The sequence below is a fragment of the Neobacillus mesonae genome, assembly GCF_023715155.1.
GTDB classification, from domain to species: Bacteria; Bacillota; Bacilli; order Bacillales; family Cytobacillaceae; genus Neobacillus; species Neobacillus mesonae_A.
The window spans coordinates 57672-173014 of sequence record NZ_JAMBNQ010000001.1; the positions used below are offsets into that span (position 1 = coordinate 57672).

A 115343-nucleotide genomic window follows, 5' to 3' on the forward strand; every position below is an offset into this window, starting at 1 on the left:
GAAAGTGGAGGGAGAAGTTTACATCTCCCCCACTCTTTTTACGTTTTCTCTTTCATTTAGTGAAATCAATAAAATGATGCATACCACCACCATGCGCCGAAAATGACTAATAAGATAAACAGAACAATGACAATCGCAATCCATATCCCGCCCCAGCCTCTTCGTCCTCCATATGGAGAATATCCGAATGATGATGGGTAGCCAAAGGAAGGATTAGGATAACCATTAGGCATTAGGCAGCCCCCTCTCTTCGTTTGGTACTATATTATGTGGAATAATTTTTCTTTGAATAGGCTGATGCGGATACCGTGAATCAGATTATATCATTTGACACCAGATTTATACTGCGGTATAAGTGATGGATAAGGATTTACGGAGGTAACGGATAGTGAAGAAGGGTATATTTTTTTTCATATTTATATTATTAATTGCCGCAGGCTGCTCAAATAATAATAAGGAGGATGCGAAAGCCGATAAGAAGAGCAATGTAACCGCTAAAATACCATATGAGATAAAGGAAGCCAAAACGGTTAAAGTCAGCCGTATTTTTGGAATCGGTTACCCTGGGAATGATCAAGGCCTTTATATTGCATCAAATAGCGGGTTGAAAATATATCGTAATGAAAAATGGTTTGACACCACCACTAATCGCCATCAATATATGGGATTTCAGACGGTGAAATCTGGATTTTTATCCAGCGGGCGTCCGCAAAAAGGAACAGACTTTAAAAATCCTCTTGGTATTATAAAGAGTCAAGATAAAGGGAAAACCCTTGAAGAAATAGCATTTTACGGGAAGTCCAATTTTCATTTTATGGCTGCTGGGTATTCAGAGAACGGTTTATATGTGATTAGTGAGGAACCAACTGATCAATTAGCTCTTGGTGTGAATTATTCAAAAGATAAGGGGAAAAGCTGGGAAAAAAGTGAACTTAAAGGGTTTAAGGCCGATTCTTTAGGAATGATGGCAGTGAATCCTAACAATGGAAATACATTAGCAATGGCAACCAGAACAGGTATATATTATTCTAATGACAATGGAAATACAATGGCGCTTGTAACGGATCCATTTATGGTAACAGCCTTAACATTTATGGGTGATTCAATCCTTTTTTCAAGTGTTGAAAATGACCAGATTATGTTAAAAACGTTAAATCCTTCAGCAGGCAGGCAATCAGTCATCAAAATTCCATTTCTTGATTATGATAATCCAATTACATACTTGGCGGTTAACCCAAAGAATCATAAACAATTGGCATTTACGACTTATAAAAATGATGTCTATGAAACAGCAGATGGCGGGAATCAATGGGTAAATGTACTGGAGGATGGTAAAAAGGAGCAGGATTAGTCCCGCTCCTTTTGTATAAAGATATTAATTTTTCTTTTTACGTTCTTTTTCAGCACGGTAAAATTCATGGAACATTTTCATCAGGGCCCGCTTTTCAATTCTTGAAACATAACTTCTAGAAATTCCAAGCTCTTTGGCAATCTCCCGCTGTGTTTTTTCCTTCTGCAGATCAAGACCAAAACGGCCGATGATTACCTCTTTTTCACGTTCATCTAAAACCTCAATATATTTTTTTATCTTTTCTAGCTCCATATTCAACTGAATCGTATCAATCACATCTTCGGATTCTGATTTTAATACGTCAATTAATGAAATTTCATTCCCCTCTTTATCCTGTCCAATTGGGTCATGCAGGGAAACATCTTTTTTTGTCTTTTTTAATGCCCTTAAATGCATCAAAATTTCGATTCTAATGTCAAATGTGTGCATAGTCAAGGACAAGTTTTTCGAAGTTATGCCAATTAACATTACAAAATTGTTACAGAAATATTAAATTTGTGTTAAATCGCATTTGTGACGCTTGTCAAGGGATTTTGCGGTTGAATTACGAAGTAGAAGTCGCTTAGATAACGTTAGTATTTCGTTAGTTTCAACGAAACTTCGATACAATACTTCGCTTGATAGTAACCATTCTTTCGGAACTAAAAATCAAGTTCCTCAAGAACGGTGCAAGCAAAGCTTGCTTAACTTTGGAACATAAGTGACAAAGTTAATTAGATAACGACAAAGATATTCGCAATATAGATTCGATAATATTGTCGCAAATTACGAAGTAAACGTTAATACGTAATAGATGTCAAAGAAGATTAAACGAAAATACATAAAATTAATCCTTGCCGTTTCCGTATGCGGCATTGACATACAATCGGTTATTCCTCCGAGAAAATGCGATTGGTTGCGAGCTTTTTACCGTAACCGTCGCATTTTTTTATACATTTTTATATTGTTTTTTACGAATTTAGTCCAATTGTAACTTACAAGGGACGATTTAAAACAATTGATAATTAGAAGCGGGTTCTTTAACGGGGGAATCCGCTTTTTTACAACTGAATATTGGTTGCCGACCCAAGTTCGATTTGACCTATCGAAGCAGCGTGCAGTAGTGCGGTTGCCCGTCTTATTGGCGGGACATTTCTTTTTGGTCAAGAACTTGTTTTTTACTAATTTAAAAGGAGGTTGAACGTATGGAAGGATTTGTTGTCAAAGCATTGCGGACGAATCTTGGACTGAATCAAGGCGATTTTGCCCGTGAAGTTGGCGTATCTCAACAAATGATTTCGCTAATTGAATCCGGCAAAATGCCAATCTCCGAACGACTTAAACAACGAATTATTTACCGATTCAACGTTAAGCCAGAAGAAATTGAAGCAATTCGCAATTTGAAAATCATGCGTAGGTTTGAAAGTGAATGAAAAAATCTAATTGAAAATTCAAACGCAACATTGTGTTGCGGTAAAAAGGGGGGAGTTGATTTATGTCAAAGCAACAATTGGAAGCGGTCAAGTCTAAAATTCAAGAATTGGAAAACAAGCAAGACGAATTGACGAATCAGGTAATTGAATTGACGCAAGCAATCGAAGATTCAACCGAACAATTACTTTTAGGGATTGTTTCTGAATCCGACGTTGAACAAGCAAAGGTATTGTTGAACGAAAAGAAATCTGAACTTGCCGAAACAACCGAACTTCTTCAACGTGCCTATGCAGTCCGTAAAAAATTAGCGGTTGAAAAGTTTGTTCCATTCGCAAAAGAACATCGTGAAAAACAGTTGAAGGAAATTCAATCCCGATATGATAATAAGGTCGAATCCGTGATTGCAGCAAGAAATGAATTATTGAAGCAATTAGCCGAACTTGGTCAAATTAAGAACGAAATCGGGAATGTAAATCAAGAATACAACAAAACGCTGTTTGACTTAGGGATTCCTACCGAAAAGTATGGTCGAACTATTAATGAACGAAAAGTCTATTCACCAAAGGATTATACTCCCGAAGAATTTTGTCTTGGATTAAAGACTGAAACACAAGAAAAAACGTATTCCAGCGGTCGTGTTCCCGTTTGGGTGAAGTAATTATGAATGTTCTTGCAATGATTCATTTCTTGATTGCAGTTTGGTCATTGGTCATAATTGAAAAACATTTTGGTGGGGTATCGGAATGACGGCACTCGAAATGTTAGTGAAACAGACGGAATATGAAGTAAAAACGCTTGATATATTCTTCGTATGAAACGTGAAGGCAAGTCGCTTGAAGATATTGCGAAAGAAGTTGGCGTATCTACAACCGAAGTCCGTATCGCACGACCAAAGGGATTGGAACGGGCAAAGGAACGTCTTGAACGATATAAAAGGGGGTTAAATTAATATGGCATATTCACAACGTAAAGCATTAGAAGATATTGCGAAAGGTTATGCGGAAAGTCCGAAGTCAAAAAAGATTGTCAAAGAAGCAAAGGAAAATGTAAAGCATAACGTCGAGCAAATTGAGTATTGGCGTAAATTGCTTAATGAAGGACACAATCTTCCACCAATTTGTTTAATTGCAATCGGAATGCACGACGAGCAGATCCGCCAACAAAAGGAACGTGAAAAAAGTGGAGAATTAACGACAATCGAATTAAAGAAGTAAGGACGTCCTTCGGGGCGTCTTTTTGAATGGTCAAAATGAACACACCAAAACGAACGTGGGATAGGAGGTCATCAATATGTTTGTTGAAGCTGATGGAAATATTAGATTTGAACCAATAAATGAAAATGAGTTCAAATTGTTGAATTATATTAAGAGAAAGAACGGTTTGCACGGTTGTCGCCGATTCAATGACTTCAAGTTCAACGACGACGGAAGTGTCACAATCTTCTTGAAGGACGGGCGGGAAACACTAATTTCGAAGCATAGATTGTCGGAAGTATTGCAGAAAGGAAAAGTCGCCGCTTTCTTAGGGAACAATGGAATTTACGCAAATATCGCCGTTGGGAAAGGAATTCGAAGAAAGGAACAATTGCATAGATTCATCATGCGTCAGGAACTTGCCAAATACAACGGATTTTTCGAAGAAACGGGAATGTCAATTCAAGTCAATCATAAAAACGAACAAACTCTTGATAATCGGGACGAAAACCTTGAAGTGGTTACCGACCGTGAGAATTGTTTGAAATATAAATTGAACCATGCAAAAGGATTTACGAAGACGTCAAGCGGTAAATACCAGGTTGGAGTTTGTGGAAAGCATATCGGGACGTTTGAAACAGAATCAGAAGCCCGTGCAGCATACGTCAAAGCGGTCAAGGCGGAATTAAAGCGATTGGAACAAATACGAATGAGTTGGTTGAAGTCGAAAGGACAAGTATAGGTCAAACTTGGGAACGCCTAAGAAATTGCGTTCCCTATTACATATGTAAGGGGCGATTAGCTTTGTCCTTTCATTTGTTGTTTTAAAGCAAGATATAAAATGGTGGAATGAATCGCAGAAATTATAAAACCTGTAATTGCTTGAAAAGAAGTGATCTTTACTAATGTCCGACGTGTTGCAATTTGATTCGAAATTAGTACGGTAATTGTTGCGAATATAGCGATTAGAATATTAAACAATATTTTCACTATTCTTCCTCCAAACTATCAATCATTTGTGATTAATATCCTCATTCACTAAAATTAATATTCCATCATTAAAAAAATCATAAAATAGCCGCAAGCCTGTCGTTATATGTCCGATTATAGAAATACCACTTTAGTTCTTTATTGCGATAAAGCGTTGATACGCAAGGGATTGAACCGCTTTTCGCTATGTCACACGAATACCAAAAGTGACATTCCATTCAATACAACGTGAACCGAACGAAAGGGATTGATTCCATCGTAAACATTGCTTTATGCGTTCCGAAATGTCCGAAATTTTCACGGGAAGGAATCGGCAAAATACATTCAGTCGTAAGGGATTCAGCCGTTTTTGTAATGATACAAGTGGACATTTTCGCATTATACGACGAAAGTGAAAAATACATTTTTGATATACGACGAATCTAAATCGACCAACCCTTTGTTTATAGGGATTTGTTGAAAACGTCAAAATACGATTGGTCGTGTAATCTATATTATATGACGAATAGCAATAGGTTTGTCCATAAGATAGTAATTGTAATGACGTGTTGTCTTCCGTATGTTTATACAACGATTGCTATATCTTTGCAAGACCATACATAAGCCTTATGGTCAACGAAATTTAATCCCAAGACAATAACTATTCGGAATGAATTCAATCGCTTTACACACAAGCACAGAAAGAAATGGACGGAATATTCGACCCCACCCAAGGGGGGACGGGGGGTCTTTTTGGCGGAGGAAGACGCTTTCAGAATATACACAACAATTTTGAAATATCGGGTCACTACACGTCACGGAACGTCCTTCAAACGAGCGACCAATCGTAGAGGGGATATGTTATAATATTACAAAAATATGAAAGGGGAGTCCATTATGCCAAAGAACGAATATCTAAATGGAAGAAAAACGGTTGGAAAGGAAGAAATCCAACCCGCAATAATTGAGTTCATGCGGCAGAAAGGCGAAGGTGTGGAAGTATCACACGAAGAAATTTCCGATTACATATATGAGAAATTCGGCATCCGATTTGGTGAGATCAATCACGTTATGTGGGCTTTAAGAAAGGACGACAAAAGGGTCGTCAAGGGGAAACGGGGTTATTCGAAATTAGTTGAATAACCGTAGGAAAGCGTCTAAGTAGAGTTAATTTACAAGATTAGAAAATTCTTCAACAAACGTTGCAGGTTTGTTCAAGAGTAATTATTTTCATTATTATGGTAAAGTGTTTATATAATTAGAAACTAAGGAGGGATAAGGATTGTTTCAATATGTGATTTTTGACGTGGATGGAACCATTTTAGATACAGAAAAAGCTATATTAAAATCTTTACAAAAAGTCTTGAAAGAAGAGGGCAAAGATTATCAATTAGAGGATTTAAGATTTGCTTTAGGAATACCAGGAAAAGAAACATTACGAAGACTGAATGTGATGGATGTGGAACGTGTTCACCCAAAGTGGTCAGAGACTGTACTAGAATTTTCTCACGAGGTAAATGTTTTTCAGGATTTAGAAAATGTTATAAAAACATTATCAGAAAGCCCTGTTATAACTGGTATTGTGACTTCAAAAACAAAACAAGAGTTAATTGATGAATTTGAACCATTTGGATTGAGCTCATTTTTTGAGTACACGATATGTGCAAGCGATACTGCAAAACATAAACCACATCCTGAACCTTTATTAGCTTGTTTAGATGGGTTAAATGCTAATCAAGATGAAACAATATACATTGGAGATTCTATATATGATATGCAATGTGCAAAAAGTGCAGGTGTAAAATTTGCCCTTGCTCTATGGGGGGCTAAAACAACTGAAGGATTTGAATCAGCAGACTTTGTATTAAAGGAACCAAAAGATATTTTAGATTTAGTAAAAATGTAAAACCTAAATGGCTTGATTGTGCTAAACAACTGCAATCAATTGCACAGGTTACTTAAGAAAAAATCTGAGATTGTGATGAATTATACTTAAACTATAGGGTGCTTTACTTCATAACCGTCGAAAGGCGGTTTTTTTGTTTGAAAGAAAAGACGCTCCGCCAATTGGAACGTCCTACAATGAAATGAAATCAATTTTTCCGTTTGAATATACCCGAATTTCCCGATATAACATTCGAAGTAGTTCTTGCCTTTCTTCAATCGACATAGATTCGGGATTTTCGTTTTCAAAATATCGTTCAACCGCCTTTGCCCGAATTTCGTCATTGACTTCGTTGTTTTTCCGTTCTTCAAGTAAAGCAGCGGTTTCTTCCTTCAACTTCAACAAGTGATCTTCTTTTTCTTTTAACTCTTTCAATTGATTGCGAATATCTTCTTCGTCCACAATATCGGCATTGTTTGTCATGAAGTCAAGAAGACGTTTCCGACCCGATTTAATACGAATGAGTTCGGCTTCAATGCGTTGTAATTCCGATTCTTCGAATGGAATTGAATCTTGGGTTTCGGTTGTTGCGGCGACTTCGGAATATGCCGATTCCCCTTCGGTTGTTATGACATTGACAAAATGATTCCATACATAAGCGTCAAGGTCTTCGCATTTGACCCGATTGCCACAACCCTTATGCTTTGCCCCTGCGGTGTTCTTGGCGTCGGAATATTCAAAGACGTAAGTTCCCCAATTCTTCGCCCGTCGCCCCGTCATGGTATTGCCACAATCGCCACAGCGAACCAATCCCGAAAGAAGATATTTGTTCTTTGAAGTACCAGCCCAACGACGTCTTGATTCCTTCAACAACTTTTGGGCAAACTTGAATGTTTCCTTTTCGATAATCACAGGAACTTCGACGGGAATCCATTCTTCTTTAGGTCGTAAGGTCATTGAAACCTTTTCGTCGTCTGAATCCTTGTATTTGTTGACGAGCATTCCTTCCGTATTCCATTTGTTGTGATAGAATACACCCGTGTAGGTTTCATTCATAAGAATCTGGCGGACTACTTGCCTATGCCAAACGCCTTTTCGTTTTTTGGTCGGAATACCTTTGTCTGTCAAATAGTGGGCGATTCCGTTTATACCCTGTACCCGCCCCCGTGGGTCGGTAAATAGTTCGAAAATCAATCGAACAATCTTTGCTTCGGGTTCATAGATTTCGAGTTCTTGCGATTCCTTATTGAACTTGTATCCATAAACTTTGACGTCTTTGACTACTTTGTTCTTGCGAGCCTTTGCACGTCTTCCATTAGTCATACGTTCTTTGATTTTCGCCTTTTCAAATTCCGAGAATGCCCCCCGCATTTGGTAGAACAAAATTCCTTCGGGTGTATTCTTGTATTCGGAATTGACAAAGATTAATTTTGCCCGTTTTTCGATTTCTTCCGTAACAATCAATTGATTCGCAAGTTTCCGTGATAGACGGTCGGGATCATAGACAATAACTTTGTCAATTAGTCCTTCCCGAAGGTCATTCCGTAATTTTGAAAGTGCCGGACGTTCAAGGAATCCCCCCGAATAGCCGTCGTCCACGTATTCAATACATTCCGCATTTTTGCCCGCCTTTTCACGGCATTGGCGAATTTGGTCTTGAAGTGAATACCCGCTTTTAGCTTGTTCTTCGGTTGATACCCGTGCGTATAGTGCAATCATTGTTCCGTCGTTCCCTTCTAATTTTTTCTTTAATTGCGTTATAGCAATTAGCAATTAGTCGGTCGGTTGCGTCGCTTCTTATGAATTCGGAGTGAAATTTACTTGCGGAGATATACCCTTTTTTACTCATTGGTGTCGTCCCTCCCGTTTTCAATTTCGTGGTTGCTTCACAAATAAATGTGTTGTGTGAAAACGGTTATTGTGACGTTAAGAGGAAATATTTTTGAAATGATTGTTTCGAAGTGATACGCAACACTATTGACTTTACAATTTCATTTTCAATACAACGGGCGGCATATGTGGCAAGCTTCGTCCCTTTCCCCTCAGAATAGCTTTCGATGGCTTTAATCAAGCCGATGGTGCCGATGGATATAAGGTCTTCAGAATCTTCTCCGGTATTTTCAAACTTTTTGACAATATGTGCCACTAAGCGTAAATTATGTTCAATCAGCATATTGCGGGCGTGTGGATCCCCTTCAGCCATTAATCGCAAATACTTTCTTTCTTCTGCGGCGGATAGGGGTTGAGGAAAGGCGTTGTTCTTTACATAAGATACAAGAAATAAGAATTCCTTCATTAAATAACCAAGAGCTGTTAAGAGTCCAGACATCCGTATCCCCCCCAAAAACTTAGGACTATAGCCTATTATTAATTCCTATGAGGAAAAATAGAAATTGTGTCTGTCCAAATAATTTTATTTGGCAGTTTGTTTAAAATAAAATAAAAGACCTACTAATCAAAATGCAAAAGTAAGTCTTTTTTAATAAAAGAATGTATTTTTAATAGGAAAATTAAACTTTTTTTAGCTTAAAGGTACTTATCATAAGGAAAGATAGGATGATGATGATAAATAAGAATGTTTCGGAAGGCAGATAAGGAATGGCTAAATAACTTAATGTGGCTAAACATCCAGCAGCAGTGATTGGTAACCCTGTAAAATACCCATTACCCTCTGTAATATTGAATCTGGCTAATCGGAATGCCCCGCATCCAATGTAAAAGACAGTAAAGAATGAACCCGGTCCGCCGAATTCATGTAAAATTCCTTGATATAGTAATAGTGCTGGAGCAACTCCAAATGATATAATATCACTCATGGAATCCAATTGTTTGCCTAAATCGGATTCAATGTTAAACTTTCTGGCAGCCATTCCATCAAATCGGTCTGCTAAAGCGGCAATAAATATAAGCAGTAAGCTTAATCGTAAATTTTCGTTTAAAACAAACACAATGGCAAAGCCGCCGAATGATAGGTTGATCAATGTTAAGATATTTGCAGTTTGTGCTTTCATCTTTTTTATGGTTTGGTCTAGTACATCTAATAAGAACACTTCTTCTTACCACCCCTTTCATTGCCAGAAGGTTCACTTAATTCTATATTATTTAATTGTAATAACATTATGTCTGTACGTAAAGAGTATTTTTACACTATTTGGGGGTCATCTCATGCTTCAGCCGTTTTATCGTATTCTAATTGAATTAACCAATGGCAGATGGTCATCGGCCATTTTACAAAGGTTTGCCCGTTCACGAATCAGCAAGGTGATAGTTCCATCATTTGCGAAAGTTTATCAATTAAACCAGGAAGAAATGGAAAAAGGCTTACATGAATATCCTACTTTGCATGATTTATTTGTAAGGCAGCTAAAAAAAGAAGCGAGAACCATTGATCAAACTGAAGATGCTGTTGTCAGCCCGGTTGATGCGGTGCTCGAAGATGCAGGGAGAATCCAAGAATCAAGCGAAATTGTTGTCAAAGGAAAAACATACTCTATTGAAGAGATGCTTGGTAGTCGGGGAATTCTGCAAAAGTATCTTAATGGGACATATATCATTCTTTATTTAAGCCCAAGCCATTATCATCGGATTCATAGTCCTGTTGATGGGGAAGTGACAAAACAGTGGACGCTGGGCACTAAATCCTATCCAGTTAATAAATGGGGTTTAAAATATGGTGTGCGTACACTTGCAAAGAATTATCGCGTAATTACTGAAGTCAAAACAAAGTCCGGTCATGTTGCGATTGTAAAGGTAGGGGCCATGTTCGTAAATTCGATTGAGACAATATTTAAAGGTTCAGAGCTCAAAAAAGGCTCCGAAATGGCTTATTTTACTTTCGGCTCCACTGTCGTACTGCTTTTTGAAAAAGATATATTCCAGTTAGACGCTGCCATACGGACACCAAAAGAAATGAAAGTGGGAGAAAAAATTGGTTTCTTGAGGCAGATGCCTCATTAATGCGGTGTTTGTTGTTTTAAAAAAAGGAAAGCCCTTGATAAAGGGCATATTTATGAAGATAATTTAATTTTATTATATAAAGATCGACGGCGAATTTCCATCACGATAAGATTAATAAAATCTTCACTTAAATTTAATTCTTTCGCTTTAAAATAGGACTCAATCAATAATTCATCCGACAATTTACGCATGTCTGGATCCACCTCCATATGAAATTTAGAGTTCTATTTGCCACAAAGGATTCATAGAATGGTATGTTCAATAGGTGTACCCTTAATCTACCAAATTTATTCCTATAGAACAATCGTTCTAGTTATCCACAAAACAAGTGGATAACTTGTGGTTAATTTGTTTATAAATGTATGAAAAGTGATTGATTCAATGGGTATAATGTTAATAACTTTATCCACAGAGGATGAATTTGAAGAATTTTGTCGAAAAATTTTTATGAATGATAAAATCCTCCTTCTATTTTTTATCATTCATTCCTTAATCGAAATAGACACAAGTATCACGAATTGTTTTCACTACGATAAACAATAAGATGGACTTATATTCTTTGAAAGAAAGGATAAAATTGGTTAGAATGAATAAGAAAAGCTCAAGCTCCAAAAATAGGCTTGAAGCTGGCAATTTTTATGGACAAGTTTGAATTTATTTAATGAGGTGTAGCCTTTTGCTAAAGGAATTTTTACCAAATGAACATTTTAAAAGTGTTCTTGAAATATCACCTGAAAAATTAAAGGAAAGAGGAATTAAAGGGATTATTACCGATTTGGACAATACACTTGTGGAATGGGACCGTCCAAGTGCCACACCGCAGCTTGTTCAATGGTTTGAAGACATTAAAAAGAACAATATACATGTTACAATTGTTTCTAATAATAATGAACAACGAGTCAAGGCATTTGCCGATCCGTTGAAAATCCCGTTCATTTTCCAAGCTAGAAAACCTTTGGTAAGAGCCTTTAATCGTGCTCTAAAGCAAATGGGGATTAAAAAAGAAGAAGCTGTGGTTATTGGCGACCAACTATTAACGGATGTACTCGGCGGGAACCGGGGCGGTTTTCATACAATTTTGGTAGTGCCAGTTGCCCAAACAGATGGACTGGCGACAAAATTTAACCGGTTTGTCGAACGTAGAATTATGAATTGGTTTCGAAAAAAAGGCATGTTACAGTGGGAGGATTAAGCAGTGAGTGACCTAAAACAACATATTTGTATTGGCTGCGGAGTTCAGGTCCAGACAGAGAATCCGGAAATGATTGGCTATGCCCCTCCATCAGCGTTAGAAAAGGAATCAATAATTTGCCAGCGCTGTTACCGGCTTAAACATTATAATGAAATTCAGGATGTTAACTTAACAGATGATGATTTCCTAAAAATTTTAAATGAAATTGGCAAAACAGAATCTTTGATTGTCATGGTCATTGATATATTTGACTTTAATGGCAGCTGGCTCCCGGGAATCCAGCGCTTTGCCGGCAATAACGATGTTGTCCTTGTTGGTAACAAGGTAGATTTACTGCCCAAGTCGGTTAAACATAACAAGTTAATTCATTGGATGAAGCATGAGGCAAATGAGCTCGGTTTAAGACCTAAAGAAATCTTTTTAGTAAGTGCCGGTAAAGGGTGGATGATGAGAGAAACAGCAGAGGCTATTGATGAACTGCGAAAAGGCAAGGATGTCTATGTAGTAGGATGTACAAATGTCGGAAAATCTACTTTTATCAATAGCATCATTAAAGAAGTTACTGGTGAGGGAGATGTCATTACCACCTCGCATTTTCCTGGAACGACCTTAGATATGATTAAAATTCCGCTTGATGATGGAAAAGCATTAATTGATACTCCGGGAATCATTAACCATCACCAAATGGCTCATTTTGTAGATAAAAGAGATTTGAAAGTCATCACACCTAAAAAAGAAATAAAACCAAAGGTGTATCAGTTAAACGAAGGGCAGACACTGTTCTTTGGCGGATTAGCCCGATTCGATTATATCAGCGGTGGTCCAAAGAGGTCATTTGTGTGTTATTTAGCGAATGAATTAATGATTCACAGGACGAAAACCGAGAAGGCTGATGAACTTTATGAAAATCATGCGGGAGAATTGTTGACCCCGCCAAGGCCTGAACAAGGTGCAAAACTGCCAGAGTTTGTAAAACAGGAATATGTGATTAGAGAAGGTAAAACAGATATTGTTTTTTCAGGACTAGGCTGGGTAACGGTAAATGAGCCAGGAGCCCAAGTTACGGCATATGTCCCCAAAGGGGTTCAAACAGTTTTACGAAAATCGCTAATTTGAGTTTAAATATGGGATGGGAGAAATAATGAAAAAACTTTTTGCAGTAATCGGTGATCCAATTAAGCATTCAATGTCCCCAGCCATGCACAATGATTTATTTTCATTTTACCAAATTGATGCCAATTACCTGTCTTTTCAAGTGAAGAACGAAAATCTTCAGGATGCTGCTAAAGGATTAAGGGCAATTGGCGCAGGCGGGTTTAATGTCACGGTACCACATAAAACAGCTATTATTCCCTTTCTGGATGAAGTAGATGAATTAGCTGCGAGTATTGGAGCCGTTAATACAGTAGTCAATGAAAATGGAAAGCTAAAAGGCTTTAATACGGATGGACTTGGGTTTTTAAAAGGGCTTCAAGCCTATATGCCAAGTACAGCCGGTAAAAGGATTCTAATTATAGGAGCAGGCGGGGCTTCAAGGGCAATTTATTTTACTTTAGCAAAAGAAGAACCTGAGACTATTGACATTGCTAACCGCACAGTGGAAAAAGCACAAAGCTTAATTAATGAATGTCCATATCCTGTTTCATCTTCTGCTTTAACGCTTGCAGAAGCCGAAACAATGTTGGGTGAATATGATTTAGTTGTTCAAACTACATTGATTGGCATGGAACCAAAAATATCTGAGCAGCCATTGGATTTGAACAAAATAAAGCAGCAATCACATGTGTGTGATATAATATACAATCCCTTAAAGACAAAATTTCTACGGGAAGCAGAAGCAAGGGGAGCAAATGTCCAAAATGGAATCGATATGTTTGTTTATCAAGGGGCACTTGCTTTTGAAAAATGGACAGGGATTTTCCCTGAAATAAAAAGAATGCGTGAGAATGTGTTAAAACAGCTAGGAGGAACTTCATGTTAACTGGAAAACAAAAACGACTTTTACGTTCTAAGGCTCATCATTTAGATCCAATCTTTCAAGTAGGGAAGGGCGGCGTCAATGGAAACATGGTTAAACAAATCTCTGACGCCTTGGAGGCAAGAGAATTAATAAAAATAAGTGTGCTGCAAAACTGTGAAGAAGACAAAACAGTTGTTGCGAATGAACTAGCTGAAGGTTCAGGAGCAGAAATTGTCCAAATTATTGGAAATACCATTGTGCTTTACAAGGAATCCATTGAACATAAACAAATCACTCTCCCGTAAAGGTGGTATTGGATGAAGAAAGTGGGGATTTTGGGCGGAACTTTTAACCCGCCGCATATTGGGCATCTTTTGATTGCAAGTGAGGTTCAAAACAGCCTTAACCTAGATGAAATTTGGTTTATGCCTAATCATGTACCGCCGCACAAGAAGATGCCGGAATCAGTAAAAGATGAGGAACGGCTTCATATGTTGGAACTTGCTGTTTCAGATAACCCCGCATTCCAAGTTCAGCCTATAGAACTTAAGCGGGAAGGCCCCTCGTATACAGTCGAGACAATGAAAGTCATTAATGAAACATATCAGAATATCCAATTTTTCTTTATCATTGGTGCCGATATGATTGAATATTTACCCAAATGGCATAAAATTGATGAGCTTGTTAATCTTGTTCAATTTGTGGGGGTAGAGAGGCCAAATTATCACCGGGAGACAGAATATCCTGTTCTTTATGTGGATGTACCTGCAATTGATGTTTCATCAAGTATGATCAGGGATAGATTTAAGAATGGAAAAACAGTAAGATACTTATTGCCAGACCGTGTAATTGCCTATATTGAGGAGAATCACTTATATGGAACGTGAAGATGCATTAAAACTTGTAAAAGAACAATTAACCGAACATCGTTATCAGCATACTTTAGGTGTAATGGAAACAGCCATTGACTTAGCCAAAAGATATGGTGCCGATGTGAAAAAGGCAGAGATAGCTGCCATTTTTCATGATTATGCGAAATTTCGACCTAAAGAGGAAATGAGGAAAATAATAATTGAACAAGGTTTTCCAAAAGACTTGTTGGAATTTAACGCGGAACTTTGGCATGCTCCTGCAGGGGCTTTCCTAGTGGAAACCGAAGCAGGAATAACCGACAGAGAAATACTAGAGGCTATTAGATATCATACTTCCGGCAGACCAAGTATGAGCCTGTTAGAAAAGGTTATTTATTTGGCTGATTATATAGAACCGGGCCGTCATTTTCCAGGAGTTGACGAAGTTCGACAATTGGCAAAGGAAAACTTGGATGAAGCTTTAATCAAATCGATTCAAAATTCAATTGCCTTTTTACTTAAAAAGAATCAAACGATTTATCCAGAAACATTTCATACTTACAATGATTTGGTGAAAAATAGGAGGATTGATTGATGCATAATCAAGAATTGCTCAAGCTAGCCGTAAAAGCTGCTGACGACAAAAGAGCAGAAAATATTACAGCGCTAAATATGCAGGGAATTTCACTGATTGCCGATTACTTTATTATTTGTCATGGCAATTCAGACAAACAGGTACAGGCAATCGCCCGGGGAATCCGTGAAATAGCATTGGAAAATAATTTTGATGTAAAAAGAATGGAAGGCTTTGAAGAAGCCCGCTGGGTGTTGATTGATTTAGGAGATGTTGTAGCACATGTTTTCCATCGTGACGAACGTGTCTATTATAACTTGGAGCGGCTATGGGGAGATGCACCGAGGGTAGATACCCTTAGCGAGTTAAATTCATGAGCTATGAACGGTTTGCCTATCTATATGATGCACTAATGAATGAAGCCCCGTATGATGAATGGCTTCAGTTTATGAAAGAAAAACTAGCCGCTCACCTAAATGAAAGCAAATCCAGCTCCATTCGTATGCTGGATTTGGCTTGCGGCACCGGTGAGCTTTCTGTCCGTTTTGCTAAAGAAGGGTTTCAAGTCACGGGTGTTGATTTGTCAGAAGACATGTTAATGGTCGCTAAACAAAAAGCAGAGTCAGAAAACTTGAAGATTCCATTTTATCAGCAAAACATGGCAGAATTAGAGGGGTTAGGAGAGTTTGATACAGCCGGTATCTTTTGCGATTCGCTTAATTATCTAAAGTCAGAACAGCAGGTAAGGGACACCTTTTTTCGAGTAGCTGACCATTTAAGACAAGACGGGTTATTCATTTTTGATGTCCATTCGATTTATAAAATCAGTGAAGTCTTTCTTAAACAAACTTTTGCCTTAAGTGATGATCCAATATCGTATATCTGGAATAGTTTCCCTGGTGAATATTCAAATAGCGTGGAACATGAACTGAGCTTTTTTGTGTTGGATGAACAAAGCGGTAAATATGACCGAATTGACGAACTTCATTTTCAACGCACCTTCACCGTAGAACAATATTCAGTCTGGCTTAATGAAGCCGGTTTTAAATTGTTGGAGGTTAATGCAGACTTTGAACATGCTGCACCAGGTGCCCATTCTGAGAGAATCTTTTTTATTGCAAAAAAAAATTAACAGAAAGCTGAAAAGCCATCTTTTTCGAAAAAAGATGGCTTTTCATAAGTTTTATGCAGGAATTCCTCAGATTTAGTCGAATTATAAGTTTGAGTTGGAAAATTGCATTTCAATTTTTTCCAGATCTTCTTTAAACTTCTCATGTGTTGCTTGGAATAAATGTTCAAAAACATCCCCAAGTTCATTCTCCATCACTTTTATTCCTTCACCAGTGATGCCGCCTTTTACACATACTTTTTCTTGAAGTGATGGCAGGGTATAATGGCCTTGCTTTAGCAATTCCCCAAGACCGATAGTCATTTCACTCGCTAATTGTGTTGCTGTTTTTTCATCAATTTCTGTTTCGTGCACTGCTGCAAGGATAAAGCGTTGTAGTAAATAACTAAAAAATGCAGGGCCGCAGCTTACAATATCTGAAGCAACCCTAGTTATTTTTTCCTCGATGGGAAGCGGCACAGAAATTTTGGACATCAGCTGTTCTATTTCTATTTTCCATCCCGTCTTACAATTTTCACCATATGTGATCAAGGATATTCCAGTTAATGCACGGTTTGTAATGCTGGGAATGACCCTGGCTGCTGAACAGGAAATTTTGGATTCAATTTGATTTGTACTAATTGGGCTTGTGATGGAAATGAGACATTTATTCTCCGTTAAATAGGGATTAATCTCATCCATAACCTTAAAAACATCTAATGGTTTTACACAAACGAAGATTAAATCGGAATTTGCCGCCACTTCAATTGCATTTTCTCCAACTTTAAGTCCTTTGTATTTATTTCTCAGCACCATCGCTTTTTCGATTGTTCTATTTGTAATCATCATGGAAGAAGGGGATATTGCCTTTCCATCCAGTAAAGCCTCTACTAGGATTCTCCCCATATTACCGGTACCAATGATACCAATATTCATGATTTCGACCCTCCTTCACCTGCGAGTTTCTTTTATAACCATATGATTCCCATGACTAAAATATACCTTCTGAAAGGATGGATTCCAATGAAGAACTGGATAATGGAACATAAGCTGTATGTAATTCTTGCTGTCTTAGTGGTAATTGGCGGTTTATATTATTTTAATGAAACCCGCCCTATAATAGAGCCGCAGATCCAATCTAAGGCTTTGGTGGATGAGAATTTGGAAGCACCTGCTGAAGAGCATGCAACCAAGGAAAAGCAGGAAATTGAATCAAAACCGCCGGAAAAAATGATGGTAGATGTAAAAGGCCAAATTAAACTGCCTGGGGTCTATCAGGCAAGTGAAGGGGAACGAGTGATAGATGTCATTACCAGGGCAGGAGGGTTAACCGATAAAGCAGACAAAAGCCAGGTGAATTTGGCTGAACATATCCAGGATGAGATGGTAATTTACGTACCAGAAAAGGGTGAAGAGGGGATTATAGCAGCAAAGGCACAAGCTGGAGGAGGAGACAGCAGGAATCCCGGCAGTGCCGCGAATCAGCAAAGGAAAATAAATCTTAATAAAGCAAATTCCCAGGAATTGCAGAATCTCCCAGGTGTAGGACCTGCCAAAGCTGATGCAATCATTGAATTCCGGGAAACAAAGGGAGGTTTTAAAACGGTGGATGATTTAAAAAATATCAGCGGTATTGGGGATAAAACATTTGAAAAGCTAAAAGATTTGGTGGACATTCATTAATCGTTTCCATTGACCATCAGTACAAGTTAACATTAAACTAAAACCAAAAGTATTTTTCTAGGAGTTGGAGAATTCATGAATAGAATATCATGGGATCAATATTTCATGGCTCAAAGCCATTTACTAGCATTAAGAAGCACTTGTACCCGTCTGACAGTCGGGGCAACGATTGTTAGGGATAAGAGAATTATCGCAGGAGGTTACAATGGGTCAATCGCCGGTGGAGATCATTGCATTGATAAAGGTTGTTATGTGATCGATAATCACTGTGTAAGAACAATTCACGCTGAAATGAATGCATTGCTGCAGTGTGCAAAATTTGGTGTACCTGCAGATGGGGCAGAAATTTATGTCACCCATTTTCCTTGTCTTCAATGCTGTAAAGCTCTTATTCAAGCAGGCATTAAAACTGTTTATTATGCTGAGGATTATAAGAACCATCCATATGCCATTGAACTATTTGAACAAGCCCATGTAAAAGTTGAAAAGGTGGAACTCACAGAGCAAGTCATTGATTTTCGAAAAATAAAACAATAATTATTATAAACGCCGGTTCTCTCTCCGGCGTTCCTATTTCTTCTGAAAAATATTTTAACTTTAATATGGAGAAGATATGATGAATGGTAAATATCTGTATTTTGCGCTGACAGCTATGCTGGCAGTCCTAGCAGCACTTCTTTCCTTTTTCCCCATTTTCTTATTGACCCTCCTTTATTTTTACATATTATACAAATACAAATGTTTTAATAAAGGTCAATTATTAACGGTTTTAGGAGCAGCGATTCTTTTTTTGTTTGTTGGTGAAAAGGCCGTGATACAAAATAAAACCTTCATGCCAAAATCAACCTCCGCTTTGACCCTCAAATTTACCCAGATGCCTAAAATAGATGGTGATCTCCTCCAAATCGAAGCGTTTGAAACCACATACCATGAAAAACTAATTATCCGGTATCAACTAAAATCAGAATTAGAAAAAGAACAATTAAAGCAGCAAAGATATTTTCAAACCTTGTGCCGCATTTCCGGTACTTTAGTGAGACCGAAAATAGCTAACAATCCAAATGGATTTGATTATCGAAAGTATTTAGCTGGAAAGGAAATTTATTGGATAGTGGAGGTAAAAGAAAATCCGCTTCTTGATTGCTCCCCGATAAAACCCACTCTTTCTTCAGAATTAAAACAGCTGCGTTATACTGGAATCCGTTATTTAGAAAATCATTTTCCTGAAGAGATTGCTTCACTTTCAGCAGCTTTAATATTTGGTGACAGGAGTATACTGGATCCCAATTTGCTTGATGCATATCAAAGCACAGGTATTGTGCATTTGCTGGCAATATCCGGACTGCATGTTACCTTATTGATTGGGATGGTTTTATATCTGGGACTTCGCTGCGGGCTTACAAGAGAAATGATGGTAAATCTCTTGATGTTATTACTCCCTGTTTACGTGGTGCTTACAGGTGCTTCCCCATCGGTTATTCGGGCTTCACTAATGATCTTTCTTGTTCTCATGACAGTAAAATGGGGAGCTTTTATTAAACTAATGCCTATTGATGCATTAAGTATTGCTTTTATGTTATATTTACTTTTTAATCCGTTAGTTCTATTGGATGTGGGTTTTGAGCTGTCTTTCTCGGTAAGTGCAGCTATCATTTTAGCTTCCCAGCATATCCTAAAGGACAGTCAGGACTATGTTCAGATGATGCTTGTTACGTCCGTAACAGCTCAATTAGCTGCATTTCCTTTATTATTGTATTATTACTTCGAATTATCATTTATGAGCATACTTGCTAATATGCTGTATATTCCGCTTTTTTCGTTTGTTTATCTTCCAGGTTTTTACTTATTGTTTTTCATCCATATTGTTTTTGGAACTGCACCGGATCTATTGTTCCAATTTTTTGTTTGGGTGATAAACCTTTCAAATAAATTGATTACCTTTTTTGCTGAATCCACTATTCTCTCATTTACTCCCGGCAGGCCAAATGTTATTGAATTGTTCATTTATATAGGGCTCATTTTTGCCATATTTTATCTTTGGGAAACGAAGCATTATCCTAAAAGAAAAACTAAGCTATTGATTTTGAGCCTTATTATGATAACCTTTCAGCCGGTCTGGAATCACGTAAATCCTTTTGGAGAAGTAACTTTGATTGATGTAGGACAGGGAGATAGCATTTTTATCCGGCTTCCATATGGAAGGGGAAACTATCTTATTGATACAGGAGGAACGGTAGGTTTTTATGATGAGGAATGGAGAAAACGGTCAAAACCCTTTGAGGTGGGAAGGGACGTTGTGGTGCCTTTCTTAAAAGGAAAAGGCATAACGAGAATTGATAAATTAGTGTTAACTCATGGAGATATGGATCATATTGGGGGAACCTTATCGGTTATCAAGGAATTACATGTGAAACAAATACTGCTGCCGTCTGTGGCTGAATCTTCAGAAACTGAAGAGAGTATCGTTCACGAAGCTGAAAAGCAAAAGATTCCCGTAATTCGGGTGTCATCAGGAGAAAAATGGAGCAGCGGGGACAGTAGGTTTTATATTTTAAATCCAGAAAGAAATTTTTCTGGAGAACGAAACGGCAGTTCTGTCACAATTTTTGCTTATATTGGAGGTCTTTCATGGTTTTTTGGAGGAGATCTTGACAAACAGGGTGAAGAAAAAATAATCACAGCCCATCCAAATTTGACCGTTGATGTATTAAAAGCAGGTCATCACGGCAGTAAAACGTCAAGTGCTGAAAATTTTATAAAACAAATCAAGCCCAAAATCGCCCTTATTTCGGCAGGTGAAAATAATCGTTTTGGCCATCCGCATAAGGAAGTGGTTGAACGTTTAAAAGCAGCGCATACAAAAATCTTTAGAACCGATTTTCAGGGGGCTATTACCTATCGTTTTTATCGAAGTAATGGAACCTTTTCAACCTATCTGCCATAGTATAAAGAAAAACTTAGAAAATAAAAAGAGACTGTCGATCAGTCTCTTTTGGAAAAACTATGCAGCCAACATTTAAGAACCGATTAGCTTAATGACTGTTGCAATAATAAACATGATGGCAAAAAAACCAAAAGATACGGCAAATCCAACCCCTGAATCAATTGCATCGTTACGCATACTTTGCGGATTCTTTTCAAATTCGTTCACAGTCTACCCCTCCTATTTCACAATAATAGTATAAGCGATTTATTTTAAAAAATCCAGCATGCCTTGAATTCGTTTTCCTTTACTGACAAGAGTTGTCATAATAGCTTGACACGTGCAAGGTTACAATAAGCTTACAAAGCAAGAGCTCCCGCCTGGTAATAGCAGTTCCTAGGGCTGCTGACAGCAGGCGTTCATTATAGATCGGGAATTGGCACTATATCGAGCTTGCCAATTCCCTTTTAAATAAGACATTAAAACCAGCTTTAGACTTGTCAAATCGTCCAAGCTTCATTACGATAGTATAGAGTAAATAAAGGGGAGCGCTCGATTAATTATGGTACTAGAAGCTTGGCGGAAAATAAAACAAAAGACAATTGCTCCTGTATATTTATTATATGGAACAGAGGCCTTTTTAATTGATGAGACAAAAAATTTGATTCTTAATCAAGTTTTGACGGAAGAAGAGAAGGATTTTAATTTCGCTGTGTATGATTTGGCGGAAACACCTATAGAGGCTGCGGTAGAGGATGCAGAAACATTCCCTTTTTTAGGGGAAAGAAAAGTGATCTTTTTACATAATCCCACATTTTTAACGGCTGAAAAAACGAAGGATAAAGTTGAACATAATTTATCAAGGTTTGAAACATATTTACAGAATCCAGCGCCTTATACGGTGTTGGTCGTCTCTGCTCCGTATGAAAAATTAGATGAGCGTAAGAAAATAACGAAAGAACTAAAAAGGAAAGCTGAAGTAATTGAAGCAAAAAAATTAAATGAACATGAATTAAAAAAATGGATTGACAGTCAGGTGAAATCCCGCGGACTTGCAATCGATGCTGATGCCGTTGAGCGGCTGCTTCAACTGGTGGGCACAAATATGTTTATGATTTCCAGTGAAATAGAAAAAATAGCTTTATATGCTGCAGATGAACAAAAAATTGACCTTAAACTGGTGGAAAAGTTAACGGCAAAATCACTTGAACAGAATATTTTTACGCTCATTGAAAAAGTGGTTCAGCGGAGACTTGATGAAGCGCTAAGAATCTATTATGACCTATTAAAGCAAAATGAGGAACCGATTAAGATTTTGGCTCTGCTTGCCGGTCAATTTCGGTTGATTTATCAAGTTAAGGAGTTGTCGCGTAAAGGGTATGGGCAGCAGCAAATTGCAGGCTACCTCAAAACACATCCTTACCGGGTTAAACTGGCCCTTGGTCAAGCCGGAAGATTTACGGACGAAGAATTGGTGAACTTAATCGCTCTTCTTGCTGATGCTGATTATAAAATGAAAACAGGCGGCATGAATAAATCACTGTTGATAGAGATGCTGTTATTCCGTCTGAAGAAATAAAAAAAGCGCAAGCGCCTTTCAAGAGTAGAAATGACAGGCCGCTTACGCAGACATAAAAAAACGATTCCCAAAAGGAATCGTTTTTTTATTGTTATAATCCAGCTTAGCAATTTCGTTTTCTATTACAAGCTGTTAGCTTTTTTCATTAGACGTGATTTTTTACGGGCAGCAGCTTTTTTGTGGATTAAACCTTTTGCAGCAGCCTTGTCTAATTTGCTTGCAGCAGCAGATAGTGCTTCTTTCGCAGCAGCAGCATCGTTAGTTGTAACTGCAGCTTCAACTTTTTTAACAGCAGTACGCATTGCAGATTTTTCCATTGTATTTTTAGCATTACGAGCTTCGCTAGTTTTTACACGTTTAATAGCAGATTTAATATTAGGCATTACTTTCACCTCCTGTAAAGAATCGAGACTATATGAACTCGACTAAACATTCATAACGATATTAGCAACAAGAGATATTTTATCAAACGAAAACACAGATTGCAATACAGAATTCAACGACTAATCTATATAAAATTGCATGTTTTGTTTAAAACCGGGAGAAAATAGGAAATAGTTTCTAAATAGACATAGGAGTGATACAACTGTGAAAGAGTCAATAGACTTAAGTAAATACTCTATCAGGACTGATTTGGCTGTTGAAGCAAGGGAAATGGTGCTTGCTCAAAAATCTGTTGATCAAGAAGAAAATCTCTCTCATATAGAAGGAGTCGTCATTAAAGAGAAAGATATAGATAATATGAAAATTTCGTTGGTGGAAGTAACGAAACAAGGTGAAGAAGCACTCGGAAAGAAAGCTGGCAGATATTTGACATTGGAAGTGCAGGGAATTAGGGAACAAAATACAGACGTACAGCAAAAGACCGGGGAAGTGTTTGCAAAGGAGTTTGCTCATTTCTTAGAAAGTATTGGCATTAAGAAAACCGATTCATGTCTTGTAGTAGGACTTGGAAATTGGAATGTAACACCTGATGCTCTTGGGCCAATGGTATGTGAAAATATATTGGTTACTCGTCATCTATTCGAACTGCAGCCGGAAAATGTAAAAGATGGATATCGACCTATCAGTGCTGTAGCACCTGGAGTTATGGGCCTGACCGGTATTGAGACAAGCGATATCATTTTTGGTGTAGTGGAAAAAACAAAGCCAGATTTCGTTATTGCCATTGATGCTTTGGCGTCAAGGTCTATTGAACGTGTAAACTCTACGATACAAATTTCTGACACTGGAATTCACCCAGGGTCCGGAGTAGGAAATAAGCGTAAAGAACTAAGTAAAGACACACTAGGTGTGCCGGTTGTGGCAATTGGTGTCCCGACAGTCGTGGATGCGGTTTCCATTACAAGTGATACGATTGATTTTATTTTAAAACATTTTGGGAAAGAGATGAGGGAAGGCAATCGTCCATCAAGAGCCCTTGCACCTGCAGGAATGACTTTCGGAGAAAAAAGAAAGCTGACCGATGAAGACCTTCCTGATGAACACCATCGGAAAACATTCCTCGGTATAATTGGGACGTTAGAGGAAGATGAAAAAAGAAAGTTAATATATGAAGTTTTATCTCCTCTTGGCCATAATTTGATGGTGACACCGAAGGAAGTAGACGTGTTCATTGAAGATATGGCCAATTTACTTGCAAATGGTTTAAATGCTTCCCTTCACAGTATGGTCGATCAAGATAATGCCGGTTTCTATACACGATAGATTTTAAAAGATCTTGATTTTAGAAAATGAAATTGGTTCTACTAATTCTAGTAAAGACATATGATTTACTAGAATCCGTTTTTGCGAGGTGGAACCATGAAAAAGGCTTCAGGAACATTTGTAACCGTCCAAGGAACTAGTCTTTTAAAAGTTGCAGCTGCCGTTTTTCTCTTTATGTTATTGATATTTTCTATTAGTGGATTATTAACCTCGTTAAAGCCACAATACAGATTAACATCGACATCGGTGAATCAAGCAGCAACCAATGTAAATGGCGAATTATTATATCAATTGATGGGCTGGGAAAATCATCACTTTTTATCAGTAAAGCCTGATACAGCAGCACCAAAATTAACAAATTTTGTATTTAAGCTGGCTAGCAATATTAACTTGGATGATCCAAGGAGCCTCCTTGGCCGTGAACTGCCGGGATTCTTTCAATTCGATGGCCAAATCCTTGTTGCAGGTGAAGGAACCAATTATACAAACATGCCAATGGAGTCGGCACCGCCAATCGAAATCATGAAAGCTGAGCGTGAGGCGTCTCTTCAAAATTTAGAGGATATAGAAAAACCGGCAAATGAAAATACTGCTCCTGCACCTGGGCAAACAACGGGTAAACGTAAAGTGGTTTATCTATATTTCACTCATAATCGTGAATCGTATTTGCCATATCTAAAAGGCGTAAATGATGCAGACTTGGCCTATCATTCACAAATCAATGTAACCAAAATTGGTGATCACTTAAAAAAGGGACTGGAAGATCAGGGAATTGGAACATTTGTTGATAAAACAGATGTTCAAGCGAATTTAAATAAAAAAGGATGGAAATATACCCAATCCTATCAAGAATCACGCGCAGTTGTACAAGCTGCCATGGCGTCCAACCGAGATTTACAATACTTTATTGATATTCATCGAGATGCCAGCCGTAAAAAAGCTTCAACGATAACGATTAACGGAAAATCGTATGCTAAGCTGGCATTTATCATAGGTGGACGAAATCCTAATTATGAAAAAAATGTAAAGCTGGCTAAGGAGCTTCATTCCCTTTTGCAAAAAAAATATAAGGGGCTAAGCCGAGGAGTTATTGTAAAACAAGAAGGTAATGGTGTATACAACCAAAATCTTTCTGGGAATTCAATATTGATTGAATTTGGCGGTGTGGATAATACGTTCGAAGAATTAAATCGTTCGGCAGACGCACTTGCTGATGTTTTTAGTGAGTTCTACTGGCAGGCTGAAAAAGTGAATAAAGACGGAAAACAATCAACAAATAAACAATAGAAATAAGGGAATTCGAATATGAAAATGTTTATGTTGAAAAGTTTCATCTTAGCGGCATTAATGTTTATATCTGTATTGACTGGTATGGAACTTGCCAATAATGGGATACACAAAATGAAGGGTTATGATGATCCAAACTTTCAAAATGCGGTTTCCATTAATGAAAATGAGAAAGATTTGAATGCAACATTCCTCGGGAAAAATATATCAAGTCATGACATTGAGGCAAAAAAAAAGAAGCTGGAAGAAATAAACGCTTACAACTTTTTCTCCTCAATGGGCAAAAAAATGTCTGAAGGATTGTCGAGTGCATCAGGTAAACTAATCCGTCAAATTACAGAGTAATCAATAATCAAAATAGCGGCGCCAAAAGGCAGCCGCTATTTATATTGAATCTTGTGTATCCTACTGATATAATCAAGAATAGTTTACGTGTGGCGTGATAGTAGGAGTGAACGACATGAATAGAGAAGATAGACTTAAACGACAATCAAAAATCAGAAATTTCTCGATAATTGCCCATATTGATCATGGAAAATCAACATTGGCAGACCGTATTTTGGAAAAGACAAATGCTTTATCATCCCGTGAAATGAAAGAACAGCTGCTAGATTCGATGGATCTGGAAAGAGAGCGCGGGATTACAATTAAATTAAATGCAGTTCAATTAAAGTATAAAGCAAAAGATGGGGAAGAATATATTTTTCATTTAATTGATACACCGGGACATGTCGACTTCACTTATGAGGTCTCCCGCAGTCTTGCAGCCTGTGAAGGAGCCATCTTGGTTGTAGATGCTGCACAGGGAATCGAAGCCCAGACATTAGCCAATGTGTATTTGGCACTGGATAATGATCTTGAAATTTTACCGATCATAAATAAAATAGATTTACCAAGTGCTGATCCAGAGAGGGTAAGAAATGAAATCGAAGACGTGATCGGTCTGGATGCCTCTGAAGCAGTTTTAGCCTCTGCAAAAGCAGGTATCGGAATAGAAGATATCTTAGAACAGGTAGTTGAAAAAGTCCCGGCACCTGCAGGAAATCCTGATGCACCGTTAAAAGCATTGATTTTCGACTCATTGTATGATGCTTATCGCGGCGTCATTGCCTATATTCGAATTATCGATGGAACTGTTAAGGTCGGCGATAAAATTAAAATGATGGCCACTGGTGCAGAATTCGAAGTAACTGAAGTTGGAGTTCATAATCCAAAAGAAGTACAGCGTGATGAATTAACCGTTGGAGACGTCGGTTATTTAGCGGCATCAATCAAACATGTTGGTGATACCCGTGTCGGTGACACCATCACGAATGCCAAAAATGGGGCGACAGAGCCGCTCCCTGGTTATCGAAAGCTGAATCCAATGGTATATTGCGGACTCTATCCAATCGATACCGCTAAATTCAATGATTTGCGCGAAGCTCTTGAAAAATTACAGCTAAATGATTCATCATTACAATTTGAACCGGAAACCTCGCAGGCTTTAGGTTTCGGTTTTCGATGTGGCTTTTTAGGACTGCTCCATATGGAAATTATTCAGGAGCGGATTGAGCGCGAATTCAAAATTGATTTAATTACCACCGCACCAAGTGTTATTTATCATGTACACATGACAGATGGTGAGCAGATCAATGTGGATAATCCGTCTAATATGCCGGATCCGCAAAAAATTGAACGTGTTGAGGAGCCATATGTTAAGGCGACGATGATGTCGCCAAATGACTATGTTGGTGCCATAATGGAACTTTGCCAGCAAAAACGCGGCATTTTCGTTGACATGCAATATTTAGATGAGAATCGCGTCAGCATCATTTATGAAATACCGTTAGCGGAAATTGTGTATGATTTCTTTGATCAATTGAAATCCAATACAAGAGGATATGCATCATTTGATTATGAGCTTATTGGTTATAAACCATCGAAACTGGTTAAAATGGACATATTATTAAATAATGAAAAAGTTGATGCCTTAAGCTTTATCGTTCATAGGGATTTTGCTTACGAACGCGGGAAGGTCATTGTGGAAAAATTGAAAGAGTTAATTCCTAGACAACAATTTGAAGTACCAGTTCAAGCAGCTATTGGTACAAAGATTGTTGCCAGGTCATCCATTAAAGCGATGCGGAAAAACGTGCTGGCGAAATGTTACGGCGGTGACATTTCCCGTAAACGGAAACTTCTTGAAAAACAAAAAGAAGGTAAAAAGCGGATGAAACAGGTAGGTTCTGTTGAAGTACCGCAAGAAGCGTTTATGGCAGTCTTAAAAATGGATGACAATAATTCAAAAAAATAAGCGAAAAGGGAGGTTGGATGTGCCGTTCGGCGTCCAGCCTCTTTTTCATGGAAGGTGAAACAAATGATAAAAGCGGCCTATCTCCATATCCCGTTTTGTGAACATATTTGTTATTATTGTGACTTTAATAAAGTATTTCTAAAAGGCCAGCCTGTTGATGAATATTTACAGGCGATTGAGCAAGAAATGAAAATGACTTTACAGGAGGCACCATCTAAGGAATTAGATACAATCTTTGTGGGGGGAGGCACTCCAACATCATTAAATGAACAGCAGCTTGAACGCTTTTGCCAGAGCATTAATGATAACTTATCCAAGTCAATGAATAATGAATTCACATTTGAGGCCAATCCTGGGGATTTATCCGAGGAAAAGCTGCAAATATTAAAGGATGCCGGGGTGAATAGAATCAGTTTAGGGGTTCAAACCTTTAATGATGAATTATTAAAAAAGATTGGCAGGGTCCACCGAGCTAAAGATGTGTATCAAACAATTGAAAAAATTAAATCTATCGGTTTTGAAAACATCAGTATTGATTTAATCTATAGCCTGCCCACCCAAACTTTGAATGATTTTAAAGAAACATTAGATATCGCATTGTCATTAGATCTGCCGCATTATTCCGCTTACTCATTAATCATTGAACCAAAGACTGTCTTTTATAATTTAATGAGAAAGGGAAAACTGTCGACCCCGGGGGAAGATGTTGAGGCGCAAATGTATGAGGTGTTAATGGACCAAATGGAGAAACATGGATTACACCAGTACGAAATCAGTAATTTCTCCAAACCTGGTTTTGAAAGCAGACATAATTTGACGTATTGGAATAATGAATATTACTATGGCTTTGGGGCTGGTGCCCATTGCTATGTCGATGGGTTTAGACAATCGAATATTGGTCCAGTAAGAAAATATATTGATACCCTCAACAGTGAAGAACTGCCAATACTGGAAAATCATCTAGTGCCCCAATCAGAGCAAATGGAAGAAGAGATGTTTTTAGGTTTACGTAAAACTTCAGGGGTATCAATTTCAAGGTTTATTCAAAAATTCGATCGTGACCCATTAAATTTGTTTGCGGCTGAAATGAATGATTTAATTGAAAAAAAATGGATAGAAATCAAAGGGGATAAAATATATTTAACAAAACAAGGGCGGCTCCTGGGAAATGAAGTTTTCCAAATGTTTTTAGGTGTGTTTGATTGACATAGTCCTCCCTTTTTTGATAATTTATTAATATAATTAGCACTCAGGAACAATGAGTGCTAACAGAGGTGATGAGTGTTGTTAACAGATCGTCAATTATTAATTCTTCAGGTGATTGTTGATGACTTTATTCGTTCTGCACAGCCAGTAGGCTCAAGGAGTTTGTCTAAAAAAGAAGGGATTACCTTTAGTTCGGCAACGATTCGAAATGAAATGGCGGACTTAGAGGAAATGGGGTTTATCGAAAAGACCCATACTTCTTCAGGCAGAGTTCCATCCGAAAAAGGCTATCGTTACTATGTTGATCATTTGTTATCACCTCAGGTGTTGACTCAACATGATATAACCATTGTTCATTCGATTTTTGCTGAGAAAATCTTTGAATTTGAAAAGATTATTCAGAGATCAGCGAGTATTTTGTCTGACTTAACAAATTATACATCCATTGTTCTCGGACCTGCTGTAAGCGTGAATAAACTTAAGAAAATCCAAATTATTCCTTTGAATAAAGAAACGGCAGTAGCAATCTTTGTTACGGATACAGGTCATGTTGAAAACAGGTTGTTTTCACTTCCCTCATCCGTTCATGCAAGTGATATTGAAAAGACAGTTAATATCCTGAATGAGCGTTTAAATGGGGTCCCGCTAGAGGATTTAAATGACAAAATCTATAAAGAAGTTGCGATTTTATTAAGGCAGCATATTCATAATTATGATTTAATGCTCAATACACTTGCTCAGCTTTTGAAGATGCCGGTTACAGAGAAATTGTTCTTTGGAGGCAAAACCAATATGTTAAGCCAGCCGGAATTTCATGATATATCTAAAATACGCGACTTAATGACCATGATTGATCAGGAAGAATGGATTTCTAATATCATTAGAAATAATTCAAAAGGGATTAATGTGAAGATTGGAAGTGAAAACAAAAATAAGATTATGGATGACTGCAGCTTAATTACCGCAACCTACTCAGTTGGTGAAGAAAAATTAGGCTCTATTGCAATTCTTGGTCCAACAAGGATGGAATATTCACGAGTCATCAGTTTACTAGGAATTTTAAGTAAGGATTTAACAAACGTACTAACCAAGCTGTATCAAAATAATTAGCTCTGGTAATATTGAGTAAGGGTGAAATATCCATTTGTTTCACCCCTTTTACCATGAACATAAATAACTTTAATAGTAATTATGCCTTTAAGGGAGGTGAGCATGTTGATGAATGAAAAAAGTGAGACACTGAACCAAGAAACAGAAAATGTAAAAGATGAGAATGTGAATTCAACTGAAGCAGGTAATGCTAACCCTGAACAAGAATCAGTGGAAGGAGCAGAGGTGAATTCAGCTGATCAATTGGAAAAGCTTCAAAAAGAAGTTAAGCAGTTAAAGGGTAAGCTTGAGGAAGCGGATAACCGCTACTTACGACTTCAGGCTGATTTTGATAATTTCCGGCGCCGCAGCCGATTAGATCAAGAAGCGGCTGAAAAATATAGAGCACAAAATATTGTGACAGACTTACTATCTGTACTCGATAATTTTGAGCGGGCATTACAGGTCGAAGCAGATAATGAACAAACAAAATCATTGCTTCAAGGCATGGATATGGTATACCGCGGCCTTTTAGATGCATTAAAAAAAGAAGGATTAAAGCCAATTGAAGCTGTTGGAAAAGAATTTAATCCACAAGAACACCATGCAGTAATGCAAGGGGAAGATGAAAACTTTGGCCCAAATATGGTCATTGAAGAATTCCAAAAAGGTTATCTTTTAAAAGATCGGGTCATTCGCCCATCTATGGTGAAAGTAAATCAGTAACCTACATAATTTTTTGAGGAGGAAAAGGGAATGAGTAAAATAATTGGTATTGACCTTGGTACAACGAACTCCTGTGTAGCTGTACTAGAAGGCGGCGAACCAAAAGTAATTCCAAATCCAGAAGGAAACCGCACCACCCCATCAGTGGTTGCCTTTAAAAATGGGGAACGCCAGGTTGGGGAGGTGGCAAAACGCCAAGCGATTACAAACCCTAACACAATCATTTCAATTAAGCGTCATATGGGTACATCTCATAAGGTAGAAGCTGAAGGAAAACAATATACACCTCAAGAAATTTCGGCTATTATTCTTCAGCATTTAAAATCATACGCAGAAGACTATCTTGGTGAATCAGTAACAAAAGCTGTCATTACTGTGCCTGCCTATTTTAACGATGCTGAGAGACAAGCAACCAAGGATGCTGGTAAAATTGCAGGTCTTGAGGTTGAGCGGATTATCAATGAACCAACAGCTGCAGCGCTTGCATATGGTCTTGATAAGACTGACCAAGATCAAACAATCCTTGTTTACGACCTTGGGGGCGGAACTTTTGACGTTTCCATTCTTGAACTAGGTGACGGGGTATTTGAAGTAAAAGCAACTGCTGGAGATAACCGTCTTGGCGGTGATGATTTTGACCAAGTCATTATGGATTATTTGGTTGAACAGTTCAAAAAAGACAATGGTATTGATCTTTCTCAAGATAAAATGGCAGTACAACGTTTAAAAGATGCTGCTGAAAAAGCCAAGAAAGATCTTTCTGGTGTAACTTCAACACAAATTTCATTGCCATTTATAACTGCAGGCCCTGCTGGTCCGCTTCACTTGGATGTGAATTTGACTAGAGCAAAATTTGATGAATTAACTGCACATCTTGTTGAACGTACCATGGGACCAACACGTCAGGCTTTAAGTGATGCTGGATTAACACCATCTGACATTGACAAAGTTATTCTTGTCGGCGGTTCCACTCGTATCCCAGCTGTTCAGGAAGCAATTAAAAAAGCAACTGGAAAAGAACCGCACCGCGGGGTAAATCCTGATGAAGTTGTTGCAATGGGTGCGGCGATTCAAGGCGGCGTCATAACTGGGGACGTTAAGGATGTAGTATTGCTTGACGTTACTCCTTTATCCCTTGGTATTGAAACAATGGGCGGTGTATTTACAAAGCTTATTGAACGTAATACAACCATTCCTACTTCAAAATCACAGGTATTCTCTACGGCTGCTGACAATCAAACTGCTGTAGATATCCATGTTCTTCAAGGGGAGCGTCCAATGGCAGCAGATAATAAAACGCTTGGCCGTTTCCAATTATCTGATATTCCGCCTGCACCACGTGGAATTCCACAAATTGAAGTAACATTTGATATTGATAAAAACGGTATTGTTAATGTCCGTGCAAAAGACCTTGGCACAAATAAAGAACAACAGATTACAATTAAATCGTCTACAGGTCTTTCCGGCGAAGAAATTCAAAAAATGGTCAGAGAAGCCGAAGAAAATGCGGAAGCTGATAAGGCCCGTAAGGAAGAAGCAGATCTTCGTAATGAAGCAGATCAGCTCGTCTTTACGACTGAAAAGACTTTAAAAGAACTTGAGGGTAAAGTAGATGCTGCTGAGGTAGCAAAAGCAAACGAAGCAAAAGATGCTTTAAAACAAGCTATCGAGAAAAATGACTTAAACGAAATGCGCGCCAAAAAGGATGCATTACAACAGATTGTTCAAGACCTGTCAGTTAAACTCTACCAACAGGCTGGAGCACAGGCAGGGGCACAACAAGGCGCACAAGACGCAGACAGTGCAGGGAAAGACGATAATGTAGTCGATGCAGAATTTGAAGAAGTAAAAGATGACAAATAAAAAAGCAATAACCCCTTGAGCATGCGACAGACAGCTTGCTGGGAGCAATGGTTATTCTAAGGAACTTTCCTCATTGTTTTCTTTTTAGTTAAAAGTCAAAGTCAAACTCCAGACTTTGGCTTTTTCTTTGAGGAAAAGCCTTCAGCGTATTTTTATTGCTTTCCCCATCAACAGGGTGTTAAAATAAGCTTTATGTGACAGATTCGGGAGTGGTAATCATGAGTAAACGGGATTACTATGAAGTGCTTGGTCTAAGTAAAAGTGCTTCTAAGGATGAAATTAAAAAAGCTTACCGCAAGCTATCAAAAAAATATCATCCAGATATTAACAAGGAACCAGATGCAGATGAAAAATTTAAAGAAATTGCAGAAGCATATGAGGTTCTTAGCGATGATCAGAAAAAGGCTCATTATGACCAGTTCGGACATACGGACCCAAATCAAGGCTTTGGCGGTTTTGGCGGCGGTTCAGATTTCGGCGGTTTTGGCGGGTTTGAAGACATCTTTAACACCTTCTTTGGAGGAGGCGGTTCCAGAAGACGAGATCCTAATGCACCGAGACAGGGCGCTGATCTTCAGTATACGATGACAGTAGACTTCGAGGAAGCGGCGTTTGGAAAAGAAACTGATATTGAGATTCCGCGCGAAGAGACATGTGAAACTTGTCATGGAACTGGTGCGAAGCCTGGAACGAAGCCTGAAACTTGTAAACACTGTAATGGTTCTGGCCAGGTGAGTGTCGAGCAGAATACTCCGTTCGGAAAAATTGTTAATCGAAGGACTTGCCATTACTGTAATGGAACAGGGAAAGAGATTAAACAAAAATGCTCCACTTGCGGCGGTAATGGAAAAGTGAAAAAACGTAAGAAAATTCATGTGAAAATCCCTGCAGGAATTGATGACGGCCAACAATTAAGAATGGCTGGACAAGGGGAGGGCGGAATAAATGGCGGCCCTGCCGGAGACCTTTATATTGTCTTCCATATCCGCCCGCATGAGTTCTTTGAAAGAGATGGCGATGATATTTACTGTGAAATGCCAATTACGTTTGTCCAGGCTTCTTTGGGAGACGAAATTGAGGTTCCAACTTTGCACGGTAAAGTGAAATTGAAAATTCCTGCTGGGACGCAGACAGGTATAAAATTCCGCTTGCGAGGAAAAGGAGTTCCAAATGTTCGTGGATATGGGGTCGGCGATCAACATATCCAGATTAGAATCATAACGCCGACAAAACTTTCTGAAAAACAAAAACAGCTGCTTCGCGAATTTGCTGAAGTAAGCGGCAAAACACCACTTGGTGAACAGGAAGAAAGTTTCTTTTCAAAAGTAAAACGTGCCTTTAAAGGCGAGTAAGGATTGGAGTTGGTAGAATGAAATGGTCAGAAATTAGTATCCATACTACAAACGAGGCGGTCGAACCTATTTCTAATATCCTGCATGAGGCTGGAGCGAGCGGTGTTGTCATAGAGGATCCATTTGAATTGACGAAGGAAAGGGAAGATCAATTCGGTGAAATCTACCAACTCAATCCAAATGATTATCCAGAAGAGGGTGTCATTGTAAAAGCTTATTTGCCGGTGAATAGTTTTTTAGGAGAAACGGTCGAAGCAATTAAGGATTCAATCAATAATCTTATTATTTACAATATTGATATTGGGCTAAATAAAGTCACCATTAGTGAAGTGAATGAAGAAGAATGGGCGACTGCTTGGAAAAAGTATTATAATCCTGTGAAAATATCTGAAAGGTTTACGATTGTTCCTACTTGGGAGATTTATAATCCAGTAAGCAGCGATGAATTGATTATCGAATTAGACCCGGGCATGGCTTTTGGAACCGGCACACATCCGACAACGGTTATGTGTATCCAGGCTTTGGAAAAGACTGTCCATACTGGTGACAGAGTGATTGATGTTGGGACCGGATCCGGGGTATTGAGCATTGCTGCAGCCATGTTAGGCGCGGAAGATGTTAGGGCTTATGATCTTGATGAGGTTGCTGTTACACAGGCGAGATTAAATATTAAGCTAAATAAGGTTCACCATAAAACAACAATCAATCAAAATAATTTGCTGGATGGTGTTGAAGAGAATTCAGCAGATGTTATTGTGGCAAATATTTTGGCAGAAGTCATCGTAAGGTTCACGGATGATGCCGCAAAAGTTCTTAAACCTGGCAGCACATTCATTGCCTCAGGAATTATTCAGCCCAAAAAAGATCAGGTTAAGGAAGCGCTGCTAGCATCGGGATTCGAAATTTTAGAAACCATTTTAATGGAAGATTGGGTTGCGCTAATTGCTAAAAAGAAATAATACAAGTATATGGGGGCCCAAATGGGGCCCCTTGGTCCATTTATTTAGAGTTTTAGAATTTATCTGTTTTTGAAACTGAAAATTGTTCAACTTTCCTTATTGGATATTCTTTAGTAGAATAAGGAGTAAAACGTTTTAGAGAGGATGCAAAAGTGTGCAGCGCTACTTTGTTAATCATCGAGCAAATGATGGTTCTTTTATTATAGACGGAGATGATCATCATCATATTGTTAAGGTAATGCGGATGCAAACGGGTGATCATATTATTTGTGTAGATAAAGATGGAAAGCAGGCGGAATGCCAGCTTGCAGAAATTTCCGATGAAAGAGTCGTTGCAGACGTTGTACAATGGAAAGAAGAGAATTCGGAACTTCCGATTTCAGTTACAATAGCCAGCGGCCTGCCAAAAGGGGACAAGCTTGAGTGGATTATCCAAAAAGGCACGGAATTAGGTGCTCATCAGTTCATTCCATTTTCCGCTGCCCGTTCAGTTGTAAAATGGGATGATAAAAAGGCTTCGAAAAAAATAGATAGATGGCAGAGAATTGCTAAAGAAGCTGCTGAACAGTCACACCGTACGATGGTTCCTGAAATTGTAAGTCCTATGAGCTTTACCGCCATGCTCGAAAAAAGTAAGGACTTTGGCCATAAAATTGCTGCATACGAAGAAGAAGCAAGGGAAGGTGAGACCTCTAACTTTTCAAGTGTGCTTCAAAATATGCATCAAGGAGATTCACTTCTCATTGTATTTGGTCCAGAAGGCGGGTTAGCGGATGAAGAGGTAAAAAAATTACAAAGTTATGGATTTATTCTCTGCGGTTTAGGACCGCGGATTTTAAGAACGGAAACTGCTCCATTATATACACTGGCTGCAATTTCCTATCAATTTGAATTACTGAGGTGAATTTACAATGGCAACAGTCGCATTTCATACACTTGGATGTAAGGTTAATCACTATGAGACTGAAGCAATTTGGCAGTTATTTAAGCATGAAGGATACGAGCGGGTAGACTTTGAATCGATATCCGATGTATATGTTATTAATACTTGTACAGTAACGAATACGGGTGATAAGAAGAGCCGTCAGGTGATCCGCCGCGCTGTCAGGAAAAATCCTGATGCTGTAATTTGTGTAACGGGGTGCTATGCACAAACATCACCGGCAGAAATTATGGCAATCCCTGGTGTTGATATTGTCGTTGGAACACAAGACCGGGTTAAAATGCTGAAGTATATTGAGCAATATAAAAAAGAGCGCCAGCCAATTAATGGTGTCGGCAATATTATGAAGAACCGTGTCTATGAGGAACTGGATGTACCAGCATTTACAGACCGTACAAGGGCATCTCTGAAAATTCAAGAAGGCTGCAATAATTTCTGTACTTTTTGTATCATTCCATGGGCCCGTGGTTTAATGAGATCGCGTGATCCGAAAGAAGTCATCCGGCAGGCACAACAGCTTGTAGATGCCGGTTATAAAGAAATTGTTTTAACCGGGATTCATACAGGCGGGTACGGGACGGACTTTAAGGACTATAATTTAGCCATGCTCCTTCGTGATCTTGAGACAGGTGTAAAAGGATTAAAACGAATCCGTATTTCATCGATTGAAGCAAGTCAAATAACGGATGAAGTTATTGAAGTGATTAAAAACTCTAATCTTATTGTCCGTCACTTACACATTCCGCTTCAATCCGGTTCAAATACCGTACTGAAAAGAATGCGTCGTAAGTATACGATGGAATTCTTTGCAGAAAGACTTGAGCGCTTGAAAGAAGTGCTTCCAGGTTTGGCGGTTACATCAGACGTCATTGTTGGTTTCCCTGGGGAAACAGAGGAAGAATTTATGGAGACATATCATTTTATTAAAAAACATAAATTCTCTGAACTTCACGTATTCCCATATTCGAAACGAACCGGCACTCCTGCAGCCAGAATGGAAGATCAAATTGATGAGGAAATTAAGAATGACCGTGTTCATCGCTTAATCACTCTTTCAGACCAGCTTGCTAAAGAATATGCCTCAAGATTTGAAGGTGAAGTATTGGAGGTCATCCCTGAAGAGAAATACAAGAAAGATCCAGATTCAGGTCTTTATGAAGGCTATACTGATAATTATATGAAGGTTATTTTCCCAGCAACGGACGATATGATTGGCCAAATTGTGAAAGTTAAAATTACAAAAGCAGGTTATCCATATAATGAAGGGCAATTTGTGAAAGTAATCGAAGACCATAGGTCATTAAAAGATGAAATCCTGTCTCAGGAAGAGGCAGCTATGTAAAATAAGGGTGTCCCAAATGAATGGGACGCCCTTATTTCATAATCGGAGTTTTAGGTTTTTTATCATGTAAAAATAAAATCATTTCTCCGAATTTGACGGCAAATGGAAGAACCAGCAATGAGGTTGCTACATTGAAAATGACGCTGATATGTGCAAGCTGTACAGCTTTTTTGCTGGCCATTAAAGGGGCAAATTCTGTAAGCCATGGTATTAATGGTATAAATAAAAGCACCCCAAATACATTGAGCCATACGTGGGCATATGCGGCAAGCCGTGACTCATTGCCTCCCCCTATTGCAGCTATCAATGCTGTAACACATGTGCCGATATTTGCTCCAAGAACAATGGCTATGCCAGCATCAAGCTGGAGAAGTCCGGCTGATAGAAATCCCATTGCAATCCCGGTCATTGCTGTGCTCGACTGAATAATGGCAGTTATTATGGTGCCTGTTAATAGGCTTAAGAGAATATTACCATTTATAGATAAGATAAAATTATTAATAAGTTTCATGGAAGTAAGCGGGGATGCCAGCATCTCAAATCCTTTCATTGCTGTAAATACAGAAGCAATCCCAAAGAACAGCATTCCAATACTTCTTAATTTTTTATGAGGTATTAAGATCATAATGGCGCCGCCAATTGCAAACGGAACTAAAAATGCATCAAGGTTAAAGGTAATAAGTTCGGTCTTAAATGTTGTTCCAATATTTGTACCTAAAATAATTCCGATTGATTGGGGAAAAGTCATGATTCGCGCAGAAATCAGCCCAATCGTAATAACCATCACTGCTGAACTGCTTTGAAGTAAAGCAGTTACGAAAGTTCCGGTTAACATGCCCTTTAATGGTGTATTGGTCAGCTTCGTCAGCCATGTTTTCAATTTATTTGCTGATAAATTAAATAAACCAAATCGAATGATTGTCATTCCAAAAATAAATAATATAATGCAAAGTACAAATAATAATATGTATAGCATGTCAAAGGCCCCCCTCTCCTCATTGTATGGTCAGCTTAAAGGGGACATGCCACATGCTTGAAAAAAAGATTTGAACAAAAAAATCGCTGATCTATGAATAAAAATGAAAATGTCTATCCTAAGTAAGAAGAATTTCAGTTGACCTAGCTTGAAGGTTATATTATAATTGCTAAGTACATGGATTGATGTTAGTGTGTTGTGTTTCGGAGGGAGGGAAAAGAATGTCTAAAACCGTCGTTCGTAAAAACGAATCGCTTGAAGATGCTCTTCGTCGCTTCAAACGTTCTGTATCAAAAACTGGTACTTTGCAAGAGGCAAGAAAGCGCGAATTTTATGAAAAACCAAGTGTAAAACGTAAGAAAAAGTCTGAAGCAGCTAGAAAACGTAAGTATTAAGAGGGTGTAGTAAATGAGTCTTCTTGAGCGTTTAAATAATGACATGAAACAAGCGATGAAAAATAAGGAAAAAGACAAGCTCTCGGTCATTCGGATGATTAAAGCTTCCTTGCAAAATGAAGCAATTAAGCTTGGAACAAAAGAATTGTCCGAAGATCAAGAGTTAACTGTCCTATCTCGCGAACTTAAACAACGCAAAGACTCCCTCCATGAGTTTGATAAAGCTGGTCGCGACGACCTAGTTGAAAAATTGCGTAATGAAATTTCGATTGTTGAATTGTATATGCCAAAACAGCTTTCTGAAGAAGAGGTAGCTGAAATCGTCAAACAAACGATTGAAGAAGTCGGCGCAAAATCAAAAGCGGATATGGGAAAAGTGATGTCTGCCGTAATGCCTAAAGTAAAGGGAAAAGCGGATGGATCACTTGTTAATAATTTTGTACAACAACACCTTTCATAGTATTCTGACATAAAAGGCCGCAGGGGAATCTCCTCTGTGGTTTTTTTATTTAGGCTGTGTTAAAGGGTATTGTTGATTTTACAGTCCTGTTGATTGGAGCAGAAAGCACGAAGACTCCTCGTAAATGTAACGTATTTTCTTCGTGAACAAGCTGATTTTTTTCCGAAGACACTAGCTTTTCTATTCCTCTTAAATGAAACTATTTTCTTATTCAGACGTATTTATTATTATCGAACAGGGAAGGGAGGCTTTAGCATATGGTCGAATTCCTCATAAACCCGATTGTTGTAACCGTTCTCTTAACCATTGGCGGAGTAGGAATGGTCATGGAACTATTTTCGCCGAAATTTGGTATTTCAGGGTTTATCGGTTTATTTGCATTAGTATTATTCTTTTTTGGCCATTTTCAAGCAGGGTTTGCTGGATATGGGACATTGACATTATTTGTTATAGGAATTTTGCTGATTTTTCTCGAATTATTCCTTCCTGGGGCTGTAGCTGGCACACTTGGCACCGCAGCATTAATCTTTAGCTTTTTTCTTGCTGGAGAAAATCCGCTGCAAATAGGAATTTCCATTCTAATTGCCATAATCATTTCAATGGCTGTTTTCTTTTTAATGATTAGAGTTTTAGGAAAAAAACTTGTCCTGTTTAACAAAATGGTTTTATTTGATACGGCCAAAAAAGAAGATGGCTATGTATCAAATATTAACCGACTAGATATATTGGGAATGGAGGGAACTGCGCTGACAACTTTGCGTCCCGCTGGAACGATCATCATAAATAGCGAAAGAATTGATGCAGTCAGTGAAGGAAGTTATATTGAGAAAAATGCAAGAGTGAAAGTCATGAAAGTAGAAGGTGCACGTATTGTTGTTAGAGAGGTTAAATAATTATAAATGGAGGTATATTGCATGGACTTTATAACTGGCGGCACCCTTTTTATTGTGGCCGTTATCGTAATAGTCTTAATTTTCTTTGGTGTCTTATTATCGTTTATACCGGTAATGCTCTGGATTTCTGCTTTGGCAGCAGGAGTGAGAATCAGTATTTTTACATTGGTGGGGATGAGACTTAGGAGGGTAATTCCTGGAAGAGTGGTTAATCCGCTGATTAAAGCGCATAAAGCAGGATTAAAAGTAACGACCAACCAGCTGGAAAGCCATTATCTTGCTGGAGGTAATGTAGATCGAGTGGTGAATGCTCTGATTGCAGCCCACCGTGCAAATATTGAATTAACTTTTGAACGCTGTGCAGCAATTGACCTTGCCGGAAGGGATGTATTAGAGGCTGTTCAAATGAGTGTAAATCCAAAAGTAATTGAAACACCATTTATTGCTGGTGTTGCTAAAAATGGTATTGAAGTTAAGGCAAAAGCCAGGATTACAGTTCGTGCCAATATTGACCGGCTGGTCGGAGGTGCTGGTGAGGAAACGGTTGTTGCCCGTGTCGGTGAAGGGGTAGTATCCACAATCGGTTCATCCGAAAGCCATAGCCAAGTGTTAGAAAATCCTGATTTAATTTCGCAAACAGTACTGGCTAAAGGATTGGATGCTGGTACTGCATTTGAAATTCTTTCAATTGATATAGCAGATGTTGATATCGGTAAAAATATAGGGGCAGAACTACAGACAGAGCAGGCAGAAGCTGATAAGCGGATTGCACAGGCGAAAGCTGAAGAACGGCGCGCGATGGCCGTAGCCAATGAACAGGAAATGAAGGCGAAAGTTCAAGAGATGAGAGCAAAAGTGGTCGAAGCAGAGGCAACTGTGCCGCAAGCAATGGCTGAAGCCCTTAAAACCGGAAATATCGGTGTAATGGATTATTTAAACTTTAAAAATATTTCTGCTGATACCGATAGAGAGGATCTATTGGCAGGATAACGACTGAAAAGAAAGATGATAAGTAATAATTCTTTCTTAGTTGATAGAAAAGAGGTGACCTTATGGAATTTGTATTTTTGATTATTTTAATGGGGATCCTCTCCAGTGTTTTTGGCAAAAAAAAGCAAAGGAAGCAGCCGGTTCGAAGGAATAAACCGACTATCATCGAGACTTTCGATAAAAGAAAGTCATCTATACAAAACGAAACATTTAAAAGGGCAAAAACGATTGAGCGTAAATTTAAGGACAGAAAAACGGCTGAACAGCAGGATTTAATGCAGCATTACAGTCGCGTTAAACCAGAAGCAGATATCCAATCCAGTGAATTTGAAGAATATCAAAAAGAAAAAGACCGCTTATTGAATAGGAATACTTCTTCGTACATGGACGATCATAATGAAGAAGATTTTTTGGAGGAGAAAGTTCCTAATCGTAACGATATTATTAATGGGATTATTTGGTCGGAAATTCTTGCTGAACCTAGATCAAAAAATCCTCACTTTACAAGAAAAAGATAACTTGTCATAGATTGCAGCCGATTATTTCAACCGTAAAAAAGATGTGCTAGAACTCCAGGTCATTTCATAAATATGAGATGAAAGGGGGTTCTTTTTTTTATGGCAAAATCATGGGTCGGCCGGGTTCGCGGCTGGATGGCAAAAAATATGGATCTTCCTCAAGATGTCATGATGGATTTACCCCGTATAACAATGATTGGACAAATTCATATATATATAGAAAATCACCGCGGCTTGCTGGCTTTTTCTGATAAAGAACTCCGTTTGCTGCTGAAGCAGGGGCAATTATTAATTAAAGGAAATTATTTCGTTATCAAAACCATTTTACCGGAAGAAATCTTACTAGAAGGAAAAATTGATCAAGTCACCTATATAAATGAAAATCCGGGAGGAACAAAATGAAGAACGAATGGATTGTTTTTTTATTTGGGAGGGTTACTGTAAAAGTGACCGGAAAAGGATTGGAGCGATTATTAAACGTTCTGATGCGTAATGAAATTCAAATATGGAATGTAAAGCGGCATGGGACCGACACCATTACCTTTAAAATCAGCTTGGATGATGCAATGAAACTTAGACATATTGTAAGGAAAAGCGGCTGCCGCATTTCCTTTTTAAGAAGAAGCGGTGCCCCATTTTTGATGCGCCGCATGTTAAAAAACAGCGGGTTTTTGATTGGTGCGGTGATATTCCTATCGATTGTGTTCCTTTTGTCTAACGTGATATGGGGAATAGAAATAAAGGGTGCAAAGCCTGCAACAGAATATCAAATTCGGCAGGAATTGGACAAGATGGGGGTTAAAATAGGTAAGTTTCAATTTTTTGTGGATAATGCTGAAGGAATCCAAAGAAAACTAACGAATAACATAAATGAACTGACATGGGTTGGTGTTGAATTAAAAGGGACAACCTACCATCTTCAGGTAGTGGAAAAAAATGAGCCGAAACAGCCTAAAAAACTAGGTCCAAGGAATTTAGTAGCTAAAAAGAAAGCAATGATTGTAAGAATGGATATTGATGACGGTCAAAAAATGGTTGAAGTGAATGATTTTGTTGAGCCAGGCCAGCTTCTCGTTTCCGGTGAAATTGGACAGGAAGAGAAGGAGCCTGAACTTGTGGCAGCAAAAGGGGATGTATGGGGGGAGATTTGGTATAAAGCCCATGTCGAACTGCCTCTTAAGACAACGTTCAATGTCTATAGCGGCAAGGAGAAACGAAAGTATTACCTTTTAGCTGGAGGTAAGGAAATTCCTGTTTGGGGGTTTGGCGGGCATGAATTTAAGGATTATAAAGCAGAAAAAAATATTCATAAGCTGCACTTCTTAAAATGGGATTTGCCTGTTTCCTATGTTGATAAAACGATACGTGAACAGGAGAAAGCAATTCGTACTTATACAAATAAAGAAGCAGAGGAAAAAGCGATTGAACTGGCAAGAAACGACATAAAATCAAAAGTAGATGAAGATGCTATGTTTAAAGAGGAAAAAATTTTACACAAAGATATAAAAAATGGTAAGGTTATACTAGATATCCATTTCAAAATCATTGAAAACATTGCAGTCGGGCAACCGATTACCAAGGAGATTCATGAATGACAGAAAAGTTGACTTCCATTAATGTATCACTTGAAAATCCGGCAGAGGCTATAGCTCTGCTTGGAAATAATGATCAAAATATCAAAATGATTGAAGAAGAGCTAGGTGTCTCCATTATTACACGAGGTGAATCTGTAAGCTTATCTGGTGATGAGGAAAAAGTAACTTTAGCCGGACAAATCCTGGACAAACTGATTCAAATCATACGAAAAGGTATTACCATCAGCGGCAGAGATGTCCTTTATGCTATACAGATGGCACAAAAAGGGACTCTTGATTATTTTGTCAATTTGTATGAAGAGGAAATTGGAAGAAATGTAAAAGGGAAAACGATTCGAATTAAGACTCTTGGTCAGAGACAATATGTGATGGCTATTAAGAAAAACGACCTCGTATTTGGAATTGGTCCAGCCGGAACCGGGAAGACGTATTTAGCAGTTGTGATGGCAGTTAATGCATTGAAGAATGGCTTGGTTAATAAAATTATTTTAACAAGACCTGCCGTTGAAGCCGGAGAAAGTCTTGGATTTTTACCAGGTGATTTAAAGGAAAAAGTAGACCCTTATTTAAGACCGTTATACGATGCTCTCCATGATGTATTAGGAGCAGAGCATACCGGCAGGCTGATAGAACGGGGAACCATTGAAATAGCACCACTGGCCTATATGAGAGGCCGTACTTTAGATGATGCCTTTGTTATTCTAGATGAAGCCCAAAACACGACAAATAAGCAAATGAAGATGTTTTTAACAAGGCTTGGATTTGGATCGAAAATGGTGATAACTGGTGACCAAACTCAAATTGATTTACCAAAAGGGGCCAAATCTGGTTTAGTAGAAGTGGAGGAAATATTGCAAAATGTTAATGGGATATCTTTCGTATTCTTAGAACAAAGCGATGTTGTCCGGCACCCTCTGGTGGCTAAAATTATCCAAGCCTATGGGAAAGCAGATGAAAAAAACTCATAGTTTAAATAAAAAAGGGATTAATCTGCCAATGCAGAAATCCCTTTTTTACATTAATGATGAAACTTAAAGAAAAAACTGTTATCATTTTACATAAGCATTCATTCAAAAAAGAAAAACATTCGACTTCGAGAAATCCTAGGGCAAGAGGCCTAGGCCTTAGAGGTCAGGTACGGATTCTCCAAAAGGTAAAAAACAACCTTCGTCCCGCTCGTCTTATGTTTGTCGGGGCTGACTAAGGTACTTACGCTTTTCTAGTTGGAGGGATTTAGTTGAATACGCTGCAGCAGCACTTCATACGGATACGAAAACTTTTGGATATTACTTTTTTTCGAATTCTCTTTTTTATCGTTTTAGGTATTGTTTTATTTACAGCGATGTATAGTAATGTGAAACCAGAAAAACTGGATTTGGGATTGTTTACAGTAGCTGAAAAGACGATTCGCTCCCCAGGGACAGTGGAGGATAAGAAAAGTACAGAAATCAAAAGAAAAGAAGCACGTGATCAAGTTCAAGATGTTTATACCGTAAAAAAAGAGTATACGCAGAATCGTGTAGATTTGATTAGCTCTATTTTTGAAACAGCTGCAGAATTAAACAATGAAATTAACGATGAACTGGATAAACAAAAAGACGATCATCCAAAAGAACCAAGTGTATCGGATAAAGTTGAACGGCTAAAGGGAAAACTAACTTCTACCGTAAATAACGACCTTTCAAATCAGGTTTTTTCGGCATTGGTCCAGGCAAGTAATGATGAATTATCAATTGCCAAGGATTTAACGGTCACGGCCATAAATAATGTCATGACAAAAAGAATTTCTGCAGATGATGTAGAAAATGCCAAAAAAAGAGTCGAAGAAGAATTAAAATATACAACATTGAATGACAATTTAAGAGCTGCTGCGATTGACCTGGGAAGATATGCTGTTATTCAGAATGAATTTTATGATCCTTCCGCAACTGAGGAATTGCGGAGGCAGGCAGCGGAAAGTGTGGAACCTGTAAAGATTCTCCAAGGGCAGATAATAGTTGAAGAAGGAAAGTTGATTAATCAGGAAATATTCCGCCAGCTTAAACTGGTTGGTCTGGTGCAAAATGAAAAGTCATTAAGGCCGTTTATTGGTTTGATTACTTTAATATTGGTGATTTTGTCTGGAACCTTTTATTATTTTTATCAAATCAAATCACAGCCAGAGAAAAGGCAGACAGATTTATTATTGTTTGGGATTATTTTTATTTTCTCCATTTTTATTATGAAAATTATCAGCATGATGCAGGTTTTCAATTTTTCTTGGATTGGTTATCTTTTTCCGGCAGCATTGGCTGGAATGCTGATAAAAATATTAATTGACGAAAAGCTTGCAATTCTAATATCCCTTGTTTTAGCCGTGTGCGGAAGTATATTATTTAATGAAGGGGTTGCGGGAAGCCTCAACTTTTCAGAAGGGATTTACATTATATTTAATTCCTTATCGGCTGTTTTATTTTTAAGTACGCAAAATCAACGTTTAAAGATTTTGCAGGCGGGTTCATTTTCTGCCTTAGTTAATCTTTTGACCATAGTAGCACTAATGTATTTATCAAATGGGCAATTTACGGGGCTTGAATTTGGCTACTATTTTACAGCAGCACTTGTTTCTGGAATTGGTTCCGCCGTACTAACCATTGGGCTGCTGCCATTTCTAGAGGCTAGCTTTGGAATTCTTTCAACCATAAGATTAATTGAGTTATCCAACCCAAACCATCCATTATTAAGAAAAATTTTAATGGAGGCACCTGGTACATATCACCACAGTGTGATGGTGGCAAACTTATCTGAATCGGCCTGTGAAGCCATCGGCGCAAATGGCCTATTGGCGAGAGTTGGAAGTTATTATCATGATATAGGAAAAACAAAACGTCCAAACTTTTTTATTGAAAACCAAATGCATGGGGAAAATCCCCATGACAAACTGCCTCCGGAAAGAAGTGCGAGCATTATTATTGCACATGCGGCAGATGGTTCACAGATTTTGAAAAAACATCACCTGCCAAAGGAAATTGTTGATATTACTGAACAGCATCATGGGACAACCTTGTTAAAATTCTTTTATCACAAAGCATTACAAGAGGACCCAGAGACAAAGGAAGAAGCATATCGTTATCCTGGTCCGAAAGCACAGTCTAAGGAATCCGCAGTAGTTGGTATTGCAGACAGTGTAGAGGCGGCCGTACGTTCATTATCAAAGCCGACTCCTGAAACAATTGAGTCGCTAATCAGAAAAATTGTTGCTGATCGGCTTTCTGACGGCCAGCTAAATGAATGTGACTTAACATTAAAGGAAGTGGAAATTGTAACAAATACATTATGTGAGACGATGAAAGGGATTTTCCATTCAAGGATTGAATATCCGGATATGAAGAAGAAGGTGAAAGAAGTATGACATTATTAATTGACAGCAATGATGAAACACAAGAATTAACAGAGCAGTATATGCTTGATATTGAAAGACTTCTTAATTTTGCAGCCCAAAAACTAAATATTGAGGACCATAGCGAAGTTTCCATTACGTATGTTACCAATGAAAAAATACAAGAAATAAACCGTGAATACAGAGATAAAGATGCCCCGACAGATGTCATTTCGTTTGCCATGGAAGAACTTGGAGAAGGGGAAGTGAAACCGGTCGGTACAGAACTTCCTCGTATTTTAGGTGATATTATCATTTCTGTTCCAAGGGCGAGAGAGCAGGCTGAAGAATATGGTCATGATTTTAAGCGAGAGCTGGGTTTCTTGGCTGTTCACGGTTTTTTGCATCTCTTAGGTTATGATCATATGACTGAAGCTGATGAAAAGGAAATGTTCACGCTGCAGAAGGAAATATTGAACGAGTATGGACTTAAACGGTAATCGTAAATCCCCTTCTCTATTCAGTTCTTTTATGTATGCTGCTGCCGGAATTCTTACATCCATTAAGCAGGAAAGAAATATGCGGATCCATGTGTTGAGCTCAGTTTTTGTGATTCTAATTTCTTTTTATTTTTCAATTACAAAAATGGAATGGATTATAGTTCTCATTGCGATAGGCGGTATGTTTGCATTTGAATTGATGAACAGTGCGATTGAGAGGGTAGTTGATTTGGCAAGCCCAAAATTTCATCTCCTGGCGAAACAGGCAAAAGATCTGGCCGCAGGAGCTGTATTTGTTTATGCCATCCTTTCCGTTATTATTGGAGTGATGATTTATTTTCCCTATGTATCAAAGCTTTTTAGATAGTGTGATTGAAATTGACTTAAGAAATAGGTAAAATAAGTGAAATCCAATTTTAATGGAAATTAGATTTTTGTGAAAATTCAATTTTTATTATTACTTTTTTGTTGCAACTAATGATTTTATTTGAATTTTAATGTAAAATAAAGAAACAGCGAGCTTTTTGCTGGAAGGGAAGAAAACTAGTGAAGATTGAGCAATTAATCGAAGAAGCGAAGAAAGCACGAGATAAAGCATATGTTCCTTATTCAAAGTTTGGTGTTGGAGCCGCACTTTTAACATCAGAAGGAAAAGTTTATCATGGCTGTAACATTGAAAATGCTGCCTATAGCATGTGCAATTGCGGGGAAAGGACTGCTGTTTTTAAAGCGGTTTCAGAAGGCGAACGTAATTTTCAAATGCTTGCTGTGGTTGCTGATACGGATCGTCCTTGCTCTCCATGCGGCGCTTGCCGGCAGGTAATGGCCGAATTTTTCCCTAAAGATATGAGGGTCATACTTGCAAATCTAAAAGGGGATTTATTAGAGCTTACAGTTAATGATTTATTGCCTGGTGCATTCACTTCGGAGGATTTACATGCTAACAAATAAAACAGAGAATAACGTATATAAATCAGGATTTATTTCTATAATCGGCAGACCAAATGTCGGGAAATCAACTTTCTTAAACAGGGTTATCGGACAAAAAATTGCGATTATGAGTGATAAACCCCAGACCACCCGGAATAAGGTGCAAGGTGTTTTAACACTTGAAGATACCCAAATGGTTTTTATTGACACTCCCGGTATCCATAAGCCTAAGCATAAATTAGGCGATTTTATGATGAAAGTGGCTCAGAACACATTAAAAGAAGTAGATTTAATCTTGTTTATGGTGAATGCCGAAGAAGGATTTGGCCGCGGAGAAGAATTTATCATTGAAAAATTTCAATCAGTAAACACACCAATCTTTCTTGTTATTAATAAAATTGATAAAATTCACCCGGATCATTTACTTTCGATTATTGAAACCTATAAAGAAAAATATTCTTTTAAAGAAATTGTTCCAATATCCGCTTTAGAAGGCAATAATGTCGAGCGCTTATTAGAGCAGATAAAATTTTACCTGCCTGAAGGGCCCCAATATTACCCTGCGGATCAGGTAACCGATCATCCAGAAAGATTTATTATTGCTGAGTTAATTAGAGAAAAAGCCTTACATTTAACGAGAGAGGAAATTCCCCATTCCTTAGCTGTTGTGATTGATAAAATAGAACGGCAAGAGGGCAAAGGAATTATACATGTTATGGCTACAGTCATTGTAGAGCGTGATTCACAAAAAGGAATTATTATTGGTAAAAAAGGCAGTATGTTAAAGGAAATCGGCAAGCGGGCTCGTGTTGATATCGAAAATTTGCTTGGCTCACAAGTATTTTTAGAGCTTTGGGTGAAAGTTCAAAAGGATTGGCGAAATAAAATGTCCCAGCTTCGGGAATATGGTTTCAATGAAGATGAGTATTAACTCATCCACCCTAAAAGCATATTAAGTTAAGGTTAAGATTATGCATTCACAAGATTAACAATATTTACGTCTTATGATTTTAACGTGGGCAGGCTAAGATAATTGTAAGGTTAAGGACCTGAATTGACGCTAGTCTAAATATTGAAAGGTGGGGTTTTCGTGTTGGATTTAACGTGGAAAGTATTTACCCAGACTGGTAATATTGACACTTATCTTCTCTTTAAGGAACTTGAGAAGGAAAACCAAGAAATACCCGGTAATTCGAATGAAGAGCTAGCACAAATTGATTATCCTACTTTCTAGCTGGACCGCACGTTTCTGGATGGTGACATTATGCTTCAGAAATGTGAAGGCATCGTCATTAGGACAACAGACTATGGTGAAACAAATAAAATAGTAACATTGTATACAAGGGAATGGGGGAAGATTGGTGTTATGGCAAGAGGAGCGAAAAAGCCTAACAGCCGCCTTTCTTCCATTACCCAGGTTTTTACCTATGGACATTTTCTTATTCAAAAAGGTACAGGTCTAAGCGGCCTGCAGCAGGGAGAAGTCATTTCTTCTTTTCGTTCAATTGGAGAAGATATTTTTTTAACTGCCTATGCAAGCTTCGTTGTGGAATTAACAGACAAAGCGACAGATGAAAAGAAACCGAATCCTTATCATTTCGAACTTTTATATCAAACCCTGCATTTAATGAATGAGGGATATGACCCTGATATTCTTATGCATATATACGAAATGAAAATGTTAAACGTATTAGGTTTATACCCTGTATTAAATCGATGCTCCGTTTGCGGTCAGACAGACGGACATTTTTCTTTTTCCATACGGGAAGGCGGTTTTATCTGCCATCGCTGCTTGGACAAGGATCCATATCATTTTAAAATATCACAAGCTGCTGTAAAACTTTTGAGACTGTTTTATTATTTTGATCTATCACGTCTTGGACGTATCTCTGTAAAGGATACGACGAAGGCAGAACTTAAGAAAGTAATTGATGCCTATTATGATGAGTACTCAGGGCTGCACTTGAAATCAAAGAAATTTCTTGATTCTATGGCCCAATTTCGAAATCTTTTATAGATTAGTTGACAACACTTCGAATATTAAGTATTATTTTCAGTAAATTAATAAATTGCTGTGAAGGAAAAGAGTACTTAGGAGATACTATAAAAGCGAACCTAGGATGGTGTGAGCTAGGGTATAGGATACTAAGGAAGGCGTTCCAGAGCAATTCGTGTTGATGATGAAAAGAGGCTGGCTTTTGTCAGCAAATAGGGTGGAACCGCGGGTGAACTCTCGTCCCTATGCTTTTAAAGGCATAGGAGACGGGAGTTTTTTAATGAGAAAATATTTAGAAGGAGTTAAACAAAATGAATGTAACAATGGATCAGATTGTCGCTCATGCTAAGCACAGGGGATTTATTTTTCCCGGTTCAGAGATATATGGAGGACTTGCAAATACATGGGATTATGGCCCGCTTGGTGTAGAATTCAAAAATAATATTAAGCGTGCCTGGTGGAAAAAATTTGTACAGCAAACCCCTTTAAATGTAGGGTTAGATGCTAGTATTCTGATGAACCCAAGAACATGGGAGGCTTCAGGTCATATTGGAAACTTTAATGATCCAATGATTGATTGCAAAAACTGTAAGGCTCGTCATCGAGCAGATAAATTAATCGAAAACGCTCTTGAAGAAAAAGGAATAGAAATGGTGGTTGACGGACTTCCGTTCGATAAGATGGAAGAAATGATCAAGGAATATAATATTGCCTGCCCTGACTGCGGAAGCCATGATTTTACTGGAATCCGTCAGTTTAATTTAATGTTTAAAACATTCCAAGGTGTAACGGAAACAAGCACAAATGAAATTTTCCTGCGTCCGGAAACAGCCCAAGGGATTTTTGTAAACTTTAAGAATGTCCAAAGAACAATGAGAAAGAAATTACCTTTTGGTATAGCACAGATTGGAAAAAGCTTTAGAAATGAAATCACACCGGGAAACTTCACTTTCCGTACACGAGAGTTCGAACAAATGGAGCTGGAGTTTTTCTGTAAACCAGGCGAGGAATTAAAATGGTTTGATTATTGGAAGGAAAATGCGGAAAATTGGCTGCTTTCTCTAGGTCTTACAAAAGAAAATTTAAGACTTCGCGATCATTCAGATGAGGAGCTTTCCCATTACAGCAATGCTACAACAGACTTTGAATATAAGTTCCCATTTGGCTGGGGCGAACTATGGGGAGTTGCATCCAGAACAGATTATGATTTAAAACAACATATGGAATTTTCAGGTGAAGATTTCCATTACCTTGATCCGGAAACAAACGAAAAATATATTCCATACTGCATAGAACCTTCTCTTGGTGCTGACCGGGTGACATTAGCCTTTTTAATTGATGCCTATGATGAAGAACAGCTTGAAGATGGAACTTCAAGAACTGTCATGCATTTTCATCCTGCTCTAGCTCCGTTTAAGGCAGCAGTGTTACCGTTGTCGAAGAAGCTGTCTGAAGGTGCGAAGGAAGTTTTTGCTTTGCTGGCTGAAAACTTCAATGTTGATTACGATGAAGCTGGTTCTATTGGTAAACGTTACCGCAGGCATGATGAGATTGGCACACCATACTGTATCACATATGATTTTGATTCTGCAGAAGATAAAATGGTAACAGTAAGAGACCGTGATACAATGGAGCAAACACGTCTTCCAATAACAGAACTAGCCGCTTTCCTTGAAGGGAAAATTAAATTTTAATGTTGATTTTGAAGTAATCCTGCCAATGGGTGTCAAATAATGGGTGGTGAGGACAATAGAACTAACAAAACGCCAAGAACAAATATTGGAAATTGTAAAGGGAAATGGACCAATTACAGGAGAACAGATTGCAGAGCATTTAAATCTAACCAGGGCTACGCTTCGGCCTGATCTTGCCATTTTAACAATGGCAGGATTTTTAGATGCTAGGCCCCGTGTAGGTTACTTTTATACTGGAAAGTCGGGTACACAGTTGTTAACTGAAAACCTGCAAAAGATTTATGTGAAGGAATATCAGTCCATTCCAGTTGTCGTTAATGAAAATGTCTCGGTATATGATGCTATCTGTACGATGTTTCTAGAAGATGTTGGAACATTATTTGTAGTTGACCCCACAACACATCTCGTAGGGGTTTTATCCCGAAAAGATCTCCTAAGAGCAAGCATAGGAAAACAAGACTTAACAGCCATTCCTGTTCATATTATTATGACGCGGATGCCAAATATCACAATGTGTGAACGAGATGATCTTCTGATTGATGTTGCTAAAAAGCTAATTGAAAAGCAAATAGATGCTCTGCCTGTAGTTAAGAAATCGGATGAAGGCTATGAGGTGATTGGAAGAATTACCAAAACAAATATTACAAGGGCATTTGTTGCATTAGGGGAAGAATAATAGAATGGCTTGCAGAGGAGATGATACAGAATGAACTCGCCAATAATTTACGTAGTATCAGATTCAGTAGGGGAAACGGCTGAATTAATGACAAAAGCGGCAATAAGTCAATTTAACGGCTCTGAAATAACTCTTAAACGTTTTCCCTATGTAGAAGATAATGAACATATAGATGAGGTGTTATCTCTTGTTTCGCTGGACAAGGGAATGATAGCATTTACACTTGTTAAACCTGAAATGAGAAAATACATGCTTGAACAGGCCGAAAAGGCAGGAATTAGAGCCGTCGACCTAATTGGTCCAATTATTGATGAAATCCAAGCCTTTTCTGGTAAGAAACCATTATTTGAACCTGGGCTTGTTAGAAAACTTGACGAAGATTATTTTAAGAAAATTGAAGCCATCGAATTTGCTGTAAAATATGATGATGGCAGAGACCCTCGGGGGATTTTAAAAGCAGACATAATTTTAATCGGTGTATCAAGAACGTCCAAAACTCCTCTTTCCCAATATTTAGCACATAAAAGGATTAAGGTTGCCAATGTTCCATTAGTTCCGGAGGTTGATCCGCCCGAGGAACTTTATAAGGTACCGAAGGAAAAATGTTTTGGCTTAAGAATTGGTCCGGAAAAATTAAATCATATTCGTAGAGAACGGTTAATTTCCTTAGGATTAAATGATCAGGCCAGCTACGCTAATATTAATCGAATTAAAGAAGAGTTAGACTTTTTTAATCAGACTGTCGAAAAAATCGGCTGTCCAGTCATTGACGTGACAAATAAAGCTGTTGAAGAAACTGCAAATATCATTCTAAGTTATATATATAAAAGGAATGCTTAACACATAATCTTTGATTATGTGTTTTTTTATGAAAAAAGTTATGGCAAAATCATATTAAATATACTATAATAAAAAATTGTGATAAAAATGAATCTTTTAGGTTTAGACTTGCCATTGAACGAATAAACTATTTACTGTTAGATGTCAAGTCAGGGAGACATCCTTTTTCCTAAAAAAATTCGACATAAATCCATTTTTTCTATTTTTTATGAAATTCGATGTGTTTATGCGCCCGAAAACTTGTTAGGGTCTAAATATGATACTCGGCTGTGTTTTCTTGGATAAAAATGAGGTTAAAAAGAAGGAATATGCAGAGTGATGTAGAATAAATACAATAGCAAAAGAAATTCCGACAATTTTTGTCGACACAGACTCATCCTAAATGTAAACAGAAATTGTCGAAATTGCTTCTGTTAAGATCCAGGAGGAATTGGCTGAAATTTGTCGAAAGTTGAAGGAAGTTGAAAAGGTCTAATACCTAGAAGTAACTGGAGTTGTTTTTTCATGGCAGATCGTATTGCCGAAGATAAGATAATTGAAATTCGTCAAGCTGTTGATATTGTTGAGATAATTGGTGATTATGTCCAATTAAAAAAACAGGGACGAAATTACTTCGGATTATGTCCATTCCATGGAGAAAGTACCCCATCTTTTTCGGTATCGCCTGATAAACAGATTTTCCATTGTTTTGGCTGCGGCGCAGGAGGAAATGTTTTCTCTTTTTTAATGGAACTGGAAGGAATTTCGTTTCAGGAAGCAGCAGTAAAACTTGCTTCAAAAGCAAGTATTGATCTTGAAATAAATTTAACCGCCCATCAGAAAGAGAAAAAAGTTCCTAAAGAACTGCAAGCTATAAGAGATGCTCATGAGCTATTACGTAAATTTTACCACCATTTGCTGGTAAATACAAAAGAAGGTCAGCAGGCTTTAGAGTATCTTTATGGAAGAGGATTTACCCAAGAGTCGATTGATAAATTTCAAATTGGATATTCCTTAAATTCATGGGATTTTGTTGTTAAGTTTCTTTCAAAAAGAAACTTTTCCCCGGAATGGATGGAAAAAGCGGGGTTGATTATCAAGCGTGAAAGAGATGGAACATTTTTTGATCGTTTTAGGGATCGAATTATGTTTCCGATATTTGACCGAAATGGAAACACGATTGCTTTTTCAGGGAGATCGCTAGGGGGGGAAGACCCCAAATATTTAAATAGTCCCGAAACGGCAATCTTTAATAAAAGTAAAATTTTATATAATTATCATCAAGCAAAGTCCAGTATAAAAAAACTACAGCATGCTGTATTATTTGAGGGTTTCGCTGATGTAATTGCAGCTGATCGTGCCGGAGTTGAAAACGGCATCGCCACAATGGGGACATCACTGACAGATGAACATATTGCGTTATTGCGTCAGAATGTCCAATCGATGGTTATTTGTTATGATTCCGATAATGCTGGAATCGAAGCAGCTTACCGTGCTGGGAAGATGATGCAAGATGCAGGTTTTGAAATCAAGGTGGCCATTATGCCAGATGGACAGGATCCGGATGAATACATTAAAAAAAATGGTCCTGAAAAATTCCGTCATGAAGTAATTGAAGCAAGTCTAACGTGGATGGGGTTTAAATTTCTATATTTTCGCCGTGGAAAAAACCTTCAAAATGAAGGAGATAAGCTGGCGTATATAGAAGAAATAATAAAAGAAATCAGCAAACTGCCTATGGCTGTAGAAAGAGATCATTATTTACGGCAGCTTGCTTCTGAATTTTCTCTTTCATTAGATGCCTTAAAACAACAGCAAAAACAGTTCTATTTTGCTGAAAAAAGAAAAGAAAAAGGAAAGAGCGGGCCAAGCTTTAATCAAGTAATCGTTCCAAAGCCGGCAAAAGACTTAAAACCTGCCTATTATAGCGCGGAACGTTATTTGATTGCCCACATGTTGAAAAATCGTGACCTGTTATATAAAGTGCAGGAACAGCTTGCGGGGAATATGTTTAATATTGATGAACATCAGGCGATAATAACATATCTGATTGAATTTTATGAAGAACATCCAGAACCGGATTCTGCTGCATTTTTAAACCATCTTCAAGATGAAAATCTAAGAAGAATGGTTGTAGATATTGAAATGCAATCCATTAGCGATGAACTAAGCAATGAGGAATTATCAGATTATATTAAGCAGGTGTTGAATTACAAAAAGTTGTTAAAGATAAAGGAAAAAGAAGAAAAGCAAAAAGAAGCAGAAAAGCAAAAGGATTTTTTGACAGCTGCTGTCATTGCAAATGAAATTATTCAATTACGCAAATCATTATAGATTTAATTTATTGTCTTTGATTTTGGAAGGAGGGTTCCCTATGGCGGCTGAAAAATCAGCACGGTCACAGGAGGTCGAAAATGAATTGACCTTAGAACAGGTAAAACATCAATTAACGGTGGTAGGAAAGAAAGTCGGTGTCCTCGCCTATGATGATATTGCCGAAAAACTGGCACATTTTGAATTGGATTCTCATCAAATGGATGAATTTTATGAATTTCTTGGTGACCAAGGAATTGAATTGGTCGGTGACAGCGATGAGGAAGATCCAAGCGTTAAAGAGTTATCTAAGGAGGACGATGATGAATTTGATTTAAACGATTTAAGTGTTCCTCCAGGCGTTAAGATAAACGACCCAGTCCGTATGTACCTAAAGGAAATCGGCCGTGTTGACCTGCTTTCTGCTGAAGAGGAAATCAACCTTGCGCACCGTATAGAGCAAGGAGATGAGGAAGCGAAGCGTCGACTTGCTGAAGCAAACCTCCGACTTGTCGTTAGTATTGCAAAACGTTATGTTGGCCGTGGAATGCTGTTTCTTGATTTAATCCAGGAAGGGAATATGGGTCTGATAAAAGCAGTTGAAAAATTTGATTATCGAAAAGGGTTCAAATTTAGTACGTATGCAACATGGTGGATACGTCAGGCTATAACCCGTGCAATTGCAGACCAAGCAAGAACGATTCGTATTCCAGTTCATATGGTTGAAACAATTAATAAACTTATTCGGGTGCAACGTCAATTACTTCAAGACCTTGGACGTGAACCAACACCTGAAGAAATTGCTGAGGATATGGATTTAACGCCGGATAAGGTCCGTGAAATTTTAAAAATTGCTCAGGAACCAGTTTCTCTGGAAACGCCAATTGGCGAGGAAGATGATTCCCATCTTGGAGACTTTATTGAGGATCAGGATGCTACATCTCCTTCAGAACATGCTGCATATGAATTATTAAAAGAACAGCTGGAGGATGTACTTGATACCTTAACAGACCGTGAAGAAAACGTTCTGCGTCTCCGTTTTGGACTTGATGATGGCCGTACCCGCACCTTGGAAGAGGTCGGTAAGGTATTTGGTGTTACCCGTGAGCGGATTCGACAGATTGAAGCCAAAGCATTGCGCAAATTGCGCCACCCTAGCCGCAGCAAGCGGTTAAAAGATTTCTTAGAATAAAAATAATGAAGCAAATAGTTTACTTCTTTTGGAGTAAACTATTTTTTTATTATTTTACTGAATTGTCTCGCACTTTGCAAATGGCCCTAATAAACTTTTTTTGGAAATTAGTTTATTAATAAAGAAATTTTTTCTTTATTTTTCATTAGTTACTTGATATTAAAGGGGTTCCATTATTTATAGATGGTTTTCTGGTAAAATCAAATAATAAATTATTTAGAGAAATTTTAAAATCCTGCATGCTTAAAATGGTTGTCTTGGCGGAGTAAAAAACTTTAATGTCATTTCTCGATTAAAAGAGTCATAATAACTTGAATTTGGGAAATATAAGAAGAGGCAGAGTTAACAAAAAGCCGGTCTTTTTACCTTTTTTAGAAAAGATTATCGTAATAAAATAAGTTTAGGTCTTTTCCTTCTGTTGATTTTAAAGTAAAATAGAAGTTGTTTGTGGGAGTTTTTATTTAATTTAGCATGTTTATGTACATAAGGGAGGTTTTATCATGAAACGAAATCCAGTTGTTCCTTTCATTCTCGTTATGGTCTTTGGAATCGCGCTTATTTTCTTTTTGTCTTTCAAAGGTGTTGGCGATATGAAAGAAGTAGCAAAGGATAAGGGTGAGAGTAAAGGTGCAGAGAAAACAGAAGTAGCTGCAACAAACCCTGAAGACATTTACAAATCTACTTGTATTGGTTGTCATGGGGATCAGTACCAAGGCGGAGTTGGTCCAGCATTAAAAGGAATTGGCAGCAAGATTTCAAAAGATGAGATCAAGGATGTCATTCAACATGGTAAAGGTAACATGCCGCCAGGACTTGTAAAACCAGAGCAGGCTGACGCGATGGCAGATTGGGTGGCCAATCTTAAGTAAGACGAGCTAAAGGGTCAACCCTTAAGCTGTATCAGTTCAATAGAAAAATAATACTTTGCTGCTCAAGGTCCTTTGCATCTGTAAAGGACCTTTTTTATACTAAAAGAAAAAAGTGTGGTGTGTTTTTTGAATACAGATAAATTATCGGCGCGCCTTGCAGCTGTAGCCAAATATGTACCAAAGGGGGCTAAGATAGCTGATATCGGTTCTGATCATGCATATCTTCCCTGTTATTTGGCGAAAAATAGCGGTATTTCCTTTGCTGTTGCCGGCGAAGTGGCAGTTGGACCGTTTCAATCTGCTGAACGAAATGTTTCATCAGAAGGATTATCTGACATGATATCTGTCCGCCTTGGGGATGGTCTTGAAGTAATTCAGTCAGGTGAAGTAGATCATATAGCCATTGCCGGAATGGGTGGGGCCCTTATTGCCAGTATATTAGAGAATGGAAAAGAGAAACTGGGCTCGGTAAAAAGACTTATACTTCAGCCAAACATTAGTGCGGTCTCGGTCCGAAAGTGGTTTTTAGACAACGGCTGGGTATTGATTGCTGAAGAAATTATCGAAGAAGACGGGAAAATTTATGAAGTATTAGCGGCTGAAAAAGGCAGTAATCCATTAAAACCTTATGAACAAAATGTTGAAGCTGGGTTATTATTTGGACCATATCTATCTAAGGAAAAGAGTAAAGTATTTGCGAAAAAGTGGCTAAATGAAAGAAATAATTGGCTGCGTATATATCAGCAGCTTGAGCATGCCGCCCAAACCCCAGGTACTGTTGAGAAAAAGAAGGAACTGTTTACTAAAATCCAACTGGTGGAGGAGGTCCTAGGAAATGAAGAATCCAAACGGTCATGAAATCATTCAATTATTTGAAAGGTTTGCCCCAAAAGGACTGGCAATGGAAGGGGATAAAATCGGCTTACAGGTAGGGCGCCTAAATAAAAAAGTTCAGCGTGTCATGATTGCGCTTGATGTGCTCGAAAACGTCATAGACGAAGCAATTGAAAAGGATGTCCAGTTAATTATTGCCCACCATCCTCCTATTTTTAGGCCGTTAAAAAATATTGTTACAGATACTACACAAGGAAGAATGATTGAAAAACTATTAAAACATGATATTGCCGTTTATGCTGCCCACACTAATTTAGACGTCGCTAAGGGCGGTGTCAATGACTGGCTGTCAGAAGCATTAGGCTTGGAAGAAGCGGAAGTGCTGGTACCAACGTTTGAAACAAGCTTAAAAAAATTGGTTGTTTTCGTTCCTTCCAGTCATGCTGAGGAGATTCGGAAGGTCCTTGGGGATGCAGGGGCAGGATTTATAGGCAATTACAGTCATTGCTCATTCACAGCAGAAGGTACAGGCAGGTTTATGCCTGGGGAAGGAACAACTCCCTATATAGGACAAACTGGACATCTTGAAGAGGTGGAAGAGGTTCGGATTGAAACAGTAGTCCCTGAACATTTATTGAAAAAAACTATTTCTTCAATGCTTAAAGCACATCCATATGAGGAGGCTGCCTATGATATTTACCCTATTGATCTTAAAGGGGAGGTATTAGGATTAGGCAGAATCGGGAAAATTGCGGAAATGACATTAGGAGATTTTGCTGAGAAAGTAAAACGGGACCTTGAGGTAGACAGAGTCCGTGTGGTAGGTGACTTGAATGAAAAGGTAAGAAAGGTAGCTGTTTTAGGCGGTGACGGGAATAAATATTTTTATCAGGCTAAGATGAATGGGGCAGATGTTTATGTCACGGGAGATATTTATTATCACACCGCACATGATGCGATGATGCAGGGATTGAACATCGTTGACCCCGGACATAATGTTGAAAAGGTAATGAAAAAAGGATTAACCCATACATTACAAAAGTTGTGTAAAGATGCAGGGTTATCAGTGGAGGTTTTCCCTTCAGAAGAGGATACAAATCCATTTCAATTTATATAAAAAACCGGTCAAAAGACCGGTTTTACTGTTTCTTAACTTTTGGCAGAATTTTTGCTAATGGAACTTTTTTCATCCGTTGCCATGTTGTTTCATCGTTCGGATCAAATTGTTCTAAGAAAGTGATTACTTCCTTAGTAATCGGTGTTGGTGTAGAAGCACCTGAAGTAACAGCAACTGTTTTTGCATCTTTAATCCAATCTATTTCTAATTCAGATATATCAGCAATTCTGTAAGCCGTTGTACCTGCAATATCTTCTGAAACTTGTGCTAAACGGTTTGAGTTATTGCTTTTCGGGTCACCGACAACAATAGTTACATCCGCTTCAGGAGCTTGTTCAGCTACTGCCTCTTGGCGGATTTGAGTGGCATGGCAGATTTCATTAAATACCTCTGCATGAGGATATTTTTCTTTTACTTTTTCCATCGTGTCACGGACATCCCATTGACTCATTGTGGTTTGATTTGTGACAATCAGTTTGTCATGATGAATGTTTAATGCTTCTACATCTTCCGGTGTTTGAACAAGGTACACCATTCCAGGAGCGACTCCAAGTGCTCCTTCTGGCTCTGGATGACCCTTTTTGCCAATATAAATGGTGTAATAACCTTCTTGGGATTTCTCGTAAATAAGATCATGTGTCCTTGTAACATCAGGACATGTAGCATCAAGTGTAACAAGCCCTTTTTTCTTTGCTAATTCTCTTACCTCCGGTGAAATACCATGAGCAGTAAAGATAACTGTACCTTTATCGACCTTTTCTAGGATCTCCATACGATTATTTCCATCAAGAGTGATAATTCCTTCTTCGGCAAAGGCGTCAGTGACATGTTTATTGTGAACAATCATCCCTAAAATATAAATAGGGCGCGGCAGTGTTTTATCTAAAGCAGCATTTCGAGCAATTACCATGGCATCCACAACACCATAGCAATATCCGCGTGGTGAAATTTTTATTACCTGCATATATAAAATCCTCCTAAAAGGCTATTTTTGTAGATTATATGTTTTATTATATATAAATAATAGATATAATACAAAGATACAATTTTCCTTCAGAAAAAGAATGCTGAACAACATGATCAGCATTCTTTGGATTAAATATATAATTTTGGAAGAGAAGACCCTCTAGGAGATTGGGTGCTTTTGGCTGCATTAGGCTGCTTACGGCCTGTAGTTTTCGCTTTATTTTGCTGGCTGATTCTTTGCTTTGTCCTTTTGGATGTTGTTCTATTTTGCTGGCTGTTTTTTTGTTTTGTACTTTTAGCAGAAGTGGTTTGCTTTTCTTTGGTTTCAGATGACTCCATGATAGCCGCTTCTTTTTTTGCTCCTTCCTTGGATTCATCTTCATTACTATCTGGGGAATCCTTTAATCCTCGATAAAGTTTCCAAAGGGCTGGAAGGTTTCTTACCAGTGGTCCATATTGTTGAACCATTGGACCGATTGTTTGTGCGGTTTTTATAACCTGCTGGGTATTATTAAGAAAACCCATAAGGCCGCCTCCTCCAGAGCCGGACATGGATTGAAGTAATCCGCCGCCTGCGGCTCTTCCTGCTCCACCCATCAGACCACGGGCTCCCTGCATAGCCTGCATAGGACCCATCATTCCTCCAGGTCCACCGGCAGCGCCGCCTCTTCCCAAAAGCCTTGAAAGTAAACCGCCACCGCCTCCTCGGCCCATTTGCGGAGCACCTCCGCCCATTAACCCGCCAAAAGGATTTCCTTGGGGTCCCATCATTGGTGAACGTCCTCCTCCAAATAGACCTGAGCCCATCGGATTTCCCCCGCCAAATAATCTTGGACCCATCCCTCCTTGCATCGGCATCCTTGGTCCTGGCATCATACCAAATACCTCCTTTCAATATTCAAGTTTTGTTCGGCATATCAAACACGAAAATTTCATATTTATCCTTGTTTTAAGGTATGCATCTAATTGAATTTTGTTTAGGTATTCTGCTTAGTGAAATAATAAAAAGTGGTTTAAAAGTTTTGGAGCGGTTAATGATGATAATATAGGGTTTTAACTAGCGATTTGTAATAATCTTTACTATAATTACTTGATGGAAGAAAAGCTAATTTATTTTTATATGATATTCCATTAGTTACTATAAGGAGCAATTAAATGAAGGTAAATCAATTTGAACATTTTAAATTTCAATCTTTTATAATGGAGGCCATTGAGGAATTTGGTTTTCTTGAACCTACTGAGATTCAAGAGCAAATGATTCCTGTTGCCTTACATGGAGAAAGTGCAATTGGACAATCACAAACAGGAACAGGAAAAACACTTGCCTATGTTCTTCCGATTCTTGAAAAAATAAAATCAGAACGAAGGGAAGTTCAGGCAGTAATAACCGCGCCTACAAGAGAACTTGCATCCCAAATTTATCAGCAGATTTTAAAGATCACAGAACATGCAGACAGGGAACACCATATTACAACAAAATTATTTATCGGTGGTACGGATAAACAGCGGACAATTGAAAAATTGAAGGTGCAGCCGCATATAGTTGTTGGAACCCCTGGGAGAATTCATGACCTCACTGCAGAGCAGGCCCTATTTGTCCATACTTCTCAAATTTTGGTTGTGGATGAAGCTGATATGATTCTGGATATGGGGTTTATTGAAGATGTTGACAAAGTAGCTGCACGGATGCCGGCAGATCTGCAGATGCTAGTTTTCTCCGCTACCATTCCGGAAAAGTTGAAACCATTTTTAAAGAAATACATGGAAAATCCAAAAATGATTCAAATTGAGCCGCGAAAAAGAACAGTAGAAAATTTAATGCATTTTTTACTGCCATCAAGGCATCGCGATAAAAAAGAGCTTGTTCACGATGCTCTGGTTGCTTACAATCCTTATTTAGCCATTGTGTTTACCAATACAAAAAAGATGGCGGAGGAAGTAGCCGATTATTTAAATGAAAAGGGTTTAAAGGTAGGCCGTGTACATGGAGATTTAACACCTAGAGAACGAAAAAAGATGATGAAGCAGATCCAGGACCTCGAGTATCAATATATTGTAGCTACAGATTTAGCCTCAAGAGGAATTGATATTGAAGGAGTAAGTCATGTCATCAATTATGAACTGCCTGCAGATTTAGACTTTTATATTCATCGGGTCGGCAGAACTGCCAGGGCAGGCAGCGCCGGTACTGCTTTAACCATTTATGATTTATCAGATGAGGATGCACTAATTCATCTTGAAAAAATGGGAATTCAGTTTCAAAATATTGACCTTAAAAAAGGTGAATTTATTGAACTTGAAGACCGGAACCGGCGAAAAACACGTGTTAGACAAGCTGACGAGACGGATATGCTTGCAAAGTCAATAGTTCGAAAACCGAAGAAGGTAAAACCAGGTTATAAAAAGAAAATGCAATCTGAAATGGAAAAAGTTAAAAAAAGGCAGCGAAGATTAAATCAGAAAAAGAGATAACGGAAATGGAGAGAAGGCCATGTTAAAACTGGGATCACATGTTTCGATGAGCGGCAAGGATATGCTTTTAGGTGCAAGTAAAGAAGCAGTTTCTTATGGGGCAAATACATTTATGATATATACTGGGGCACCGCAAAATACGAGAAGAAAGAAAATTGAAGACTTAAATATTGAGGCTGGAAGAAAGCATATGGAGGAGCATGGTATTGATGAAATTGTTGTGCATGCACCGTATATTATCAACATAGGTAATACAACTAATCCGAATACTTTTGATTTAGGAGTGCGTTTCCTCCGCTCAGAAATTGAACGGACTGAGGCGATTGGGGCAAAACAAATTGTTCTTCACCCTGGTGCACATGTCGGCGCTGGGACGGAGGCTGGGATTAAGAAGATTGTAGAAGGACTTAATGAAGTTTTAACCGGCACAGAACAAGCCCAAATTGCCTTAGAAACGATGGCAGGAAAAGGGTCAGAATGTGGAAAATCATTTGAAGAACTTGCAATGATTATTGATGGAGTTCACCATAATGAAAAGCTGTCGGTATGCTTTGATACTTGCCACACACATGATGCCGGCTATCATATTGTGGAGGACTTTGATGGAGTATTAAATGAATTTGATAAAATAATTGGTTTGGACAGGTTGAAAGTCCTTCATATCAATGATAGTAAAAATACAATTGGAATGCGTAAAGACCGGCATGAGAATATCGGTTTTGGCCATATTGGGTTTAAAGCGCTTAATTATGTTGTTCACCATCCACAATTGATGGATATTCCAAAAATTCTTGAAACCCCATACGTCGGGGAGGATAAGAATAATAAGAAAGCCCCATATTTCTTTGAAATTGCTATGCTCCATAATGGAGAGTTTGATGAAAATCTCTTGGATAAAATTATGGAAGGGTAGAGAAAGATGAAAAAGCTGTGTCCATTACACAGCTTTTTTTCATCCTATATCATTTATCATTAATTTTTTACCAATTCGGTGAATAATTTATTTACCTCTCGCGCGGTTTGCGGTCCAGCTGCTTTAGCAATTTCTCTAATCAATTGGGAACGCTCACGATCATCAAAAATATTAATATTTTTTCCTTTTAAGTATTCAGCGATTTTCTTTGCCTGACTTCTATTTACAACAATATTAAACTGTTTAGCATACTTCATTAATTCTTCAGCAGTGATTGTATTTATTTTGTGATTAATGATACTTTCGAAAATTTTCACTTTGATCACTCCTCTGTAATAATTTATGAGGAAAAAGCAGGAGTGTGACAGATGATTTAACCGCATTATAGGTCGGCAAGCCCCTGCCTGATTGATTTTCATTTGTTACATCATTTGCTCATTCTTTACAATTGGGAGTACCTATTGTATACTACTTTAAGTTAAATCGGAATGATTCTTAAAATAAAGGTGAGAGTGCAGATTATGCAATCTATAATTGAAATAAGTCACTTATTTTATCGATATGAAAAAGATATTGTCCTTAATGACATCAATTTGACTGTTCCTCCGAAATCTTTTTTAGCAATTGTTGGGCCTAATGGTTCAGGTAAATCAACTTTGTTAAAACTTATTTTAGGTTTACTAAAGCCTCAAAAGGGAAAAGTTCAGTTATTTGGTCAAGATATCAGTAAATTTAAAGACTGGCAGAAAATTGGGTATGTTTCTCAAAAAGCTAATTCATTTAATACCGGCTTTCCGGCAACTGTATTTGAGGTTGTTTCAAGTGGATTGACGAAGAAAATTGGATTATTTAAATCCTTTAAAAAAGTTGATGCTGCCAAGGTAATGAAAGCATTAGAAGCCGTTGGGATGGAGACGTTTCACAATCGAAATATAGGTGAGCTATCCGGCGGCCAGCAGCAAAGAGTGTTTATCGCACGTGCACTTGTCAGTGACCCAAAGCTGTTAATTCTTGATGAACCAACAGTTGGAGTAGATGCTCAAAATGTCAGTTCTTTTTACCAAATGCTAAGTGATTTAAATACAACCCAAGGCATTACCTTAATCCTTGTCACACATGACATTGGTACCATTTCAGATAAGGTTTCACATGTTGCCTGCTTAAATAAACATTTGTTTTTCCATGGCGATACAGATGAATTTGAACAGATGAGAATGGAAGAATTATCAAAAACCTACGGTCATGATATAAAACTTCTTACACATGAACACGGTCACGAGCACGGAGGTGTTCTAAAATGATTCAGGGAATATTCCATTACGAGTTTTTGCAAAATGCATTCCTTACAGGTATTTTAATTGGTTTTCTAGCTCCATTATTAGGTGTGTTCATTGTTGTTAGAAGGCTGTCATTAATTGCTGATGCCCTTAGTCATGTTACATTGGCGGGGATTGCAGCAAGCCTCTTAATTGAAAGAAAGTTTGCAGTTATGGCCGGTTTAAACCCGTTGTATTTAGGAATGGTATTTTCAGTCGGCGGTTCTTTGTTTATTGAAAAGTTAAGAGGAGTCTACAAGCATTATCAGGAATTAGCAATTCCCATTATTCTTTCAAGCGGAATTGGCTTAGGGGTTATTTTTATTTCTCTTGCCAATGGTTTTAATACGGACCTATTTAGTTATCTATTTGGCAGTGTGACAGCGGTGAGCCGGATTGATTTAGTTGTCATTTCTATTATCAGTGTTGTTGTTGTTGTATCGATTGTTTTATTATATAAAGAATTATTCATTTTATCATTTGATGAGGAACATGCAAAAGCTTCTGGTATTCCTGCGAAAACCATACATTTTATTTTTATTGTTATGGTAGCATTGGTCATTGCAGCTTCCATGAGAATTGTCGGTATATTATTAGTTTCATCCTTGATGACTCTGCCTGTTGCCGCCAGTATTCGTATTGCCAAAGGATTCAAACAAACAATCTTTTTTTCCATTATATTTGGAGAGATTTCCGTGCTTGGTGGTTTATTTTCGGCATATTATTTAGATTTGGCTCCTGGTGGTACCATCGTCATGATTGCAGTGTTGATTTTAGTTTTAACAATTTTCTATAAAAAATTGATGATAAAAAGGCATGTGCAAAAGGAGATTCAATTCAATGAACGTTCATGAAGCAATTCAATATTTAAAAGAAAATGGATTTAAACAAACGGGTAAAAGGGAAGATATGCTGCAAGTGTTTGCAGATAGTGATAAATATTTAACAGCAAAGGATGTTTTTGAACAGTTAAAGGATGAGTATCCAGGGCTGAGTTTCGATACAATTTATCGTAATCTTGCACTGTTTGTCAATATGGGAATATTAGAGATGACAGAATTATCAGGTGAAAAGCATTTTCGTTTTACCTGTACTGCCCCTCATCATCATCACCATTTTATATGCTTATCCTGCGGCAAAACAAAAGAAATTGAAACATGTCCAATGGATGCTTTGATGGAGAATTTAAAGGGGTATGAAATTTCGGGCCATAAATTTGAAATTTACGGCACCTGCCCTGAATGTCTTCAACAATAAAAACAGCTTGCGGAGGCAAGCTGTTTTTTATTTATTTTGAAAAGGCCATCTGATAGGTTCTTTTTTCCTGGTGGAGCCAATTGTCCACCCATTCCGCAGCTTCATTCCAATTATTCACACGGATAACTCCGTTCGGAATTGCATCTTGATTATACGGAGTGTTAAATAATATGACAGGAATTTTGCATTCCTCGTGTATTGCTACTGCATTATCATGTTTGTCCTCAAAAAAGATATCGATATGATGCTTTTTTACTGTTTCAACCTTATCATGAGACCCAATTAGTTCAATATGGTGAAAGGTAATTCCATGTTTGATAAACCAATTTTGGGTGACATCCATTAAATGAGGACCGCGAGCACTGATGAAAAATAATTCATGTGCCTTTTTCCATTTATTTAAAGCCTCCTCTGCACCCAATGCAATGGGGGATTCTTTATAGATCACTGGTTCATTTTTGGAAAACCATTCAGCAAAGGCCTCACTTGAAACATTAACGAAAGGTGTTAAATCATATTGATCTATTTCCTCATAGGTAAGGTTTAAGTTAAAAGCCTCATTAATAAAAGGGATCATAGACGTCGGACAAGTAACAGTCCCATCAATGTCAATGCCAAAATTTTTCTTCATCTTGCTTTCACCTTCATTTACATTACATTACTTTTAATTTTACCAAAGAAAATTTTATGATAAAGAACTTTTTTTGAAAAAATGCAATGATTCACTATTTAAGACAAATATTAACATAGTAAAACAAGTTGAATAGCAAAGAATAATGAATGCTCCTATTACTGAAAGCGAGGGATGCTAATTGGCAGAGAAAAGTGACAATCATGTACAGGAAGCCTTTGAGGGTTCCTCTATTGGTGAAGGAATTCCAAGTTATCCTTCACAGATGAAAGAGGAAACAGCTTCTGAATACGAAACACCTGTACCTGCACAAACCTCAAGCTTTAAGGAAGAAACCGCCTCAGAGATTGGTGCACCAGTACCGTTAAGGGTCTCACTTAAGAAGGACGACATTCCGCAAAGAGGAGCGACTGTTCCAATTCGTTCAAGAAATCACCAGGAAGAAACAGCAGCGGAAATAGCAGCTCCAATTTCTGTCAACCGTGGAAGAGCTAGGGATGAAGACAGGGAAAGAGCTGAAGGTGGAGCGGGTTTAGGAACAGTAGCTTTAGCATTATCTATATTATCGCTGTTTGTATTGCCAATTCTTTTTGGTGCTGCAGGGATTGTACTTGGGATTGTTGCAAGACGCAGAGGTGCCCAAAGGCTTGGCGCATGGGCAATTGGTATTGGAGCGGTATCGATTATTATCGGTATCTTTATTCTTCCATTTTTTTAAACTGGCCATATTTTGGCTAAAAGAAAACCCGGTATTTTTACCGGGTTTTCTTAAATTTACTTTGTTATCTGTTCTTCTTCTGCTTTTTTCTTAAAGTATTCTTCAGCGATCTGATCAATTTCCTTTTTCAATTCCTCGACCATTTGAGCTTCAGGTACTTTCCGCACAATCTTTCCATGTCTGAACAAAAGACCTTCACCACGAGCACCGGCAATACCGATGTCGGCCTCACGTGCTTCTCCAGGTCCATTCACTGCACAGCCAAGAACAGATACTTTAATTGGTGCTTTAATGTTTTGGATATATTCCTCTACTTCATTAGCAATACTGATTAAATCGATTTCAATCCTTCCGCATGTTGGACAGGAAATCAATGTAGCTGCATTTGATGAGAGATGGAATACTTTTAACAGTTCACGTGCTACCTTAACCTCTTGAACAGGGTCGGCACTTAAGGATACGCGAAGGGTGCTTCCTATTCCTTTATTGATAATGGCTCCCAGACCGGCAGCACTTTTTACAGTGCCGGAAAATAATGTTCCTGATTCTGTAATCCCTAAATGCAGCGGATAATCAAAGGTACGTGCAGCTTTTTCATATGCTTCAATGGCAAGATTAACATCTGAAGCTTTCATGGAAACGATGATATCATGGAAATCCAAGTCTTCAAGTATTTTAATGTGATGGAGAGCACTTTCCACCATACCGTCAGCAGTCGGGTAACCGTATTTATCAAGGATTTTCTTTTCAAGTGAACCGGCATTTACTCCAATCCGAATTGGGATTCCTTTTGCTTTAGCAGCTTTTACAACTGCCTCAACTTTTTCCCGTCTGCCGATGTTACCAGGGTTGATACGGATTTTATCCGCACCACCCTCAATGGCTTTCAAAGCAAGCTTATAATCGAAATGGATATCAACAACAAGCGGGATATTGATTCGTTTTTTGATATCTGCAATTGCGTTGGCAGCACGTTCATCCGGACATGCGACACGGACGATTTGACAGCCGGCATCTTCTAAGCGTTTAATCTCCGCAACCGTTGCATCCACATCATGCGTTTTAGTTGTAGTCATACTTTGAATAATTATTTCATTATTACCGCCGATGGTTAAATTGCCTACTTTAACCGGACGGGTTTTTGAACGATGTATTATTTCACCCACGTGTAATTCGCCCCTTTAAATGAATTCTAAATATAGGGATAAAAAAACAAATCTATATCATTGTATCAGTGTTTTATCATTTTTACCATGATTATGGATTTCTTTATATTGTTAATTCGACCTTGACACTTATCCAGTTCTAGGCTTTTCTTATTTTGAGTAATCCGGGAAATGATATGTAATGCCTATTTGGATTTTTTCAGGGTCTTTGTCTGGATTTAACTTTTTAAAATCATTTATTAATTGGCTGATCGATACCGGGAGTGATTTGCCTAATTGGTGTTCAACAATAGAAATAACAGTTTGTCCAGGTTTTACCTCTGCATTAAATGAAGGTATTACCGTTTTTATTTTTGGTGTGTTTTCACTAACTGATGTTTCTTGATTTGGATTTACTGCGGAGTATGAAGGAAGAGTGCCGACGGTTAAATCGATATAAATAACATAAATGACTAAAACGGCAAATAGGAACCCTAATAATTTTTTCATCGGACAAGCCTCCATATGGGAATTAGTACAAAGGTATGCTTGTCCACTTCTAAATAGAACCAAAAATAAAAAACATCCCATTTTTTTAGGATGCTTTTTTTGGTCTCGGTATTTCTTTAATCGCAAGAAGTAATACGATGATGGCGACAACCCAATTGATTAAAAATGTATTTGGAACAGTTGTTTTTAATGCAGCCATTACAGTGAAAAAGAGGGTTGGAAGTGTTTCACTATAGGCAGCCATTCTCCACAAATGCCGATAGGTTAGTTTTCTTCCTGTCATATTTTTAAGAACTAAACCAATTAGTGCCAGTATGGAAACTTCAATAAAACTGGATGCACTAGAAAATAGATAAATAAAAATAGAAATAACAGGGATGATTATACCTTTTAGTCCGCTAATACTATCGATTAAATCAATAAGTTTTTGATTATTGATGTTTAATCCTTCCATCATAGAATAGGGGTAAGGATCACTTTGTCCGCCTGCAGCTAAAACAAATTCATCCTTCAATAGTGCAAAAGCATTCCCCGCATCAGCGACATCTTCCGCTGAAACGGTTCCAGTAGGATCAAGAAAAAAAGTAAATCCATCATGATTCTTTGTAACCGGGACTTCTGTTTTTGCTGTTAAATGACCGTTATGAATAGAAAAGTCAGGCGCCTCGTCTTGAATAAATGTTTTTGCGGTATCGAGACCAGAGGATAATGCCGTACTCATATAAATAATAGTAGGAAGGATGGATATGAAAGTTAAAAGAAATACATATAAAATGGTTTTTCCTATTCCCTGAAAGCGGAAATAAGCAATATCCTTCGGAGAATAAATACTTTTCACGAGCTGCTTAAATATATTCATAAAGACCACCTTAAAATAAATTCATCTTTTTATTTTATCCTTTGTCAAGACTATATACAAGAATTTAACTATACTGAAAAGGCTGAATGAGAAAATTTAAAGTGCTTGAGAATATTATTTATTAAAATGGATACTTTAAATATGGTGAAACCCAAGCTTATTATTTGAATCTTATGGTTATCTTTGGTATCTTTTAAGTAAAGCTTTAGAAGAATTCTTAAATCATAATTAATTTAAGAATTATGACTAGAGCCCTAAAAAATTCATATTACATAGGAGGAATTTACCATGGCTTTTGAATTACCGAAATTACCTTATGCAGAAGATGCACTTGAACCACACATTGATAAAGAAACAATGAACATTCACCACACTCGACATCACAACACTTATGTAACAAATTTAAACAATGCATTAGCCGGTAACGAAGAATTGCTTTCTAAATCAGTTGAAGAAGTAATCTCTAATCTCGATGCAGTTCCAGAAGCAGCTCGTACTGCAGTACGTAACAATGGCGGCGGACATGCTAATCATTCACTTTTCTGGACTATTCTTTCTCCAAATGGCGGCGGAGCACCAACTGGTGAATTAGCTGATGCAATCAATAATAAATTTGGCAGCTTGGATAACTTTAAAGATGAATTTGCAAAAGCAGCTGCAGGCCGTTTTGGTTCAGGCTGGGCTTGGCTTGTTGTAAACAACGGCGAATTAGAAGTAACAAGCACACCAAACCAAGATTCTCCATTAATGGAAGGCAAGACTCCAATCTTAGGCCTTGACGTTTGGGAGCATGCTTACTACCTAAAATATCAAAACAAACGTCCTGATTACATCAGCGCTTTCTGGAATGTTGTAAACTGGGATGAAGTGTCAAAACGTTACAGCGCAGCAAAATAATCTAATGATTATATAAAAAAGGCAGCCTCGGCTGTCTTTTTTATTTTCGTAAATGAATAAGAACATCTGCCTTGTTGAAAACTACCTCTTAAGAAAAAGGGGAGTTTTAGATGGCAAAAAGATTTAAATTACTAGGTGATGTTGAGTTAACGAAGGATTTAACATTATTACTTTTTATTGGAGGCTTATATTCATTAAGTGTAGCCTTATCTAATACATTTGTGAATATATATTTATGGAAGCAAACAGGTAAGTATTCCGATTTGGCACTTTACAATCTTGCAATCGTGATCTTACAGCCATTAACCTTTATTTTGGCTGGGCGCTGGGCGAAAAAAATCGACAGAGTGATTGTGCTTAGAATAGGGGTAATTTTTTTAGCGCTTTTTTATCTTTCTGTATTAATGACGGGGACACGAGCAGCTGATTTTCTATTGCTATTGGGCGGCCTTTTGGGAGTAGGGTATGGATTTTATTGGCTCGCTTACAATGTGTTAACCTTTGAAATTACCGAACCTGAGACAAGGGACTTTTTTAACGGTTTTCTAGGGATTTTGTCTTCCTTTGGAGGAATGATTGGTCCGATTGCTGCTGGGATTATTATCACGAGGTTTGAACAGTTCACAGGTTATACGTTTGTGTTTGGAATATCTTTAGCATTATTTGCCTTAGCTGTTTTTTTGAGCTTTTCATTAAAACCGCGGCCAGCACATGGCAGATACTGTTTTACAAGGATTTTCGAAGAGAGAAAACAAAATGAAAATTGGCGTCTCGTAACAAATGCACACTTTTTTCAAGGTTTAAGGGAAGGGACGTTTTTATTTGTCATCTCGGTATTTGTTTACATATCTACAGGAAGTGAAATGGCTTTAGGTACATATGGCCTTTTAAATTCGGGAATCTCATTTATTGCTTACTTTCTAGCCTCCAGATTGATCAAAAAGAATCTACGCAAAAAGGCTATTCTGATTGGCGGAGTTTTGCTCTATGCGGCTGTAATCTTAATTGTATGGGAAGTAACGTATTTAAAATTAATGATATATGCAGGTATTATTGCTATTGCCTATCCGCTTCTCCTAGTCCCTTATATTTCCACTACATATGATGTCATTGGACAAGGGTGGAAGGCAGCTGAAATGAGAATTGAATATATCGTGGTCCGGGAGATTTTCATCAATATTGGCAGGATTGTATCCATACTTGCCTTTTTGGCTGCAATTACATTATTTAATGAAGAAAAAAGTATTCCCATCCTCCTATTAGTTTTAGGAGCAGGACACACACTAATTTATTTTTTCATGAAACGAGTTTCTTTACCTGTACCAACACGATGAGTCAATTCGGCTCATCGTATTTTTTTACGATAAAAGTATAAAAATGACTGACTAATGAGTTTGCACTTTTCTATTAAAAATTGGCAAGCGTTCATCATAGAAAAATACTTCTAAATCGGCTAAAATAGAACATGTTATGAAAACCAATGAAAAGGATGTGTTGATGACCATTGAATAAAAAGAAAAAAAAGAAAAAGTCACATGTTCCTTTTCGATTGAACATGTTATTCTTTGCTGTATTTTTACTTTTTTCCATCTTAATTCTTCGTCTTGGCACGATACAAATTGTATTTGGTGATGATTTTAAGCGAGAAATTCAACGGACAGAGGATATTACTGTAAGCAATCCTGTGCCAAGGGGAAAAATGTACGACCGGAATGGAAATGCTATTGTTGATAATACGCCATTGAACGCAATTACTTATACAAAAAGTCAAAATACAAGTCAAACTGAAATGGTGGAAACGGCAGAGAAATTAGCCAAAGTTATTGATATTGACACGAAAAAAGTTCGTGACCGTGATAAAAAAGACTACTGGCTCATCAAAAATCCTAAGGAAGCAAAAAGTTTGATTACAGAAAAAGAATGGGCCTTATATGACGACAAGAAATGGGATTATAAGAAGATTTATAAATTACAGCTTGAGAGAATTCAAGATTCTAAGATTAGTCATTATTCAAAAGAGGACCTCGAGTCTATTGCTATCTTTAAAAAAATGAACAGCGGTTATGCTTTAGCACCTCAAATTATTAAAAACGAGAATGTGTCTGCAAAAGAATTTGCCGCTGTCAGTGAAAATTTAGAGAATCTTCCAGGTGTAGACACAACGACAGACTGGGAAAGAAAATATGTGTTTGGTGATACATTAAGAACTATTATAGGAAAAGTTTCGTCTTCAGCGGAAGGACTGCCTAAAGAGGATTTAGAAAAATACATGGCTCGTGATTACAGCCGAAATGATCGTGTGGGTAAAAGCTATCTTGAATATCAATATGAAGATGTATTACATGGTCAAAAGGCAAAGGTGCTTAATAAGACCGATAAGGCTGGAAATGTGTTATCACAAGAAGTTGTCTCGGAAGGTCAGCGTGGAAAAGACCTGGTCTTAACGATTGATGCAGAACTTCAGAAAAAGGTAGAAAAAATCATTGAGGATGAGATGTGGAAGGCGAAGAGTCAGTATGGCAATACAGCTCTCATGGATCGTGCTTTTGCCATAATGATGGATCCGAATACTGGAGAAATCTTGTCACTTGCTGGTAAAGAGCTCATCCGGGATAAGAAGACAGGGAAATTAGAAATGCAGGACTATGCTCAAGGGACATTTACGACCTCCTACAACGTTGGCTCTGCGGTTAAAGGGGCAACCATTTTAACAGGATATAAAACAGGGGCGATTCATCCAGGGGAAACATTAGTGGATGAACCGATAAAAATCGCCCACACCCCTGTTAAGAAATCATGGAGGACTTTTGGAAGAATAAGTGATATTGAAGCACTTAAAGTTTCTTCAAACGTGTATATGTTTAAAACGGTTATTAAAATTGCAAATGGACATTATGTGCCAAATCAATCATTACCAATTGATACATCAGCATTTAATACGATTAGAAGATCATTCAGCCAATTCGGACTTGGTGTCAGGACTGGAATTGACCTGCCAAATGAAATGACTGGTTTTCCAGGTTCCGAAACGATTCCAGGTAAATTGATGGACTTAGCCATCGGCCAGTATGATACGTATACACCAATTCAATTGGCTCAATATGTATCGACGATTGCTAATGGCGGAAACCGGATGCAGCCGCATGTTGTTAAGGAAATCCGGGAACCAATTTTGGATAATAATGAATTAGGCCCAGTGATTGAAGAAATCCAGCCTAAAGTGTTAAACCGCTTGGATATGAAGGAAGAATGGATAAAGCGGGTGCAGCTTGGTTTCCATATGGTTACACAGACCGGCGGTACAGCAAGCTACTTAAACGGTGCTTCCTACGATCCTGCCGCAAAAACGGGAACAGCTCAAGCCTTTTACTATGGTTCTGACCGCAGTAAATGGGGTACACCTGTAATGAATTTAAGCTTGGTTTCCTTTGCTCCTTATAATAATCCGGAAGTCGCTATTGCTGTCGTGGTTCCATGGGCCTATCAAGGCAACACTGGCCCGGGTATTAATGGTAATATTGGCAAGAGAGCTTTGGATGCCTATTTCGAATTGAAGAAAGAGAGACAAACTGCTAAAGGGAAAAAAGCGGAAGACCAAAATAATGAAACAAATCAGTCTAACTAATAAAACATGTGAAAGAGACCTGTCTTTAATTTTGAGACAGGTCTCTTTTAGTATGTAAAGGATGCATACTTCATTCTATTTTATAAAATAATATAATAAGTTTTATATCTCGATTTACAAAAACTCAATATAAATTTACACAAACTTTACAATTGATTAAAACTCCGTTTACAGTAGTACTTTATTCTTAGACTTGTAAGACGGACAAACTTAACAACCAATACCTTAGGGGGAATAAAGCAAATGAAAAGTTTGAAAAAAATAAGCATGCTGGCATTATTGGCAGCATTAATGGTAATCACTGCTGCCTGCGGAGGCGGAGCAGATAAAAAAGATAATGCGGCATCTAAAAGTGGAGATACACAAGAACTTTCTGGCTCATTAGTCGTTTCAGGTTCTTCAGCAATGCAGCCGTTAGTTGCAGCAGCGGCTGAAGAGTTCATGGCTGAGAATCCTAAAGTTGATATTCAAGTGAATGCTGGCGGTTCAGGTACAGGATTATCACAAGTGTCAGAAGGATCTGTACAAATCGGTAATTCAGACGTTTTTGCTGAAGAAAAAGAAGGTATCCCTGCTGATCAGCTTGTTGACCATAAAGTAGCGGTGGTAGGTATTACTGCTGCAGTAAATCCTAAGGTTGGCATTAAAGATATTAAGAAAGAAGATTTAATCAAAGTATTCACTGGCAAAATCACTAACTGGAAAGAACTTGGCGGTAAAGATCAAAAAATCGTTCTTGTTAATCGTCCTGATTCATCTGGTACTCGTGCAGTATTTAATAAATTTGCTCTTGATGGTGCAACACCTGCAGAAGGAATTACGGAAGATTCTTCTAATACAGTTAAAAAGATTATCAATGAAACAGAAGGTGCTGTTGGATATCTTGCATTCTCATACTTCACTGATGATTCAGTAACACCACTTGCAATAGATGGTGTGGAAGCAACAGAAGAAAATGTGCAATCTGGTAAATTCCCTGTATGGGCATACGAACATTCTTATACAAAAGGTGAAGCTGACGGCTTAGCAAAAGCGTTCTTAGATTATATGATGTCAGACGATATCCAAAATACTTTATTAAAAGATCAAGGATACCTGCCTGTTACAAAAATGAAAGTTGAACGTGATGCTGAAGGCAACCAAAAAGATATCAAATAAAACATCTTGATGAACCTAAGAAAATAAAAGGGTAAATGCTCCTATGCGTTTACCCTATTATGACGTATTTAAGAGGAGTTTGGTTTAATATGGAAAAGCTTCTTTCTGCACAAGAAAGATTACTTAAATCGAAAAGAAGCAGACTCGGCGGGGAATTTCGCGGCAAATTCTTTGTCATATTGTGTGCTGTAATCATGATCTCGGCTGCGATTGCTATAACCATTTTCCTTGGTACTAAAGGGCTGCAATCCTTTACGAAAAACGGGGTTAGTATACTAGAGTTTTTAACCAGCACTAAATGGAACCCTACCGATAAAGCGAATCCGGCATATGGTGTGCTTCCATTTATTTTCGGTTCCTTTGCAGTTACCTTTCTTGCTGCTCTTATTGCAGCACCATTAGGGATTGGCGGTGCAATCTTTATGACAGAAATTGCTCCATCTTGGGGTAGAAAAGTTCTGCAGCCAATCGTAGAGCTTCTAGTAGGAATTCCATCAGTTGTCTATGGTTTTATTGGATTGACGGTTTTAGTTCCGTTTATCAGGGAAAATGTTGGCGGATTAGGATTCAGTCTGCTTTCTGGAATGATTGTCCTTGCCATTATGATTTTACCTACTATTACAACAATCGCGACTGATGCTATGAGTTCACTGCCAAATCATCTGCGTGAAGGATCCTATGCTTTAGGTGCAACCAGATGGCAGACCATTCGCAAAGTCTTAGTACCTGCGGCGCTTCCTTCCTTATTAACAGCGATTATTCTTGGGATGGCTCGAGCATTTGGTGAAGCTTTAGCTGTTCAAATGGTTATTGGTAACGTCCGTGATCTGCCAAATAGTATTTTGGATGCATCGGCAACATTAACGACTATTATTACATTAAACATGGGACATACCACATATGGCAGTGTTGAGAATAATACGCTGTGGTCGATGGGGCTTATTCTATTAATCATGTCCTTCGCGTTCATACTTCTCATTCGCTATCTGTCATCAAGGAGGAAATTACGTTGAATAGCAGAACAGCTGACCGAATAGCAACGGGTGTTTTTATCGCTATCGCCATCATCATTACAGCCATTCTTGCAGGACTGTTTTTCTATATATTTGTAAATGGGTTTAAGTATATTTCATTTGATTTTTTAACAACCCCTTCAAGTAATGTAAGAGCCGGCGGTGGAATTCGCGATCAATTATTTAATTCATTTTATATTTTGTTTATTACGATGCTCATAACCGTTCCAATTGGAGTAGGCGGCGGAATTTATATGGCCGAATATGCCAAGCCGGGGAAGGTAACAGACTTTATTCGTACCTGTATCGAGGTATTATCATCTTTGCCATCAATCGTTATTGGAATGTTTGGATTATTGGTGTTTGTTAATACTACTGGCTGGGGATATACCATTTTAGGCGGCGCATTGGCGCTAACGGTGTTTAACTTACCAACTATTGTGCGGACAACGGAGGATGCCATCCGGGCTGTACCACGGGATTTAAAAGAAGCAAGTCTTGCATTGGGGATCACCCATTGGCATACAATAAAAACAGTTATTTTGCCAGCAGCTTTTCCTTCCATTTTAACAGGGGCAATATTAGCGGCAGGGCGTGTTTTTGGCGAGGCAGCAGCATTACTATTTACTGCTGGTCTTTCAACACCAAGACTGGATTATGCAAACTGGAATCCATTTTCAGATCAATCTCCATTGAATATTTTCCGCCCAGCTGAGACTTTGGCGGTTCATATATGGTCAGTGAACACACAAGGGTTAATTCCCGATGTTGAGGCAGTTTCAAGCGGCTCCGCTGCTGTACTCGTTATTTCTGTATTGATCTTTAATTTAGCGGCCCGCTGGATTGGAAGTATGATTCATAAGCGGATCACAGCAACTAAATAAAAAAGGTGGGAGTCGAATGGTAACAGCCTTAAAGGAGAGAACTACTATGGATGTAACTGCTCCAAGTCATCATAATGACCGGCTAGAAAGTATTTTATCGGTAAACAATTTACAAATTTTTTATGGGGAAAAGCGGGCAGTTAATGGAATTTCAATGGAAATTGAAAAAAACTCGGTCACGGCATTAATTGGTCCCTCAGGATGCGGCAAGTCGACATTTTTGCGCAGCATCAATCGGATGAATGACTTAATCCCTGGTTCTTATGCAAAGGGCGAAATTATTTATGAGGGCCTCAATATTTTGGCTGAAGATATAAATGTGACAGCTTTGCGGAAAGAAATTGGCATGGTATTTCAAAAACCAAATCCATTTCCTAAATCTATTTATGAGAATATTACGCATGCCCTTAAGTTTGCAGGCATAAAAAAGAAAAGCAAGCTGGATGAGATTGTTGAAGAAAGTTTGCGGAATGCAGCACTATGGGATGAAGTGAAGGATAGGCTTCATTCATCAGCATACTCACTTTCAGGCGGACAACAGCAGAGGCTTTGTATTGCTAGGACTATTGCGATGAAACCGAATGTTATTCTTCTTGATGAGCCTGCATCTGCGTTAGATCCGATTTCAAATGCGAAAGTAGAAGATTTAATTGTTGATTTAAAAAAGGATTATTCCATTGTTATTGTTACACATAATATGCAGCAGGCATCCCGTATTTCAGATAAAACCGCGTTCTTTTTGAACGGAGATTTAATTGAGTATGACAGAACTGAAAAAATCTTTACCAATCCATCTGTTGAAAAGACAGAGGAATATATTTCCGGACGGTTCGGATAAGGGGGAATTACCTTGGCAGCTATAACAATAACTAGAGATATTTTTGATGTGAAGGATTTAAATCTATGGTACGGTGATCATCATGCTTTGAAGGGGATTAACTTTCCAATTCAAAAGAAAGAAGTTACGGCTATGATTGGCCCTTCAGGCTGCGGCAAGTCTACTTTTTTAAAGACTCTAAACTTGATGAATTTGATGGTACCTAATGTAAAGATAACCGGTGAGGTTAATTTTGATGGACAAAATATTTTAAGCCCTAAAACAGACTTAGTTGAATTGCGTAAACATGTAGGTATGGTCTTTCAAAAAGGAAATCCTTTTCCTCAGTCAATATACGATAATGTTGCGTATGGGCCGAGAATTCATGGTATAAAGAAAAAGAAGCAGCTGGACGAAATTGTTACAAAGTCATTAATAGATGTAGCATTATGGGATGAAGTAAAAGATCGTTTAAATGCACCGGCACTGGGGCTCTCAGGCGGACAGCAGCAGAGGCTTTGTATTGCGAGGGCACTTGCAACCAAACCAGATGTATTGTTAATGGATGAACCGACTTCTGCTCTTGACCCGATTTCTACCTTGAAAATTGAAGAATTAATTTTTGAGCTAAAAGAAAAATATACTATTGTTATTGTGACCCACAATATGCAGCAGGCAGCAAGGGTTTCTGATAAAACAGCCTTTTTCTTAATGGGAGAATTAATTGAATTTGATAAAACGGAAAAAATATTCTCTACACCAGCGGATTCACGAACGGAAGACTATATTACAGGAAGATTTGGGTGATGTTTATGAATACAAGGTCCAATTTTGATGAAAGTTTAAAAGAATTAAAGTCACTCCAATTAAAAATGGCAGATGAAGCAGAAACAGCTATTAAAAATGCGATGTTGTCTTTGTTAAACCAAGATATTGAACTTGCAAATAAGGTCATCAATAATGATAATATTATCGATGACCTTGAGTATGAGATTCATGAAAAGGCATTGATGCTGATTGCAATGCAGTCGCCGGTGGCCAAAGATTTACGAAGACTTCATGTGGCTTTAAGAGTTTCATCTGAAGTGGAAAGATTAGGAGATATTGCCGTAAACATCGCGAAATCAGTCGTTCACATCGGTGATGAAAAACATCTGAAGGAATTAATCGATATTCCTCGTATGATGGAAATGGCGCTCGAGATGTTAACTGAAGCCATTACCGCATTTTATGCCGAGGATCCTGCCCTTGCCAAGAAATGTGCTGAAAAGGATGATCAGGTAGACAAAATGTTTGGGGAACTAGTTAAAGAGCTGCTTACCTACATCCCGCAAAATCCTGATTTTACGAATCAAATAATCCAATTAGCATTTGTTTGCCGTTTTATTGAAAGGATCGCCGATCATTCTACCAATATCGCTGAGAATGTTGTTTATCTTGAAACAGGTAAACGTTTCAATCTTAATAAATAAGTATCAAGAACAGACGGAGATGAGACATATTGTACTCATCTTTTTTTGTCGAATCCACTTCTATTAAACCTTTTCAGTCTGTCAAATTTTATCATTTAGAATGGTTACATAAAAAATTTCCCAGCTCAAACCCCTCAAAACAATGGGAAGGGCAAAATACGACAATTTGCGTTTATTGTAAGGCTTCCAATCTAATGATACCATTACATTATCGATCATTATTCATATTTTTCTAAATAAAACATATATTACTAGATTAGGAGACCTGAGAAATGATGATTAACGAAATTCTTAGATTGAGAAAGGAAGGACTTTCATTTCGGAGAATTGCCGAAGAACTAAATACGACGGTTGGCAAGGTACAATATCGCTATAATAAATGGAGGAAGAATCCTGAAGAGAGAAAAGCACTTAGGATAGGAAGTCTGAAAAGTGAAATAGGAAAGCCTTCAGAAGACAAGAAAGAACAGACTCTTATTCCATTAAAGAGGGAACTTAATGTACGCATGGTAACTGCTAAAAAGATCGCCCTCTTTTGGGATGTTTCTGAAATAGCTGATAAAGTACTTATATCATATTTCAATATTCATTTAACAGAACTTGTTTCGGTAATAAGAGTTTATGATGTAACCGATATAATCTTTGACGGTAAGAATGCCCACCAGTTTTATGAAATCACCGTACCTTATCAAAATGGACATTGGTTTGTGAAAGGCTTAGCAGCGAATCGAAGTTATGTTGCAGAGTTAGGTGTTCTTATTCCGGCCACTGGTTATTTTCCTCTCTATCGATCCAATTGTGTAAAAACTCCAAAATGTGAATTATCCAGTAATCTCTTAAGCCATGATCAGTTGGAAATGCTGCGGTATGAAGCCGACCCCCCAAAATGGACAGACCATGTGAGTACTTATAGTTATTATGGCGAAGAAGATGACATGGAGGAGAAGTAATGGCTAAGGTGATGAAAGAAAAAAACAAGTTAAATCAAGGAGTTAATCATAAATGGCAGTTAAAAATATTATTGTTATGCTGGGAATATCCCCCAAATGTTGTTGGCGGACTGTCTAATCATGTTTTTCATTTAGCAAATCAAATGGCTTGTCAGGGACATGAGGTACATGTTTTAACAGCAGGGAAGGATACCCTTTATGGGTATGAAATGACAGATAAAGTCCATGTGCATAGAGTAAAACCTATCAATGAACATGATGATCATTTCTTATCATGGATTGGCGGACTGAATTTAGCCATGGCTTTTAAAGGAGAACAATTAGCAGAAGAAATAAAATTCGATATTATACATGCTCATGACTGGCTTGTAGGAGCAGCAGCGATTGCTTTAAAAAAGGTATTGGAGATACCGCTTTTAACAACCATTCACGCTACAGAATACGGAAGAAATAATGGAATTCACAATAGAATTCAAAGGTTTATCCATGAAAGAGAGAAAAGCTTAATTTCTTCAGCGGAGCAATTGATTGTTTGCAGTGATTATATGAAGGAATCCCTGACGTCAATTTTTCATATAGAGGAAAAAAAGGCAGCAGTTATTCCAAACGGTATTGAGCCTGCATCAATTAGTTTAAAAGCAGATGAGATTTTTCCTGAATTAAACGGGAGAAAGTACATTTTTTCAATTGGAAGAATGGTTAAGGAAAAGGGATTTGAAACCCTATTAAAGGCAGCTCAGATTGTAAAAGAGAGAAATCAAGACTACTTTTTTGTGACAGCAGGAAAAGGACCGATGCTGGATACCTATCAACGGCAGGTGAAGGATTTAAATTTATCAAACTATCTTGTCTTCGTTGGCAATGTTTCAGAGGAAGAGAGAGATGCTTTGATTCATGGCAGTGAAATAGTGGTCATTCCAAGTTTGTATGAACCGTTTGGCATTGTGACCCTTGAGGCAATGATTCAGGAGAAACCTGTTATTGTCTCGAATACCGGCGGAATGAAGGGAATTGTAAAGCATACACAAACAGGATTAGTCATGACTCCTGGTGATCCCGAAAGTTTACTTAAGCAAATAGATTTTATTAGAAACAATGGAAAAATTGCGAAGGAAATGGGATTAAAAGGTGGAAAAGCTGCTCGAAGCCTTTATGGGTGGCCGAGAATTGCCGCTGAAACAACTCGAGTAATGGAAGATACTATATTGAATATACGTGCTAACGCAAATGGAACACCCAATAATCTAACAAAGGTGTAAGTGATATGATTAATACATTAGAGTTTAAGCAAAACCGTCATTTCTTAAATCGTCAGTCTTCTGTTGAACAGCTTCATTTTATTCCTGGAATTTGGGTGGATGGCAGATACTTTTGGCTGCCTAATCAGATGGAAAAGGTTCTTTATGGAGATGGATTAATCCTAAAAGTATTAAAAAAACAGATTCATACCAAAATTAGTTTTAATCAACTAATAATCAGTAACCATGGAAGCCATGAAAAGAATATAAAAATCCTGGCAATGCACCATTTTCAAAATGTAAACAAGGATTGTCTGACATTTATATCGCCAACAGATCAACGGATTTTTCATCATGGGGGCCAGAACGTCTTTTTAGTTAACCTCCAGCATCATAAGGAAGATATAAAGGAATACACAACAATACCGTTATGGAATGCATTTACTGATCAAATATGGAGTTCGCTGCAAAAGGGACATCTAAAGTATCAGCCGATGGCAAAAGGACCTGCTGCCAGCATATTAGCGGTTAATATAAAAGTTAACCCGCAAAAGACAGAAAAAATAAGCACTTGGTCGATTTCGGGAAAGAATAAAAACGATCTAATTGCAATGGAGCAAGCTCTTCTAAAAAATTCACTAGCTTTTCCTGTTGAAAAATGATATTATAGAAAAGTCGTATGAACGAACAAGCTTAATCGTTTGGAGGGAAATAAACATGCGTGTGAATATTACGTTAGCTTGCACTGAATGTGGAGACCGTAACTATATTTCAACAAAAAATAAGCGTAACAACCCAGATCGTCTTGAGCTAAAGAAATATTGCCCAAGAGAAAAGCGTACAACTGTACACCGTGAAACAAAATAAACAGCAGGTGCTTTCCTGCTGTTTTTTTGTGCAGAAAAAAGGGAGGTTTGATGAAAATGTCTGATAAAAAAACGATTCGTAAAAAGGTAAAAGAAATTCTATCCCGGCTTTCGAAACCCCTCTATGAAGATTACTCCTATAAAATTGGTTTAAGATTGTATGAAGATGAAATATGGAAACAAGCCGATATAATCGGGATTACTGTTTCTAAACAGCCTGAAGTTGATACATATCAAATAATCCGCAAAGCTTGGGAGACGGGGAAAACAATTGTTGTCCCCAAATGTATCCCGAATGAAAAGAAGTTATCTTTTCATATCATAACGGAATTTTCACAGCTTGAATCCGTATTTTATGGGCTGCTTGAACCAATTCCTGAAATAACAAAGGAAGTGAAGCCGGAGCAAATAGATCTTTTAATTGTTCCAGGACTGGCCTATACAAGAGAGGGATATCGAATTGGATTTGGCGGTGGATATTATGACCGGTATTTAACCAGCTATACAGGAAATACGGTATCACTTGCCTTTAATGAACAGATTATTCCTCAATTTTCAGTGGAAGAATACGATCTTCCCATTGCAAAAATTATTACGCCTACAGAGGTAATTAAGACAAAATGATGGAGCACGTTATCATTTTGGCTGCCATGATATTTTTAGGATATGCGGGCTATATGGTACGTTCTTTAAGTAAATCAGGCGCCATAGCTGCTGCTATTGTCGGTTATGCGGTTTACTTGGGGTTGCATTATAACGGGTTAATTCTATTAGGTGTATTTTTTGTTTCCTCCAGCTATTGGTCCAAATATAAAAGTGCGGCCAAGGAAAAAATGGAAGAAAAATTAGCAAAAGGCGGTGCAAGGGACTGGCGCCAGGTATTTGCTAACGGGGGTGCAGCTGCCCTGTTTAGTGTTCTTTATCTATTTGATCAATCGATTATTTGGGTACTTGGGTTTGCCGTATCACTTGCCAGTGCTAATTCCGATACATGGGCATCTGAGATTGGCAGTTTAAGCAAAAAGGATCCCATCTATATCCGAAATTTTAAGCGGGTTGAACGAGGCACATCTGGAGCGGTCAGCGGGTTAGGCACAATCGCAGCATTAATGGGAGCTTTGCTGATTGCTGTCATCAGCGTCTGGTTCTTTAAATTAGCCCTGGTTTTGGGAATCATGATTTTTCTATTTGGCTATTTCGGAAATGTTATGGATACATTGGTAGGTGCATTCTACCAACAGTTATATGTATGCAGCAGATGCGGACTGGAAACCGAGAAGAAAGTTCATTGCGGCATGCAAACCAAAAGAATAAAAGGGATTACTCTTATGGAAAATGATATGGTGAATTTTCTTTCGGGAGTACTTTCTTCGATTTTGGCAATATGCGTTCTGTATTATACAATTTAATGTTCTTTTGGATAAAATTATAGATATTTCCACAGAATAATGGCAGGAGGGATGGAAATGTCTCGAATGCTGACATCGATACTGATGATTGGGTCAATTGGGTATTTTGCCTACCGTTACAGATTTAGAATTATCAATATGCTCCTTGCCTCTGGCTGGATGAGAAGGCTTGCAGTCGGCTCTATTATGAGTTTGCCGGGAGTAAAAAACAAAATGATGCAGTCTATTTTTGGAAGACCATCTGATTGGTGAAAGCCGCAGATGGTTCTTTATTTTGTCTTACACTAAAATATAGTTGAGTTGGAGAGTATTTTTAATTTTATAACTGTATGATTGGTTCACCGGGCACGAAGACTCATCGATCCTCCCGTAAACTGTTAAATGTCTGGAGCACAATCAACAGTTAAGTTATACATAGCCAAATATAAAAAGAGTGTTTGATTCATGTAATGATGGGTTTTCGATTATAATGGAGAAAGGAAATCTAGATGAAAGCAGGGGAGAAATGGATAGTAAAAAGGATTATCTTTTTTGGAAATTGGCTAATACATTCATAACCGGCTTTGGTTATCGTATTATCCAATTGTTTGAAAATCAAAAGGAACTTTGGCTTGAAAAATTGGAAAACAAAACGGCTCCCATCATTAGACTCAAACGGGAAGATTTAGATTGGAGTAATGCCCTGCAGCGGGACATTGACTTTACCGCTGCCAATGGAGAAAGAGTCAGGCGCCAATTAAGCCGCCGTGAACTTCAGGTTTTGAATATTTATATAAGTGAATTTCCTCCTGTTGATGAATATGAATATCGAATTGAAAAACCGTATATTTATCCTGAAGGAAATAAAACAATGGTTCAATCAGTTCTGCTGGCACAGGGGACTATGGAAGATGGATTTAAGACATTGTCGGAAGTGCTTCAGCACCCGGTCTATTATCCAAGAAATGAGGAATATTCGGAACAAGCAGTTCAGACACTGAAACAGGAAACATTAACATATGCCATCGATAAAGTAAACGCAGAACAAAATATTTTTTCAAACAGTAAGCCTTTTTTTACTTACGTGTTTATCTTTATTCAAATAGCTGTTTTTCTGTTGCTTCAGCTGAATGGAGGCAGTACCAATACCTCAACACTCATTAAATACGGGGCAAAAGTGAATCAATTAATCTATGATGGAGAATGGTGGCGTTTTTTTACACCTATCTTTTTACATATCGGATTTTTGCATTTGCTTTTGAATACATTTGCTTTATATTATCTTGGAACAGCGGTTGAGCGGATATTTGGTAAAACCCGATTCTTATTTATTTATTTGTTTGCAGGCATTTTAGGATTCATTGCTAGTTTTATTTTCAGTTCAAACTTATCTGCAGGGGCAAGCGGTGCCATTTATGGCTGTTTTGGGTCATTGCTTTATTTTGGAATGATTTTCCCAAAATTATTTTCCCGGACAATGGGAATGAATTTGATTATCGTCCTTGGAATCAACCTTGTTTTTAGTTTTACGGCTTCTGGTATAGATAATGCCGGTCATTTGGGCGGACTTTTGGGTGGTTTCCTTGCAGCAGGGATTGTCCATTTTCCTAAGAAAAAGAAGTTGTTCCTGCAGTTAATTTTTCTAATCATGTCCGCAGTTATCACATGGGGAGCTCTTTCTTATGGTTTCAGTCCATCTGTTAAATCCCAGGATGATACCTCTGCCTTAGTGGTGGCACAGGAATATATTAAACAAAATGACTATAACCGCGCCTATCATATTTTAAAGGATTTTGAGAAAAATGCCTCAGAACCATCCGACAAACTTTATTTTCTCTTGTCCTATGCGGAAATCAAAAAGGGTATGCTCGATGATGCCAAATCACATCTGCAAAAAGCCATCGAACTTAACCCTGATTTCCATGAAGCCTTTTATAATCTTGCTCTCATTTATCTTGATGAAAATAACATAAATGAGGCAAAAGTGAATGCAGAAAAGGCTGTCAAGCTGAAACCTAATCATAAGCCCTATGCAGATTTGGTAAAGGAAATTAACCAGTACCAAGGTTCTGGCGGAGGAGTATAGATTCACCATTTGCTGTTTCAGTTAACACTAATAAATGCGTTTTATCCTTGGCTAATAGTATTAGCGGGATGGTACTGCCGGTTGAAGCCACTTTAGTGCCATCCTGTTTTGTGATTCCTAGAAAATAATTCTTATAAAGCCCTTCCCATAAACGACCTATCATCTTGGCTGCGTTCTCCTTCGTAAACCCTGAAAAACCTTCTTTTGCCTTTTGTGAAAAATCATTTAAAGGATATGCTTCGTAATTTTTTAGATGGATTCCATAGTGCCTGATACCTTTATTCCAGCTATAACGCAGCATTTGTTCTGTTTGATCATCTAATTGATCTTTCCAAGTGTTTTGTTCAGTCGTTTTTGGCGTATGAAAGCTTATGTATATACCTGGATGTTCCTTGATAACGTATAAACTGTCTTGAGATAATGCTTGTGCACTAAAGATTTGTCCACCTTTTTCATGAAGTTCCGCATAGTGGAAGGTAATGGCTTCCAAAAACATGTTTTCTTTTACCGGAATTTTTTTCTCCTGTGTTAAAGTATTAATGTTCTGTTTCCAATTCCCAAGTCTTTCAATCAGCCTGCCATTCGAAAATAAAAAACCTGCATCCTGCCTCAAATAAGCACGTTTATCTAATGCTGAATGAATTCTCCATAAGATCCTATCTTTATCAACTAACTTAATTTTTGTTTCAGCACTGGAAAAGTCTGTATCTGGAGCAATAGGAAAAAAAGTAATACTTTCAAGTGCCTTGGGTTGTTTCACTTGATATATAATGACACTAAAGATAGAAATTAATAGAATGCATCCCAAGATAGAAAATAATTTTTTCACGAATGTAATCATCCTTCCAGGTACCAATATCTGTTTGTCCTATTACTGTTATATGGGAAAGATAATTGGCCAATGACAATAAAATATATTTTAAATGAGAGATATTGGAGCTATCTGGATAAAATTGAATAGTCTTGAGGGGGATATCTTTCGAAGGTTATACTAAGGTGTAACAATGAATGAACTTTCAAGAAAATGGCGCAGGGGGTCTTTAGATGAAAACAGTCTATGATATACAACAATATTTAAAAAAATTTGGAACCATTATTTACATAGGCGACCGGATCGCAGATCTTGAACTAATGGAAGCCGAACTAAAGGAGCTTTATCAATCACAGTTAATTGAAACACGAGAATTTCAAACTGCTCTCTTGATTTTAAGGCATGAAATTCAAATGGAGAAGGATAAAAGACAAAGCAGGTGAATAAGAATGGCTGGACAATGGGTTGCGGGGGTGGATTTAGGCGGTACCACCACTAAGTTTGCGTTCATCACGATGGACGGGGAGATTGTAGAAAAATGGGAAATACCAACAGATAACCGTGATGAAGGGAAAAACATCACATTAAATATTGCAGATTCAATATCAGGAAAATTGAAGGGACATGGGAAAGATAAGGAGCAATTAGCGGGAATCGGCATAGGCGCCCCAGGACCGATTGACTACGAAAATGGCATAATATTAAATACGGTTAATCTAGGATGGCAGGATTACTTTCCATTACAGGCAAGCCTTCAGGAATTGACAGCCCTTCCAGTGTTGATTGAAAATGATGCAAATTGTGCTGCGCTGGGTGAGATGTGGATGGGTGCTGGAAATGGTGCAGCCGACCTTGTTTGTGTGACATTGGGAACAGGCGTCGGCGGTGGTATCATTGCAAATGGAAATATTGTCCGCGGAATATATGGGGCTGCCGGTGAAATCGGGCATATTACTGTCATTCCCTTCGGCGGGGCACCATGTAACTGTGGAAAAACAGGATGCCTTGAAACAGTTGCTTCCGCAACAGGGATTGTAAGATTAGCTATGGAAGCACTGAGGGAGCCTGGCGCAGCGGGAGAATTAGCGGAGCAATACAGGGTTAAGGGCTCTATTACAGCGAAAGATGTATTTGATTGTGCTTTAAGTGGTGATTTAGTGTCCAAAAAAGTGGCAGATATGGCTGCCCTCCACCTAGGGCTGGCCTTAGCTAATATAGCAAATACACTTAATCCAGAAAAGATTGTATTTGGCGGCGGGGTCTCAAAGTCTGGAGACTTCCTTATAAGCTTAGTAAAAACTCATTTTGACCGGTTTGCTTTCACATCTGTTCGAAATTCAACAAAGCTGACACTGGCATCGTTGGAGAATCATGCAGGAGTGATCGGTGCTGCTTGGCTGATTAAAAATAAATTAGAAAACAACTAAAACCTGCTTCCAGCGGGTTTTTTTGTAAAAAATATTTTTTAAAAATAAAAGAGGAAAAAGAAGAAAGGTGTCGAATTATACTTATGACAAAATAAAAAAGGTGGTGTTTCCTATTGTTAGTGAGATTGAAATTTTAGCTAACAGAATTATTTCCGATGCAGCAAGAAACCAGGCGACAGATATTCACATTAGTCCTCGACAGAATGACACACTTGTACAAATCCGTTTAACAAACAAACTTATTCCACGGCTAACGCTTCCGAAAAATGAGTGTGAAAGATTAATATCCCATTTTAAATTCACGGCAAATATGGATATCGGAGAACGAAGACGCCCGCAAAGCGGAGCAATTGTTTGCAATGTTAACGGACAAATAATGGGATTAAGGCTGTCAACCCTTCCTTCAAACAACAGAGAAAGCCTTGTAATTCGTCTATTGCCGCAGCAAGACCAAATTCCTTTTCACCAGCTCTCACTATTCCCATCAATGACACGCAAATTATTGGCTCTGCTTAAACATGCCCATGGTTTAATCATCTTCACCGGACCGACTGGCTCAGGAAAGACCACAACCTTGTATTCCCTATTAAATGAAACTGCACACCTTTTTCACCGCAATGTCATAACACTTGAAGATCCAGTAGAAAAAACCTATGATTCCGTCCTGCAGGTACAGGTAAATGAAAAAGCAGGGGTTACATATGCAGCTGGATTAAAGGCCATTTTACGTCATGACCCAGATATTATTATGGTGGGGGAAATCAGGGATGCAGAAACAGCGAAAATTGCTGTGCGTGCAGCACTTACTGGGCATTTGGTGCTGACAACGATGCATACCCGGGATGCAAAAGGTGCTGTGTTTCGCTTAAGAGAATTTGGTGTGAACTGGCTGGAAGTGGAGCAGACTTTGATTGCGGTCACTGCTCAAAGATTAGTCGAATTAACTTGTCCATTCTGTGAAGATGAGTGCTCTCCAAATTGTTATACTAGCGGAAGATGGAAAAGAGCAAGTGTATTTGAACTGTTGTCAGGGAGAAATTTAAACGCTGCTATGAGGGCCGCAAAGGGGGAAAAGATTACGGCAAACTACCGGACATTAAAAAATGTCATCAGAAAAGGAATCGTGCTAGGTTTTATAAAGCCATCTGAATATGATCGGCTGGTGTTTGACAATGATCAACGATAAATGGACGATGAACGAGCAGGCAAGCTTTTTAAGAAGGGTGGGTGAATTATTAGCCAGAGGCTACCCCATCGCTGAAGCAATTGAATCCATTTCATACCATTTATCTGATTATCGGAAAGGTGAGCTCCATGAATGTTTAATAGAGCTGCAAAGAGGTGTGCCGTTTCATGATGTTCTTGAAACTTTGGGATTTCATCAGGATTTAATCGGCTATGTCTATTTTGCGGAACAGCATGGCAGTTTTGCTGATGCCTTGCTGGAAGGCAGCAGCTTAGTACTGTTAAAAGATAAGGATTTAAAGAAACTTCTAAAATTACTTCAATATCCGGTGCTCCTAATTACAATTACCGGTTTCTTGTTTGTATTTATACAAAGGACATTATTGCCAAGATTTATTACTCTTTTTAACTCATTAGGTCTTGAGGCAAATTTTTTTACCAAGGTAATCTATGCTTTCGAAGAATATTTTCCAATTGGCGTTGAATTACTCTCAGCCATCCTATCAATAACAGCAATATATTATTTCTTCAGCTTCCGTAAATTATCCGTTTTGAAGCAGCGTGCATTGCTCGCTCGCATCCCTATAATTGGCAGAATCCTCAAATTGCTGTTTACCCACTATTTTTCCATTCAGTTAAGTTTTCTATTATCTGGCGGTGTATCCGTATCCGAAGCATTAATTCTGTTTGAAAAAAATAAAAGACAACCCTTGTATAGTGAGCTTGGAAAGGAAATAAAACGAAAACTGCTTACCGGCGAAAGATTGGAAACGATTTTAGCAGCCATCTATATTTTTGAAAAGGAATTTCCAATGATCATTAAGCATGGGCAGGAAAATGGAAAATTAGAGCAGGAATTACTATTTTTCAGCAAGCATTGTATTACCGTTATGGAAGAATTAATCGAGAATAGTTTAAAAATCATTCAGCCGATTCTTTATCTGTTTATCGGGTTCCTGGTTGTCTCAATGTATTTAGCAATACTTTTACCGATGTTTCATTTATTAGATGGAATATAAAATATGGGGGTTACAACATGAAAGGAAAAATACTTGTTAATGAAAAAGGGTTTACATTAATTGAAATGATGATTGTCATGCTGGTCATTTCAGTTCTGTTAATCATAACGATTCCAAATGTCACTAAACATAACAAGAATATTAATACTAAAGGCTGTGAGGCATATGTGAAAATGGTCCAGTCTGAGGTTCAGGCATATCAAATGGAAAATAATAAGGTCCCAACAATGGCGGAGCTTGAGTCTGCTGGTTATTTAAATGAAGGAGCGGCAGACTGTCCAAATGGTGATAATGTAAACATTGACGGTGAAGGCAATGTCACAGCGACAGCTGCACCATAATGAAAGCAAATCAAAAAGGTTTTACCTTAGCAGAGTCACTTATTGTCCTTTCTATTTTTGTGGTTCTTGCCTCTGTAACCATTTTTTCATTAAAGCCTGAAAATAATCTGCTTGAAGATGAAGCATTTTTAACACAGTTACAAGCTGACCTATTTTATGCGCAAAATTATGCTTTGTCACATCAACATGAAGTCTTGGTCGTTTTTTCGCCAAGCCAATATAAATATAATTTTTCAGAACGGACAGCCATTCAGCCATTTTTTGAAAGAAAATATTCTAAAAAATATTATATAACCGAAGGCTCTCTTCTTTTAACGATTAAATTTATGCCAAATGGGAATTTGAATGGATTTGGTACCATCTTTATTCGTACGAAAACGAAAACATACCGGCTGACCTTTTTGATTGGCAGGGGGCGGTTTTATGTTACGGAACAATAATGGCTATTTTCTTCTTGAGCTGCTGCTGTCATTATCAGCAATGTTCTTGATTTGCCTTTATTTTATCCCATTATTAATCGATTTAAGGCAACAAACAATTGGATTGGAAAAGGAAAAAGCAGCGCGTCAGCTTATGTTTGAAGAATTACAGGGGAAATTGAATGATACAGTTGATTATAGAAATCAATCCTTTAGTCAAAACGGTATTGTATATGAAATTTATTGGAAGGATTTGGAGGGAAGCAGCCTCAAGGAGGTATGTGTTAGTGCTATGGGGAAAACTGGCCGCCCTGAAGTTGAGAAGTGCGGCAAGCTCGAATGAGAAGGCTTTTACATTAATTGAGGTGCTTTTGGCTTTAACCATTTTTATGATTGTTATTTCGTTTGTTACACCTATTTTTCATGTCATCCTTGAACAAAAGGAGAGCAAGATTAGATTACAGACTATGGAATGGGAGGTTTTTTGCAATCAGTTTAAAAAAGAAATTCGGTTTTCCACGAAAGCGGAGGTCATTGGAACAGGGCAACTATTGCTGACAAAAGGATCAGATACGGTTTCTTATGAAAGATATGAGACCAACATAAGGAGAAGAGTGAATTTTACAGGACACGAAATTGTTCTTCAGCATGTTTCAACATACTCATTCACACTTTTAAAAAATGCCGTCAAAGTAACTGTTACAGACAGTTGGGGAAAAGAACATTCAGTTATTGCATACCCTCTTGTTGAGTGGGAGAACCCCTTATGAATAATAGTGAAAAAGGATTTACCTATCCATTTACCTTATGTCTATTGATTCTTTTTCTGCTATTTTTCTCAATGAATGTTGAACGTCTGTTATCTGAAAGAAAATTAATGCACGAAACGGAGACTATTCAGCAGCAAGAATATTATTTTCTTTCCACAGTAAAAAAATTGGAGAACAGATTGGTATCTGAGGGAGTAATTCCAACAAAGGGAACCATTCAATTTCAAGAAGGAATCATGAACTTCCAAGCAGAGCCTCCCAGCGGTTCCAGTCAAACCGTCAACTTTACACTTAGTTTAAAATCTGGAATTACTGCATTGGGGAGCGGTGTATTTGATACAGAAAGCAAGAAATTAATTAAATGGATAGAATCGCAATAAATTGAAACTTCTATCCTCAGGGGGTGCTCTCATCTCCCGGGTTACTGTCCTCCAGTATCGTTGTAATCACACCGATAATAAGTCAGTACAATTGCGATTGGCTCAATCGAATCTTTGCTTAAAAGCTGGTAAGTTTCACTGTATCAAAACCAACAAGGCGCAAGCGGCAGTTGAACCCGGCATATGCTTCTTACTTTCGAGGGGGATCTAACTGTCCGTTTCAGCGGGATAAATTGATTGGAATCTGGAAAAATGGACATACTTGTACTGTAATAAGAGCGCGCAACCGTCGTAACCAGCGCTGGACTGGACTATTAAAAGGCAGGTGTGTCCATTGAAAACAAACGATTATGTTAAATATATGACACAGACAATTGTAAAATATGCTGATCAGCCAAAAGAGGAACGCAGACGGCTTCGGCTGGAGAAGAAACAAACGAAGGCATCTTTTTGGTACCGTTGGTTTGGTATTCTGCCATACGTTTTGTATTCTGAGGTAAAGCGTAAGCGTAGACGAAGACATTAAAGTGAATTTTTATCCCTAAGTTGAATTTATTTTCAAACTTAGGGTTTTTTCAATTACAATCATTTGATTAATTGTTACAAAATTTTGACTGAATTTGTGAACATTTTCTAAACTTATAGTGTTTATAGTATTAACCTCGTTCCCACTTCTCTAACACTGTATTATAATGGGAATAAATCAAGGGGCCGAGGTGAGCCGAATGGAACAAACATTAAAGATTACAAATGTTCTGTCAGATCCAACGAGATATTATATTTATCAATACATTACTAAACGCCATAAAGAGGTTACTGTTCAAGAAGTGGCTGATCATTTCAAAATTCATCCCAATGTAGCAAGACTCCATTTATCAAAGCTGGAAGATGTTAATATGTTAATTTCTGAAACAAAGAAAACCGGAAAAGGCGGACGTCCCAGCAGATTATATCGCTTATCCGAGGATGTAATTCAGCTTCATTTTCCATTCCGTGATTACATGCTGTTATCAAAAGTAGCAATTCAAACCATGCTGTCACTTGGCGATGCTGGAAAAAAGGCACTGTTTTTAACTGGAAAGCGTTTTGGAACTGAATTAATAGAACAGGAAATGGCCAAAAGATCACTTGGAGATGCATTAAAATTTAGTGAGAAGCTCAATATATTACAAAACGCTGCTACACTTGCGGGGTTCTATCCTGAATTTGAAACAAATGAGGAAGGAACGAAAATCTATTTTCAGATATTTAATTGTCCTTTTAAAGAAGTGGCAGAAGAACACCAAACCGTTTGCAGTATGCACCATGAATTTCTTAAAGGGATGTTTGAAGTTCTATTCGATTCTGTAGAACTGATTGAAAAAGAAAATATGTTTTCTGGATGTGATTCCTGCTCATATCAAGCATTAATCTCAAACTAATTTTTGACAACAAATATGAAACCATTATTTACATTATACTGCCGTTTACTTTATAATATTATATTGATGGTATTCGCAGGGTAAAAGGAGGGATACATATGGATCGCATGTTTAGAGTATGTGGTTTCTGGACAGCAATTTTTACTGTCATGTTTTATCTGGGGGATATGGATAAGACAGCAATGCTTTTCTTAGCCCAAACTGGATTCTTCGTTCTTCTTAGTTATCTTAAGCTTTCAGAACGTATGTATTTACATATTTTCGCAGCTTATTTAACTATTTTCTTCGCGGGATTCACATATTGGACAACGTTCATGATGCCGCTTGGCGGAGGACATTGAGCTCGAAAAAACGCCGGAATATCTCCGGCGTTTTTTATTTTGGATGTTTTCTAAAAGATTGTTGCTTTTTACAATATCGAAAATACAGTTTGGAGCTGTTCATTATTTATCCCCAAAAACAACAAACATTACGAAAAGAGCCATATTTTTTATTCAAATAAATCATCACTCATTATCGAAAGACCCTTTTCTTGGATAACAATTTGAAAAAAGGTACTAATCTCCCCTGGCAATATTAAACTGCGGATAGCCCTGTTTCTGCGGCTGACTTCCGAGAATGGGTTTGGGTCATAATGATTTTCTAATTCTTTTAAGATACCGGCTTTCAGTAAAAACTCATCCTGTCTAAGTCTAGTTACAAATTGTAAATGATATTGATTGCCTTTTTGAATCAGGTAATCAATATGGATATGGGTCGTAATATCTATCTCCCCAGGATTAAGTAAAACATTATCAATCAGCTTATGCTGATAGAATCCCCTTAAACTGCCTTTAGCACGTCTTGGATCTTTCCATTCTTCAATCGTATAGCCGTAATCTGCTGTTACAACAAACCCCCGGATTAAGGAACGGGAAATTTGCCTGAGCATTTCATTCATTGCCAATGGGATTTCGATTCGCTGCCCATCGTCTAGATTTAATTGATTTTCCTCTAAAAAAGATAAAATTTCCTTGTTCTGTAATAGAATTTTTTGTTCTGCTAATTGTTCATTAGTGAAACCAATCATAATTTCATAAAGCTTGCCATTAACCTTTTCAATTACATGAACCGGCAGGGCATCAAATAGTTCATTGGAGAAGATTATCCCTTCAAAGGGGGATGTTTCATTCAGACTTTCAAATTGATTGACACATGTATAGGATGACAACAATTCTTTTTGCAGTTTTCTATGATAGGGACTTGTTTCAATAATGTTGTATTGTATTGTTTTTTTTATCGTCTTTTTCCATTCCTCTAAAAAAGCTTGGGCAAAACGTCCATTGCCGGCTCCAATTTCACAAAAAACGAGCGGCAAATCATTTTTTTCAGATACTTTTGAAAACCACTTTGCCATTAATTTTCCGTACACATCAGAAATATTACTAGTGGTAATAAAATCACCCTGCCGTCCAATTTTCTGTTTATCTTTCATATAATAGCCAAATTGGGGGTGATAAAGGGCAGCTCCAATGAAGTCTGCATATGAAATTAATTGGTAAGGTGAATGTAATATTAAGTTCTTTAAATAGGCAAACATAATTACTCCTCTAATGATATAAACACTATTGACACGGTGTTAACTTTAGTTTATTGTAAAGATAGTAGCTTAACAATATCCCCTCCCATTATATGAATAGAACATCCCCCGAAAGACCCTTCTCTATGAGAAAGGGTCTTTCTATATGAGTCATAAAAGTATAAATTTCAATACCTTTAAAACCACCATTCTTCATCTCTGAATAGGTTAGCAAAGGGAGGCCGAGCTGATTGCGCTTTTCTTATATTAAAATCCGTGAAGAAATGGGTTGCTGTCCATTTCATTGGCAATGGAAGTTACTTCACCATGTCCTGATAATACGTATGTATCTTCAGGAAGTGTTAAAAGCTTATCATGGATACTTTTTAACAGCTGGTTTTGATCTCCGCCAGGCAGATCAGTGCGCCCGATACTTCCCTGAAATAGAGCATCGCCTGAAATAACAACCCCTTCTTTTTCAAAATAATAAGATACACTTCCTGGTGAATGACCTGGCGTATGAAAAACTTTCATTTCGAAGTCCGCAAGTTTCAGTAGTCCTTCTTCTTTTATAACATGGTCAGCTGGATTTGCTTTGACTGCTTCAATGAGTGGAAAGAATTGTGAACCATTTAAGGCAGGATCACCCAGCCACTTTTCCTCCAATTTATGAACATAAACTGGAATTTGGTACTTCTCTCTAATCTCATCAAGAGCTCCAATATGATCAAAATGAGCATGAGTTAATAATATGGCGATCGGTTTTACCCCCCTTGAATTGATCAGATTCATAAGTTTTTTGGCTTCACCGCCGGGATCAAAAATTAAACAGGAACGATCCGGATTTTCAACAATATAACAGTTGGTTTGAATACTTCCTAAAGGAAGCTGCTGCCATTTCATTTATTTAAACCTCCATATAGTATTTGCTTTAATCTATTTTACACTATAAATTGGAAAGAGAAAAAGAAATGCATTATTATAAAAGTCAATATTCCGGCACAAAAGAATCTCTTTTGCCCTCGACAAATGACTGAAAAGAATATAAAATAGGATTCGAATGTATATAATATAGTTACATAATTTTCTTCAAACTATCGGCGATAGCCTTAAGGGGGATTATTCATGGGATTGGTTATTATTTTTGCACTTGTAACCATACTTGCTGCCATTGGCGGTTTCAAAGCACTAAAGAATAAAAATCTTTTAGGTGCATTCTGGGGAATTGCATCGTTCGCAGTGTTTGGCTGGTTTACGATCATGACTCTTGTTAATTCAGGCTTCCCTACTGGAACCCACTAAAAAAAGACTGTCGAATTGACAGTCTTTTTTTTAGTCTTTCACTGCGTCGTATGTTTTCTTTTCATGCAGGTCCATGATTTTCTCAAGGCTGTTACCGTAAAGAATTACATCACCCGATGGAGAAAAGCTGATTGGTTCATTTTCCAAGCCTTCTGCTATTAGCTGTTTTTGTTTCTTTATTACATTATATTCAACCAGGTCAAACCCTTCAGAATAAGCGTCGGCTTCTCCGCTGGAAATCGGCTGGAACGTAATAAAACTTCCGTTTGATTCATTATAATCATAGAATGGAACCAGCCAATCAGAATAGCTTGACAGCTGTGGTATTGAAAACGTAAATAGATTCTTTCGATTTTGGCCATAAAAAGTATACTTTGCCTTTGATGATGATTGCCCCTCTGCAGTAATGATGATCAACATTTTTCGAAATGCTGCAAACTGGGTGATGTCTTCATATAAGATGGTTCCTTTCCCTGTATCCAAGTCCCTTTTTACAAGCGGGGCTTTTAAAGATGGATGGTCTTCATCCCAGTTTAAATAAGCTATTTCATTTAAAGAAAGCCATTTTAAAAAAGGCTGGGGCAAAGAACATTCCGTTAGTCTAGCTTTTTTTAAATCCAATTGCATTGCTTTAAAGTTCCAATCCTCAGTAAATTTCAAGATCATTACCTTTGATTCATCAAATGGATTCCATTCAAAAGTTAAATCATGTGAAGGAATGGATTCCTTCAGCTTTTGATTTCCCTTTGTATCGATAATCGTAACAATTCCTTCGTATGTCGATGGTGAAGAATGAACCAAAAGAAGTTTTTTTAAGGACTGATCTGTACGGTAACAATGGGCTGGTCACTATGATAAATGAACTGGCTTTTTCCTGATAAAAGATTGTAGCTATATAAATTTGAAGTTTGCTGCAGGTTTGTTATATAAAGTATCATGTTATTTGAGAGCCACCCGGCTATCCTGTAAAAATCACCCTCTGGAACTGAAATTGGTAATTTCCATTTACTTACTTGTGAGGAGGGGGGGTGAATTGTTCTTTCGTTCGTAACAGGTATTTTCTTTTTTTGCTGATCATTCTTTACACATCCAGTTAATAAAAGGGTAAATAGGAATAACACGGCGGTCCCCCAAAATACATATCTAGATAATCTGATTTTTGCCCCTCCTCTTTAAAAATCCATCTATATGTTAGGACGAAGTTGTGGCAATTTTGTTTCAATCTTTTCTATTATGTTTCAAAAATGGGTAGAAGGTCACAAAAAGACAATCTCCATTTGAGATTGTCTTAAAGGAATTAAATTGCTTTTTCAGTTAGATAAAAAAGACCGCCATTAATAAAGGATATTTTTATTTTTGGTTCATATTGGTCTTGGAGTGCTTTTTTCTCTGTTTCATAGCTTTCGTTTTCTTCCTCGATATCCTCATAGAAATGGTCAAGGAGCCTTAAATCTTGGTCCCAGCGTTTTTTTGCTTCTTCTGCCCATGTATGGTCTTCCTTGGCAATTTCTGATTTTAAATATTTTTCTACCCTGAGAATTCCGCTTTTTGGTTTTACTAACGGGGACAGGGTGAAAGAATAATCTGGTATCTTTGGCGTTAAAGGAATTTTCAGAAGCCGATCATGAAAATTTTCCACCATTACTCCGTTTATAAGCTGCAGGCCGATGGTTTTAAACTCATCACGTTTCCGGTCACATTGGTAGGATATTTTAACATTCAAACATAGCCAAGGCAGCAGGGGAGTTTGCTGCTGTCCATGTCTATGGTTTTCATAAAGCCGAATGTACCTGGCCAGATTCTTTGACGAGGCAAAAATTTGATGCAGTCTGGGGGATCCAAAATGAATGATTTCCCCTTTAAGGCTATCTGGTGCTTCCTTCGTATTAGTAATCAGAGTCAATTTCATTGGATTAGGAGTCCCGCCGGTTTTCTCTAAATAGTGCCAGTAAAAAGGGCGGTTCATCAATTCTTTATCCAGTTTAATAGTTAACTGTACTGTTAAATAGCCTGGTTTATTTTCAAGTATTGGACAATCGTTTGCCTTAAAGTATTGAATTAGAAAGCTATGAATTTCCTGCTGCTGCATGTGAATCTCCTTTCTGCATACTTTCAGCAAATTCAATCATAGAAGATAGGTTTTCCATCTTGATTCGCATTTCTCCTTCAGAACTGGAATCGCTGAATATATCAATCAAATGATCTTCAATGTTGCCAAAATCAAGTCTGGTTAGAATCTCATCAAGCTCACCGATGACTCGTTCGAATAAATTAATTTTTTCATAAAGAAGTTTTAAGATATGCTCCTCAACAGTATCCTTAATTGCAAAATTATAAATCCTGACATCATTCTCCTGGCCGAGCCTGTGGATTCGGCCGATCCGCTGTTCGAGTCTCATTGGATTCCAAGGTAAATCAAAGTTAATAATATGATGGCAGAATTGAAGATTGATCCCTTCACCGCCTGCCTCCGTAGCGATTAGAACCTGGGCATGCTTTTGGAACAGTTCACGCATCCAGTCTTTCTTTCCTCTTTTAAAGCCGCCTCGGAAAGGAACAGAGGTTATTCCATTTTGTTTTAAATACCATTGCAAATACAATTGAGTAGCCCGGTACTCAGTGAAAATAATCACTTTATCATTGATGTTTTGAATTAATTCCAAGGCTTTCTCCGCTTTTGAATTCTGCTTAACTGCCTCTACTTTTTTAATTAAATACTCAATCTGCTGTTGATATGCCTGTGCAGGATTTTCTTGTTTTTGAAGCATATTTTTTAAAGTATAAAAAACAGCCTCTCTGCTGCTGCATGCTTCCCGCTGCAAGGTCATGACTGAAAATGCGCTGGACTGAAGCCAATCGCCTTCACTTTTTAGACTGCAAATATCATCGTAAAGTTCTCTCTCTGTTGGACTAAATTCAATTGGAATTGTTTCTACATAGCGCTTGGTCCATTCAATGCCAGTATCCGCACGGCGATTGCGAATCATTACTTTATTGACCAGTTCTTTTAAATGCTCATTATCATTTAACGAACGAGAATCACGTTTATATCTTTCATAGAATGCTGTTTCGTTTCCTAAATGTCCGGGTTTTAAAAGTGACACAAGATTAAAAATTTCTTCTATTCTGTTCTGTATAGGTGTAGCGGTCAGCAATAAACAAAACTTTTTCTTTAGGTTTTGGACAAACTCATAGTTTTTTGTCTTATTATTTTTGAGCTTATGGGCCTCATCAATAATAATTAAGTCATAATCCTGTTTATAAATAATATCTCGGTGAGGGTTTCTTTTAGCAGTATCAATGGAGGAGACCACCACATCACACTGCTCCCAAACATAGCTTTTTTTCTGCGTAACGGCAGGAATAAAAAACTTGTTGTTCAATTCTTGGCCCCATTGGGTAACAAGGGAGGCAGGAACAAGAATTAATACTTTTTTGACAAGGCCGCGAATCATGTATTCTTTTAAAATTAACCCTGCTTCAATGGTTTTCCCAAGTCCAACTTCATCAGCAAGAATCGCTTTGCCATTCATATTTTCAATTACTTGTTTAGCTGTTTCAAGCTGGTGCGGCAGCGGGGTTAGATTTGGCAGATGTTTCGGTGCCTGCAATCCTTCAAACTCTGGTATGACTAAATGTTTTTCGACTTGGATGGCCAGTTTGAAAAGCTCCCAATCTCCCCATGGACCGTCAGCGTCGATTCTGTCTAAAAAATCATCCTGCCAAGAGGAATCAAATTCAATTTCTACATTCATTTTGTTTCATCTCCTTTTTTACAAAAATGTTATTGCCCAAAATCATTCTTAATGGTAGGATGATAATAGCTTTGAAAGTTTAAAATATTTAAATTGATTACATCTTTTTTTAGTATAGTTAGTATGACCAAATTGGAAAATATTATAGATGCGAATGACAACAAGGGGAGAGACTACTTATGTGGCGCCGAAGGAGCAAGCATTTTTTGTGAATCTCTCAGGCAAAAGAACTCTTGTTTGACGCAGCTCTGGAGAGTGCCGTTCTAAGCGGCCACCCACGGGGACAGCCATTTAGGTTAAACTTTCAGGTGCAAGGACAGAGACTTCCTTATTGATAAGGTGGTTTTCTGTCCTTTTTTATTTTTGCTAAATGTTTAATTAGAACTTTGATGATCGGCTTTACCTCTTTTTAAAGAGTATTTCATAAATAAACAGGTAAGATGAAGGGAGATTCAAGGATGGCAGAATTAAAACGAACTCCGCTGTTCGATGTCTATAAGGAATATGGGGCCAAAACCATTGATTTTGGCGGCTGGGACCTTCCTGTCCAGTTTTCCAGCATTAAGGAGGAACATGAGGCAGTCCGTACCAAAGCGGGATTGTTCGACGTTTCCCATATGGGTGAGATTGAAGTGGCAGGTACAACCAGCCTTGATTATTTACAAAAAGTGATGACAAATGATATCTCCAAAATTAAAAATGGTGGAGCTCAATATACAGCCATGTGCTATGAAAATGGCGGTACCGTTGATGATCTGCTAGTTTACAAAATGGAAGATAACCACTATTTGCTTGTTGTGAATGCGTCTAATATTGAAAAAGACTTCAACTGGCTGGAAAAACACTTAGAAGGTGATGTATCGCTTAAAAACTTATCTGAAACAACTGCCCAGGCTGCCCTTCAAGGACCTCTTGCCCAGCAGGTCTTGCAAAAGCTTACCCAAACCGATTTAAGCAGTATCGGCTTCTTTAAATTCCAGCAGGACGTTGAAATAAACGGCAAAAAGGCACTGGTATCAAGAACAGGTTATACGGGTGAAGACGGTTTTGAGGTCTATTGTCAAGCAGATGATGTGGTTGATATTTGGAAGGATATTTTAGAAGCAGGAAAAGATGAAGGGGTAATACCTTGCGGATTAGGTGCCCGTGATACTTTACGATTTGAAGCAAATTTAGCTCTATATGGCCAAGAATTATCAGCGGAAATTTCCCCGCTGGAAGCCGGTATCGGATTTGCAGTGAAGCTGAAAAAAGAAGCAGATTTTATTGGTAAAGATGCTTTATTGCAACAAAAAGAAAATGGTGTTCCGAGAAAAATTGTCGGGATTGAAATGATTGACCGCGGTATTCCTAGACATGGTTATCCTGTATATAAAGGCGATGAGCTGATTGGCGAGGTAACAACTGGCACACAATCACCTACATTGAAGAAAAATATTGGTCTTGCCCTTATTTCTTCGGAATATGGAGAACTTGATTCTGAGTTGGAAGTTGAGATTCGCGGCAAACGCTTAAAAGTAAAAGTTGTTCCTACACCTTTTTATAAACGAGAAAAGTAAAACATGAGGGGAGCTAAGGTTATGAAACATCGCTATTTACCTATGACAGAACAAGATAAAAAAGACATGCTTGAAACAATAGGTGTTGAAGCCGTCGATGAGCTATTCGGCGATATCCCGGAAAAGGTAAGATTTAAAGGGGATTATCAGATTAAGCCGGCAAAATCAGAGACAGCTTTGATGAAAGAATTATATAAATTGGCAAGCAGAAATGCTGACTTAAAAGAAAATGTGTCATTCCTTGGTGCTGGAGTTTATGACCATTACATTCCTGTTATCGTCGACCATGTTATCTCACGGTCAGAATTCTATACAGCATACACACCATATCAACCGGAAATCTCACAAGGGGAGCTGCAAGCCATCTTTGAATTCCAAACGATGATTTGCGAATTAACCGGAATGGAAGTTGCAAACTCCTCCATGTATGATGGCGGTACCGCTTTAGCAGAAGCTGCTATGCTTAGTGCAGGCCATACAAGGCGGAAAACAATTGTCATTTCAAGTGCAGTTCACCCTGAATACCGGGATGTCTTAAAAACATATGCAAAGGGACAGTACCTTGAAGTTGTGGAGATTCCAGTAAAGAACGGCATAACAGACGTCGATGTGTTAAAGGAAATGGTGAATAAGGATGTTGCAGCTGTTATCGTTCAATATCCAAACTTCTTTGGCCGAATTGAACCATTAAAAGAGTTAGAAGAAATTATTCATGAACATAAAGCGATGTTTGTTGTTTCCTCCAATCCTTTATCTCTTGGGGTATTAACACCTCCTGGTAAATTTGGAGCCGATATTGTTGTCGGAGATGCACAGGTTCTTGGTATTCCATCTGCATTTGGGGGACCACACTGCGGTTATTTTGCTGTTACAAGCAAGTTAATGCGTAAGGTTCCGGGCCGACTGGTAGGACAAACAACCGATGAGGAAGGCCGGCGCGGTTTTGTGCTGACGCTTCAAGCTCGTGAACAGCATATCCGCCGTGATAAGGCAACATCAAATATTTGTTCCAACCAAGCATTAAATGCCCTTGCAGCATCTGTTGCCATGACTGCTCTAGGTAAAAACGGTGTTCGTGAAATGGCGGCTGCGAATATTCAAAAAGCAAACTATGCAAAAAATGCCTTTAAACAAGTTGGTATAGAAGTGGTTTATGATGGCCATTTATTTAATGAATTTGTAATTAAGCTTAATAAACCGGTAAAAGAAATCAATCAAATGCTGCTGCAAAAAGGAATTATCGGCGGTTATGATTTAGGCCGTGATTATCCAGATTTGGCTAACCATATGCTTGTTGCTGTTACAGAGCAAAGAACGAAGGAAGAAATAGATACATTTGTGAAAGAATTGGGGGATATCCATGCATAATCAAGATCAGCAATTGATTTTTGAACAAAGTACACCAGGCCGAATTGGATATAGTCTTCCGGAGATGGATGTTCCGGAAACTGACTTAAACGGTCTGCTTCCAGAAGGGTATTTACGTGAAGAGGAGCCTGCACTTCCAGAAGTATCTGAGCTTGATATCATGCGTCATTATACATCCCTTTCTAAAAGGAATCACGGCCTGGATTCTGGTTTTTATCCATTAGGCTCTTGTACGATGAAATATAATCCAAAAATTAACGAAAATGTTGCACGTTATAATGGCTTTGCACATATACATCCTCTTCAGGATGAAAGCTCAGTCCAAGGTGCGCTTGAACTTATGTACGATCTCCAGCAGCATTTAAAAGAAATTACCGGCATGGATGAAGTGACCCTCCAGCCGGCAGCTGGCGCCCATGGTGAATGGACAGGATTAATGTTGATTCGCGCTTTCCATGAGGCAAATGGGGATGTTTTGCGGACTAAGGTAATTATTCCTGATTCGGCTCACGGTACAAACCCTGCATCAGCATCTGTAGCCGGTCTTGACACAGTTACGGTTAAATCTAATGAAAATGGTCTTGTGGATTTAGAAGATTTAAGAAGAGTTGTTGGTGATGATACAGCAGCATTAATGTTGACGAATCCAAATACACTTGGATTATTTGAAGAACATATTATAGAAATTGCTGAAATTGTTCATGGTGCAGGCGGTAAAGTTTATTATGACGGGGCGAATTTAAACGCTGTTCTATCAAAAGCAAGACCGGGAGATATGGGGTTTGATGTGGTTCACTTAAATCTTCACAAAACATTTACCGGCCCGCACGGAGGCGGTGGTCCTGGTTCAGGCCCTGTCGGCGTTAAAGCAGACCTAATTCCGTTTTTGCCAAAACCAGTTGTTTCAAAACAAGGTGATGAATATGTGCTGGATTATGACCGCCCGCAATCCATTGGCCGTGTCAAGCCGTTTTATGGAAACTTTGGAATCAACGTTCGTGCCTACACATATATTCGGTCAATGGGTCCTGACGGTTTGAAAGCAGTGACGGAAAATGCTGTTTTAAATGCTAACTATATGATGAGAAGACTAGCTGAGTATTACGATCTTCCATTTGACAGACATTGTAAACATGAGTTTGTTTTAAGTGGTAAGCGCCAGAAGAAACTAGGTGTCAGGACACTTGATATTGCCAAACGTCTACTAGACTTTGGCTATCATCCGCCAACCATTTACTTCCCGCTTAATGTAGAAGAATGTATTATGATTGAACCAACTGAAACGGAATCAAAAGAAACACTCGATTCCTTTATTGATGCGATGATTCAAATTGCCAAGGAAGCAGAAGAAAATCCTGAAATCGTTCAGGAGGCTCCTCATACAACAGTTGTCAGCCGTCTGGATGAAACAACTGCTGCAAGAAAGCCGATTCTGCGATATCAAGCATAAATAATAATAGCTAAAAAGGATGATTCTTGTGAGAATCATCCTTTTTGTCTAATAAAAAAGACCCTGGATGCTTCCAGAGTCTGATGAACATTATTTCTTAGCTTTTACTTTGCCTGTCCACTTTTTAAAACCGCCTTGCAGCTGGGTAAGATCTTTATACCCTTTTTTGTGTAAAAATTGAGCTGCCCTGCCGCTGCGCATTCCGCTTTGGCAATACAGATAGACAGGTAAATCAGGTCGGATTTCCTTTGTTCGCATTTTAATCTGTGACATCGGAATATTACGCGCGCCTAAAATATGTCCGGCGTCAAATTCGTTAGGTTCACGAACATCTATTAGCTGTGCCTTTCTGTAACCTGCACGGAATTCTTCCTCAGTAACCGTTTTTACAATTTTCTTTTGATAAAAATAAGTGAAAACGGAGTAAATAATAACAGCTGCAATAATAATTAATAAAACATAAAGTGAATTCAACGTTATTTCTCCTTTCAAGCTGTACTCCACTATTTTTTATTATATAAGTCCTTCCCATAAAGATAAAGAACAATGTCTAAAATTCTTTTAATAAAATAATACCAAAATTAATCTGTTTTGCATTCTTTTCAAATTTTGGTAGACTTAAAACGGTATAAATATTTTGATTAAATGAGGGTTTTGAATGGAAAAGGAAAAATGGCTATTTATCGACAGCGGGAATTGTTCTCCTTCTTTTAATATGGCAATGGATGAGGCTTTGCTTGATTGGCACAGTGAAGGTAAAATTCCACCGGTAATCCGCTTCTATGGCTGGAATCCTCCAACTCTATCCATTGGCTATTTTCAAAAGGTTGAAAAGGAAATTGATATGGAGGCTGTGAAAAACAATGGTCTGGGGTTTGTCAGGAGACCTACAGGAGGCAGGGGTGTTCTTCACGAACATGAGCTGACATATAGTGTTATTGTATCAGAGGAGCATCCGGAAATGCCAAAAACCGTTACAGAGGCTTACCGGGTTATTTCGGAAGGAATCTTAAAAGGATTCCATCATTTAGGCCTTGAAGCCTACTTTGCGGTTCCAAAAACAAAGGAGGAGCGGGATGCGCTAAAGAGTCCGCATTCGGCAGTCTGCTTCGATGCACCGAGCTGGTATGAACTTGTTGTCGAAGGCAGAAAGGTTGCTGGAAGTGCGCAAACCAGGCAAAAAGGGGTTATTTTACAGCACGGTTCTATTCTTTTGGATTTGGATGAAGATAAGCTGTTTAGTTTGTTTAAATATCCAAATGAACGGGTAAAGGAACGGATGAAGAAATCTTTTAGGAATAAGGCAGTAGCAATTAATGATATCAGCCCTAGAAGGATTACTCTGGAGCAAGCAAAGGAAGCTTTTTATAAGGGATTTGCTGAAGGATTGAATATAGAGCTGGAACCGTATCATTTATCAATGGAAGAAATGGACTATATTCATCGATTAGCTTATGAACGGTATGAAAATGATGATTGGAATTTTAAAAGGTAAGGTAATTTGCAGAGCGGCAGATGCCGCTTTATTTTTGTGCAAGCTGCGAAATTTGTTAAAATTCCTCGATTTTAATAGAAATATCGGTGAAAGCTTGTATTTTCTTTAAAATCTATTTAATTTTAGGTTTGACAAAATAATTGTTTTTTGCTGAGCATACAATATATAGTAGTGAAGAAAAAATATAATACACCATATGTTGATTTTCTATATCTATTTGTGGTACCTTAAGTATATTGAAACAACTAGATATAGGAAAAAAACAGACTAGAATCTAGCAAAAAGCAATAGATTTTTATTTATTAGAAGGAGTTGTTCTCATGTCTGTTGTGTTTAGACAAAAAATGAATATTGATTTTGAAAGGTTGAATGAGGATATCCGCCTATTTCCCCAGGTACACCCAGTTACCCCGGATATGAAAATAACTCACAAGGGTGTTTCGCGTTTAGTCATGCTGGATCGCTACACCTTCAAAGATACTGAAAAGATTACCCTCACTAAAGGAGACTTTGTTGTTCTAACGATTAAAGAAGATCCAAAATTTCCAGCAAGAGGATTAGGAACGATCTTAGATATTGATTGGGAGAAGAAAAGAGCTAAGGTATTAGTGGAAGAGGAATATAGAGGTGTCCTGGATGATCCGGAAGAGGCGGGTACAGGAATGATTATCCGCTCTCTTGATGTGGTTGAAAAACCGCTTGAGCTTTTCTATGAGCAAATTGCCCGCCGTGTTGCAGCAGGCTTAGCAGCCGTTGAGGAAACTGAGGAGAAACGCACCGAGTGGACAGAAAAGTTTTATCAAGAACTTGTCTCGTTGAACTTTATTCCGGCAGGTCGCGTTCTATATGGTGCCGGAGCAAAAACAGATGTCACCTATTTCAACTGTTATGTAATGCCATTCGTAGCTGATTCACGTGAAGGTATTTCTGACCACCGGAAACAGGTGATGGAAATCATGAGCCGAGGCGGCGGTGTCGGCACTAACGGTTCGACATTACGTCCAAGAAATACCCTGGCCCGCGGCGTAAACGGTAAATCGTCTGGTTCGGTATCGTGGCTTGATGATATTGCGAAATTGACGCATTTAGTTGAGCAGGGCGGCAGCCGCAGGGGTGCCCAAATGATTATGCTGGCTGACTGGCATCCAGACATCATTGAATTTATTATTTCCAAAATGCAAAATCCTAGAATTCTACGTTTCTTAATTGAAAATACAAGTGATGAGAAAATCAAAAAACTTGCGAAGGACAAATTAAAGTTCACACCTTTAACTACACAAGAAATCGCAATGTATCAAGGGATTATAAATTATAAGAACATTCAGGGGTACGGCGGTTTCAGCGAAGGAATCATTGCTGAAGCTGAAGAGAAGCTGAAGGTCGGCGGTAATTATACTGTTCATAATCCAGAGTTTTTAACAGGTGCAAATATTTCTGTATGCTTAACAAAAGAATTTATGGAAGCTGTTGAAAATGACGATGAATATGAACTGCGTTTCCCTTACGTGGAACAATATGATGAAGAAGAAATGCGAACTTATAATGAAGAATGGCACAAAGTCGGTGATGTTCGCGAGTGGGAAAGACTTGGACACAAAGTACGGGTTTACAAAAAGATCAAGGCAAAAGAACTATGGAACTTAATCAACATTTGTGCGACATATTCAGCAGAACCGGGGATTTTCTTTATCGATAATGCTAATGACATGACAAATGCGAAGGCATATGGTCAACAGGTAGTTGCAACGAACCCTTGTGGGGAGCAGCCGCTCGCACCATTTTCAGTCTGTAACCTAGCTGCTGTTAACTTAGCAGAAATGGCAGACAAAGAAACAAAAACTGTTAATTTTGAAAAATTGAAGAAGACCGTAGAAATTGGTGTCCGCATGCAGGATAACGTAATCAATGCAACACCATATTTCTTAGAAGAAAACAAAAAGCAGGCACTTGGTGAACGCCGTGTAGGTCTTGGTGTTATGGGTCTGCATGACCTTTTAATCTACTGTGAAACAGAGTATGGCTCATCTGAAGGTAATGAACTGGTTGACAAAGTATTTGATACAATTGCCACTACAGCATATAGAACGTCCATTGAATTGGCAAAAGAGAAGGGAAGCTTCCCATTCTTAACAAGTGAAACAGTCGATGAAACAAACCGTTTACGACAGGCGTTCATTGAAACAGGTTATATGAAGAAAATGCCGGAGGATATCCGTCAATCGATTTTAGTGAACGGAATTAGAAACTCCCATTTGCTGACCGTTGCTCCAACAGGATCCACTGGTACAATGGTTGGGGTATCCACAGGCTTGGAACCTTACTTCTCATTCTCCTACTTCCGAAGCGGACGTCTCGGGAAGTTTATCGAAGTCAAGGCGGATATCGTTCAAGAATATTTAGATCAGCATCCAGAAGCAGACCCAGAAAACCTGCCAAACTGGTTTGTGACTGCAATGGAGCTTGCTCCTGAAGCACATGCTGATGTTCAATGTGTAATCCAGCGCTGGATTGACAGTTCAATTAGTAAAACAGTTAACGCACCAAAAGGATATAGTGTAGAACAGGTTGAAAAAGTATATGAACGTCTATACCGCGGTGGTGCAAAAGGCGGTACTGTCTATGTAGACGGTTCACGCGACTCTCAAGTATTGACTCTTAAAGCAGAAGAAAATACGAACGAGCAGTTGTCAATGTTTGATGAAAAAGAAAAGCAGCATGTAGTACTTGTTGATACCATCAGCGACCTTCGCTCGACTAACGTTACAATCGGCTCAGAGGTAGGAAATACTTGCCCGGTATGCCGTAAAGGTGAAGTTGAAGAAATTGGCGGCTGTAATACATGTACCAACTGTGGTGCACAATTAAAGTGCGGTTTATAAGATAAACGTAAGAGTATCGGTAACCCGATACTCTTTTTTTGCTTATAAATGTATAAAAAAGAAGGATTTTTCTTGAAAAAATTGAATGATAATATGTCAGGTCCATTCAAATTGAATGATTTTTGAACTTACGAAAAAATAGTGAAGGAAAATGATAAATATCTCTTTAAATAGGGTGGAGGGGTATGTAATTTAGTGATACAGTAACTAAATTAACTATAAAAGTATGAGGGGAAGGATATATATGGAAAAGGTAACACTGAACGTTCAAGGAATGTCTTGTAATCATTGTGTAAAAGCTGTTGAAGGAAGTGTTGGCAGTCTTGAGGGGGTTAATACTGTTAAAGTAAACCTTAAAGAGGAAGCGGTAGATGTTGAATTTAATCCAGAAAAAGTTTCATTAGATAAAATTAAAGAAACCATTGATGATCAAGGCTATGATGTGAAATAACCACTTCAAAGACGTGCTAAATGTTAGCACGTTCTTTTCTTAAAAATAGATACCTATATAGGGTATGAGGAGTTGGCTTATATGGGTCAAAGTTTAAAGGAAACCAACCTTCAAATCTCTGGAATGACTTGTGCAGCATGTGCGGCTAGAATTGAAAAGGGATTAAATAAACTTGAAGGTGTAGAGTCGGCGACAGTAAATCTTGCGTTAGAAAAATCGGCAATTAAATATGATCCTTCACAAATTAAGGTGGAAGATATTGAAAGGAAAATAAGGGATTTAGGCTACGACGTTGTGATGGATAAAGCAGAGTTTGATATAACCGGTATGACTTGTGCAGCTTGTTCTGCCAGAATTGAAAAAGGTCTAAATAAATTAGAGGGTGTTGTAAAGACCAACGTGAATTTGGCGCTTGAAAAGGCTGCAGTTGAATTTAATGGATCTGTACTTTCTACTAATGACATCATCAAAAAAGTGGAGAATCTTGGGTATGGTGCGCGGATAAAAGAAGATTCTAAGGTAACAGCAGATTATAGGCAAAAGGAAACTGAAAGACAGACAAGAAAATTTATCTTTGCGGCCATCCTATCCTTCCCTCTTTTATGGGCCATGGTCAGCCACTTCTCGTTTACCTCCTTTATCTGGGTTCCTGACATTTTTATGAATCCATGGTTTCAATTGCTTTTAGCAACACCCGTTCAGTTTATAATCGGAGGCCAGTTTTATATTGGTGCTTATAAAGCGTTGAAAAATAAAAGTGCCAATATGGATGTGCTCGTAGCATTGGGTACATCTGCTGCCTATTTTTACAGTTTATATTTGTCCATTATGTCTCTTGCAGGAGTCACTCATGAAGTGGAATTATACTATGAAACGAGTGCAGTTTTGATTACATTAATTATTCTGGGCAAGCTGTTTGAAGCAAAAGCAAAAGGACGTTCTTCAGAAGCAATAAAAAAATTAATGGGACTTCAAGCAAAAACAGCAACCGTTGAACGCGGCGGAATCGAACAAGAAATACCGCTGGAAGATGTAATTGCCGGCGATATTCTTTATGTTAAACCAGGGGAAAAGATACCTGTTGACGGAAAAATTATTGAAGGTCAGTCAGCCATTGATGAATCAATGCTTACTGGCGAAAGCGTACCGGTTGATAAACAAACAGGGGACGAAGTTATCGGCGCCACACTGAACAAAAATGGATTTTTAAAAGTGGAGGCAACAAAGGTTGGCAGGGATACGGCATTAGCCCAGATTATCAAAGTGGTAGAGGAAGCTCAAGGATCTAAAGCGCCAATCCAGCGTCTCGCAGATAAAATTTCCGGAGTATTTGTTCCAATTGTTGTGGGGCTTGCAGTACTCACCTTTATTATTTGGTATTTTGGTGCAGCTCCTGGAGACTTCTCTGAAGCCTTGCAAAAATTAATTGCTGTTCTTGTTATCGCCTGTCCTTGTGCTCTGGGATTGGCCACCCCAACCTCTATCATGGCCGGTTCCGGGAGGGCTGCTGAATATGGCATCTTGTTTAAAGGCGGGGAACACTTGGAATTGACTCATCGTATCACTGCTGTTGTCTTAGATAAAACAGGCACTGTAACAAATGGGAAACCGGTATTAACTGATCTGTTTGTCGAAAAGTCTTTTAACGAGAATGAATTTTTAGCCTTGTTAGGTTCAGCTGAAAAGCAATCAGAGCATCCGCTTGCACAGGCCATTGTTCAAGGAATTAATGAAAAAGGCATCAGCATAAAAAAGGTAACCCATTTTGAAGCAATTCCCGGGTTTGGTATTAAAGCGGTAGTCAATAAAAAAGAAATCCTTGTAGGTACTAGAAAACTGATGAACCAATATAACATCCCTATTGCAAATGCACTTGGCAAAATGGATGGATTAGAACGGGTTGGGAAAACGGCCATGCTGGTCTCTATAGATGGGAAATACGCTGGTACTGTGGCTGTTGCAGATACCATTAAAATTACGTCAAAAGCGGCTATCAGACGTCTTCAAAAGATGGGTCTTAAGGTCATAATGATTACAGGGGATAATCAGAAAACAGCGAAGGCAATTGCCAAACAGGCCGGTATCGACCATGTTATTGCGGAGGTTCTGCCAGAAGGAAAGGCCGACGAAATTAAGAAACTCCAGGCACAAGGAAAGAAAGTAGCAATGGTTGGCGATGGAATAAATGATGCCCCGGCACTTGCTGCTGCTGATATCGGAATGGCAATTGGTACAGGTGCAGATATCGCAATGGAAGCAGCTGATATCACGCTGATACGCGGGGACTTGAATAGTATTGCGGATGCCATCTTTATGAGTAAAAAGACGATTACAAATATAAAACAAAATCTCTTCTGGGCACTTGCATATAACTCGCTGGGAATCCCAATCGCGGCGCTGGGATTCCTTGCACCATGGCTTGCAGGAGCAGCAATGGCATTTAGCTCCGTATCTGTTGTCTTAAATGCACTGCGGCTGCAAAAGGTAAAGCTTTGATAAAAATGTCCAAAGCCCTGCCATCTAAACAGTAAGTCTTCCAATCATGTGGAGAAAAATAAAAATACTGTTCAAGGTAAAATATGTTTTACTCTATAAAAACCGGGTAATATCACAATGTAAACAGCAAACAAAAAGCTTGAGAGTTCTCAAGCTTTTTGCCTTTAATTTGTAGTTGTTCTTGCCGAGTTAAAGTTCCCGTGAATACAATAAAAAAACGGCCGTATACAAATTCTTCAACCATAGAATACCTCATGTGAATTTACCGCTAAACTACATTTATCCTCTTGGTAAAATATAAAGTCTTCTGGCAGCGGGACAATCAAACTGCCCTCTTTCAAAAATTGCTTTACGGCATAATTTAAATAAAAATAAAAAAACGTATGCTGTATCCTCAGCAAGTCTTGTGGTTTCCCAATCTCAATGATTTTTTCTTACAATCTGATTCGCCTTAATATCGGCAATCAAATGATTAATATAGGCTATACCTCTTCATCTTCCTATTTATTCAATTGTCTATTTTCTAAAAAAGCAAAACAATGGCACTGTTTAGATAGGAAGTCCATTTATAATTGATAACGTTTACCCTTAATATTTGTATTTAAAATTAGCATATAATTCTTCAAACCACTCCACTGCTATTGGACTAAAAACTATAGCTTTTAGAAGGAGGAACAATCTCGATTCGGGGGCGTCCCAGGGAGCCTCCTGATATGAACGCCTGCGGACCTGAGTTGTCTCCCCAGGCGCGTATTCCCGAAGGACATTGAATTACGCCGCTGAACCTGCCGGCGCACTAAGGGAATGCGATAGCATTTACGAGGAGTCTTCGTTCCTGTCGCTGCAATTAACAGGGTTATAAACATTCAACACCATTCCTTAACAGTGCCTATTTAACAACCATCTTCTGAACCATTAGTTTAAGGACACAAACTTAAATTTTAAGGACACAAACTTAAATTATATGTTAATAGAAATTACAACAATTACTTACTCTTCATAAAATTATTTTAAATTGACTAAATTTTCACTCTGTCCTTGGTACTATTTTGAGATGATGCTGCTTAAAAATGTAAAAATGATACATCTTTAGGGGTGCTGCCATGAAAATAGACGGCGTTTTTTCAGGGGGAGGTATAAAGGGATTTGCACTGATTGGGGCATATGAAGAAATTGAAAACAGGGGTTTGCATTTTGTAAGATTGGCAGGAACCAGTGCAGGATCCATCGTTGCCGCCTTAATTGCTGCTGGTTATACAAGCAGGGAAATATACCATTTAGTAGACGAATTAGATCCTGTCACACTACTAGATCCAAGAAAAACGATTATTCCGTTTAAATTTGCAAAATGGCTTTTGCTTTATTGGAAATTAGGACTCTATAAAGGAAATGAATTGGAAAGATGGCTGAAGGAAAAGCTGGAAGCAAAAGGGCTGCGAACATTTGCAGACTTACCGCCAAATACCCTTAGAGTAGTGGCTTCTGACCTATCGAACGGGCAGATGGTGGTGCTGCCCGAAGACTTGGAAAAATACGGCATTTCACCAGGTTCCTTTTCCATCGCCAAAGCGATCCGAATAAGCTGCAGTATTCCCTATTTTTTTGAACCAGTAAAGATGCGCTCCCAAGACGGTACAAATGTATTGGTTGATGGAGGAGTTTTAAGCAATTTTCCGATGTGGCTTTTTGATAAAGATAATGTAAAAAAGGTAAGACCTGTACTTGGAATTAAACTCAGTGCGAATGAATTTGGACATCAAAAACACAAAATCAATAATGGAATAGAATTGTTTGGCGCCTTATTTGAAACCATGAAAGATGCCCATGATTCACGATATATTTCTAAAAGGCACGCGGAAAACATTATTTTTATCCCGACCGAAGGTGTGGTAACGACAGAATTTCATTTAACTGAAGAAAAGAAAAAGGCGATTGTTGAGTTTGGCAGGGAGCATGCCAAGCAGTTTTTGAGTAAATGGACATATTAATACGTAAATAGGAGAACAAAAAAACGAGCGTTTTATAATGACGCTCGATTTTTCTTTTTCCCTTTTTTTCCGTCTATTACAGTGAGATGAGCATTTGATTTCCTTTTGGTCTTATGTTTCTTCAAATTAGATATTGGGCCAAGTGAGGAACTTTTCATCTGGGAATCACCGTTTTTTTGCTGCAGTCGTTTTTTTGACTGCTTTGCAGCTTTTAAAAATGCCCGCTGCTCTTTTTTCTGAGGGCTTGAATTTGAAAACTTTCGAACAACGAAAAAGATTACAAATCCAATCACAGCCATAAGGGCTATTTTTTGAATGAAACCAGCGGGATTAGCCATGAAAGAGCTAAACAGACCAATTAAGGCAAGAATGATAAGTCCACCTATAATTAGGACGGATGTCCGATTTTTCAAGAAAGCCACCTCCCTCTATGAGCATCTTAAGCATTTTTTTTATCTTTTAAACAAGTAAAAACAAAAATTAGACAATTTCTTCCTTTTTTAAGTCGAGTTCAGTTTCTGTTTCCCTTCTCAGCAATTCTTGGAAAGACATAAT

At 38.1% G+C, this 115343-nt stretch carries 124 protein-coding genes, 4 pseudogenes, 1 riboswitch and 1 other annotated feature (2 of these 130 cut by a window edge); of the genes and pseudogenes, 101 read left to right on the forward strand and 27 right to left on the reverse strand.

The features are described 5' to 3' along the window. Window position 1, forward strand: partial view of a PaaI family thioesterase gene (locus tag M3183_RS00300; protein WP_251465342.1) — a 1-nt sliver only. 422 nt of this gene lie to the left of the window's left edge; only 1 of the gene's 423 nt is visible here; its start codon lies beyond the left edge, outside the window; only part of the stop codon is in view: it crosses the left edge, with 1 base visible at window position 1. 64 nt (window positions 2-65) lie between these two features. Here M3183_RS00300 and M3183_RS00305 read toward each other — a convergent pair whose 3' ends face one another. Continuing rightward, on the reverse strand, window positions 66-233 hold the full coding sequence (locus M3183_RS00305) for a sporulation protein YjcZ (protein WP_251465343.1): 168 nt from the start codon (window positions 231-233) through the stop codon (window positions 66-68). 155 nt (window positions 234-388) lie between these two features. On the opposite strand from M3183_RS00305, the gene M3183_RS00310 reads away from it, so the two are divergent. Continuing rightward, window positions 389-1351, forward strand: coding sequence for a F510_1955 family glycosylhydrolase (locus M3183_RS00310; RefSeq protein ID WP_251465344.1), 963 nt, complete (start codon window positions 389-391; stop codon window positions 1349-1351). A gap of 24 nt (window positions 1352-1375) precedes the next feature. Here M3183_RS00310 and M3183_RS00315 read toward each other — a convergent pair. Next, window positions 1376-1765: pseudogene (locus M3183_RS00315) on the reverse strand (sigma-70 family RNA polymerase sigma factor); the annotation flags it as partial. 770 nt (window positions 1766-2535) lie between these two features. On the opposite strand from M3183_RS00315, the gene M3183_RS00320 reads away from it, so the two are divergent. The 5 genes from M3183_RS00320 (at window position 2536) to M3183_RS00340 (ending at window position 4699) form a co-directional block, all read left to right on the forward strand. Next, window positions 2536-2763, forward strand: coding sequence for a helix-turn-helix transcriptional regulator (locus tag M3183_RS00320; protein ID WP_251465345.1), 228 nt, complete (start codon window positions 2536-2538; stop codon window positions 2761-2763). A 62-nt stretch (window positions 2764-2825) separates the two neighbouring features. Continuing rightward, window positions 2826-3422 (forward strand): hypothetical protein, encoded by a 597-nt coding sequence (locus M3183_RS00325; protein ID WP_251465346.1) that lies wholly within the window; start codon window positions 2826-2828, stop codon window positions 3420-3422. Between the two features lie 153 nt (window positions 3423-3575). Continuing rightward, complete coding sequence (locus tag M3183_RS00330) at window positions 3576-3713, forward strand: hypothetical protein (RefSeq protein WP_251465347.1); 138 nt, start codon at window positions 3576-3578, stop codon at window positions 3711-3713. 1 nt (window position 3714) lies between these two features. Then, window positions 3715-3978, forward strand: coding sequence for a hypothetical protein (locus tag M3183_RS00335; RefSeq protein ID WP_251465348.1), 264 nt, complete (start codon window positions 3715-3717; stop codon window positions 3976-3978). A gap of 76 nt (window positions 3979-4054) precedes the next feature. Next, complete coding sequence (locus tag M3183_RS00340) at window positions 4055-4699, forward strand: hypothetical protein (RefSeq protein WP_251465349.1); 645 nt, start codon at window positions 4055-4057, stop codon at window positions 4697-4699. 56 nt (window positions 4700-4755) lie between these two features. On the opposite strand, the gene M3183_RS00345 is transcribed toward M3183_RS00340, so the two are convergent. After that, on the reverse strand, window positions 4756-4947 hold the full coding sequence (locus tag M3183_RS00345) for a hypothetical protein (protein WP_159362264.1): 192 nt from the start codon (window positions 4945-4947) through the stop codon (window positions 4756-4758). 876 nt (window positions 4948-5823) lie between these two features. On the opposite strand from M3183_RS00345, the gene M3183_RS00350 reads away from it, so the two are divergent. Together M3183_RS00350 and M3183_RS00355 are read left to right on the forward strand one after the other, a co-directional pair. Further along, the gene (locus M3183_RS00350; protein WP_251465350.1) at window positions 5824-6069 is read left to right on the forward strand and encodes a hypothetical protein; all 246 of its coding nucleotides are present in this window, start codon (window positions 5824-5826) and stop codon (window positions 6067-6069) included. Between the two features lie 139 nt (window positions 6070-6208). Next, window positions 6209-6832, forward strand: a complete 624-nt coding sequence (locus tag M3183_RS00355) for an HAD family hydrolase (RefSeq protein WP_251465351.1) — start codon at window positions 6209-6211, stop codon at window positions 6830-6832. Window positions 6833-7003: 171 nt separating this feature from the next. Here M3183_RS00355 and M3183_RS00360 read toward each other — a convergent pair whose 3' ends face one another. The 3 genes and pseudogenes from M3183_RS00360 to pssA form a co-directional block, all read right to left on the reverse strand. Continuing rightward, window positions 7004-8530, reverse strand: a complete 1527-nt coding sequence (locus tag M3183_RS00360) for a recombinase family protein (RefSeq protein ID WP_251465352.1) — start codon at window positions 8528-8530, stop codon at window positions 7004-7006. 235 nt (window positions 8531-8765) lie between these two features. Further along, window positions 8766-9140 (reverse strand): annotated as a pseudogene (locus tag M3183_RS00365) (sigma-70 family RNA polymerase sigma factor); the annotation flags it as partial. Between the two features lie 181 nt (window positions 9141-9321). Then, entirely contained in the window at window positions 9322-9861 is a 540-nt protein-coding gene (gene pssA, locus M3183_RS00370) for a CDP-diacylglycerol--serine O-phosphatidyltransferase (RefSeq protein WP_251465353.1), read from the reverse strand. 115 nt (window positions 9862-9976) lie between these two features. Here pssA and M3183_RS00375 point away from each other — a divergent pair, with 115 nt between their 5' ends. Continuing rightward, complete coding sequence (locus M3183_RS00375; protein WP_251465354.1) at window positions 9977-10768, forward strand: phosphatidylserine decarboxylase; 792 nt, start codon at window positions 9977-9979, stop codon at window positions 10766-10768. 50 nt (window positions 10769-10818) lie between these two features. On the opposite strand, the gene sda is transcribed toward M3183_RS00375, so the two are convergent. Further along, window positions 10819-10959 carry a sporulation histidine kinase inhibitor Sda gene (sda, locus tag M3183_RS00380; RefSeq protein ID WP_285878181.1) on the reverse strand — a complete coding sequence of 47 codons (141 nt, stop codon included), beginning with the start codon at window positions 10957-10959 and terminating at the stop codon, window positions 10819-10821. A gap of 485 nt (window positions 10960-11444) precedes the next feature. On the opposite strand from sda, the gene M3183_RS00385 reads away from it, so the two are divergent. From M3183_RS00385 to M3183_RS00420, 8 genes are read left to right on the forward strand one after another with little or no spacing between them, the layout of a single operon-like run. Beyond that, the gene (locus M3183_RS00385) at window positions 11445-11960 is read left to right on the forward strand and encodes a YqeG family HAD IIIA-type phosphatase (protein ID WP_251465356.1); all 516 of its coding nucleotides are present in this window, start codon (window positions 11445-11447) and stop codon (window positions 11958-11960) included. A 3-nt stretch (window positions 11961-11963) separates the two neighbouring features. Then, a complete protein-coding gene (gene yqeH / locus M3183_RS00390; protein WP_311315333.1) occupies window positions 11964-13076 on the forward strand; it encodes a ribosome biogenesis GTPase YqeH in 1113 nt (370 codons plus the stop codon). A 25-nt stretch (window positions 13077-13101) separates the two neighbouring features. Next, a complete protein-coding gene (gene aroE, locus M3183_RS00395; RefSeq protein ID WP_251465357.1) occupies window positions 13102-13941 on the forward strand; it encodes a shikimate dehydrogenase in 840 nt (279 codons plus the stop codon). Then, on the forward strand, window positions 13935-14225 hold the full coding sequence (gene yhbY / locus M3183_RS00400) for a ribosome assembly RNA-binding protein YhbY (protein WP_251465358.1): 291 nt from the start codon (window positions 13935-13937) through the stop codon (window positions 14223-14225). Before aroE ends, yhbY begins: the two co-directional genes overlap by 7 nt. Before the next feature lie 12 nt (window positions 14226-14237). Beyond that, a complete protein-coding gene (locus M3183_RS00405; protein ID WP_251465359.1) occupies window positions 14238-14807 on the forward strand; it encodes a nicotinate-nucleotide adenylyltransferase in 570 nt (189 codons plus the stop codon). Beyond that, window positions 14797-15366, forward strand: coding sequence for a bis(5'-nucleosyl)-tetraphosphatase (symmetrical) YqeK (gene yqeK / locus M3183_RS00410; RefSeq protein WP_251465360.1), 570 nt, complete (start codon window positions 14797-14799; stop codon window positions 15364-15366). The genes M3183_RS00405 and yqeK overlap by 11 nt, the downstream gene beginning before the upstream one ends. Beyond that, complete coding sequence (gene rsfS, locus M3183_RS00415) at window positions 15366-15722, forward strand: ribosome silencing factor (protein WP_251465361.1); 357 nt, start codon at window positions 15366-15368, stop codon at window positions 15720-15722. The genes yqeK and rsfS overlap by 1 nt, the downstream gene beginning before the upstream one ends. After that, window positions 15719-16477: a class I SAM-dependent DNA methyltransferase gene (locus M3183_RS00420; protein WP_251465362.1), complete on the forward strand. Its 759-nt coding sequence runs from the start codon at window positions 15719-15721 to the stop codon at window positions 16475-16477. The genes rsfS and M3183_RS00420 overlap by 4 nt, the downstream gene beginning before the upstream one ends. 81 nt (window positions 16478-16558) lie before the next feature. Here the strand turns inward: M3183_RS00420 and comER are convergent, their stop codons facing one another. Then, entirely contained in the window at window positions 16559-17389 is an 831-nt protein-coding gene (gene comER, locus M3183_RS00425) for a late competence protein ComER (RefSeq protein ID WP_251465363.1), read from the reverse strand. Window positions 17390-17476: 87 nt separating this feature from the next. Between comER and M3183_RS00430 the strand changes: the two genes are divergently transcribed. The 3 genes and pseudogenes from M3183_RS00430 to M3183_RS00440 all read left to right on the forward strand — a co-directional run bounded on the left by M3183_RS00430 (window position 17477) and on the right by M3183_RS00440 (window position 21080). After that, a complete protein-coding gene (locus M3183_RS00430; protein WP_251465364.1) occupies window positions 17477-18136 on the forward strand; it encodes a helix-hairpin-helix domain-containing protein in 660 nt (219 codons plus the stop codon). A 75-nt stretch (window positions 18137-18211) separates the two neighbouring features. Then, a pseudogene (locus M3183_RS00435) lies at window positions 18212-18658 on the forward strand (ComE operon protein 2); the annotation flags it as partial. Window positions 18659-18749: 91 nt separating this feature from the next. Beyond that, on the forward strand, window positions 18750-21080 hold the full coding sequence (locus M3183_RS00440) for a DNA internalization-related competence protein ComEC/Rec2 (protein WP_251465366.1): 2331 nt from the start codon (window positions 18750-18752) through the stop codon (window positions 21078-21080). 72 nt (window positions 21081-21152) lie between these two features. Here M3183_RS00440 and M3183_RS00445 read toward each other — a convergent pair whose 3' ends face one another. After that, window positions 21153-21287, reverse strand: a complete 135-nt coding sequence (locus M3183_RS00445; RefSeq protein WP_251465367.1) for a YqzM family protein — start codon at window positions 21285-21287, stop codon at window positions 21153-21155. A gap of 334 nt (window positions 21288-21621) precedes the next feature. On the opposite strand from M3183_RS00445, the gene holA reads away from it, so the two are divergent. Next, window positions 21622-22638, forward strand: a complete 1017-nt coding sequence (holA, locus tag M3183_RS00450) for a DNA polymerase III subunit delta (protein WP_251465368.1) — start codon at window positions 21622-21624, stop codon at window positions 22636-22638. Between the two features lie 122 nt (window positions 22639-22760). Here holA and rpsT read toward each other — a convergent pair whose 3' ends face one another. Beyond that, a complete protein-coding gene (gene rpsT / locus M3183_RS00455) occupies window positions 22761-23021 on the reverse strand; it encodes a 30S ribosomal protein S20 (protein WP_251465369.1) in 261 nt (86 codons plus the stop codon). 205 nt (window positions 23022-23226) lie between these two features. On the opposite strand from rpsT, the gene gpr reads away from it, so the two are divergent. The 12 genes from gpr (at window position 23227) to mtaB (ending at window position 37408) form a co-directional block, all read left to right on the forward strand. Further along, a complete protein-coding gene (gpr, locus tag M3183_RS00460) occupies window positions 23227-24345 on the forward strand; it encodes a GPR endopeptidase (RefSeq protein ID WP_251465370.1) in 1119 nt (372 codons plus the stop codon). A gap of 96 nt (window positions 24346-24441) precedes the next feature. Beyond that, window positions 24442-25632: a stage II sporulation protein P gene (gene spoIIP / locus M3183_RS00465; RefSeq protein ID WP_251465371.1), complete on the forward strand. Its 1191-nt coding sequence runs from the start codon at window positions 24442-24444 to the stop codon at window positions 25630-25632. Between the two features lie 18 nt (window positions 25633-25650). Further along, complete coding sequence (locus tag M3183_RS00470; protein ID WP_251465372.1) at window positions 25651-25977, forward strand: DUF3679 domain-containing protein; 327 nt, start codon at window positions 25651-25653, stop codon at window positions 25975-25977. 115 nt (window positions 25978-26092) lie between these two features. After that, window positions 26093-27928, forward strand: a complete 1836-nt coding sequence (gene lepA, locus M3183_RS00475) for a translation elongation factor 4 (protein ID WP_251465373.1) — start codon at window positions 26093-26095, stop codon at window positions 27926-27928. A gap of 63 nt (window positions 27929-27991) precedes the next feature. Then, a complete protein-coding gene (hemW, locus tag M3183_RS00480) occupies window positions 27992-29134 on the forward strand; it encodes a radical SAM family heme chaperone HemW (protein ID WP_251465374.1) in 1143 nt (380 codons plus the stop codon). Window positions 29135-29212: 78 nt separating this feature from the next. Continuing rightward, window positions 29213-30244: a heat-inducible transcriptional repressor HrcA gene (gene hrcA, locus M3183_RS00485; RefSeq protein ID WP_251465375.1), complete on the forward strand. Its 1032-nt coding sequence runs from the start codon at window positions 29213-29215 to the stop codon at window positions 30242-30244. A gap of 108 nt (window positions 30245-30352) precedes the next feature. Further along, complete coding sequence (gene grpE, locus M3183_RS00490; RefSeq protein ID WP_251466221.1) at window positions 30353-30949, forward strand: nucleotide exchange factor GrpE; 597 nt, start codon at window positions 30353-30355, stop codon at window positions 30947-30949. A 30-nt stretch (window positions 30950-30979) separates the two neighbouring features. Continuing rightward, on the forward strand, window positions 30980-32812 hold the full coding sequence (dnaK, locus tag M3183_RS00495) for a molecular chaperone DnaK (protein ID WP_251465376.1): 1833 nt from the start codon (window positions 30980-30982) through the stop codon (window positions 32810-32812). Window positions 32813-33030: 218 nt separating this feature from the next. Further along, window positions 33031-34164 carry a molecular chaperone DnaJ gene (gene dnaJ / locus M3183_RS00500; protein ID WP_251465377.1) on the forward strand — a complete coding sequence of 378 codons (1134 nt, stop codon included), beginning with the start codon at window positions 33031-33033 and terminating at the stop codon, window positions 34162-34164. A gap of 17 nt (window positions 34165-34181) precedes the next feature. Beyond that, window positions 34182-35123 carry a 50S ribosomal protein L11 methyltransferase gene (prmA, locus tag M3183_RS00505; protein WP_251465378.1) on the forward strand — a complete coding sequence of 314 codons (942 nt, stop codon included), beginning with the start codon at window positions 34182-34184 and terminating at the stop codon, window positions 35121-35123. 154 nt (window positions 35124-35277) lie between these two features. Further along, the gene (locus tag M3183_RS00510; protein WP_251465379.1) at window positions 35278-36027 is read left to right on the forward strand and encodes a 16S rRNA (uracil(1498)-N(3))-methyltransferase; all 750 of its coding nucleotides are present in this window, start codon (window positions 35278-35280) and stop codon (window positions 36025-36027) included. Window positions 36028-36034: 7 nt separating this feature from the next. After that, complete coding sequence (mtaB, locus tag M3183_RS00515; RefSeq protein WP_251465380.1) at window positions 36035-37408, forward strand: tRNA (N(6)-L-threonylcarbamoyladenosine(37)-C(2))-methylthiotransferase MtaB; 1374 nt, start codon at window positions 36035-36037, stop codon at window positions 37406-37408. A gap of 31 nt (window positions 37409-37439) precedes the next feature. On the opposite strand, the gene M3183_RS00520 is transcribed toward mtaB, so the two are convergent. Continuing rightward, entirely contained in the window at window positions 37440-38384 is a 945-nt protein-coding gene (locus tag M3183_RS00520) for a Na/Pi symporter (protein WP_251465381.1), read from the reverse strand. Between the two features lie 221 nt (window positions 38385-38605). Between M3183_RS00520 and rpsU the strand changes: the two genes are divergently transcribed. The 23 genes and pseudogenes from rpsU to M3183_RS00635 all read left to right on the forward strand — a co-directional run bounded on the left by rpsU (window position 38606) and on the right by M3183_RS00635 (window position 59533). Beyond that, the gene (gene rpsU, locus M3183_RS00525; protein ID WP_042458546.1) at window positions 38606-38779 is read left to right on the forward strand and encodes a 30S ribosomal protein S21; all 174 of its coding nucleotides are present in this window, start codon (window positions 38606-38608) and stop codon (window positions 38777-38779) included. A 13-nt stretch (window positions 38780-38792) separates the two neighbouring features. Further along, the gene (locus M3183_RS00530) at window positions 38793-39239 is read left to right on the forward strand and encodes a GatB/YqeY domain-containing protein (protein WP_251465382.1); all 447 of its coding nucleotides are present in this window, start codon (window positions 38793-38795) and stop codon (window positions 39237-39239) included. A gap of 257 nt (window positions 39240-39496) precedes the next feature. Next, entirely contained in the window at window positions 39497-40132 is a 636-nt protein-coding gene (locus M3183_RS00535; RefSeq protein WP_251465383.1) for an NfeD family protein, read from the forward strand. Between the two features lie 21 nt (window positions 40133-40153). Further along, window positions 40154-41148: pseudogene (floA, locus tag M3183_RS00540) on the forward strand (flotillin-like protein FloA). A 36-nt stretch (window positions 41149-41184) separates the two neighbouring features. Next, window positions 41185-41640, forward strand: coding sequence for a hypothetical protein (locus M3183_RS00545; protein WP_251465384.1), 456 nt, complete (start codon window positions 41185-41187; stop codon window positions 41638-41640). A 99-nt stretch (window positions 41641-41739) separates the two neighbouring features. Further along, complete coding sequence (gene yqfC, locus M3183_RS00550) at window positions 41740-42042, forward strand: sporulation protein YqfC (RefSeq protein WP_251465385.1); 303 nt, start codon at window positions 41740-41742, stop codon at window positions 42040-42042. Then, window positions 42039-43235, forward strand: coding sequence for a sporulation protein YqfD (gene yqfD, locus M3183_RS00555; RefSeq protein WP_251465386.1), 1197 nt, complete (start codon window positions 42039-42041; stop codon window positions 43233-43235). Before yqfC ends, yqfD begins: the two co-directional genes overlap by 4 nt. Next, on the forward strand, window positions 43232-44203 hold the full coding sequence (locus M3183_RS00560) for a PhoH family protein (RefSeq protein ID WP_251465387.1): 972 nt from the start codon (window positions 43232-43234) through the stop codon (window positions 44201-44203). Before yqfD ends, M3183_RS00560 begins: the two co-directional genes overlap by 4 nt. Before the next feature lie 269 nt (window positions 44204-44472). After that, the gene (locus tag M3183_RS00565; RefSeq protein WP_251465388.1) at window positions 44473-46626 is read left to right on the forward strand and encodes an HD family phosphohydrolase; all 2154 of its coding nucleotides are present in this window, start codon (window positions 44473-44475) and stop codon (window positions 46624-46626) included. Continuing rightward, entirely contained in the window at window positions 46623-47093 is a 471-nt protein-coding gene (ybeY, locus tag M3183_RS00570) for an rRNA maturation RNase YbeY (protein WP_251465389.1), read from the forward strand. The genes M3183_RS00565 and ybeY overlap by 4 nt, the downstream gene beginning before the upstream one ends. Continuing rightward, window positions 47077-47460, forward strand: coding sequence for a diacylglycerol kinase family protein (locus M3183_RS00575; RefSeq protein ID WP_251465390.1), 384 nt, complete (start codon window positions 47077-47079; stop codon window positions 47458-47460). The genes ybeY and M3183_RS00575 overlap by 17 nt, the downstream gene beginning before the upstream one ends. Before the next feature lie 179 nt (window positions 47461-47639). Then, window positions 47640-48044 carry a cytidine deaminase gene (locus tag M3183_RS00580; RefSeq protein ID WP_251465391.1) on the forward strand — a complete coding sequence of 135 codons (405 nt, stop codon included), beginning with the start codon at window positions 47640-47642 and terminating at the stop codon, window positions 48042-48044. After that, a complete protein-coding gene (gene era, locus M3183_RS00585; protein ID WP_251465392.1) occupies window positions 48031-48954 on the forward strand; it encodes a GTPase Era in 924 nt (307 codons plus the stop codon). Before M3183_RS00580 ends, era begins: the two co-directional genes overlap by 14 nt. 159 nt (window positions 48955-49113) lie before the next feature. Then, window positions 49114-49257, forward strand: coding sequence for a YqzL family protein (locus M3183_RS00590; protein ID WP_251465393.1), 144 nt, complete (start codon window positions 49114-49116; stop codon window positions 49255-49257). A 30-nt stretch (window positions 49258-49287) separates the two neighbouring features. After that, window positions 49288-50040: a DNA repair protein RecO gene (gene recO, locus M3183_RS00595; RefSeq protein ID WP_251465394.1), complete on the forward strand. Its 753-nt coding sequence runs from the start codon at window positions 49288-49290 to the stop codon at window positions 50038-50040. A gap of 48 nt (window positions 50041-50088) precedes the next feature. Then, window positions 50089-50267 (forward strand) — a binding site (T-box leader). 63 nt (window positions 50268-50330) lie between these two features. Beyond that, window positions 50331-51713, forward strand: coding sequence for a glycine--tRNA ligase (locus M3183_RS00600; RefSeq protein ID WP_251465395.1), 1383 nt, complete (start codon window positions 50331-50333; stop codon window positions 51711-51713). Between the two features lie 46 nt (window positions 51714-51759). Next, a complete protein-coding gene (locus tag M3183_RS00605) occupies window positions 51760-52389 on the forward strand; it encodes a helix-turn-helix transcriptional regulator (protein ID WP_251466225.1) in 630 nt (209 codons plus the stop codon). 30 nt (window positions 52390-52419) lie between these two features. Next, entirely contained in the window at window positions 52420-53229 is an 810-nt protein-coding gene (locus M3183_RS00610; RefSeq protein WP_251465396.1) for a pyruvate, water dikinase regulatory protein, read from the forward strand. Window positions 53230-53733: 504 nt separating this feature from the next. Continuing rightward, entirely contained in the window at window positions 53734-55542 is a 1809-nt protein-coding gene (gene dnaG / locus M3183_RS00615; protein ID WP_251465397.1) for a DNA primase, read from the forward strand. Between the two features lie 40 nt (window positions 55543-55582). Then, entirely contained in the window at window positions 55583-56713 is a 1131-nt protein-coding gene (gene rpoD, locus M3183_RS00620) for an RNA polymerase sigma factor RpoD (RefSeq protein WP_251465398.1), read from the forward strand. A 500-nt stretch (window positions 56714-57213) separates the two neighbouring features. Further along, window positions 57214-57582 carry a cytochrome c550 gene (gene cccA, locus M3183_RS00625; RefSeq protein ID WP_251465399.1) on the forward strand — a complete coding sequence of 123 codons (369 nt, stop codon included), beginning with the start codon at window positions 57214-57216 and terminating at the stop codon, window positions 57580-57582. 126 nt (window positions 57583-57708) lie between these two features. Then, a complete protein-coding gene (locus M3183_RS00630; protein ID WP_251465400.1) occupies window positions 57709-58440 on the forward strand; it encodes a tRNA (adenine(22)-N(1))-methyltransferase in 732 nt (243 codons plus the stop codon). Next, window positions 58418-59533 carry a Nif3-like dinuclear metal center hexameric protein gene (locus tag M3183_RS00635; RefSeq protein ID WP_251465401.1) on the forward strand — a complete coding sequence of 372 codons (1116 nt, stop codon included), beginning with the start codon at window positions 58418-58420 and terminating at the stop codon, window positions 59531-59533. The genes M3183_RS00630 and M3183_RS00635 overlap by 23 nt, the downstream gene beginning before the upstream one ends. Before the next feature lie 22 nt (window positions 59534-59555). Here the strand turns inward: M3183_RS00635 and M3183_RS00640 are convergent, their stop codons facing one another. Next, window positions 59556-60497, reverse strand: a complete 942-nt coding sequence (locus M3183_RS00640; RefSeq protein ID WP_251465402.1) for a 4-hydroxy-3-methylbut-2-enyl diphosphate reductase — start codon at window positions 60495-60497, stop codon at window positions 59556-59558. 131 nt (window positions 60498-60628) lie between these two features. Then, window positions 60629-61375: a VrrA/YqfQ family protein gene (vrrA, locus tag M3183_RS00645; RefSeq protein ID WP_285878205.1), complete on the reverse strand. Its 747-nt coding sequence runs from the start codon at window positions 61373-61375 to the stop codon at window positions 60629-60631. A 279-nt stretch (window positions 61376-61654) separates the two neighbouring features. Between vrrA and M3183_RS00650 the strand changes: the two genes are divergently transcribed. Together M3183_RS00650 and M3183_RS00655 are read left to right on the forward strand one after the other, a co-directional pair. Then, entirely contained in the window at window positions 61655-62971 is a 1317-nt protein-coding gene (locus tag M3183_RS00650; protein ID WP_251465403.1) for a DEAD/DEAH box helicase, read from the forward strand. A gap of 19 nt (window positions 62972-62990) precedes the next feature. After that, window positions 62991-63884, forward strand: a complete 894-nt coding sequence (locus M3183_RS00655; RefSeq protein WP_251465404.1) for a deoxyribonuclease IV — start codon at window positions 62991-62993, stop codon at window positions 63882-63884. A gap of 59 nt (window positions 63885-63943) precedes the next feature. Here M3183_RS00655 and M3183_RS00660 read toward each other — a convergent pair whose 3' ends face one another. Then, window positions 63944-64201 carry a DUF2624 domain-containing protein gene (locus tag M3183_RS00660; protein ID WP_251465405.1) on the reverse strand — a complete coding sequence of 86 codons (258 nt, stop codon included), beginning with the start codon at window positions 64199-64201 and terminating at the stop codon, window positions 63944-63946. A gap of 204 nt (window positions 64202-64405) precedes the next feature. Here M3183_RS00660 and M3183_RS00665 point away from each other — a divergent pair, with 204 nt between their 5' ends. From M3183_RS00665 to M3183_RS00675, 3 genes are read left to right on the forward strand one after another with little or no spacing between them, the layout of a single operon-like run. Next, the gene (locus M3183_RS00665) at window positions 64406-65185 is read left to right on the forward strand and encodes a metal ABC transporter ATP-binding protein (protein WP_251465406.1); all 780 of its coding nucleotides are present in this window, start codon (window positions 64406-64408) and stop codon (window positions 65183-65185) included. Next, window positions 65182-66054, forward strand: a complete 873-nt coding sequence (locus tag M3183_RS00670) for a metal ABC transporter permease (protein WP_251465407.1) — start codon at window positions 65182-65184, stop codon at window positions 66052-66054. The genes M3183_RS00665 and M3183_RS00670 overlap by 4 nt, the downstream gene beginning before the upstream one ends. Next, on the forward strand, window positions 66041-66457 hold the full coding sequence (locus M3183_RS00675; RefSeq protein ID WP_251465408.1) for a Fur family transcriptional regulator: 417 nt from the start codon (window positions 66041-66043) through the stop codon (window positions 66455-66457). Before M3183_RS00670 ends, M3183_RS00675 begins: the two co-directional genes overlap by 14 nt. 31 nt (window positions 66458-66488) lie before the next feature. Here M3183_RS00675 and M3183_RS00680 read toward each other — a convergent pair whose 3' ends face one another. Then, entirely contained in the window at window positions 66489-67088 is a 600-nt protein-coding gene (locus tag M3183_RS00680; protein WP_251465409.1) for a 5' nucleotidase, NT5C type, read from the reverse strand. A 391-nt stretch (window positions 67089-67479) separates the two neighbouring features. On the opposite strand from M3183_RS00680, the gene M3183_RS00685 reads away from it, so the two are divergent. After that, entirely contained in the window at window positions 67480-67806 is a 327-nt protein-coding gene (locus M3183_RS00685) for a hypothetical protein (protein ID WP_396953690.1), read from the forward strand. A gap of 56 nt (window positions 67807-67862) precedes the next feature. Here the strand turns inward: M3183_RS00685 and ispG are convergent, their stop codons facing one another. The 3 genes from ispG to M3183_RS00700 form a co-directional block, all read right to left on the reverse strand. Continuing rightward, window positions 67863-68972: a flavodoxin-dependent (E)-4-hydroxy-3-methylbut-2-enyl-diphosphate synthase gene (gene ispG / locus M3183_RS00690; protein ID WP_396953684.1), complete on the reverse strand. Its 1110-nt coding sequence runs from the start codon at window positions 68970-68972 to the stop codon at window positions 67863-67865. A 150-nt stretch (window positions 68973-69122) separates the two neighbouring features. Further along, complete coding sequence (locus M3183_RS00695; protein ID WP_251465410.1) at window positions 69123-69461, reverse strand: hypothetical protein; 339 nt, start codon at window positions 69459-69461, stop codon at window positions 69123-69125. Between the two features lie 85 nt (window positions 69462-69546). Then, the gene (locus M3183_RS00700) at window positions 69547-70320 is read right to left on the reverse strand and encodes a DUF1189 domain-containing protein (RefSeq protein ID WP_251465411.1); all 774 of its coding nucleotides are present in this window, start codon (window positions 70318-70320) and stop codon (window positions 69547-69549) included. 288 nt (window positions 70321-70608) lie between these two features. Here M3183_RS00700 and M3183_RS00705 point away from each other — a divergent pair, with 288 nt between their 5' ends. The 17 genes from M3183_RS00705 to M3183_RS00785 all read left to right on the forward strand — a co-directional run bounded on the left by M3183_RS00705 (window position 70609) and on the right by M3183_RS00785 (window position 86714). Next, a complete protein-coding gene (locus M3183_RS00705) occupies window positions 70609-71217 on the forward strand; it encodes a superoxide dismutase (protein WP_251465412.1) in 609 nt (202 codons plus the stop codon). Between the two features lie 110 nt (window positions 71218-71327). Beyond that, a complete protein-coding gene (locus tag M3183_RS00710) occupies window positions 71328-72551 on the forward strand; it encodes an MFS transporter (RefSeq protein ID WP_251465413.1) in 1224 nt (407 codons plus the stop codon). 221 nt (window positions 72552-72772) lie between these two features. After that, window positions 72773-74842, forward strand: coding sequence for a peptidoglycan D,D-transpeptidase FtsI family protein (locus M3183_RS00715; RefSeq protein ID WP_251466230.1), 2070 nt, complete (start codon window positions 72773-72775; stop codon window positions 74840-74842). A 243-nt stretch (window positions 74843-75085) separates the two neighbouring features. Then, window positions 75086-76000 (forward strand): phosphate ABC transporter substrate-binding protein, encoded by a 915-nt coding sequence (locus M3183_RS00720; protein ID WP_251465414.1) that lies wholly within the window; start codon window positions 75086-75088, stop codon window positions 75998-76000. An 89-nt stretch (window positions 76001-76089) separates the two neighbouring features. Continuing rightward, on the forward strand, window positions 76090-77013 hold the full coding sequence (gene pstC / locus M3183_RS00725; RefSeq protein ID WP_251465415.1) for a phosphate ABC transporter permease subunit PstC: 924 nt from the start codon (window positions 76090-76092) through the stop codon (window positions 77011-77013). Beyond that, window positions 77010-77897, forward strand: a complete 888-nt coding sequence (pstA, locus tag M3183_RS00730; RefSeq protein WP_251465416.1) for a phosphate ABC transporter permease PstA — start codon at window positions 77010-77012, stop codon at window positions 77895-77897. Before pstC ends, pstA begins: the two co-directional genes overlap by 4 nt. Window positions 77898-77943: 46 nt before the next feature. Continuing rightward, on the forward strand, window positions 77944-78735 hold the full coding sequence (gene pstB, locus M3183_RS00735) for a phosphate ABC transporter ATP-binding protein PstB (protein ID WP_251466232.1): 792 nt from the start codon (window positions 77944-77946) through the stop codon (window positions 78733-78735). Window positions 78736-78747: 12 nt separating this feature from the next. After that, window positions 78748-79521, forward strand: coding sequence for a phosphate ABC transporter ATP-binding protein PstB (gene pstB / locus M3183_RS00740; RefSeq protein WP_251465417.1), 774 nt, complete (start codon window positions 78748-78750; stop codon window positions 79519-79521). Beyond that, entirely contained in the window at window positions 79521-80186 is a 666-nt protein-coding gene (gene phoU / locus M3183_RS00745; RefSeq protein WP_251465418.1) for a phosphate signaling complex protein PhoU, read from the forward strand. Before pstB (M3183_RS00740) ends, phoU begins: the two co-directional genes overlap by 1 nt. A 272-nt stretch (window positions 80187-80458) precedes the next feature. Next, window positions 80459-81136: a DUF4912 domain-containing protein gene (locus tag M3183_RS00750; RefSeq protein WP_251465419.1), complete on the forward strand. Its 678-nt coding sequence runs from the start codon at window positions 80459-80461 to the stop codon at window positions 81134-81136. Further along, entirely contained in the window at window positions 81136-82395 is a 1260-nt protein-coding gene (locus M3183_RS00755) for a glycosyltransferase family 4 protein (RefSeq protein ID WP_251465420.1), read from the forward strand. The genes M3183_RS00750 and M3183_RS00755 overlap by 1 nt, the downstream gene beginning before the upstream one ends. Window positions 82396-82400: 5 nt before the next feature. Continuing rightward, the gene (locus M3183_RS00760; protein ID WP_251465422.1) at window positions 82401-83036 is read left to right on the forward strand and encodes a hypothetical protein; all 636 of its coding nucleotides are present in this window, start codon (window positions 82401-82403) and stop codon (window positions 83034-83036) included. A 55-nt stretch (window positions 83037-83091) separates the two neighbouring features. Beyond that, entirely contained in the window at window positions 83092-83241 is a 150-nt protein-coding gene (rpmG, locus tag M3183_RS00765) for a 50S ribosomal protein L33 (protein WP_042355049.1), read from the forward strand. Window positions 83242-83297: 56 nt separating this feature from the next. Continuing rightward, window positions 83298-83864 carry a 5-formyltetrahydrofolate cyclo-ligase gene (locus M3183_RS00770; protein WP_251465424.1) on the forward strand — a complete coding sequence of 189 codons (567 nt, stop codon included), beginning with the start codon at window positions 83298-83300 and terminating at the stop codon, window positions 83862-83864. Then, entirely contained in the window at window positions 83861-84649 is a 789-nt protein-coding gene (locus M3183_RS00775; RefSeq protein WP_251465425.1) for a DUF92 domain-containing protein, read from the forward strand. The genes M3183_RS00770 and M3183_RS00775 overlap by 4 nt, the downstream gene beginning before the upstream one ends. Before the next feature lie 57 nt (window positions 84650-84706). Then, window positions 84707-84901, forward strand: a complete 195-nt coding sequence (locus M3183_RS00780; protein WP_251465427.1) for a hypothetical protein — start codon at window positions 84707-84709, stop codon at window positions 84899-84901. 253 nt (window positions 84902-85154) lie between these two features. Next, the gene (locus M3183_RS00785) at window positions 85155-86714 is read left to right on the forward strand and encodes a rhomboid family intramembrane serine protease (RefSeq protein ID WP_251465436.1); all 1560 of its coding nucleotides are present in this window, start codon (window positions 85155-85157) and stop codon (window positions 86712-86714) included. Here M3183_RS00785 and M3183_RS00790 read toward each other — a convergent pair. Beyond that, window positions 86680-87543 (reverse strand): hypothetical protein, encoded by an 864-nt coding sequence (locus M3183_RS00790; RefSeq protein WP_251465445.1) that lies wholly within the window; start codon window positions 87541-87543, stop codon window positions 86680-86682. The genes M3183_RS00785 and M3183_RS00790 overlap by 35 nt on opposite strands. Before the next feature lie 215 nt (window positions 87544-87758). Between M3183_RS00790 and M3183_RS00795 the strand changes: the two genes are divergently transcribed. The 12 genes from M3183_RS00795 to M3183_RS00850 all read left to right on the forward strand — a co-directional run bounded on the left by M3183_RS00795 (window position 87759) and on the right by M3183_RS00850 (window position 94828). Next, window positions 87759-87968, forward strand: coding sequence for a YqgQ family protein (locus tag M3183_RS00795; protein WP_251465447.1), 210 nt, complete (start codon window positions 87759-87761; stop codon window positions 87966-87968). A 6-nt stretch (window positions 87969-87974) separates the two neighbouring features. Next, window positions 87975-88952 (forward strand): ROK family glucokinase, encoded by a 978-nt coding sequence (locus tag M3183_RS00800; protein WP_251465457.1) that lies wholly within the window; start codon window positions 87975-87977, stop codon window positions 88950-88952. Window positions 88953-89019: 67 nt separating this feature from the next. Continuing rightward, complete coding sequence (comGA, locus tag M3183_RS00805; protein ID WP_311315334.1) at window positions 89020-90138, forward strand: competence type IV pilus ATPase ComGA; 1119 nt, start codon at window positions 89020-89022, stop codon at window positions 90136-90138. After that, window positions 90125-91156, forward strand: coding sequence for a competence type IV pilus assembly protein ComGB (comGB, locus tag M3183_RS00810; protein ID WP_251465462.1), 1032 nt, complete (start codon window positions 90125-90127; stop codon window positions 91154-91156). Before comGA ends, comGB begins: the two co-directional genes overlap by 14 nt. Before the next feature lie 17 nt (window positions 91157-91173). Next, the gene (comGC, locus tag M3183_RS00815) at window positions 91174-91497 is read left to right on the forward strand and encodes a competence type IV pilus major pilin ComGC (RefSeq protein WP_251465463.1); all 324 of its coding nucleotides are present in this window, start codon (window positions 91174-91176) and stop codon (window positions 91495-91497) included. Continuing rightward, window positions 91497-91937 (forward strand): competence type IV pilus minor pilin ComGD, encoded by a 441-nt coding sequence (gene comGD / locus M3183_RS00820; RefSeq protein ID WP_251465464.1) that lies wholly within the window; start codon window positions 91497-91499, stop codon window positions 91935-91937. The genes comGC and comGD overlap by 1 nt, the downstream gene beginning before the upstream one ends. Continuing rightward, on the forward strand, window positions 91921-92259 hold the full coding sequence (locus M3183_RS00825; RefSeq protein ID WP_251465465.1) for a hypothetical protein: 339 nt from the start codon (window positions 91921-91923) through the stop codon (window positions 92257-92259). Before comGD ends, M3183_RS00825 begins: the two co-directional genes overlap by 17 nt. Next, complete coding sequence (comGF, locus tag M3183_RS00830; protein WP_251465466.1) at window positions 92204-92686, forward strand: competence type IV pilus minor pilin ComGF; 483 nt, start codon at window positions 92204-92206, stop codon at window positions 92684-92686. The genes M3183_RS00825 and comGF overlap by 56 nt, the downstream gene beginning before the upstream one ends. Continuing rightward, window positions 92683-93066 (forward strand): competence type IV pilus minor pilin ComGG, encoded by a 384-nt coding sequence (gene comGG, locus M3183_RS00835; protein WP_251465467.1) that lies wholly within the window; start codon window positions 92683-92685, stop codon window positions 93064-93066. Before comGF ends, comGG begins: the two co-directional genes overlap by 4 nt. A 334-nt stretch (window positions 93067-93400) precedes the next feature. Beyond that, on the forward strand, window positions 93401-93592 hold the full coding sequence (locus tag M3183_RS00840) for a YqzE family protein (RefSeq protein WP_251465468.1): 192 nt from the start codon (window positions 93401-93403) through the stop codon (window positions 93590-93592). 199 nt (window positions 93593-93791) lie between these two features. Then, on the forward strand, window positions 93792-94487 hold the full coding sequence (locus M3183_RS00845) for a helix-turn-helix transcriptional regulator (RefSeq protein WP_251465470.1): 696 nt from the start codon (window positions 93792-93794) through the stop codon (window positions 94485-94487). A gap of 98 nt (window positions 94488-94585) precedes the next feature. Beyond that, entirely contained in the window at window positions 94586-94828 is a 243-nt protein-coding gene (locus tag M3183_RS00850) for a DUF2626 domain-containing protein (protein WP_251465471.1), read from the forward strand. A 149-nt stretch (window positions 94829-94977) separates the two neighbouring features. Here the strand turns inward: M3183_RS00850 and M3183_RS00855 are convergent, their stop codons facing one another. Continuing rightward, on the reverse strand, window positions 94978-96066 hold the full coding sequence (locus M3183_RS00855; protein ID WP_251465472.1) for a class I SAM-dependent methyltransferase: 1089 nt from the start codon (window positions 96064-96066) through the stop codon (window positions 94978-94980). A 246-nt stretch (window positions 96067-96312) separates the two neighbouring features. Next, complete coding sequence (locus M3183_RS00860) at window positions 96313-96948, reverse strand: MBL fold metallo-hydrolase (RefSeq protein WP_251465473.1); 636 nt, start codon at window positions 96946-96948, stop codon at window positions 96313-96315. A gap of 222 nt (window positions 96949-97170) precedes the next feature. Here M3183_RS00860 and M3183_RS00865 point away from each other — a divergent pair, with 222 nt between their 5' ends. Then, on the forward strand, window positions 97171-97347 hold the full coding sequence (locus M3183_RS00865; RefSeq protein ID WP_251465474.1) for a DUF2759 domain-containing protein: 177 nt from the start codon (window positions 97171-97173) through the stop codon (window positions 97345-97347). Between the two features lie 30 nt (window positions 97348-97377). Here M3183_RS00865 and M3183_RS00870 read toward each other — a convergent pair whose 3' ends face one another. The 3 genes from M3183_RS00870 to M3183_RS00880 form a co-directional block, all read right to left on the reverse strand. After that, window positions 97378-98148 carry a YqgU-like beta propeller domain-containing protein gene (locus M3183_RS00870; RefSeq protein ID WP_251465475.1) on the reverse strand — a complete coding sequence of 257 codons (771 nt, stop codon included), beginning with the start codon at window positions 98146-98148 and terminating at the stop codon, window positions 97378-97380. Between the two features lie 496 nt (window positions 98149-98644). Further along, complete coding sequence (locus M3183_RS00875; protein WP_251465476.1) at window positions 98645-99436, reverse strand: YqhG family protein; 792 nt, start codon at window positions 99434-99436, stop codon at window positions 98645-98647. Beyond that, complete coding sequence (locus M3183_RS00880; protein ID WP_251465477.1) at window positions 99414-101102, reverse strand: DEAD/DEAH box helicase; 1689 nt, start codon at window positions 101100-101102, stop codon at window positions 99414-99416. The genes M3183_RS00875 and M3183_RS00880 overlap by 23 nt, the downstream gene beginning before the upstream one ends. 154 nt (window positions 101103-101256) lie before the next feature. Then, window positions 101257-101345, forward strand: a riboswitch (glycine riboswitch). 215 nt (window positions 101346-101560) lie between these two features. Here M3183_RS00880 and gcvT point away from each other — a divergent pair. The 3 genes from gcvT to gcvPB are packed head-to-tail and all read left to right on the forward strand — an operon-like array spanning window position 101561 to window position 105479. Beyond that, complete coding sequence (gene gcvT, locus M3183_RS00885; protein WP_251465478.1) at window positions 101561-102661, forward strand: glycine cleavage system aminomethyltransferase GcvT; 1101 nt, start codon at window positions 101561-101563, stop codon at window positions 102659-102661. A gap of 21 nt (window positions 102662-102682) precedes the next feature. Next, window positions 102683-104029, forward strand: coding sequence for an aminomethyl-transferring glycine dehydrogenase subunit GcvPA (gene gcvPA, locus M3183_RS00890; RefSeq protein WP_251465479.1), 1347 nt, complete (start codon window positions 102683-102685; stop codon window positions 104027-104029). Continuing rightward, complete coding sequence (gene gcvPB / locus M3183_RS00895) at window positions 104022-105479, forward strand: aminomethyl-transferring glycine dehydrogenase subunit GcvPB (protein ID WP_251465480.1); 1458 nt, start codon at window positions 104022-104024, stop codon at window positions 105477-105479. The genes gcvPA and gcvPB overlap by 8 nt, the downstream gene beginning before the upstream one ends. A 90-nt stretch (window positions 105480-105569) precedes the next feature. On the opposite strand, the gene M3183_RS00900 is transcribed toward gcvPB, so the two are convergent. After that, the gene (locus M3183_RS00900; protein ID WP_251465481.1) at window positions 105570-105953 is read right to left on the reverse strand and encodes a rhodanese-like domain-containing protein; all 384 of its coding nucleotides are present in this window, start codon (window positions 105951-105953) and stop codon (window positions 105570-105572) included. A 184-nt stretch (window positions 105954-106137) separates the two neighbouring features. On the opposite strand from M3183_RS00900, the gene M3183_RS00905 reads away from it, so the two are divergent. The 5 genes from M3183_RS00905 to M3183_RS00925 all read left to right on the forward strand — a co-directional run bounded on the left by M3183_RS00905 (window position 106138) and on the right by M3183_RS00925 (window position 114788). Further along, complete coding sequence (locus M3183_RS00905; RefSeq protein WP_251465484.1) at window positions 106138-106974, forward strand: lipoate--protein ligase family protein; 837 nt, start codon at window positions 106138-106140, stop codon at window positions 106972-106974. 320 nt (window positions 106975-107294) lie between these two features. Then, window positions 107295-109853, forward strand: a complete 2559-nt coding sequence (locus tag M3183_RS00910) for a vitamin B12-dependent ribonucleotide reductase (protein WP_251465486.1) — start codon at window positions 107295-107297, stop codon at window positions 109851-109853. Between the two features lie 244 nt (window positions 109854-110097). Further along, window positions 110098-110304 carry a copper chaperone CopZ gene (copZ, locus tag M3183_RS00915; RefSeq protein WP_251465488.1) on the forward strand — a complete coding sequence of 69 codons (207 nt, stop codon included), beginning with the start codon at window positions 110098-110100 and terminating at the stop codon, window positions 110302-110304. 81 nt (window positions 110305-110385) lie between these two features. Further along, a complete protein-coding gene (locus tag M3183_RS00920) occupies window positions 110386-112800 on the forward strand; it encodes a heavy metal translocating P-type ATPase (protein ID WP_251465490.1) in 2415 nt (804 codons plus the stop codon). 1103 nt (window positions 112801-113903) lie between these two features. Next, window positions 113904-114788 carry a patatin-like phospholipase family protein gene (locus M3183_RS00925; protein ID WP_251465491.1) on the forward strand — a complete coding sequence of 295 codons (885 nt, stop codon included), beginning with the start codon at window positions 113904-113906 and terminating at the stop codon, window positions 114786-114788. Between the two features lie 32 nt (window positions 114789-114820). Here M3183_RS00925 and M3183_RS00930 read toward each other — a convergent pair whose 3' ends face one another. Then, window positions 114821-115210, reverse strand: coding sequence for an SA1362 family protein (locus M3183_RS00930; RefSeq protein ID WP_311315335.1), 390 nt, complete (start codon window positions 115208-115210; stop codon window positions 114821-114823). A gap of 58 nt (window positions 115211-115268) precedes the next feature. Then, window positions 115269-115343, reverse strand: partial view of a DUF1385 domain-containing protein gene (locus tag M3183_RS00935; RefSeq protein ID WP_251465494.1) — the final stretch only. Its footprint extends 870 nt past the window's final position; the window shows 75 of its 945 coding nt (coding positions 871-945); its start codon lies beyond the right edge, outside the window — the gene reads right to left on this strand; its stop codon occupies window positions 115269-115271.

Bases quoted from the DNA above. Each gene is read 5' to 3' on its own strand.
- M3183_RS00305 (WP_251465343.1), bottom strand. From the start codon at position 233: ATGCCTAATGGTTATCCTAATCCTTCCTTTGGCTACCCATCATCATTC.
- M3183_RS00320 (WP_251465345.1), top strand. From the start codon at position 2,536: ATGGAAGGATTTGTTGTCAAAGCATTGCGGACGAATCTTGGACTGAAT.
- M3183_RS00325 (WP_251465346.1), top strand. From the start codon at position 2,826: ATGTCAAAGCAACAATTGGAAGCGGTCAAGTCTAAAATTCAAGAATTG.
- M3183_RS00330 (WP_251465347.1), top strand. From the start codon at position 3,576: ATGAAACGTGAAGGCAAGTCGCTTGAAGATATTGCGAAAGAAGTTGGC.
- M3183_RS00335 (WP_251465348.1), top strand. From the start codon at position 3,715: ATGGCATATTCACAACGTAAAGCATTAGAAGATATTGCGAAAGGTTAT.
- M3183_RS00340 (WP_251465349.1), top strand. From the start codon at position 4,055: ATGTTTGTTGAAGCTGATGGAAATATTAGATTTGAACCAATAAATGAA.
- M3183_RS00350 (WP_251465350.1), top strand. From the start codon at position 5,824: ATGCCAAAGAACGAATATCTAAATGGAAGAAAAACGGTTGGAAAGGAA.
- M3183_RS00360 (WP_251465352.1), bottom strand. From the start codon at position 8,530: ATGATTGCACTATACGCACGGGTATCAACCGAAGAACAAGCTAAAAGC.
- M3183_RS00375 (WP_251465354.1), top strand. From the start codon at position 9,977: ATGCTTCAGCCGTTTTATCGTATTCTAATTGAATTAACCAATGGCAGA.
- sda (WP_285878181.1), bottom strand. From the start codon at position 10,959: ATGCGTAAATTGTCGGATGAATTATTGATTGAGTCCTATTTTAAAGCG.
- aroE (WP_251465357.1), top strand. From the start codon at position 13,102: ATGAAAAAACTTTTTGCAGTAATCGGTGATCCAATTAAGCATTCAATG.
- yhbY (WP_251465358.1), top strand. From the start codon at position 13,935: ATGTTAACTGGAAAACAAAAACGACTTTTACGTTCTAAGGCTCATCAT.
- M3183_RS00405 (WP_251465359.1), top strand. From the start codon at position 14,238: ATGAAGAAAGTGGGGATTTTGGGCGGAACTTTTAACCCGCCGCATATT.
- yqeK (WP_251465360.1), top strand. From the start codon at position 14,797: ATGGAACGTGAAGATGCATTAAAACTTGTAAAAGAACAATTAACCGAA.
- rsfS (WP_251465361.1), top strand. From the start codon at position 15,366: ATGCATAATCAAGAATTGCTCAAGCTAGCCGTAAAAGCTGCTGACGAC.
- M3183_RS00420 (WP_251465362.1), top strand. From the start codon at position 15,719: ATGAGCTATGAACGGTTTGCCTATCTATATGATGCACTAATGAATGAA.
- comER (WP_251465363.1), bottom strand. From the start codon at position 17,389: ATGAATATTGGTATCATTGGTACCGGTAATATGGGGAGAATCCTAGTA.
- M3183_RS00430 (WP_251465364.1), top strand. From the start codon at position 17,477: ATGAAGAACTGGATAATGGAACATAAGCTGTATGTAATTCTTGCTGTC.
- M3183_RS00440 (WP_251465366.1), top strand. From the start codon at position 18,750: ATGATGAATGGTAAATATCTGTATTTTGCGCTGACAGCTATGCTGGCA.
- holA (WP_251465368.1), top strand. From the start codon at position 21,622: ATGGTACTAGAAGCTTGGCGGAAAATAAAACAAAAGACAATTGCTCCT.
- rpsT (WP_251465369.1), bottom strand. From the start codon at position 23,021: ATGCCTAATATTAAATCTGCTATTAAACGTGTAAAAACTAGCGAAGCT.
- spoIIP (WP_251465371.1), top strand. From the start codon at position 24,442: ATGAAAAAGGCTTCAGGAACATTTGTAACCGTCCAAGGAACTAGTCTT.
- M3183_RS00470 (WP_251465372.1), top strand. From the start codon at position 25,651: ATGAAAATGTTTATGTTGAAAAGTTTCATCTTAGCGGCATTAATGTTT.
- lepA (WP_251465373.1), top strand. From the start codon at position 26,093: ATGAATAGAGAAGATAGACTTAAACGACAATCAAAAATCAGAAATTTC.
- hemW (WP_251465374.1), top strand. From the start codon at position 27,992: ATGATAAAAGCGGCCTATCTCCATATCCCGTTTTGTGAACATATTTGT.
- grpE (WP_251466221.1), top strand. From the start codon at position 30,353: ATGAATGAAAAAAGTGAGACACTGAACCAAGAAACAGAAAATGTAAAA.
- dnaK (WP_251465376.1), top strand. From the start codon at position 30,980: ATGAGTAAAATAATTGGTATTGACCTTGGTACAACGAACTCCTGTGTA.
- dnaJ (WP_251465377.1), top strand. From the start codon at position 33,031: ATGAGTAAACGGGATTACTATGAAGTGCTTGGTCTAAGTAAAAGTGCT.
- prmA (WP_251465378.1), top strand. From the start codon at position 34,182: ATGAAATGGTCAGAAATTAGTATCCATACTACAAACGAGGCGGTCGAA.
- mtaB (WP_251465380.1), top strand. From the start codon at position 36,035: ATGGCAACAGTCGCATTTCATACACTTGGATGTAAGGTTAATCACTAT.
- M3183_RS00520 (WP_251465381.1), bottom strand. From the start codon at position 38,384: ATGCTATACATATTATTATTTGTACTTTGCATTATATTATTTATTTTT.
- rpsU (WP_042458546.1), top strand. From the start codon at position 38,606: ATGTCTAAAACCGTCGTTCGTAAAAACGAATCGCTTGAAGATGCTCTT.
- M3183_RS00530 (WP_251465382.1), top strand. From the start codon at position 38,793: ATGAGTCTTCTTGAGCGTTTAAATAATGACATGAAACAAGCGATGAAA.
- M3183_RS00535 (WP_251465383.1), top strand. From the start codon at position 39,497: ATGGTCGAATTCCTCATAAACCCGATTGTTGTAACCGTTCTCTTAACC.
- M3183_RS00545 (WP_251465384.1), top strand. From the start codon at position 41,185: ATGGAATTTGTATTTTTGATTATTTTAATGGGGATCCTCTCCAGTGTT.
- yqfC (WP_251465385.1), top strand. From the start codon at position 41,740: ATGGCAAAATCATGGGTCGGCCGGGTTCGCGGCTGGATGGCAAAAAAT.
- yqfD (WP_251465386.1), top strand. From the start codon at position 42,039: ATGAAGAACGAATGGATTGTTTTTTTATTTGGGAGGGTTACTGTAAAA.
- M3183_RS00560 (WP_251465387.1), top strand. From the start codon at position 43,232: ATGACAGAAAAGTTGACTTCCATTAATGTATCACTTGAAAATCCGGCA.
- ybeY (WP_251465389.1), top strand. From the start codon at position 46,623: ATGACATTATTAATTGACAGCAATGATGAAACACAAGAATTAACAGAG.
- M3183_RS00575 (WP_251465390.1), top strand. From the start codon at position 47,077: ATGGACTTAAACGGTAATCGTAAATCCCCTTCTCTATTCAGTTCTTTT.
- era (WP_251465392.1), top strand. From the start codon at position 48,031: ATGCTAACAAATAAAACAGAGAATAACGTATATAAATCAGGATTTATT.
- recO (WP_251465394.1), top strand. From the start codon at position 49,288: ATGCTTCAGAAATGTGAAGGCATCGTCATTAGGACAACAGACTATGGT.
- M3183_RS00600 (WP_251465395.1), top strand. From the start codon at position 50,331: ATGAATGTAACAATGGATCAGATTGTCGCTCATGCTAAGCACAGGGGA.
- M3183_RS00610 (WP_251465396.1), top strand. From the start codon at position 52,420: ATGAACTCGCCAATAATTTACGTAGTATCAGATTCAGTAGGGGAAACG.
- dnaG (WP_251465397.1), top strand. From the start codon at position 53,734: ATGGCAGATCGTATTGCCGAAGATAAGATAATTGAAATTCGTCAAGCT.
- rpoD (WP_251465398.1), top strand. From the start codon at position 55,583: ATGGCGGCTGAAAAATCAGCACGGTCACAGGAGGTCGAAAATGAATTG.
- cccA (WP_251465399.1), top strand. From the start codon at position 57,214: ATGAAACGAAATCCAGTTGTTCCTTTCATTCTCGTTATGGTCTTTGGA.
- M3183_RS00635 (WP_251465401.1), top strand. From the start codon at position 58,418: ATGAAGAATCCAAACGGTCATGAAATCATTCAATTATTTGAAAGGTTT.
- M3183_RS00640 (WP_251465402.1), bottom strand. From the start codon at position 60,497: ATGCAGGTAATAAAAATTTCACCACGCGGATATTGCTATGGTGTTGTG.
- vrrA (WP_285878205.1), bottom strand. From the start codon at position 61,375: ATGATGCCAGGACCAAGGATGCCGATGCAAGGAGGGATGGGTCCAAGA.
- M3183_RS00650 (WP_251465403.1), top strand. From the start codon at position 61,655: ATGAAGGTAAATCAATTTGAACATTTTAAATTTCAATCTTTTATAATG.
- M3183_RS00655 (WP_251465404.1), top strand. From the start codon at position 62,991: ATGTTAAAACTGGGATCACATGTTTCGATGAGCGGCAAGGATATGCTT.
- M3183_RS00665 (WP_251465406.1), top strand. From the start codon at position 64,406: ATGCAATCTATAATTGAAATAAGTCACTTATTTTATCGATATGAAAAA.
- M3183_RS00670 (WP_251465407.1), top strand. From the start codon at position 65,182: ATGATTCAGGGAATATTCCATTACGAGTTTTTGCAAAATGCATTCCTT.
- M3183_RS00675 (WP_251465408.1), top strand. From the start codon at position 66,041: ATGAACGTTCATGAAGCAATTCAATATTTAAAAGAAAATGGATTTAAA.
- M3183_RS00680 (WP_251465409.1), bottom strand. From the start codon at position 67,088: ATGAAGAAAAATTTTGGCATTGACATTGATGGGACTGTTACTTGTCCG.
- M3183_RS00695 (WP_251465410.1), bottom strand. From the start codon at position 69,461: ATGAAAAAATTATTAGGGTTCCTATTTGCCGTTTTAGTCATTTATGTT.
- M3183_RS00700 (WP_251465411.1), bottom strand. From the start codon at position 70,320: ATGAATATATTTAAGCAGCTCGTGAAAAGTATTTATTCTCCGAAGGAT.
- M3183_RS00705 (WP_251465412.1), top strand. From the start codon at position 70,609: ATGGCTTTTGAATTACCGAAATTACCTTATGCAGAAGATGCACTTGAA.
- M3183_RS00710 (WP_251465413.1), top strand. From the start codon at position 71,328: ATGGCAAAAAGATTTAAATTACTAGGTGATGTTGAGTTAACGAAGGAT.
- M3183_RS00715 (WP_251466230.1), top strand. From the start codon at position 72,773: ATGTTATTCTTTGCTGTATTTTTACTTTTTTCCATCTTAATTCTTCGT.
- M3183_RS00720 (WP_251465414.1), top strand. From the start codon at position 75,086: ATGAAAAGTTTGAAAAAAATAAGCATGCTGGCATTATTGGCAGCATTA.
- pstC (WP_251465415.1), top strand. From the start codon at position 76,090: ATGGAAAAGCTTCTTTCTGCACAAGAAAGATTACTTAAATCGAAAAGA.
- pstB (WP_251466232.1), top strand. From the start codon at position 77,944: ATGGATGTAACTGCTCCAAGTCATCATAATGACCGGCTAGAAAGTATT.
- phoU (WP_251465418.1), top strand. From the start codon at position 79,521: ATGTTTATGAATACAAGGTCCAATTTTGATGAAAGTTTAAAAGAATTA.
- M3183_RS00750 (WP_251465419.1), top strand. From the start codon at position 80,459: ATGATGATTAACGAAATTCTTAGATTGAGAAAGGAAGGACTTTCATTT.
- M3183_RS00755 (WP_251465420.1), top strand. From the start codon at position 81,136: ATGGCTAAGGTGATGAAAGAAAAAAACAAGTTAAATCAAGGAGTTAAT.
- M3183_RS00760 (WP_251465422.1), top strand. From the start codon at position 82,401: ATGATTAATACATTAGAGTTTAAGCAAAACCGTCATTTCTTAAATCGT.
- rpmG (WP_042355049.1), top strand. From the start codon at position 83,092: ATGCGTGTGAATATTACGTTAGCTTGCACTGAATGTGGAGACCGTAAC.
- M3183_RS00770 (WP_251465424.1), top strand. From the start codon at position 83,298: ATGTCTGATAAAAAAACGATTCGTAAAAAGGTAAAAGAAATTCTATCC.
- M3183_RS00775 (WP_251465425.1), top strand. From the start codon at position 83,861: ATGATGGAGCACGTTATCATTTTGGCTGCCATGATATTTTTAGGATAT.
- M3183_RS00780 (WP_251465427.1), top strand. From the start codon at position 84,707: ATGTCTCGAATGCTGACATCGATACTGATGATTGGGTCAATTGGGTAT.
- M3183_RS00785 (WP_251465436.1), top strand. From the start codon at position 85,155: ATGGATAGTAAAAAGGATTATCTTTTTTGGAAATTGGCTAATACATTC.
- M3183_RS00795 (WP_251465447.1), top strand. From the start codon at position 87,759: ATGAAAACAGTCTATGATATACAACAATATTTAAAAAAATTTGGAACC.
- M3183_RS00800 (WP_251465457.1), top strand. From the start codon at position 87,975: ATGGCTGGACAATGGGTTGCGGGGGTGGATTTAGGCGGTACCACCACT.
- comGB (WP_251465462.1), top strand. From the start codon at position 90,125: ATGATCAACGATAAATGGACGATGAACGAGCAGGCAAGCTTTTTAAGA.
- comGC (WP_251465463.1), top strand. From the start codon at position 91,174: ATGAAAGGAAAAATACTTGTTAATGAAAAAGGGTTTACATTAATTGAA.
- comGD (WP_251465464.1), top strand. From the start codon at position 91,497: ATGAAAGCAAATCAAAAAGGTTTTACCTTAGCAGAGTCACTTATTGTC.
- M3183_RS00825 (WP_251465465.1), top strand. From the start codon at position 91,921: ATGTTACGGAACAATAATGGCTATTTTCTTCTTGAGCTGCTGCTGTCA.
- comGG (WP_251465467.1), top strand. From the start codon at position 92,683: ATGAATAATAGTGAAAAAGGATTTACCTATCCATTTACCTTATGTCTA.
- M3183_RS00845 (WP_251465470.1), top strand. From the start codon at position 93,792: ATGGAACAAACATTAAAGATTACAAATGTTCTGTCAGATCCAACGAGA.
- M3183_RS00850 (WP_251465471.1), top strand. From the start codon at position 94,586: ATGGATCGCATGTTTAGAGTATGTGGTTTCTGGACAGCAATTTTTACT.
- M3183_RS00855 (WP_251465472.1), bottom strand. From the start codon at position 96,066: ATGTTTGCCTATTTAAAGAACTTAATATTACATTCACCTTACCAATTA.
- M3183_RS00860 (WP_251465473.1), bottom strand. From the start codon at position 96,948: ATGAAATGGCAGCAGCTTCCTTTAGGAAGTATTCAAACCAACTGTTAT.
- M3183_RS00865 (WP_251465474.1), top strand. From the start codon at position 97,171: ATGGGATTGGTTATTATTTTTGCACTTGTAACCATACTTGCTGCCATT.
- M3183_RS00875 (WP_251465476.1), bottom strand. From the start codon at position 99,436: ATGCAGCAGCAGGAAATTCATAGCTTTCTAATTCAATACTTTAAGGCA.
- M3183_RS00880 (WP_251465477.1), bottom strand. From the start codon at position 101,102: ATGAATGTAGAAATTGAATTTGATTCCTCTTGGCAGGATGATTTTTTA.
- gcvT (WP_251465478.1), top strand. From the start codon at position 101,561: ATGGCAGAATTAAAACGAACTCCGCTGTTCGATGTCTATAAGGAATAT.
- gcvPA (WP_251465479.1), top strand. From the start codon at position 102,683: ATGAAACATCGCTATTTACCTATGACAGAACAAGATAAAAAAGACATG.
- gcvPB (WP_251465480.1), top strand. From the start codon at position 104,022: ATGCATAATCAAGATCAGCAATTGATTTTTGAACAAAGTACACCAGGC.
- M3183_RS00905 (WP_251465484.1), top strand. From the start codon at position 106,138: ATGGAAAAGGAAAAATGGCTATTTATCGACAGCGGGAATTGTTCTCCT.
- M3183_RS00910 (WP_251465486.1), top strand. From the start codon at position 107,295: ATGTCTGTTGTGTTTAGACAAAAAATGAATATTGATTTTGAAAGGTTG.
- copZ (WP_251465488.1), top strand. From the start codon at position 110,098: ATGGAAAAGGTAACACTGAACGTTCAAGGAATGTCTTGTAATCATTGT.
- M3183_RS00920 (WP_251465490.1), top strand. From the start codon at position 110,386: ATGGGTCAAAGTTTAAAGGAAACCAACCTTCAAATCTCTGGAATGACT.
- M3183_RS00925 (WP_251465491.1), top strand. From the start codon at position 113,904: ATGAAAATAGACGGCGTTTTTTCAGGGGGAGGTATAAAGGGATTTGCA.